Origin of the sequence: Leptothrix sp. (in: b-proteobacteria) (genome assembly GCF_965250675.1) — a bacterium.
Classification (GTDB): domain Bacteria; phylum Pseudomonadota; class Gammaproteobacteria; order Burkholderiales; family Burkholderiaceae_C; genus Sphaerotilus.
In genome coordinates this window covers 172,004-273,166 of sequence record NZ_CBDFPH010000006.1, presented here as the reverse complement: position 1 = coordinate 273,166, position 101,163 = coordinate 172,004, and the positions used below count along the sequence as shown (strand labels likewise).

Annotated in this window: 91 protein-coding genes, 1 tRNA gene, 5 pseudogenes and 2 riboswitches (1 of these 99 running past the window's edge); of the genes and pseudogenes, 45 read left to right on the top strand and 52 right to left on the bottom strand. The window is 66.4% G+C overall.

Going from position 1 to position 101,163, the window contains the following annotated elements; translation table 11 throughout:
• The 3 genes from AC5IG3_RS08765 to hemP form a co-directional block, all read right to left on the bottom strand.
• Positions 1-2,215, bottom strand: a 2,215-nt coding sequence (locus tag AC5IG3_RS08765; RefSeq protein WP_491905902.1) for a TonB-dependent receptor, incomplete at its 3' end; no start/stop codon positions are given.
• Positions 2,216-2,338: 123 nt separating this feature from the next.
• Entirely contained in the window at positions 2,339-2,704 is a 366-nt protein-coding gene (locus AC5IG3_RS08760) for a DUF2325 domain-containing protein (RefSeq protein ID WP_491905901.1), read from the bottom strand.
• A gap of 138 nt (positions 2,705-2,842) precedes the next feature.
• The gene (gene hemP, locus AC5IG3_RS08755) at positions 2,843-3,067 is read right to left on the bottom strand and encodes a hemin uptake protein HemP (RefSeq protein WP_491905900.1); all 225 of its coding nucleotides are present in this window, start codon (positions 3,065-3,067) and stop codon (positions 2,843-2,845) included.
• Between the two features lie 227 nt (positions 3,068-3,294).
• On the opposite strand from hemP, the gene ahpC reads away from it, so the two are divergent.
• The 6 genes from ahpC to AC5IG3_RS08725 all read left to right on the top strand — a co-directional run bounded on the left by ahpC (position 3,295) and on the right by AC5IG3_RS08725 (position 8,382).
• On the top strand, positions 3,295-3,858 hold the full coding sequence (ahpC, locus tag AC5IG3_RS08750; protein WP_491905899.1) for an alkyl hydroperoxide reductase subunit C: 564 nt from the start codon (positions 3,295-3,297) through the stop codon (positions 3,856-3,858).
• Positions 3,859-4,024: 166 nt separating this feature from the next.
• Positions 4,025-5,599 (top strand): alkyl hydroperoxide reductase subunit F, encoded by a 1,575-nt coding sequence (gene ahpF, locus AC5IG3_RS08745; protein WP_491905898.1) that lies wholly within the window; start codon positions 4,025-4,027, stop codon positions 5,597-5,599.
• A gap of 53 nt (positions 5,600-5,652) precedes the next feature.
• A complete protein-coding gene (gene bfr, locus AC5IG3_RS08740) occupies positions 5,653-6,132 on the top strand; it encodes a bacterioferritin (protein ID WP_491905897.1) in 480 nt (159 codons plus the stop codon).
• 136 nt (positions 6,133-6,268) lie between these two features.
• Positions 6,269-6,475, top strand: coding sequence for a (2Fe-2S)-binding protein (locus AC5IG3_RS08735; protein WP_491905896.1), 207 nt, complete (start codon positions 6,269-6,271; stop codon positions 6,473-6,475).
• Positions 6,476-6,524: 49 nt separating this feature from the next.
• On the top strand, positions 6,525-7,664 hold the full coding sequence (tgt, locus tag AC5IG3_RS08730; protein ID WP_491905895.1) for a tRNA guanosine(34) transglycosylase Tgt: 1,140 nt from the start codon (positions 6,525-6,527) through the stop codon (positions 7,662-7,664).
• 10 nt (positions 7,665-7,674) lie between these two features.
• Positions 7,675-8,382, top strand: a complete 708-nt coding sequence (locus AC5IG3_RS08725) for a class I SAM-dependent methyltransferase (RefSeq protein ID WP_491905894.1) — start codon at positions 7,675-7,677, stop codon at positions 8,380-8,382.
• Positions 8,383-8,399: 17 nt separating this feature from the next.
• On the opposite strand, the gene AC5IG3_RS08720 is transcribed toward AC5IG3_RS08725, so the two are convergent.
• Positions 8,400-8,795: a cupin domain-containing protein gene (locus AC5IG3_RS08720; RefSeq protein ID WP_491905893.1), complete on the bottom strand. Its 396-nt coding sequence runs from the start codon at positions 8,793-8,795 to the stop codon at positions 8,400-8,402.
• A 144-nt stretch (positions 8,796-8,939) separates the two neighbouring features.
• Positions 8,940-9,179, bottom strand: coding sequence for a hypothetical protein (locus AC5IG3_RS08715; protein ID WP_491905892.1), 240 nt, complete (start codon positions 9,177-9,179; stop codon positions 8,940-8,942).
• Positions 9,180-9,257: 78 nt separating this feature from the next.
• On the opposite strand from AC5IG3_RS08715, the gene AC5IG3_RS08710 reads away from it, so the two are divergent.
• The 16 genes and pseudogenes from AC5IG3_RS08710 to AC5IG3_RS08635 all read left to right on the top strand — a co-directional run bounded on the left by AC5IG3_RS08710 (position 9,258) and on the right by AC5IG3_RS08635 (position 29,510).
• Positions 9,258-10,241 (top strand): recombination-associated protein RdgC, encoded by a 984-nt coding sequence (locus AC5IG3_RS08710; protein WP_491905891.1) that lies wholly within the window; start codon positions 9,258-9,260, stop codon positions 10,239-10,241.
• A 71-nt stretch (positions 10,242-10,312) separates the two neighbouring features.
• A riboswitch (glycine riboswitch) is annotated at positions 10,313-10,431 on the top strand.
• Positions 10,432-10,441: 10 nt separating this feature from the next.
• Positions 10,442-10,566: riboswitch (glycine riboswitch) on the top strand.
• A gap of 62 nt (positions 10,567-10,628) precedes the next feature.
• Entirely contained in the window at positions 10,629-11,786 is a 1,158-nt protein-coding gene (gcvT, locus tag AC5IG3_RS08705) for a glycine cleavage system aminomethyltransferase GcvT (protein WP_491905890.1), read from the top strand.
• A gap of 42 nt (positions 11,787-11,828) precedes the next feature.
• Complete coding sequence (gene gcvH, locus AC5IG3_RS08700) at positions 11,829-12,203, top strand: glycine cleavage system protein GcvH (protein ID WP_491905889.1); 375 nt, start codon at positions 11,829-11,831, stop codon at positions 12,201-12,203.
• Positions 12,204-12,275: 72 nt separating this feature from the next.
• Positions 12,276-15,176 carry an aminomethyl-transferring glycine dehydrogenase gene (gene gcvP / locus AC5IG3_RS08695; RefSeq protein ID WP_491905888.1) on the top strand — a complete coding sequence of 967 codons (2,901 nt, stop codon included), beginning with the start codon at positions 12,276-12,278 and terminating at the stop codon, positions 15,174-15,176.
• Positions 15,157-16,368, top strand: coding sequence for an acyltransferase family protein (locus tag AC5IG3_RS08690; protein ID WP_491905887.1), 1,212 nt, complete (start codon positions 15,157-15,159; stop codon positions 16,366-16,368). The genes gcvP and AC5IG3_RS08690 overlap by 20 nt, the downstream gene beginning before the upstream one ends.
• A 9-nt stretch (positions 16,369-16,377) precedes the next feature.
• Positions 16,378-17,101: pseudogene (ypfH, locus tag AC5IG3_RS08685) on the top strand (esterase).
• A 201-nt stretch (positions 17,102-17,302) separates the two neighbouring features.
• A complete protein-coding gene (locus AC5IG3_RS08680) occupies positions 17,303-17,962 on the top strand; it encodes a hypothetical protein (protein ID WP_491905886.1) in 660 nt (219 codons plus the stop codon).
• Between the two features lie 20 nt (positions 17,963-17,982).
• On the top strand, positions 17,983-18,348 hold the full coding sequence (locus AC5IG3_RS08675; protein ID WP_491905885.1) for a response regulator: 366 nt from the start codon (positions 17,983-17,985) through the stop codon (positions 18,346-18,348).
• Positions 18,349-18,361: 13 nt separating this feature from the next.
• Positions 18,362-18,682 carry an STAS domain-containing protein gene (locus AC5IG3_RS08670; protein WP_491905884.1) on the top strand — a complete coding sequence of 107 codons (321 nt, stop codon included), beginning with the start codon at positions 18,362-18,364 and terminating at the stop codon, positions 18,680-18,682.
• Complete coding sequence (locus tag AC5IG3_RS08665; protein WP_491905883.1) at positions 18,679-20,793, top strand: chemotaxis protein CheA; 2,115 nt, start codon at positions 18,679-18,681, stop codon at positions 20,791-20,793. The genes AC5IG3_RS08670 and AC5IG3_RS08665 overlap by 4 nt, the downstream gene beginning before the upstream one ends.
• A gap of 19 nt (positions 20,794-20,812) precedes the next feature.
• Positions 20,813-23,911, top strand: a complete 3,099-nt coding sequence (locus AC5IG3_RS08660; RefSeq protein ID WP_491905882.1) for a methyl-accepting chemotaxis protein — start codon at positions 20,813-20,815, stop codon at positions 23,909-23,911.
• A 38-nt stretch (positions 23,912-23,949) separates the two neighbouring features.
• A complete protein-coding gene (locus AC5IG3_RS08655) occupies positions 23,950-26,538 on the top strand; it encodes a methyl-accepting chemotaxis protein (protein WP_491905881.1) in 2,589 nt (862 codons plus the stop codon).
• A 22-nt stretch (positions 26,539-26,560) separates the two neighbouring features.
• The gene (locus tag AC5IG3_RS08650; protein ID WP_491905880.1) at positions 26,561-27,109 is read left to right on the top strand and encodes a chemotaxis protein CheW; all 549 of its coding nucleotides are present in this window, start codon (positions 26,561-26,563) and stop codon (positions 27,107-27,109) included.
• Positions 27,106-27,927 (top strand): CheR family methyltransferase, encoded by an 822-nt coding sequence (locus AC5IG3_RS08645; RefSeq protein WP_491905879.1) that lies wholly within the window; start codon positions 27,106-27,108, stop codon positions 27,925-27,927. The genes AC5IG3_RS08650 and AC5IG3_RS08645 overlap by 4 nt, the downstream gene beginning before the upstream one ends.
• A complete protein-coding gene (locus tag AC5IG3_RS08640; RefSeq protein ID WP_491905878.1) occupies positions 27,902-28,423 on the top strand; it encodes a chemotaxis protein CheD in 522 nt (173 codons plus the stop codon). Before AC5IG3_RS08645 ends, AC5IG3_RS08640 begins: the two co-directional genes overlap by 26 nt.
• Positions 28,424-28,442: 19 nt before the next feature.
• Positions 28,443-29,510: a protein-glutamate methylesterase/protein-glutamine glutaminase gene (locus AC5IG3_RS08635; protein ID WP_491905877.1), complete on the top strand. Its 1,068-nt coding sequence runs from the start codon at positions 28,443-28,445 to the stop codon at positions 29,508-29,510.
• A gap of 10 nt (positions 29,511-29,520) precedes the next feature.
• On the opposite strand, the gene aroC is transcribed toward AC5IG3_RS08635, so the two are convergent.
• The gene (aroC, locus tag AC5IG3_RS08630; RefSeq protein WP_491905876.1) at positions 29,521-30,621 is read right to left on the bottom strand and encodes a chorismate synthase; all 1,101 of its coding nucleotides are present in this window, start codon (positions 30,619-30,621) and stop codon (positions 29,521-29,523) included.
• Positions 30,622-30,810: 189 nt separating this feature from the next.
• Between aroC and AC5IG3_RS08625 the strand changes: the two genes are divergently transcribed.
• The gene (locus AC5IG3_RS08625) at positions 30,811-31,377 is read left to right on the top strand and encodes a chemotaxis protein CheW (protein ID WP_491905875.1); all 567 of its coding nucleotides are present in this window, start codon (positions 30,811-30,813) and stop codon (positions 31,375-31,377) included.
• An 82-nt stretch (positions 31,378-31,459) separates the two neighbouring features.
• On the opposite strand, the gene AC5IG3_RS08620 is transcribed toward AC5IG3_RS08625, so the two are convergent.
• The 3 genes from AC5IG3_RS08620 to AC5IG3_RS08610 form a co-directional block, all read right to left on the bottom strand.
• Positions 31,460-31,942 (bottom strand): CBS domain-containing protein, encoded by a 483-nt coding sequence (locus AC5IG3_RS08620; protein ID WP_491905874.1) that lies wholly within the window; start codon positions 31,940-31,942, stop codon positions 31,460-31,462.
• A gap of 104 nt (positions 31,943-32,046) precedes the next feature.
• Positions 32,047-33,687, bottom strand: coding sequence for a methyl-accepting chemotaxis protein (locus AC5IG3_RS08615; protein WP_491905873.1), 1,641 nt, complete (start codon positions 33,685-33,687; stop codon positions 32,047-32,049).
• A gap of 130 nt (positions 33,688-33,817) precedes the next feature.
• Entirely contained in the window at positions 33,818-35,089 is a 1,272-nt protein-coding gene (locus tag AC5IG3_RS08610) for a YihY family inner membrane protein (RefSeq protein WP_491905872.1), read from the bottom strand.
• An 84-nt stretch (positions 35,090-35,173) separates the two neighbouring features.
• Here AC5IG3_RS08610 and AC5IG3_RS08605 point away from each other — a divergent pair, with 84 nt between their 5' ends.
• Positions 35,174-35,569: a DUF2069 domain-containing protein gene (locus AC5IG3_RS08605; RefSeq protein ID WP_491905871.1), complete on the top strand. Its 396-nt coding sequence runs from the start codon at positions 35,174-35,176 to the stop codon at positions 35,567-35,569.
• Positions 35,570-35,580: 11 nt separating this feature from the next.
• The gene (locus AC5IG3_RS08600; RefSeq protein ID WP_491905870.1) at positions 35,581-36,993 is read left to right on the top strand and encodes an FAD-binding oxidoreductase; all 1,413 of its coding nucleotides are present in this window, start codon (positions 35,581-35,583) and stop codon (positions 36,991-36,993) included.
• 5 nt (positions 36,994-36,998) lie between these two features.
• Here the strand turns inward: AC5IG3_RS08600 and AC5IG3_RS08595 are convergent, their stop codons facing one another.
• The 27 genes from AC5IG3_RS08595 to AC5IG3_RS08465 all read right to left on the bottom strand — a co-directional run bounded on the left by AC5IG3_RS08595 (position 36,999) and on the right by AC5IG3_RS08465 (position 62,858).
• A complete protein-coding gene (locus AC5IG3_RS08595; RefSeq protein ID WP_491905869.1) occupies positions 36,999-37,496 on the bottom strand; it encodes a DUF1178 family protein in 498 nt (165 codons plus the stop codon).
• A gap of 39 nt (positions 37,497-37,535) precedes the next feature.
• Entirely contained in the window at positions 37,536-38,186 is a 651-nt protein-coding gene (locus AC5IG3_RS08590) for an NUDIX domain-containing protein (RefSeq protein ID WP_491905868.1), read from the bottom strand.
• A gap of 10 nt (positions 38,187-38,196) precedes the next feature.
• Positions 38,197-38,505: a DUF2818 family protein gene (locus tag AC5IG3_RS08585; protein WP_491905867.1), complete on the bottom strand. Its 309-nt coding sequence runs from the start codon at positions 38,503-38,505 to the stop codon at positions 38,197-38,199.
• A gap of 16 nt (positions 38,506-38,521) precedes the next feature.
• Positions 38,522-40,003, bottom strand: a complete 1,482-nt coding sequence (nuoN, locus tag AC5IG3_RS08580; RefSeq protein WP_491905866.1) for an NADH-quinone oxidoreductase subunit NuoN — start codon at positions 40,001-40,003, stop codon at positions 38,522-38,524.
• Between the two features lie 20 nt (positions 40,004-40,023).
• Positions 40,024-41,496, bottom strand: a complete 1,473-nt coding sequence (locus AC5IG3_RS08575) for an NADH-quinone oxidoreductase subunit M (RefSeq protein WP_491905865.1) — start codon at positions 41,494-41,496, stop codon at positions 40,024-40,026.
• An 18-nt stretch (positions 41,497-41,514) separates the two neighbouring features.
• A complete protein-coding gene (gene nuoL, locus AC5IG3_RS08570; protein ID WP_491905864.1) occupies positions 41,515-43,536 on the bottom strand; it encodes an NADH-quinone oxidoreductase subunit L in 2,022 nt (673 codons plus the stop codon).
• A 21-nt stretch (positions 43,537-43,557) separates the two neighbouring features.
• Positions 43,558-43,863 carry an NADH-quinone oxidoreductase subunit NuoK gene (gene nuoK / locus AC5IG3_RS08565; RefSeq protein WP_491905863.1) on the bottom strand — a complete coding sequence of 102 codons (306 nt, stop codon included), beginning with the start codon at positions 43,861-43,863 and terminating at the stop codon, positions 43,558-43,560.
• On the bottom strand, positions 43,860-44,486 hold the full coding sequence (locus tag AC5IG3_RS08560) for an NADH-quinone oxidoreductase subunit J (protein WP_491905862.1): 627 nt from the start codon (positions 44,484-44,486) through the stop codon (positions 43,860-43,862). The genes nuoK and AC5IG3_RS08560 overlap by 4 nt, the downstream gene beginning before the upstream one ends.
• A gap of 6 nt (positions 44,487-44,492) precedes the next feature.
• Positions 44,493-44,990, bottom strand: coding sequence for an NADH-quinone oxidoreductase subunit NuoI (gene nuoI, locus AC5IG3_RS08555; protein ID WP_491905861.1), 498 nt, complete (start codon positions 44,988-44,990; stop codon positions 44,493-44,495).
• Positions 44,991-45,032: 42 nt separating this feature from the next.
• Complete coding sequence (gene nuoH / locus AC5IG3_RS08550) at positions 45,033-46,091, bottom strand: NADH-quinone oxidoreductase subunit NuoH (protein WP_491905860.1); 1,059 nt, start codon at positions 46,089-46,091, stop codon at positions 45,033-45,035.
• 14 nt (positions 46,092-46,105) lie between these two features.
• Positions 46,106-48,418, bottom strand: coding sequence for an NADH-quinone oxidoreductase subunit NuoG (gene nuoG / locus AC5IG3_RS08545; RefSeq protein ID WP_491905859.1), 2,313 nt, complete (start codon positions 48,416-48,418; stop codon positions 46,106-46,108).
• Positions 48,419-48,430: 12 nt separating this feature from the next.
• The gene (gene nuoF, locus AC5IG3_RS08540; protein WP_491905858.1) at positions 48,431-49,801 is read right to left on the bottom strand and encodes an NADH-quinone oxidoreductase subunit NuoF; all 1,371 of its coding nucleotides are present in this window, start codon (positions 49,799-49,801) and stop codon (positions 48,431-48,433) included.
• Positions 49,802-49,805: 4 nt separating this feature from the next.
• The gene (gene nuoE, locus AC5IG3_RS08535) at positions 49,806-50,300 is read right to left on the bottom strand and encodes an NADH-quinone oxidoreductase subunit NuoE (RefSeq protein WP_491905857.1); all 495 of its coding nucleotides are present in this window, start codon (positions 50,298-50,300) and stop codon (positions 49,806-49,808) included.
• 47 nt (positions 50,301-50,347) lie between these two features.
• Positions 50,348-51,601, bottom strand: coding sequence for an NADH-quinone oxidoreductase subunit D (locus tag AC5IG3_RS08530; RefSeq protein WP_491905856.1), 1,254 nt, complete (start codon positions 51,599-51,601; stop codon positions 50,348-50,350).
• A gap of 18 nt (positions 51,602-51,619) precedes the next feature.
• Complete coding sequence (locus tag AC5IG3_RS08525) at positions 51,620-52,219, bottom strand: NADH-quinone oxidoreductase subunit C (protein WP_491905855.1); 600 nt, start codon at positions 52,217-52,219, stop codon at positions 51,620-51,622.
• Positions 52,220-52,231: 12 nt separating this feature from the next.
• Positions 52,232-52,708, bottom strand: a complete 477-nt coding sequence (locus AC5IG3_RS08520; RefSeq protein WP_012346532.1) for a NuoB/complex I 20 kDa subunit family protein — start codon at positions 52,706-52,708, stop codon at positions 52,232-52,234.
• Positions 52,709-52,732: 24 nt separating this feature from the next.
• Positions 52,733-53,092 (bottom strand): NADH-quinone oxidoreductase subunit A, encoded by a 360-nt coding sequence (locus AC5IG3_RS08515; RefSeq protein WP_491905854.1) that lies wholly within the window; start codon positions 53,090-53,092, stop codon positions 52,733-52,735.
• Between the two features lie 125 nt (positions 53,093-53,217).
• Positions 53,218-53,302, bottom strand: a tRNA-Leu gene (locus tag AC5IG3_RS08510).
• Positions 53,303-53,468: 166 nt separating this feature from the next.
• Positions 53,469-53,840, bottom strand: coding sequence for a preprotein translocase subunit SecG (secG, locus tag AC5IG3_RS08505; protein WP_491905853.1), 372 nt, complete (start codon positions 53,838-53,840; stop codon positions 53,469-53,471).
• Positions 53,841-53,878: 38 nt separating this feature from the next.
• Entirely contained in the window at positions 53,879-54,628 is a 750-nt protein-coding gene (tpiA, locus tag AC5IG3_RS08500) for a triose-phosphate isomerase (RefSeq protein WP_491905852.1), read from the bottom strand.
• Between the two features lie 20 nt (positions 54,629-54,648).
• Positions 54,649-55,635 carry an NAD(P)H-quinone oxidoreductase gene (locus AC5IG3_RS08495; protein WP_491905851.1) on the bottom strand — a complete coding sequence of 329 codons (987 nt, stop codon included), beginning with the start codon at positions 55,633-55,635 and terminating at the stop codon, positions 54,649-54,651.
• 15 nt (positions 55,636-55,650) lie between these two features.
• Positions 55,651-57,945 (bottom strand): polyribonucleotide nucleotidyltransferase, encoded by a 2,295-nt coding sequence (pnp, locus tag AC5IG3_RS08490; RefSeq protein WP_491905850.1) that lies wholly within the window; start codon positions 57,943-57,945, stop codon positions 55,651-55,653.
• A gap of 235 nt (positions 57,946-58,180) precedes the next feature.
• Entirely contained in the window at positions 58,181-58,444 is a 264-nt protein-coding gene (rpsO, locus tag AC5IG3_RS08485) for a 30S ribosomal protein S15 (protein WP_491905849.1), read from the bottom strand.
• Between the two features lie 173 nt (positions 58,445-58,617).
• The gene (locus tag AC5IG3_RS08480; protein ID WP_491905848.1) at positions 58,618-59,895 is read right to left on the bottom strand and encodes a branched-chain amino acid ABC transporter substrate-binding protein; all 1,278 of its coding nucleotides are present in this window, start codon (positions 59,893-59,895) and stop codon (positions 58,618-58,620) included.
• A 29-nt stretch (positions 59,896-59,924) separates the two neighbouring features.
• Positions 59,925-61,079, bottom strand: a complete 1,155-nt coding sequence (tsaD, locus tag AC5IG3_RS08475; RefSeq protein ID WP_491905913.1) for a tRNA (adenosine(37)-N6)-threonylcarbamoyltransferase complex transferase subunit TsaD — start codon at positions 61,077-61,079, stop codon at positions 59,925-59,927.
• Positions 61,052-61,885, bottom strand: a complete 834-nt coding sequence (gene lgt / locus AC5IG3_RS08470) for a prolipoprotein diacylglyceryl transferase (protein ID WP_491905847.1) — start codon at positions 61,883-61,885, stop codon at positions 61,052-61,054. Before lgt ends, tsaD begins: the two co-directional genes overlap by 28 nt.
• 25 nt (positions 61,886-61,910) lie before the next feature.
• On the bottom strand, positions 61,911-62,858 hold the full coding sequence (locus AC5IG3_RS08465; protein ID WP_491905912.1) for a LysR family transcriptional regulator: 948 nt from the start codon (positions 62,856-62,858) through the stop codon (positions 61,911-61,913).
• 112 nt (positions 62,859-62,970) lie between these two features.
• Here AC5IG3_RS08465 and AC5IG3_RS08460 point away from each other — a divergent pair, with 112 nt between their 5' ends.
• The 3 genes from AC5IG3_RS08460 to AC5IG3_RS08450 all read left to right on the top strand — a co-directional run bounded on the left by AC5IG3_RS08460 (position 62,971) and on the right by AC5IG3_RS08450 (position 65,482).
• Complete coding sequence (locus AC5IG3_RS08460; protein ID WP_491905846.1) at positions 62,971-64,179, top strand: dihydroxy-acid dehydratase domain-containing protein; 1,209 nt, start codon at positions 62,971-62,973, stop codon at positions 64,177-64,179.
• A 66-nt stretch (positions 64,180-64,245) separates the two neighbouring features.
• A complete protein-coding gene (locus tag AC5IG3_RS08455) occupies positions 64,246-64,488 on the top strand; it encodes a hypothetical protein (protein ID WP_491905845.1) in 243 nt (80 codons plus the stop codon).
• A 352-nt stretch (positions 64,489-64,840) separates the two neighbouring features.
• Positions 64,841-65,482 (top strand): PEP-CTERM sorting domain-containing protein, encoded by a 642-nt coding sequence (locus tag AC5IG3_RS08450; RefSeq protein ID WP_491905844.1) that lies wholly within the window; start codon positions 64,841-64,843, stop codon positions 65,480-65,482.
• A gap of 46 nt (positions 65,483-65,528) precedes the next feature.
• Here AC5IG3_RS08450 and AC5IG3_RS08445 read toward each other — a convergent pair whose 3' ends face one another.
• Positions 65,529-65,825: a TIGR04438 family Trp-rich protein gene (locus tag AC5IG3_RS08445; protein WP_491905843.1), complete on the bottom strand. Its 297-nt coding sequence runs from the start codon at positions 65,823-65,825 to the stop codon at positions 65,529-65,531.
• A gap of 130 nt (positions 65,826-65,955) precedes the next feature.
• Between AC5IG3_RS08445 and AC5IG3_RS08440 the strand changes: the two genes are divergently transcribed.
• Positions 65,956-66,261 carry a c-type cytochrome gene (locus tag AC5IG3_RS08440; protein ID WP_491905842.1) on the top strand — a complete coding sequence of 102 codons (306 nt, stop codon included), beginning with the start codon at positions 65,956-65,958 and terminating at the stop codon, positions 66,259-66,261.
• 133 nt (positions 66,262-66,394) lie between these two features.
• On the opposite strand, the gene AC5IG3_RS08435 is transcribed toward AC5IG3_RS08440, so the two are convergent.
• From AC5IG3_RS08435 to AC5IG3_RS08425, 3 genes and pseudogenes are all read right to left on the bottom strand, one after another.
• Entirely contained in the window at positions 66,395-66,658 is a 264-nt protein-coding gene (locus tag AC5IG3_RS08435) for a beta-barrel domain-containing protein (RefSeq protein ID WP_491905911.1), read from the bottom strand.
• Positions 66,658-66,702 (bottom strand): annotated as a pseudogene (locus AC5IG3_RS08430) (hypothetical protein); the annotation flags it as partial. The gene AC5IG3_RS08435 and the pseudogene AC5IG3_RS08430, both read right to left, overlap by 1 nt.
• A gap of 230 nt (positions 66,703-66,932) precedes the next feature.
• Positions 66,933-67,079 (bottom strand): annotated as a pseudogene (locus AC5IG3_RS08425) (HlyD family type I secretion periplasmic adaptor subunit); the annotation flags it as partial.
• Positions 67,080-67,107: 28 nt separating this feature from the next.
• On the opposite strand from AC5IG3_RS08425, the gene AC5IG3_RS08420 reads away from it, so the two are divergent.
• Positions 67,108-67,341: a hypothetical protein gene (locus tag AC5IG3_RS08420; RefSeq protein WP_491905841.1), complete on the top strand. Its 234-nt coding sequence runs from the start codon at positions 67,108-67,110 to the stop codon at positions 67,339-67,341.
• Positions 67,342-67,761: 420 nt separating this feature from the next.
• On the opposite strand, the gene AC5IG3_RS08415 is transcribed toward AC5IG3_RS08420, so the two are convergent.
• From AC5IG3_RS08415 to acs, 3 genes are all read right to left on the bottom strand, one after another.
• Entirely contained in the window at positions 67,762-69,570 is a 1,809-nt protein-coding gene (locus AC5IG3_RS08415) for a type I secretion system permease/ATPase (protein ID WP_491905840.1), read from the bottom strand.
• A 188-nt stretch (positions 69,571-69,758) separates the two neighbouring features.
• Entirely contained in the window at positions 69,759-70,880 is a 1,122-nt protein-coding gene (locus tag AC5IG3_RS08410) for a GNAT family N-acetyltransferase (protein WP_491905839.1), read from the bottom strand.
• Positions 70,881-70,941: 61 nt separating this feature from the next.
• Positions 70,942-72,921, bottom strand: coding sequence for an acetate--CoA ligase (gene acs, locus AC5IG3_RS08405; protein WP_491905838.1), 1,980 nt, complete (start codon positions 72,919-72,921; stop codon positions 70,942-70,944).
• Positions 72,922-73,148: 227 nt separating this feature from the next.
• On the opposite strand from acs, the gene AC5IG3_RS08400 reads away from it, so the two are divergent.
• The 4 genes from AC5IG3_RS08400 (at position 73,149) to AC5IG3_RS08385 (ending at position 77,605) form a co-directional block, all read left to right on the top strand.
• The gene (locus AC5IG3_RS08400; RefSeq protein WP_491905837.1) at positions 73,149-73,760 is read left to right on the top strand and encodes a TIGR00645 family protein; all 612 of its coding nucleotides are present in this window, start codon (positions 73,149-73,151) and stop codon (positions 73,758-73,760) included.
• A 116-nt stretch (positions 73,761-73,876) separates the two neighbouring features.
• On the top strand, positions 73,877-75,400 hold the full coding sequence (locus tag AC5IG3_RS08395; protein WP_491905836.1) for a fumarate hydratase: 1,524 nt from the start codon (positions 73,877-73,879) through the stop codon (positions 75,398-75,400).
• Positions 75,401-75,419: 19 nt separating this feature from the next.
• A complete protein-coding gene (locus tag AC5IG3_RS08390; protein ID WP_491905835.1) occupies positions 75,420-76,538 on the top strand; it encodes a GNAT family N-acetyltransferase in 1,119 nt (372 codons plus the stop codon).
• A gap of 446 nt (positions 76,539-76,984) precedes the next feature.
• Positions 76,985-77,605, top strand: coding sequence for a GNAT family N-acetyltransferase (locus tag AC5IG3_RS08385; protein ID WP_491905834.1), 621 nt, complete (start codon positions 76,985-76,987; stop codon positions 77,603-77,605).
• A 42-nt stretch (positions 77,606-77,647) separates the two neighbouring features.
• On the opposite strand, the gene AC5IG3_RS08380 is transcribed toward AC5IG3_RS08385, so the two are convergent.
• Positions 77,648-80,029, bottom strand: a complete 2,382-nt coding sequence (locus AC5IG3_RS08380; RefSeq protein ID WP_491905833.1) for a putative bifunctional diguanylate cyclase/phosphodiesterase — start codon at positions 80,027-80,029, stop codon at positions 77,648-77,650.
• A gap of 123 nt (positions 80,030-80,152) precedes the next feature.
• A complete protein-coding gene (locus AC5IG3_RS08375; RefSeq protein WP_491905832.1) occupies positions 80,153-81,451 on the bottom strand; it encodes a mechanosensitive ion channel family protein in 1,299 nt (432 codons plus the stop codon).
• Between the two features lie 85 nt (positions 81,452-81,536).
• Between AC5IG3_RS08375 and AC5IG3_RS08370 the strand changes: the two genes are divergently transcribed.
• Together AC5IG3_RS08370 and AC5IG3_RS08365 are read left to right on the top strand one after the other, a co-directional pair.
• Positions 81,537-82,202 carry an RluA family pseudouridine synthase gene (locus AC5IG3_RS08370; protein ID WP_491905831.1) on the top strand — a complete coding sequence of 222 codons (666 nt, stop codon included), beginning with the start codon at positions 81,537-81,539 and terminating at the stop codon, positions 82,200-82,202.
• A gap of 30 nt (positions 82,203-82,232) precedes the next feature.
• Positions 82,233-83,039, top strand: a pseudogene (locus tag AC5IG3_RS08365) (IS481 family transposase); the annotation flags it as partial.
• Here AC5IG3_RS08365 and AC5IG3_RS08360 read toward each other — a convergent pair.
• The 5 genes from AC5IG3_RS08360 to AC5IG3_RS08340 all read right to left on the bottom strand — a co-directional run bounded on the left by AC5IG3_RS08360 (position 83,036) and on the right by AC5IG3_RS08340 (position 88,400).
• The gene (locus AC5IG3_RS08360; protein ID WP_491905830.1) at positions 83,036-83,824 is read right to left on the bottom strand and encodes an SDR family oxidoreductase; all 789 of its coding nucleotides are present in this window, start codon (positions 83,822-83,824) and stop codon (positions 83,036-83,038) included. The pseudogene AC5IG3_RS08365 and the gene AC5IG3_RS08360 overlap by 4 nt on opposite strands.
• Positions 83,825-83,845: 21 nt before the next feature.
• On the bottom strand, positions 83,846-85,060 hold the full coding sequence (locus AC5IG3_RS08355; RefSeq protein WP_491905829.1) for a hypothetical protein: 1,215 nt from the start codon (positions 85,058-85,060) through the stop codon (positions 83,846-83,848).
• A 9-nt stretch (positions 85,061-85,069) separates the two neighbouring features.
• Positions 85,070-86,629, bottom strand: a complete 1,560-nt coding sequence (locus AC5IG3_RS08350) for an MBOAT family O-acyltransferase (RefSeq protein WP_491905828.1) — start codon at positions 86,627-86,629, stop codon at positions 85,070-85,072.
• 65 nt (positions 86,630-86,694) lie between these two features.
• A complete protein-coding gene (locus AC5IG3_RS08345; RefSeq protein WP_491905827.1) occupies positions 86,695-87,807 on the bottom strand; it encodes a glycosyltransferase in 1,113 nt (370 codons plus the stop codon).
• Positions 87,807-88,400: a sugar transferase gene (locus tag AC5IG3_RS08340; protein WP_491905826.1), complete on the bottom strand. Its 594-nt coding sequence runs from the start codon at positions 88,398-88,400 to the stop codon at positions 87,807-87,809. The genes AC5IG3_RS08345 and AC5IG3_RS08340 overlap by 1 nt, the downstream gene beginning before the upstream one ends.
• 443 nt (positions 88,401-88,843) lie before the next feature.
• Between AC5IG3_RS08340 and AC5IG3_RS08335 the strand changes: the two genes are divergently transcribed.
• The 7 genes and pseudogenes from AC5IG3_RS08335 to AC5IG3_RS08305 all read left to right on the top strand — a co-directional run.
• Positions 88,844-90,271 (top strand): Wzz/FepE/Etk N-terminal domain-containing protein, encoded by a 1,428-nt coding sequence (locus tag AC5IG3_RS08335; protein WP_491905825.1) that lies wholly within the window; start codon positions 88,844-88,846, stop codon positions 90,269-90,271.
• 43 nt (positions 90,272-90,314) lie between these two features.
• A complete protein-coding gene (locus AC5IG3_RS08330; RefSeq protein ID WP_491905824.1) occupies positions 90,315-91,211 on the top strand; it encodes a polysaccharide biosynthesis tyrosine autokinase in 897 nt (298 codons plus the stop codon).
• Positions 91,212-91,219: 8 nt separating this feature from the next.
• The gene (locus AC5IG3_RS08325) at positions 91,220-92,473 is read left to right on the top strand and encodes an oligosaccharide flippase family protein (RefSeq protein WP_491905823.1); all 1,254 of its coding nucleotides are present in this window, start codon (positions 91,220-91,222) and stop codon (positions 92,471-92,473) included.
• The gene (locus AC5IG3_RS08320) at positions 92,470-93,804 is read left to right on the top strand and encodes a hypothetical protein (RefSeq protein WP_491905822.1); all 1,335 of its coding nucleotides are present in this window, start codon (positions 92,470-92,472) and stop codon (positions 93,802-93,804) included. The genes AC5IG3_RS08325 and AC5IG3_RS08320 overlap by 4 nt, the downstream gene beginning before the upstream one ends.
• Positions 93,805-93,809: 5 nt before the next feature.
• Positions 93,810-94,820 (top strand): glycosyltransferase family 2 protein, encoded by a 1,011-nt coding sequence (locus tag AC5IG3_RS08315; protein WP_491905821.1) that lies wholly within the window; start codon positions 93,810-93,812, stop codon positions 94,818-94,820.
• 17 nt (positions 94,821-94,837) lie between these two features.
• The gene (locus AC5IG3_RS08310) at positions 94,838-95,896 is read left to right on the top strand and encodes a glycosyltransferase family 4 protein (RefSeq protein WP_491905820.1); all 1,059 of its coding nucleotides are present in this window, start codon (positions 94,838-94,840) and stop codon (positions 95,894-95,896) included.
• Position 95,897: 1 nt separating this feature from the next.
• Positions 95,898-97,109, top strand: a pseudogene (locus AC5IG3_RS08305) (glycosyltransferase family 4 protein); the annotation flags it as partial.
• A gap of 48 nt (positions 97,110-97,157) precedes the next feature.
• Here the strand turns inward: AC5IG3_RS08305 and AC5IG3_RS08300 are convergent.
• Positions 97,158-98,612: a right-handed parallel beta-helix repeat-containing protein gene (locus AC5IG3_RS08300; RefSeq protein ID WP_491905819.1), complete on the bottom strand. Its 1,455-nt coding sequence runs from the start codon at positions 98,610-98,612 to the stop codon at positions 97,158-97,160.
• A gap of 44 nt (positions 98,613-98,656) precedes the next feature.
• Here AC5IG3_RS08300 and AC5IG3_RS08295 point away from each other — a divergent pair, with 44 nt between their 5' ends.
• Together AC5IG3_RS08295 and AC5IG3_RS08290 are read left to right on the top strand one after the other, a co-directional pair.
• Positions 98,657-99,781, top strand: a complete 1,125-nt coding sequence (locus AC5IG3_RS08295) for a DegT/DnrJ/EryC1/StrS family aminotransferase (protein WP_491905818.1) — start codon at positions 98,657-98,659, stop codon at positions 99,779-99,781.
• A 2-nt stretch (positions 99,782-99,783) separates the two neighbouring features.
• A complete protein-coding gene (locus AC5IG3_RS08290; protein ID WP_491905817.1) occupies positions 99,784-100,947 on the top strand; it encodes a glycosyltransferase family protein in 1,164 nt (387 codons plus the stop codon).
• On the opposite strand, the gene AC5IG3_RS08285 is transcribed toward AC5IG3_RS08290, so the two are convergent.
• On the bottom strand, positions 100,877-101,163 hold the end of the coding sequence (locus AC5IG3_RS08285; RefSeq protein WP_491905816.1) for a DMT family transporter. It continues 610 nt past the right edge of the window; only the last 287 of its 897 coding nucleotides appear in the window; its start codon lies off the right edge, out of view; it ends in the stop codon at positions 100,877-100,879. The two genes, AC5IG3_RS08290 and AC5IG3_RS08285, sit on opposite strands and share 71 nt — an antisense overlap.

Here is a 101,163-nt window from a genome sequence, read left to right as displayed (position 1 = left end):
AGAGCTTGTTGGTGACGTTGCTCAGGTTGGCCTTGAGGCTGAAGCGCTCGGGGTCGAACGCGAACTCGGCCATCAGGTCACCCGTGACATAGCCCGGCGCATGGAAGGCCCCGGCAGCGGCCAGGTCGGCCGGCGCCATCTTGCTGCGGAAGTTCAGGCCGGCGCCGACGCGCAGCAGCTTCGAGACCTGGTAGCTGTTCCACACCGTGCCGCTGTGCACCGGCGTCAGGCCGGGGCGGTCACCCTGGCGGTTGCCGAAGGTAGTGGCGGTGGGCGCGGCCACGTCCACCTTGGCGTCCGGCATCCACATGTAGGAGACGAAGACCTCCCAGTCGCGCGTCAGCAGGCCGTTGAAGTCGATGTCGATGCCGGTGGTGTGGCGCTTGCCCGACAGCAGCAAGGCGGTCGCGGCGGTGTCGGGGTCGGTGTTGCGCTCGTTCTTCTTGGTCGAACGGAACAGCGCCACGCGGGTGGTGAAGCGCTTGTCGGCGCTGTCGATCTTGGCGCCGAGCTCGATGTTCTCGCTCTGCTCCGGCGCGGTGTTGGCGCTCTGCGCGTTGTACGAATACGAGTCGCCCGAGGTGTTGAACGAGGTGCCCCACGAGGCGTGGAACGAATGCCGCTCGCTCGGCTGGTAGAGCGCGCCCAGCCGCTTGCTGAACTCGCCGATCTTCTGCTGGTAGGGGGTGACGGCGCCAGTGGTGGCGATCTGCTCGAAATCGCCGCTCATGCGGTCGTAGCGCAGGCCGCCCAGCAGCTTCCAGCCCGGGGCCACCTCGACCAGGTCCTGTGCATAGACGCCAGCGGACACGTTGACGAAGCCGCTGGCCTCACCCAGCACGCGCAGGCTTTCGTTGATGCTGGCGCCATCGTCGGGCGTGCCGGCCGTGGTGTTGGACTTGTTGAGCGTGACACCGGTGGGCAGCGTGGCGCGGTAGACGGTCTTTTCCTCGCGGGCGATGTCGGCGCCGGCAATCAGCTCGTGCTTGAAGCCCAGGCCCTCGAACTTGGTGCTGTAGTCGGTCTGGGCGTTGAGCGTCTCCAGCTTCTGGATCTTGAGCTGCGTGCCGCGCGTGAAGATCGTCGCGTCACTGAAGGTGGCCAGCGTGGGCGCCGTGGTCGGGCAGTTCGGGTTGGTGACCACGCCGGTGGTCGCGTTGGTCTGGGCGGTGCAGAAACGCACCGTGCTGGCGCGCTGGTCACGGTCGAAGCTGCCCTGGCGCACGGCGGTCTTGAGCGTGCTGCCGTCGCCAAAGCGGTGCAGGTGGCTGAGCGTCGCAGTGGTGGCGGTGCCGTGGTTGTAGTCGCTGGCCATGCCGTAGTAGCGGCTCGGGTCGAGCGTGCTGATCAGCGTGCTGTCGGCGGCCACCGAGGTCGCGTTCGGCCGGATCCACGGCAGGCCGTAGTTCATGCCGTTGTCGTTGTTGAGGTGCGAGACGGAGGCCGAGAACTCGTCCCCGGTGCCGATGCCCCAGCGGTAGGTGCCTGCGATGCCCTGCTTGTCGATGCTGCTGCCCGAGCCGTTGTTGTCGGCCTGCGTGCCCATGACGTTGAGGCGCAGCGCAGCGTCATCGCCGGTCTTGACGTTGAAGTCACCCGTCACGCGCCGGAAATTGTGGTTGCCGGCGGTCAGGCTGACCTCGTGGCTGTCCATCAGGAAAGGCTGCTTGCTGACCTGGTTGGCCGCGCCGCCGGTGGAGCCGCGGCCGAACAGCATCGAGGCCGAGCCGCGCAGCAGTTCCAGTCGGTCCCAGTTGAACGAGTCGCGGTCGTAGAAGGCCGGGTCGCGCATGCCGTCGATGAAGATGTCGCCGGTGGCCTGCAGCGAGAAGCCGCGCAGGCGGATGTCTTCCTCGCCGCCCTCGGCTGCCAGGAAGGTGATGCCGGCGGTGTTCTTGAGCGCGTCCTTGAAGGTGTCGAGGTTGCGGTCGTCGATCAGCCGCTCGGTCACGACCGTGACCGACTGCGGGATGTCGCGCAGCGCCTGCTCGCCACGGCCGATGGTGGTGCGGGTGGCCTGCACGGTGTCCTTGGCAGGCACCTCGGCGCGGCCCCGCACGGTGATCTTGGGCAGCGCGGCGTCGCCAGCGACTGACGCTTCCTGCGCAACAGCCAGCGAGGCGAAGCCGAAACCTGCGGCCAGAGCGCCCAGAGGCAGGATCAGCGCAGTGGCGGTCGATGAGCGACCCGATGGGAAACGAGGACGGCGAGCCATGACAAAACTCCAGAAAGAAGACAAATGGTGTGCGGGGCAGATGCTGTGGAGCACCTGACACTTTTTCTGGCGTAAGGCTGGACCGCTTCGCTAATGATAACGATTCGTATTAATTATGAAAACTCAAGTGTCTTCAATTTGCGACACCTCGCCCACGCTGTGCACCTGACCCGAAACGCTCGACCGCCCGACCAGGACACAGCGCTTGCCCGTGCGCCTGCAGTGGTCCTTGACGCGCCAGTAAGCCCCGTGGCTGATGCAGCCGACCTGGCAGATCACCAGGTCGGCGGCGGCCAGGTGCGTGTGCAAATCCAGGTCCGGGTCCGGGCGCAGCACCTCCTCGCGCAGACGGGCAATCAGCGTGTCGCGCGCCATCAACCGACCGCGCAACCGCATCAATTCGGCCTGCTGCGCCGCAATGCAACTCGACTGCTCGGCGATCTGCTGCGTGACGCGCGATTGAATCGCCGCCAGTTCGCGACTCAGCACAGCGTTCTCACGCCGCAATGCTTCAAAAGCGTGCACGTCGGCACGAGCCTCCTCAGGCCAAGGCCTGCCTGCAGAAAAATCACGCTCGCACATCGTCAACCCCTCCTTCAACAGCCGCGCAGGACGCGCGTAAAACCATCACTTGGTCAGGATGAGCTTGCCCAGGGACGTGAGGCGCAGGCGGTAGATGACGCCGTCGTGGTCGATCTCCACCTCCACGCGGTCGCCCAGCAAGTCGCGGCTGAAGAGACGCTCGGCGTGCGGCGGTCGGACAGATCGCGGCAGTGCAGCCGCAGCGGCATCAGTGAGCGTCGGCGCCGCAGGTTCAAACGGCAAGGCATCGGGCAAGTCAAAAGTAGTCATGTCGCCATGTTAATGCGAATCATTATCGATAGCATCATTTGTCGACATTTCGGCCTGACGCACAACTGCTGAAAGATGCCCTCATATAGCCTTTGACTATTGATGAACAAACAACAGTCAATTGGATCAATAGACCAGCAGACCTTAAGATTCGGTCATCGGTTGGGAAAAGCGCTCAATCGGAACACCCCAAAGATCACCTTCTGTTCAACCCCTGGAGCTTTCCAATGTCCCTGATCAACACCCAAGTCGTCCCCTTCAAGACCGCCGCCTTCCACAACGGCAAGTTCATCGACGTGAGCAACGAGTCGATGCTGGGCAAGTGGTCGGTCGTGATCTTCATGCCGGCGGCTTTCACCTTCAACTGCCCGACCGAAGTCGAAGACGCGGCTGAGAACTACGCCGAGTTCCAGAAGGCCGGCGCCGAGGTGTACATCGTCACCACCGACACGCACTTCTCGCACAAGGTGTGGCACGAGACCTCGCCGGCCGTGGGCAAGGCCCAGTTCCCGCTGGTGGGCGACCCGACGCACAAGCTGACGCGCGCTTTCGGCGTGCACATCGAAGAAGAAGGCCTGGCACTGCGCGGCACCTTCGTGATCAACCCCGAAGGCATCATCAAGACGGCCGAAGTGCACTCCAACGAGATCGCCCGCGACGTCAAGGAAACCCTGCGCAAGCTCAAGGCAGCCCAGTACACCGCCGCTCACCCGGGCCAGGTCTGCCCGGCCAAGTGGAACGAAGGCGCCGCCACGCTGACGCCGTCGCTCGACCTGGTCGGCAAAATCTGATCGATCCGAGATCGTGACACCCGCAATGGTCGGCCACGCGCCGGCCTTGCCCCGGCCTCTCCCGAGGCCTCGCTGAAAGCACCCCGACCGCCGTGTCATCGGGTGCTTTCAACGAGGTCGGGATGACCTCGCCCTGAAACCGCACTGCCACCCGAAGGACACCGCCATGTTGGATGCCAACCTCAAGACCCAGCTCAAGGCCTATCTGGAGCGCCTGCAGCAGCCGATCGAACTGGTCGCCTCGCTCGATGACAGCAAGAGCGCGCAGGAAATGCGCGAGCTGCTGGAAGACATCGCCCCGCTGAGCGACAAGATCACCGTGCGCTACGACGGCAGCGATGCCCGCAAGCCATCCTTCAGCATCAACCGCGTCGGCGCCGACCTGGGCCTGCGCTTTGCAGCCATCCCGATGGGGCACGAATTCACCTCGCTGGTGCTGGCGCTGCTGCAGGCCGGCGGCCACCCGCCCAAGGTCGAGGCCGACGTGATCGAGCAGATCAAGGCGCTGGTGCCGGCCGAAGGCGACCTGGTCTTCGAGACCTATATGTCGCTGACCTGCCACAACTGCCCGGACGTGGTGCAGGCGCTCAACCTGATGGCCGCGCTCAACCCGCGCATCCGCCACACCGCCATCGACGGCGGCCTGTACCCCGGCGAAGTCGAGTCGCGCCAGGTCATGGCCGTGCCCAAGGTCTACCTCAATGGCGAGGTGTTCGGCTCGGGCCGCATGGAACTCGGCGAGATCCTCGCCAAGGTCGACACCGGTGCGTCCCGGCGCGAAGCGGCCAAGCTGTCCGAGAAGGCGCCTTACGACGTGCTGATCATCGGCGGCGGCCCGGCCGGCGCAGCCGCTGCGGTCTACGCCGCCCGCAAGGGCATCCGCACGGGCATCGTCGCCGAGCGCTTTGGCGGCCAGACCATGGACACCATGGGCATCGAGAACTTCGTCTCGGTGCTGGAAACGCAGGGCCCCAAGTTCGCCGCCGCGCTGGAAGCGCACGTCAAGGCCTATGACGTCGACGTGATGACGCTGCAGCGCGTTGCCCAGCTCACCCCGCCGGCCGTGCCCGGTGCGCTGGCCAGCGTCAAGCTGGAGAACGGCGCCGAGCTCAAGAGCCGCACCGTCATCCTGGCCACCGGCGCGCGCTGGCGCAACGTCAACGTGCCCGGCGAAGCCGAGTACAAGAACAAGGGCGTGGCCTACTGCCCGCACTGCGACGGCCCGCTGTTCAAGGGCAAGCGCGTGGCGGTGATCGGCGGCGGCAACTCGGGCGTGGAAGCGGCCATCGACCTGGCCGGCGTGGTCAGCCACGTCACGCTGATCGAGTTCGCCGACCAGCTCAAGGCCGACGCCGTGCTGGTCACCAAGCTCAAGAGCCTGCCCAACGTGGTGATCCACACCAACGCCCAGACCAGCGAGATCACCGGCGACGGCCAGAAGGTCAACGGCCTGAGCTTCATCGACCGCGCCAGCCAGGAAACGCATCACGTCGAGCTCGAAGGCGTGTTCGTGCAGATCGGCCTGGTGCCCAACACCGAGTTCCTCAAGGGCACGCTGGAGTTGAGCCGCTACGGCGAGATCATCATCGACGCCAAGTGCCACACCAACCTGCCCGGCGTGTTCGGCGCGGGCGACGTGACCACGGTGCCGTACAAGCAGATCATCATCGCCACGGGCGAGGGCTCCAAGGCGGCGCTGTCGGCGTTCGACTACCTGATCCGCACGCCGGCGGTGAACTGAGCGAAGACAGGCGTGACAATGACTTGTCTTAAACCACACGCAGGAGTTCTCCCATGCAAGGCGACAGCCAAGTCATCGCGTACCTGAACGCGCAACTCAAGAACGAACTCACCGCCATCAACCAGTACTTCCTGCATGCGCGCATGCTCAAGAACTGGGGCCTGATGAAGCTGGCCAAGCACGAGTACGAAGAGTCGATCGAGGAGATGAAGCACGCCGACAAGCTCATCGAGCGTGTGCTGATGCTCGAAGGCCTGCCCAACCTGCAGGACCTGGGCAAGCTCTACATCGGCGAGACGCCGATCGAGACGCTGCACTGCGACCTGAAGATCGAGATGGCCTCGCACCCGCTGCTGAAAGACGCCATCGCCCACTGCGAGAGCGTGCGTGACTACGTCTCGCGCGACATCCTGCTGGAGATCCTCGACGACACCGAAGAGCACATCGACCACCTGGAGACCGAGATCGGTCTGGTCGCCCAGGTCGGCGAGCAGAACTGGCTGCAGAGCCAGATCGGTGGCGGCACGTCCTGAGGCGCGCCGGAATTCTTTCTCAAGAAAGGGCCAGTGGCCCTTTTTTTACGCCCACACTTGAGAAGGATTCTCATTTCGTTTAGCATTTACCTGCTCGATCTTCACCCTTCCGTCCACCACCCCTGCAGGTTCCACCATGATCGTTTGTCTGTGCAATCGTGTCAGTGATCGCGACATCCGCCGTGTCGTACAGATTCAAGGCGTGCGGGATTTCGAGGTGCTCAAGGACCTGACGCGCGCGGCCTCATGCTGCGGTTGCTGTCATGACTGCGCCCGCGAGGTGTTCGATGCCGCCTGCCATCAGGACACGATGCAAGCCGGGCCGCAGGCCGTCAGTGCCTGACGCTCAAGCCCGATGACGCTGGAGCGGCTGGCACTGAGACAATCGGGCCATGCTGAAATTCGATCTCCTGACCACCGAAGGCCACGCCCGGCGCGGCCGCCTGACGCTCAACCATGGCGTCGTCGAGACGCCGATCTTCATGCCCGTGGGCACGTACGGCACCGTCAAGGGCGTGATGCCGCGCTCGCTGGAAGAAATGGGCGCGCAGATCATCCTGGGCAACACCTTCCACCTGTGGATGCGCCCGGGCCTGGACGTGATGAAACAGTTCGGCGGGCTGCACAAGTTCGAGAACTGGCACAAGCCGATCCTGACCGACTCGGGCGGCTTCCAGGTCTGGAGCCTGGGCGAGATGCGCAAGATCAGCGAGGAAGGCGTCAAGTTCGCCTCGCCCGTCAACGGCGACAAGCTGTTCCTGACGCCCGAGATCAGCGTGCAGATCCAGACGGTGCTCAACAGCGACATCGTCATGCAGTTCGACGAGTGCACGCCGTACTGGCAAGGCGCCAAGGGTGTCGGCCACATCACGACCGAGAACGAGGCCCGCGTGTCGATGGAACTCAGCCTGCGCTGGGCCCGGCGCAGCAAGGCCGAGTTCGAGCGGCTGGCCAACCCCAACGCGCTGTTCGGCATCGTGCAGGGCGGCATGTTCGAGCGCCTGCGCGAGGAATCCCTCAACGCGCTGGTCGAGCTGGACCTGCCCGGCTACGCCGTGGGCGGCGTTTCGGTGGGTGAACCCAAGGACGAGATGCTGCGCATCATGGCGCACACGCCACATCGGCTGCCGGCGCAGAAGCCGCGCTACCTGATGGGCGTGGGCACGCCCGAGGACCTGGTCGATGGCGTGGCTGCCGGCGTGGACATGTTCGACTGCGTCATGCCCACCCGCAACGCGCGCAACGGGCACCTGTTCACGCGCTTTGGCGACCTGAAGATCCGCAACGCGCGCCATAAGACCGACGAGCGCCCGCTGGATGAAACCTGCGCCTGCCACACCTGCCAGAACTTCAGCCGCGCCTACCTGCACCACCTCGACCGCTGCGGCGAAATGCTCGGGCCGATGCTCACCAGCATCCACAACCTGCACTACTACCTCAACCTGATGCAGGAAGTGCGCAACGCGCTGGACGTGGGGCAGTTCGCCGCGTTCCAGGCGCAGTTCAAGGCCGACCGCGCACGCGGCGTCTGAGCCGCACCCGATGCCCGGCTACCTGGTCAAGCACGAACCCATTGCCATCCACGGCGTGGCGGACATGAACATCCGCTCGCTGCTGGACCGCCAGCAGTACGCCGACCCGCTGGGCGCGGCGGCGGCTTTGGGCATTTCATCGGCGATGTGGCCGCTGTTCGGGCTGGTGTGGCCCTCGGCCCGGCAACTCGCCGCCGTGGTGGCATGCCGCCCGGTCAGCGACGACGAGCGCATCCTGGAGATCGGCTGCGGCCTGGCGCTGGCCAGCATGACCTGCCACCGGCGCGGCTCGCAGGTCACCGCCAGCGACTGCCACCCGCTGGCGGGCGACTTCCTGCGCCGCAACCTGCTGCTCAACCACCTGACGCCACTGCCCTATCGCCACGGCGACTGGGGCGTGCTGCCCGAGGCCGACCTGGCACCGCAATGCGCGCAGGGCCCGCGCCTGCAGGGCCGCTACGAGCTGATCATCGGCAGCGATGTGCTCTATGAGCGCGACGAGGCCGGCGTGCTGCCGCAGTTCATCGCCCGCCACGCCGCTGCGGTGGGTGAGGTGCTGATCGTCGACCCCAACCGGGGCAACCGCGCCCACTTCCAGCGCCACATGCAGGCACTGGGCTACCGGCTGGAGGAAACGCTGCTGCGGGAGACGCTGGTCAATGGCGACATCTACCGCGGCCGGTTGCTGCATTACCGGCGCGGCGTGCTGGCGCACTGAAGGGAAGCGGGCAGCGGCTACTTCGGCTCGAACATGATGACCTGGCAGTCCGCCGGGCCGATGTTCTCGACCGAGTGCGACGGCACCGCCGGCTGCACACGCGCAAAACCTGCCTTGCGTGGCGCTTGCTGCGTGGTGCCGTCAGGCGCATGGTTGCGCAGCACGCAGTCGGTCAGGAAGTAGATCGCTGCCATCGGGTGCGCATGCGGCAGGTCACGCTCCCCCGGCTTCCAGGTCACCTGGATGACGCGGTACTGATCGTTCTCCGCAACCACCTTGTAGATGTCGGGCGAAGCGAAGAACGACAGCGGCACCGACTGCGCCAGCGCCAGTCCGGACAAGGCCCCGACGGCCAACGCTGCAACGCAACGCCCCAGGTGCAAGCGGATGAAGGTGCGGGAAAGATGGACCATGCGGGTGCTCCTTGGCTTCTGGTGGACCGGATGAAACCGTGGGCACATGCCCACCCGACCAGATTAGCCAGCGCCCGCCTGCGCCGCTTGACGCGTCGCAATGGCGAACGCGGCGGTGACGCTCACCGCAGCGAAGCCCGCGAATCAGACGTCCAGCGTGTAGATGTCCGCCGTGCTGCGCTCGACCGCGCTGTGCCCGCCCAGCGCGTGGTCCCAGACCGCGTCTGCCGCGCTGGCCTGCGGCTGCAGGCCGGAGGTCATGACGGAGACCTCCTCCGAGGCGGCGTCGAATTCGGCCACCGGGTGGCGGTCGGCGTCGAACAGGCGCGCGACCATGCCGCCGCCCGCGTCGATGATCACCAGAAAACGTGCCGGCTTGTTCATGATGTGGGCCTCCTTGATGCCCTGCACTCCAGCCTAACAGCGACGCGACAATCGCGCACTGTCCCATCCGAGCCTGTCATGTTCAAGAACCTGAAGATCTACCGCATTGCCCCCGACTGGTCGACCACCGTGGCCGACGTGCAGGAGCGCCTGGAGCGCACGCCCTTCATCGAATGCGGTGCCAGCCAGCCGCTGTCGCTGGGCTGGGTCCCGCCGCGCGGACAGGCCCACGGCGCGCTGATCGAGGCTGTTGACGGCCAATGGCTGCTGAAGCTGATGATCGAGCAGAAGGTGGTGCCCGGCTCGGTCATCAAGAAGCGCGTCGATGCGCTGGCCGTGCAGATCGAGCAGCAGACCGGCAGCAAGCCCGGCCGCAAGATGAGCAAGGAGCTCAAGGAGCAGGCCCTGCTCGAGCTGCTGCCGATGGCCTTCACCAAGCAGGCCGCCGTGACGGTCTGGATCGACCTGGCCGAGCGGTTCCTGATGCTGGACACCGCCAGCGCCAGCCGCGCCGATGAGGTCGTGAGCCAGCTGGTCGAGGCCCTGCCCGGCTTCAGCGTCATGCCGCTGCACACCGCGCAATCGCCGGCCGCCGTGATGGCCGACTGGCTGCTGAGCGGCGAGCCGCCCGGCACCTTCACCGTCGACCGCGACTGCGAACTCAAGACCGCCGACGAGATGAAGTCCGTGGTGCGCTACGCCCGCCATGCGCTGGACACCGACGAGGTGCGCGCCCACATCCAGCAGGGCATGCGCCCGACACAGCTGGCGCTGACGTGGACCGGCCGCGTCTCCTTCGTGCTGACCGACACGCTGCTGGTCAAGAAGATCGCGTTCCTGGAGGGCGTGTTCGAGGAAAAGTCCAGCTCGCGCGACGCCGACGAGTCCTTCGACGCCGATGCCGCCATCGCCACCGGCGAGCTGAGCCGGCTGATCCCGGACCTGCTCGACGCCCTCGGCGGCGAGCAACTGCCAGGCAGCGTGATGGCCGAGCCAGCATCTGTTGTGGCCGTGCCGACGCTGGCCGCAGCCAGCCCTGCCGACGACAGCCCGCCGTGGTGATGAGGCCGTGAACGCCGCACCGGACGGCGGCTGATTCACATCAGCCCGACGCCCGAATCGCGGGGCTACACTGCGCACCGTCAGGAGAGAGCCGCGCCGCTGGAAACAGCGCAGCGCAGCCGCCGAAGGCGCAGAGGCCGGGCTGAAAAGCCGGTTTCGAACGCTCAGGCAAAAGGACTGGCAAACGCCCCCGCAAGGGGCGTCACCTCACTGGAGAGAGACCGCGCGCCGCAAGGCGTCTGCCGGTCCACCGAAGGGGCAAGCGGCGTGACGGCGCAACCGGCACGCGGCCAATCTCTCAGGTAAAGCGGACAGCGAGGGCACACCCACCGACCCCGGTGGAACGGATGGCGACCGCGTGTCGCACCATGCCCTTGGAGAACTGCCATGTCCGCTGCCGCATCAGATTCGACCCTCGCCACCACGACCACCACCCCGGCCTTGCTGCGCACGCCGCTGCACGAGTTGCACCTCGAACTCGGCGCCCGCCTGGTGCCGTTTGCCGGCTACGCCATGCCGGTGCAATACCCGGCCGGCATCGTCGCCGAGCACCGCCAGTGCCGCGAGGCCGCCGCGCTGTTCGACGTCTCGCACATGGGCCAGATCCGCCTGATCGGGCCGGACGCCGCCGCCGCGCTGGAAACCCTGGTGCCGCAGGACGTGCAAGGCCTGGCGCTGGGCCAGCAGCGCTACGCCTTCTTCACCAACCACTCGGGCGGCCTGCTCGACGACCTGATGATCACGCGGCGTGAAGATGACCTGCTGCTGGTCGTCAACGCGGGCTGCAAGGATGCCGACCTTCTCCACCTGATGTCGCACATCGGCCACCGCTGCCAGATCGTGACGCTGCCCGACCACGCCCTGCTGGCGCTGCAAGGCCCGCAGGCGGCCACCGTGCTGGCGCGGCTCAACGCCGGCGTGGCCGGCCTGCGCTTCATGACCGGCGGCCACTTCGCACTGGCTGGTACCGACTGCTTCGTGACCCGTTCGGGCTACACCGGCGAGGACGGTTTCGAGATCTCGGTGCCCGCCACGCACGCCATCGCGCTGGCGCGCACGCTGCTCGGCCAGCCCGAGGTGCAGGCCGCCGGCCTGGGCGCCCGCGACACGCTGCGGCTGGAAGCCGGCCTGTGTCTCTACGGACACGACATCGATACCACCACCTCGCCCATCGAGGCCGGCCTGAGCTGGGCGATCCAGAAGGTGCGGCGCGCCGGTGGAGCGCGGGCCGGCGGCTATCCGGGCGCCAGCTTCATCAACACGCAACTGAGCCAAGGCCCGTCGTCCAGGCGCGTCGGCCTGCTCGGGCTGGAGCGGGCGCCGGTGCGTGAAGGCGCGGCGCTGTTCGATGGCCAGGGCCACAAGCTCGGCCGCGTCACCAGCGGCACGCTGGCGCCAGGCGTGAACCAGCCGATCGCGATGGCCTATGTCGCCGCCAACCACGCCGCCCAGGGCGCCGAGTTGTACGCCGAGGTGCGCGGCAAGCGCCTGCCGATGCGGGTCGTGGCCATGCCCTTTGCGCCGCACCGATACTTTCGCGGCTGACAGCACTTTTTCAACCTCACTTTTTCTTCTGGAGCCTTTCGCATGAGCCTCAAGTTCACCTCCGACCACGAATGGATCAACGCCGCTGACACCGCCGCCGCCGTGGTCGGCATCACCGTGCACGCGCAGGACGCGCTGGGCGACGTGGTCTTCGTCGACCTGCCCGCCGTGGGCAGCACCTTCGCCAAGGGCGACGTGGCCGGCGTGGTCGAGTCGGTCAAGGCCGCCGCCGATCTGTACATGCCCGTGACCGGCGAGGTCATCGAGGTCAACGAAGCCCTGCGCGACGACCCGGCGCTCGCCAACACCGACCCGCTCGCCAGCGGCTGGTTCTTCAAGGTCAAGCTCGCCAACCCGGCCGAGCTGAACGACCTGATGGACGCGCCCGGCTACGACGACCTGCTCAAGACGCTGTAAGCCGTCGCAGCCTCCCACGTCATGCCCGCGCGGGCATGACGTGTTTCCTTGCCTTTCTTGATTCACCCGCCGATGTCAGCCCTGCCCACCCTCGCCCAGCTCGAAAACGCCACCGAATTCACCGCGCGCCACATCGGCCCCGGTGCCGCTGACGAGGCTCACATGCTGAGCCACATCGGCGCAGCCAGCCGTAGCGCGCTGATCGAGGCCGTGGTGCCGCGCAGCATCGCCCGCCCCACGCCGATGGACCTGCCCGCGCCGCTGACCGAGGCGCAGGCACTGGTCGAGCTGAAAGCGCTCGCCAGCCGCAACCGCGTGCTGCGCAGCCACATCGGCCAGGGCTACCACGGCACGATCACGCCCGGCGTCATCCTGCGCAACGTGCTGGAGAACCCGGCCTGGTACACCGCCTACACGCCGTATCAGGCCGAGATCAGCCAGGGCCGGCTGGAAGCGCTGGTGAACTTCCAGACCCTGGTGTGCGACCTGACCGGGCTGGCGATCGCCAACGCCTCCATGCTCGACGAGGCCACCGCTGCGGCCGAAGCCATGACGCTGGCCAAACGCAGCGTCAAGAGCAAGAGCAACACCTTCATCGTCGCCGGTGACTGCCACCCGCAGACCATCGAGGTGGTCCTGACCCGCGCCGCGCCGCTGGGCATCGACGTCAAGGTGGGCAACGCGCCCGAGCTGATGGCCGAGGGCGACTACTTCGCCGTGCTGGCGCAGTACCCGTCGACCACCGGCATGCTGCACGACCTGCGCGCGTTCACCGAGGCCGCACACGCCCAGGGCGCCGCCTTCATCGTCGCCGCCGACCTGCTGGCGCTCACACTCTTGGCCGAGCCCGGCAGCTGGGGTGCCGACATCGCCATCGGCAACACCCAGCGCCTGGGCATGCCGATGGGCGCGGGCGGCCCGCACGCCGCGTATCTGGCCTGCCGCGACGAATTCAAGCGCTCGATGCCGGGCCGGCTGGTCGGCGTCAGCGTCGACAGCCACGGCGCGCCGGCCTACCGGCTGGCGCTGCAGACCCGCGAGCAGCACATCCGCCGCGAAAAGGCCACCTCCAACATCTGCACCGCGCAGGTGCTGCCAGCCGTGATCGCCAGCCTGTACGCGGTCTATCACGGCCCGGCAGGCCTGACGCGCATCGCCCAGCGCGTGGCCAGCTACACCGCCATCCTGGCTGCGGGCCTGACCCAGCTGGGCCACAGCGTGACCAACCGCTACGCCTTCGACATGGTGACGGTGGGCATCGGCGCCGCGACCGAGGCCATCCTGGCGCGCGCCCGCGCCGGTGGCGCCAACCTGCGCCAGGTATCGCCCACCCACGTCGGCATCAGCCTGGACGAAACCACCACCCGCGCCGACATCGCCGCGATCTGGTCGTGGTTTGCAGCCGATGGCCAGGCACTGCCGAGCGTCGATGCGTTCGAGGCCGGCATCGAGCCGCTGATCCCCGCCGCGCTGCGCCGCACCAGCGCCTTCCTGACGCACCCGGTCTTCAACACCCACCACAGCGAAACCGAAATGCTGCGCTACATCCGCAGCCTGTCGGACAAGGACCTGGCGCTCGACCGCAGCATGATCCCGCTGGGTTCATGCACGATGAAGCTCAACGCCACGGCCGAGATGATCCCGATCACCTGGCCCGAGTTCGCGCAGATCCACCCGTTCGCGCCCGCCGACCAGCTGGCCGGCTACGCGCTGCTCAACGACCAGCTGTGCGCATGGCTCAGCCAGGCCACCGGTTACGCGGGCATCAGCCTGCAGCCCAACGCCGGCTCGCAGGGTGAATACGCCGGCCTGCTCATCATCCAGGCCTGGCATGAGAGCCGGGGCGACCACCACCGCAACATCTGCCTGATTCCGGAGTCGGCGCACGGCACCAACCCGGCCTCGGCGCAGATGGCGGGCATGCAGGTCGTAGTCACCCAATGCGACGCCGAGGGCAACATCGATCTGGCCGACCTGCGCGCCAAGTGCGAAAAGCACCGCGAGCAACTCGCCGCCATCATGATCACCTACCCGTCGACCTACGGCGTGTTCGACACGCATGTGAAGGAAATCTGCGCGCTGGTGCACGAGTTCGGCGGCCGGGTCTACGTCGACGGCGCCAACATGAACGCGCTGGTCGGCGTGGCCGCACCCGGCCAGTTTGGCGGCGACGTCAGCCACCTCAACCTGCACAAGACCTTCTGCATCCCGCACGGCGGTGGCGGGCCGGGCGTGGGGCCGGTGTGCGTGGTGGAAGACCTGGTGCCCTTCCTGCCGGCACATCGCACGGCAGGCGTGGGCGGTGAGCACAGCGTCGGTGCGGTCAGCGCAGCCCCTTTGGGCAACGCCGCCGTGCTGCCGATCAGCTGGATGTACGTGCGCATGATGGGCGCCGCCGGCCTGAAGGCCGCGACCGAAGTGGCGATCCTGAGCGCCAACTACATCGCCGCGCGACTGGCGGACCACTACTCCATCCACTTCAGCAGCGGCCTGGACGGCGTCAAGGGCGGTGGCGTGGCGCATGAATGCATCCTCGACCTGCGCCCGCTGAAAGACAGCTCGGGCGTCAGTGCCGAGGACGTCGCCAAGCGCCTGATCGACTACGGCTTCCACGCGCCCACGCTGAGCTTCCCCGTCGCCGGCACGCTGATGGTCGAGCCGACCGAGAGCGAGCCGCTGATGGAGCTCGACCGCTTCTGCGACGCCATGATCGCCATCCGCGCCGAGATCGCGCAGGTCGAATCGGGGGCCTGGCCGCGCGAGGACAACCCGCTCAAGAACGCACCACACACCGCCGAAGCACTGCTCAAGGCCGACTGGCCGCACGCCTACAGCCGCGAGGCCGCCGCCTACCCGGTGGCCAGCCTGCGGCGCGGCAAGTACTGGTCGCCGGTGGGCCGGGTCGACAACGTCTGGGGCGACCGCAACCTGTTCTGCAGCTGCGTGCCGCTGAGTGAGTACGATCCTGCCTGACCTGACCTCCAGCAAGCCGATGACGCCAGACAGCCCCCTACTCGCCCTGACTGCCACCCTGCTGGCTCTGCTGGTGATGCACCTGTTCACGCGGCGGACTGCATCCACCGCATTGCCAGGACGCTACGCGACGATTGACGGGCTTCGAGGCTATCTCGGCTTCTTCGTCTTTCTGCATCACGCATGCATCTGGTACCAATATCTGCAGACAGGTCGATGGGAGCTGCCGACCTCCAGGCTGTACACCCATCTGGGGCAAAGCAGCGTGGCGCTGTTTTTCATGATCACGGGTTTTCTGTTTTTCTCGAAACTGCTCGATCATGCCCACCAACCCCTGGACTGGAAGCGCCTGGCGATTTCGCGCGTGCTGCGACTCACGCCTGCCTACCTGTTGGCGATAGGGTTGCTGTTCACGATCGTGGCCATCTTGAGCAGCCAACAAGACCACGGCATGGCTGCAGACCTAGGCAAAGGTGTGCTGAGTTGGCTGCTGTTCACCATTCCGGGTAGCCCTGACCTGCACGGTGTGAGCGATACGTTCACCCTCGTGGCAGGTGTGACCTGGTCACTGCCGTATGAATGGTTTTTCTATCTCGCCCTGCCGCTGCTGGCCTGGCCTGCGCGCGTGAAAGTACCTTGGCAGGTAGTTTGCATCAGCCTGCTGCTGATGGCCGTGATGATGACCGTCTGGCACCCTAATGGCCGACATCTGCTGGCTTTTGCAGGCGGCATGGGCGCAGCGTGGGGCGTGCGCACAAGCGCCGTGCAGAAATATGCCCGCAGCAGATACGCCACCGCCTGGGCGCTCATCAGTCTGCTGGTCTGCGTCAGCGCGTTCAAGACGGCCTATCAATTCATGCCGACCCTCTTGCTGACCAGCGTGTTCGTCATCGTCGCTGCAGGCAATGACCTGCTGGGAGCACTGAGCCTGCGCGCGGCACGTGCGCTGGGCGACATGACCTACAGCATCTACATGCTGCACGGACTGGTCTTGTTCATCCTGTTTCGCTTCGTAATCGGTATTGAAGCGGCGCGAGGCCTGGGGGAAGGCGCGTACTCGGTCGTCGTTCTCCTGCTGACGCCGCTGCTGTTGCTGCTTGGACACCTGTCCTTCCGTTGGGTGGAGCGTCCTGCGATGCAACTCACCAAGACGTCTGCACGACCGGGCACGCAGACGCCCGTGCTCACTTAAAGTGCCGACATGAACACACCCACCTCCTCCATCGAACTCCTGCCCGCCAGCGGTGCTCCGCAACAACTGATGGTGCTGCTGCACGGCGTGGGCGCCAATGCGCAGAACCTGCTGCCGCTGGCTCAGGTGCTGCGCCAGCAGTTTCCACAGGCTGCCGTGCTGCTGCTGCAGGGCTATGAGCCGTTTGGACGGCATGCCGCACGACGGCTCGGCGCGGCAGTGGTTTTCGGTGCGCGGCGCGATTGAGGCCGAGCGTCCGGCGCGGGTCGCCGCCGTGCTGCCGCAGCTGATGGCCGACATCCGTGCGCATCAGGCGCGCCTGGGCGTATCGCCCGAGGCTACCGCGCTGGTGGGGTTCTCGCAGGGCTCGATCCTGTCGCTCGAAGCCGTGGCCGCCGCAGACGGCCTGGTCGGGCGCGTGCTGGCCTTCAGCGGCCGCTACGCCACGCTGCCAGCGCAGGCGCCGCAGAAGACCACGCTGCATTTTTTCCACGGCGGGGCCGATGGCGTGATCGACGTGCAGCACGCCCGCGCGGCCATCGAGCATCTGTCGACGCTGCCGGGCGCCGACGCCACCATCGACATCGCCCGGGGCGTGGGTCACGAACTGCACAGCGCGCTGGTCGACACCGCACTGCACCGCCTGACGCACCACATCCCGGCGCGCACCTGGCAGGCCGCGTTGAGCGCAGCCGCCGCCGCATCGCCGGAAGGCAGCGACACGCGGCACTGAAAAAGGCCATTGAGGCCAGCATCCTCCGCATGAGCGCACCCGGGACGGGCCCTGCTCATGCGCGGTTCACGCGTTACAAAAAGCAGCCCAAAACCCAGCTTACTTCCACGTTTGTGAATTTTGCTTTTCCGGCACAGTGGCAGCACTGAAAACCCGGGACGCGTCCGTCCAGGCCGTCAATAAAAAGCGAAGCACATGGACATGCAAGCCCCAAAGCCCAGCGCCCCCCGAGCCGCCGCAGCGCCCAGCGGACGGTTTGTGCGCTGGCTGCGCCCCTTGCTGGCCGCCGGCACCTGCGCGGGCGCCCTGCTGCTGGCGCAGGAAAGCGAAACCACCCGGCAGGTGGCGCTGCTGACCGCGCCACTGGCGATTGCCGGCATCACCCTGACAGGCCGCCAACGCGCCGCCGCCAGCCTGCAGCAGAACACTGCCGGCACGCGCCTGATGGTCGAGTCGGTCGTGCCAGTCTGGCAGCGCCAGATCGTGGCCTCCAAGCAGGAAACGGCACAGGCCATCGACGGCCTGCTCAACAGCGTCTCGCACCTGTCGGAAGCGCTGCGTCAGACCGGCTCGCTGCACGACACCTCCGCCCTGCGCGCTGCCAGCGAGCAGGTCGACCGCGAACTGGAACAAGTCTTCATCGGCTTCCAGTTTCACGACCGCATCACGCAGATGCTCGACAGCGTCTCGCAGGACATGCAGCGCTTCACCACCTGGGTGGCCGAGCACGAACAGGTCCATCCGGCCGATGCAGCGCAGTGGCTCGAACAGCTCGAGCGCAGCTACACGATGGACGAGCAACACACCCATCACCACGGCACGACTGCGACCAAGAGCAACACCGTGGTCGAATTTTTCTGAAAACCCGAAGGAGTAAAGAGATGAGCAAGACAGTCATGGTGGTGGACGATTCGATGAGCTTTCGCACCGTCGTCAAGCTGGCGCTGCAGAAGGCAGGCTACACCGTCATCGAGGCGGGTGACGGCAAGGAAGCGGTCGCCAAGCTCGACGGCCAGAAGATCAACCTGATCGTCTGCGACGTCAACATGCCGCAGATGGACGGCCTGAGCTTCGTGCGCCACATGAAGACGCTGGCAGCCTACAAGTTCACGCCGGTGATCATGCTGACCACCGAAACCCAGGAAGCCAAGAAGGCCGAAGGCCGCGCGGCCGGCGCCCGCGCCTGGATCACCAAGCCCTTCCAGCCGTCGCAGCTGGTCGAGGCCGTCAACAAGCTCTGCGTCTGAGCCACGCGCCGCCATGGACGCGACCGCCCAGATACTGGCGCTGCAGGGTGAGCTGACCATCTCCGGCATCGGTGAGCAACGCGACGTGCTGCTGCAGGCCATCGCTGCCACGGGCGACCACCCGGAGGCCCGCCTGAGCCTTGATCTGGGCGGCATCCATGCCTGCGACAGCGCCGGCGTGCAGCTGCTGCTGTCGGCCCGGCTGAGCCTGATCGCCCGTGGCGCAGTGCTGCACGTCAGCGCCTGCAGCACCCCGGTGAGCGAGGTGCTGCGCACCTACGGCCTGCAGTCCTTGCTGGACCGCAGCGCCGCACCCGAAGGAGTTCCCGCGTGAGCAGCCCGCACCCGAGCGATGACCTGAGCGACGACGACGCCATCCTGGCCGCCGCGCGCGACGGCTTTCTGGAAGAAGCCGACCAGTTGCTGCAGCAGTTCGAGGACGCGCTGCTCGGACTCGAATCCGACCCGCAGGACAGCGAACTGCTCAACGCCGCCTTCCGCGCCGCGCACACCGTCAAGGGCACCGCCGGCCTGTTCGGCTGCGACGCGGTCGTGAGCTTCACCCACGGGGTCGAGACGCTGATGGAAGCGTTGCGCAGCGGCGACCTGGCCGTGAGCGAGCCGATCTTTGCCGCGCTGCTGGCCTCGCGCGACCAGATGGAACGCCTGCTGACCGAAGTGCGGCACGGCCGCTCGCGCCTGGACGACTGCGACCCCGACATCGCCGCCATCAGCCACAGCCTGGGGCAGACCCTGCGCACGCTGATGGGCAAGCCTGCGGAAGCCGCATCCGTCAGCACGGCGCCTGCCTTGGCGGCGGCAGCATCCGGCCTCGTGGTCTGGCACCTGTCGCTGCGCTTTGGCGCAGATGCGCTGCGCAACGGGCTGGACCCGCTGTCGTTCATCCGCTACCTCGACACGCTGGGCGAGGTGCTGCACATCGCCACCGTCTGCCCCGACCTGCCGCCGCTGGAGTCGCTGGACCCGGAGGGCTGCCACCTCGGCTTCGACATCCGCTACGCCAGCGCCGCCAGCCGCGCCACCATCGAGCAGGTGTTCGATTTCGTCATCGACGACTGCGAGCTGAGCCTGGTCGCCGAAGACGCGCCTGCCGAAGAAACCGCAGCGGTCACTGCCACGCCCGAGCCAGCGACTGCGGCAACGCCTGCACCGGCACCTTCCCCGCCGCCCGCCCCCGAGCGCCGCAACAGCCCCGCCGACCGGCGCGGTGACGACACCCGCTACCTGCGCGTGTCGGCCGACAAGCTCGACCACCTGATCGACCTGATCGGCGAGCTGGTGATCGCAGGCTCAGGCGCTGAGCTGGTGGCTCAGCGTGAGCGCTCACCCGCCTTCATGGAAGCCGCGCTGCGCATCCACGACCTGGTGCAGGAAGCGCGCGACGGTGCCTTGAGCCTGCGCATGGTGCCCATCGGCGAAACGTTCTCGCGCTTCCAGCGCGTGGTGCGCGACGTGAGCAAGGCGCTGGGCAAGGACGTCGAGCTGCAGATCACCGGCGGCGACACCGAGATGGACAAGTCCATGGTCGAAGCCATTGCCGACCCACTGATGCACCTGGTGCGCAACAGCCTGGACCACGGCATCGAATCCAGTGACGACCGCGCCGCCAGCGGCAAGAGCCCGCGTGGCCGGCTGGCGCTCAACGCGTATCACGAGAGCGGCCAGATCGTCATCGAGGTCAGCGACGACGGCCGGGGCCTGGCGCGCGAACGCATCCTGGCCAAGGCGATCGAGCGCGAGCTGATCGCGCCCGACGCGCAGTTGAGCGACGCCGAGGTCAACCACCTGATCTTCGCGCCCGGCTTCTCGACCGCCGACAAGGTGACCGACATCTCGGGCCGAGGCGTCGGCATGGACGTGGTCAAGCGCAACATCGACGCGCTGCGCGGCCACATCCAGATTGCCAGCACGGTCGGGCGTGGCACGACCATGCAGATCCGCCTGCCGCTGACGCTGGCGATCATCGACGGCTTCCTCACCAGCATCGGCGACGTGCACTACGTCGTGCCGCTGGAGGGCGTGGTCGAGTGCATCGAGACCCCGCCGGCCTGCCGCGCCGGCCACCACGGCGCCAACGGCGGCCCGCGGCTGTCGGGCTGCTTCGACCTGCGCGGCGAGGTGCTGCCCTACGTCGACCTGCGCACCTGCTTCCAGCTCAGGAGCGCGCCGCCCGCGCGCCAGAGCATGTTGCTGGTACGCACCGCCACCAGCAAGGTCGGTCTGCTGGTCGACCGCCTGCTGGGCGAGCACCAGACCGTGCTCAAGCCCCTGGGACGCGTGTTCCAGCAGCTGCCGGGCATTGCCGGCTCGACGATTCTGGGCAGCGGCGAAGTCGCGCTGGTGCTCGACGTGCCCAGCCTGATGACGCACGTCACGCCGCCCGTCACCCGCAGCGGCGCGCACCACCCCCACCCGATTCACTGATACCCGCTCCGGAGCCACCATGGACTCTTTGAACCGCCGCACCGCAGCCGCACCGCTGGTGCCGCCCACTTCGCCCAGTACATCATCCAGTGCCGTGGACCGGGTATTTGCCCCGCTCTCGCCGCTGCTGTCCCGGTTGCGCCTGAGCAGCAAGGTGGCACTCATCTCGGCGGTGCTGTTCGTGCCGATGGCCAGCCTGCTGGTCAGCACCCTGAAGACCTCGACCGACGCGATCAACGCCACGCGCACCGAACTGCAGGGACTGGAGATCGCCACGCAGACCCAGAACCTCATCACCGAGGTGCTGCGCCACCGGGGCCAGACCTACCTCGCGCTCAAGGGCAACACCGAGGCCGACAGCCAGAGGCCTGCGACGCGCGCAGCCATCGACAAGCTCATGCAGACCATCGGCGCCGATGCCGTGCCGCTGAACCTCGACAAGGACTGGGCCAAGGTGCGTACCGACGTGCTGGGCGTGACCGGCGCGCAAGGCGCCAAGGACGCCAACACCTCGGTCAGCCAGCACACCGCGCTGATGCGCGACCTGTACGAATTCAACCTGCGTGCCGCCGAAGCCAGCGGGCTGACGCTCGACCCGGAAGCCGCCACCTACTACCTGATGTCGGCCGCCACCGAGCGCACCTTCCCCTACATGGAGGCGATGACCACCATCCGCACCGTCGGCACGCTGGCGCTGCAGGTGGGCGAGTGGACCGCTGCGGACACCAGCCAGCTCAATGCCCAGCTGCTGCAGCTGGAGAAGGCGCAGCAGGGCGTGCAGCGTCAGCTCGACGCCCTGCAACGCTCCGGCGTCGAGCCGCCCAAGGCCTGGGCCGAGGCCCAGCGGGCGGTGGAGCCGTTCGTCGCCTCCGTCGTGGCGCTGCGCCAGGAAGGCAAGCTCCAGGGCGATCCGGTGGCGCACGTGCGCCGGGGTGCCGAGACGGTCGAGAAGATCAACACCTTTCACCGCGAAACCACCGACCTGCTGAAGAACCTGCTCCAGGCGCGCGACGCGAATCTCACCGCACACCGCAACTGGCAGGCTGGCCTGTCGGCGCTGGGCCTGCTGCTGGCGCTCTACCTGTACAGCGCCATCACGCACTCGATCCGCCGCTCGGCCCGCCGGCTGCAGGCTGACGCCGACCTGATCGCCTCCGGCACGCTCGACCAGCCGGTGCACGCGGCTGGCCAGGACGAGCTGGCGCAGATCGGTGCCTCATTCGAGCAGGCCCGCAGCACGCTGCTGCGGCTGATCAACGACATGCACACCATGTCGGCAGAACACGAGAGAGGGGACATCGACGTCTTCATCGCGCCGCAGCAGTACGCCGGCGAGTACGCCAGCATGGCCGGGCACATCAACGCCATGGTCGCCGGCCACATCTCGGTCAAGCGTCAGGCGCTCGGCGTCATGCAGTCCTTCGGCGAGGGCGACTTCGACGCCCCGCTTGAGCTCTTCCCCGGCAAGAAGCGCTTCGTCAACGACGCGGTCGAGTCCGTCCGCGCCCGCCTGCGTGAGGCTGCCGCCGCCGCCGCCGAGAACCTGCGCATCCGCACCGCCCTGGACGGCACGCCCGGCGCGGTGTTGATCGCCAATGCCGAGGGCACGGTGCGCTATGCCAACGAGGCCGCCCACGCGCTGTTCGCCCGCCATGAGGCCGATGTCGCCAGCGTGGTGCCGGGCTTTGCCGCCACGCGCCTGATCGGCAGCTCGGTCGAGCCGTTCGCCCGCCCGATGGGCTTGCCCGCCAACCTGGTCCACGCCCTGCACAGCCCGGTGCGCACCGAGGCGCGCGCCGGCAGCCGCACGCTGGCCCTGACGGCCAGCCCGATCCAGAACGCCGCCGGTGCCCGCACGGGCGTGGTGCTGGAGTGGTTCGACCGCACCGAGGAGGTCCGCCTGGAGCAGGAGGTGACGTCCGTCGTGGAGGGCGCCGCACGCGGTGACTTCTCGGCCCGCATGGATGTGGCGCACGCCAGCGGTTTCTTCAAGCTGCTGGGCGGCGGCATCAATGATCTGGTGGGCGCGACCGAGCGCAATCTGGACACGTTCAGCGCGGCGCTGTCGCGCATCTCGGACGGGGATTTGAGCCAGTCGGTCGAGGGGGACTTCGAGGGCATCTTCGAGCGCCTGCAGGGCGACTTGAATCAGATGATGGCGCAGCTGGTGTCGACCATCTCGCAGGTCAATGCGGCGGCGTCTTCGCTGACGGCGGCGGCCAATCAGGTCTCGAGCACATCGCAGTCGCTGTCTCAGTCGGCCTCGGAACAGGCCGCGAGCATCGAGGAGACGAGTGCTTCGCTGCAGGAGATGGCGGCCTCCGTCAAGCAGAACGCCGACAACGCGCAGATGACCGATGGCATGGCCACGCAGGCCGCGCGCGAGGCCACCGACGGCGGTGGCGCGGTGGCGCAGACGGTAGAAGCGATGAAGGCGATTGCCACGCGCATCTCGATCATCGATGACATTGCGTACCAGACCAATCTGCTGGCCTTGAACGCGGCGATTGAAGCCGCTCGTGCGGGTGACCACGGCAAGGGCTTTGCGGTGGTGGCCGCCGAGGTGCGCAAGCTCGCCGAGCGCAGCCAGGTGGCGGCGCAGGAGATCGGGCAGCTCGCAGGATCGAGCGTGCAGATGGCCGAGAAGGCCGGCGCGCTCCTGGGCCAGATGGTGCCCTCGATCAACAAGACCAGCGAGCTGGTGCAGGAGATCGCCGCCGCCTCGGGCGAGCAGGCCGGCAGCGTCACGCAGATCAATGCGGCGATGAATCACGTCAATGGCTCGACGCAGCAGAACGCTTCTGCGGCAGAAGAACTCTCGGCCACGGCCGAGGAGCTCTCCGCCCAGGCCACTCAGCTGCAGGAACTCATGGCCTTCTTCCAGCTTCAGGCCGAGATGGTCACGCCGCCTGCTGCCGCTCAGAGTCGCGGTCACGCCAGCGCGGGCCACACCCGCCCTGTGCCTGCAGCAGCGTTCTCCAGCGTGCCGCGCATCGCCGCCCAGCGCCATGGCAAGGCCTCGCACCACCACGCATCGACCACCAGCCCGTCCAGCCGCAGCAAGGCCTCCGGTGCCTGGGCCGATGTGGTCGACGAAAGCAGCTTCAGCTCGTTCTGAACCGGCACCACGCCTGACACGCCTCACCCGAGAACATGATGACCCCTGACCGCCCCTTGCCATCCCGCACTGGCAGCCTCGCCCGGCGCTTGTCCATCACGTGGCGCCTGTTCCTCGGTGCCGCGTTGCCGGTGCTGATGATCTGCGCCTTCGCGCTCTGGCTCATACCGACGCTGGAGCAGTTGCGCGCGCATTCGCAGGTCACGATGCCGGCGCTGGTCGATGACGCGATGCTCGGCAAGGACATGCAGCGCAACGTGGTGCAGGTGCAGCAGTTCCTGTCGGACGTGTCAGCCACGCGGGCGCTGGACGGGCTGGATGACGGCTTTGCGGCAGCAGCCAGGAACAAGGCCGAATTCATCGCCGGGCTGGAGCGCTTTCGCACCGCATTGACACACCGTGGCGCCACGGCGGAACTGGCGACGCTCGACCGGCTGCACGGTCAGTTCGATGTCTATTACGCCGCTGGCGTCACCATGGCGCAGGCCTACGTCAAGGGCGGCCCGGCGGCGGGCAATGCCTTGATGCCGCAATTCGACAAGGCCAGCGCCGACCTGCAAACCAGCATGGACGCGTTCATCGGCGGTACCTCCGCGCGCCTGCAGGCCGAAACCGGCGTGGTGGGTGAGATGACCGCCGCCGCCGAGCGCCTGGCCCTGACGCTGTGCGCCGCCGTGGCGCTGGGCACCGGCTTGCTGATCTGGGGGGTCGCGCTCAGCATCACCCGCCCGCTCAAGCAGGTACAAGCCTCTGCCGCCGACATTGCCGCCGGCCGTTTCTCAGACACCATCGAGGTGCAGGGCAGCGACGAGCTCGCCCAGCTGGCGCGCTCGGTCGAGCAGGTGCGCCACACGGTGAACGGCCTGATCGAGTCGGTCAACACCATGTCGGCAGAACACGAGAGAGGGGACATCGACGTCTTCATCGCGCCGCAGCAGTACGCCGGCGAGTACGCCAGCATGGCCGGGCACATCAACGCCATGGTCGCCGGCCACATCTCGGTCAAGCGTCAGGCGCTCGGCGTCATGCAGTCCTTCGGCGAGGGCGACTTCGACGCCCCGCTTGAGCTCTTCCCCGGCAAGAAGCGCTTCGTCAACGACGCGGTCGAGTCCGTCCGCGCCCGCCTGCGTGAGGCTGCCGCCGCCGCCGCCGAGAACCTGCGCATCCGCACCGCCCTGGACGGCACGCCCGGCGCGGTGTTGATCGCCAATGCCGAGGGCACGGTGCGCTATGCCAACGAGGCCGCCCACGCGCTGTTCGCCCGCCATGAGGCCGATGTCGCCAGCGTGGTGCCGGGCTTTGCCGCCACGCGCCTGATCGGCAGCTCGGTCGAGCCGTTCGCCCGCCCGATGGGCTTGCCCGCCAACCTGGTCCACGCCCTGCACAGCCCGGTGCGCACCGAGGCGCGCGCCGGCAGCCGCACGCTGGCCCTGACGGCCAGCCCGATCCAGAACGCCGCCGGTGCCCGCACGGGCGTGGTGCTGGAGTGGTTCGACCGCACCGAGGAGGTCCGCCTGGAGCAGGAGGTGACGTCCGTCGTGGAGGGCGCCGCACGCGGTGACTTCTCGGCCCGCATGGATGTGGCGCACGCCAGCGGTTTCTTCAAGCTGCTGGGCGGCGGCATCAATGATCTGGTGGGCGCGACCGAGCGCAATCTGGACACGTTCAGCGCGGCGCTGTCGCGCATCTCGGACGGGGATTTGAGCCAGTCGGTCGAGGGGGACTTCGAGGGCATCTTCGAGCGCCTGCAGGGCGACTTGAATCAGATGATGGCGCAGCTGGTGTCGACCATCTCGCAGGTCAATGCGGCGGCGTCTTCGCTGACGGCGGCGGCCAATCAGGTCTCGAGCACATCGCAGTCGCTGTCTCAGTCGGCCTCGGAACAGGCCGCGAGCATCGAGGAGACGAGTGCTTCGCTGCAGGAGATGGCGGCCTCCGTCAAGCAGAACGCCGACAACGCGCAGATGACCGATGGCATGGCCACGCAGGCCGCGCGCGAGGCCACCGACGGCGGTGGCGCGGTGGCGCAGACGGTAGAAGCGATGAAGGCGATTGCCACGCGCATCTCGATCATCGATGACATTGCGTACCAGACCAATCTGCTGGCCTTGAACGCGGCGATTGAAGCCGCTCGTGCGGGTGACCACGGCAAGGGCTTTGCGGTGGTGGCCGCCGAGGTGCGCAAGCTCGCCGAGCGCAGCCAGGTGGCGGCGCAGGAGATCGGGCAGCTCGCAGGATCGAGCGTGCAGATGGCCGAGAAGGCCGGCGCGCTCCTGGGCCAGATGGTGCCCTCGATCAACAAGACCAGCGAGCTGGTGCAGGAGATCGCCGCCGCCTCGGGCGAGCAGGCCGGCAGCGTCACGCAGATCAATGCGGCGATGAATCACGTCAATGGCTCGACGCAGCAGAACGCTTCTGCGGCAGAAGAACTCTCGGCCACGGCCGAGGAGCTCTCCGCCCAGGCCACTCAGCTGCAGGAACTCATGGCCTTCTTCCAGCTTCAGGCCGAGATGGTCACCACCCCTGCTGCCGCTCGCTCCTCGGGTGGGTCGGGCCACAGCAAGTCGGGCGGCGCGTGGGCGGATGTGGCGCGCCGCAGCCGCCGCAGCACCGTCGGCAGCTACTGACGCGGCCGCCACAGGAGTCGACATGCAAGTCATGGAACCACAACACGCAGCCAGCGCCCTGCCCTCGCACGCCCCCGCCAACGTCGCACCGCGCCAGCTGTTGCGGCTGGCGCTCGGTGAGCACCGTTACGGTGTGACGATCGACCGGGTGCGCGAGATCCTCAAATCCAGCCAGCTCACGGCACTGCCGCTGATGCCGGCCTTCGTGCTGGGCGTGATGAACCTGCGCGGCGCGGTGGTGCCGGTCATCGACCTCGGCGCGCGCCTGGGCCTGAGCAGCGCCACGCTGACGCGGCGCAGCTGCGTCGTGATCGTCGAGCTGCCCGGCAACGACAGCCGCAGCGCGCAGACCTTCGGGCTGATGGTGGACGCCGTGCACGAAGTGGCCGACATTCCGCCCAGCGGGCTGGAGAGCGTGCCGTCGCTGGGCACCGACATTCGCGGCGACTACCTCGAAGGCATGGCGCGGCTGCGCGGCGAGATCGTGCCGGTGCTGGCCCTGGAGCGCGTGCTCGACGAAGACGCACTGACGCTGGAGATTGCAAGCCACGTTCGTCAGGGCGCGGCATGACGCTGTCCACGGCGTCGTTCGAAGCCGTGACCGAGATGTTCGCGCGCGTCTCGGGCATCCGCCTGAGTCCGGCCAAGAAGCCGCTGGTCGAGGGCCGGCTGCAACGCATGGCGCAGGACGCAGGCCATGACCGGCTCGATGACTTCGTGCGCGACCTGCTGCACCACAGCGATCCAAAGGCGCTCACGAGGGTGGTCGACAAGCTTACCACCAACGAAACCTATTTCTTTCGCGAGCCGCAGCACTTCGACTTTCTGCGGCAGCAGTTGCAGGCGCAGGCGCAAAAGCAGGCGCCCGCCGGGCCGTTGCGGGTGTGGAGCGCAGCCAGCTCGTCGGGCGAAGAGGCCTACAGCATTGCCATGCTGCTGGCCGATGTGCTGGGCCGGCGCGACTGGTCGGTGGTGGGCACCGACCTGTCGACCGCCATGGTGCGGCAGGCGCAGCGCGCGCTCTACCCGATGGAGCGGGCGCGCAACCTGACGCCCGCGCAACTCAAGCGCCACTGCCTGCGCGGCGAGGGCGACTACGAAGGCCAGCTGCTGATACAGCGCGGCCTGCGCGAGCGGGTGAGCTTTCGCAGCGCCAACCTGATGCAGGACATGCCGCGCGAGCTGGGCCAGTTCGACGTGATCTTCCTGCGCAACGTCCTGATCTATTTCGATCCGCCCGCCAAGGCCGCCATCGTGCGGCGTGTGCTGGCGCACCTCAAACCCGACGGGCACCTCTACACCGGCCATGCCGAATCCCTCACCCAGCTCGACCTCCCGATTCGTGCCGTCGCCACGGCCGTCTATGCGCATACCGCCCGATCTGCATGACCTGCCTGAAGGCGTGGTGGCCAAGCCACCACCCGGGCGCGAGTTGCTGCTCATGCCGGGCCAGCTCTACTTCGGCAACCAGCCCAGCGTGGTGCGCACGCTGCTGGGCTCGTGCGTGGCGGTGACGCTGTGGAACCCGCAGCGGCGCATCGGCGGCATGTGCCACTACATGCTGCCCGAGCGCCTGCACGGCACCCGCACACGCCCCGACGCACGCTACGCCACCGAGGCCATCACGCTGCTGGTCGAGGCGCTGGAGCACGTCGGCACGCGCTGCCAGGACTACGAGGCCCACCTCTACGGCGGCGCCGACACCCTGCCAGACCACTTGACGCACAAGCCCAACGTGGGCGTGCGCAACATCGAGATCGGCTGGACGCTGATCGACCAGCACGGCTTCCAGCTGGTGGGCGTCGACGTGGGCGACAACGTGCCGCGCATGGTCCGGCTCGACATGAAATCAGGCGAAGTCCAAATGCGCCGCTCCGAGCGCTGACACAGGAGAAAACCAAGCCATGCCCGCCATCAAGGTCATGATCGTCGACGACTCGGCGGTGGTGCGCAAGCACCTGTCGGAGCTGCTCACCGCCGCCGGCATCGAGGTGATCGCCACCGCCGCCGATCCGCTGTTCGCGCTGCCCAAGATGCGCTCGCAATGGCCCGACGTGCTGGTGCTCGACGTCGAGATGCCGCGCATGGACGGCATCAGCTTTCTGCGCCAGCTGATGGCCGAGCGACCCACACCGGTGGTGATGTGCTCGACCCTGACCGAAGCCGGCTGCGAGACCACGATGCAGGCGCTGGCCGCCGGCGCCGTGAGCTTCGTCACCAAGCCGCGCATCGGCTTGAAATCATTCCTGGAAGACCGCGCCAACGGCCTGGTCGACGCCGTGCGCGCCGCCGCCGGCGCCAACCTGCGGGCGATGACGTTCAGCAACGCGGCGCCACCGGCCACACGCATGGCGCTGCCGATGGCCGCACCCGCCCGCCCGGGTGCCATGGCGACCACCACCGACCGGGTCATCGCCATCGGCCTGTCGACCGGCGGCGTGCAGTCGCTGGAGCGCGTGCTGCCCCACCTGCCGCGCACGCTGCCGGGCATCCTGGTGGTGCAGCACATGCCGGAGAAGTTCACTGCCGCGTTTGCCGCGCGGCTCGACCGGCTCTGCGAGGTCGAGGTCGTGGAAGCCCGCGACGGCGACCGCGTCATCAGCGGCCGCGTGCTGATCGCCCCGGGCGGGCGCCACCTGCGCCTCAAGCGCAGCGGCGCGCAGTACGTGGCCGAGGTCGTGGACGGCCCGCTCATCAACCACCACCGCCCGTCGGTGGATGTGCTGTTCCGCTCGGTGGCGCAATGCGCCGGCCGCAACGCCGTGGGCCTGATCATGACCGGCATGGGCGATGACGGTGCCCGCGGCCTGCGCGACATGCGCGAGGCCGGTGCCGTCACCGCAGCGCAGGACGAGGCCAGCTCGGTCGTCTTCGGCATGCCACGCGAAGCCGCCCGCATCGGCGCGGCGCAACACGTGGTGGGGCTGGATCAAATGGCCGGATGGCTGCAGCGGGTGAGCCGGGGCGATTGACGGGCTTCCATCAAGCCTGCCCGGCCAGCGGCGGCACCGGCAGCGCCACGTCGCCGCACTGGGCGCGGTGGCGCAGCGCGTGGTCGATGACGACCAGCGCCAGCATGGCCTCGGCGATCGGCGTAGCGCGGATGCCCACGCAGGGGTCGTGGCGGCCGAAGGTCTCGACCGTGGTCGGCTCCAGCGCGCGGTTGACCGAGGCCTTGGGACTGCGGATCGAACTGGTCGGCTTGATGGCGATGCTCACCACAAGATCCTGCCCGGTGCTGATGCCGCCCAGCACGCCGCCGGCGTTGTTGCTGGCAAAGCCCGCGGGCGTCAGTTCATCGCCATGCTGAGTGCCGCGCTGCGCGACGCTGGCAAAGCCGGCGCCGATCTCGACGCCCTTGACCGCGTTGATGCCCATCATGGCGTGGGCAATGTCGGCGTCGAGCTTGTCGAACAGCGGCTCGCCCAGCCCCGCCGGCATGCCGCGCGCGACCACCTGGATGCGCGCACCGCAGCTGTCGCCGTCCTTGCGCAAGGCGTCCATATAGGCTTCCAGGCGCTCGATGGTGGGCGCATGGCTGGGTGCGAAGAAGGGGTTGAGCGGGATCTGCGCCTCGTCCTCGAACGGGATCTCGACCTCGCCGATGGCGCTCATCCAGCCGGTAAACGTCACGCCGTGGTGCTCGCGCAGCCACTTCTTGGCCACCGCACCGGCAGCCACCATCGGCGCGGTCAGGCGGGCCGACGAGCGCCCGCCGCCGCGCGGGTCGCGCAGGCCGTACTTGCGCCAGTAGCTGTAGTCGGCGTGGCCGGGACGGAAGGTGTCGAGGATGTTGCCGTAGTCCTTGCTGCGCTGGTCGGTGTTGCGGATCAGCAGGGCAATCGGCGTGCCGGTGGTGCGGCCCTCGTAGACGCCCGAGAGGATCTCGACCGCATCGGGCTCGTTGCGCTGCGTGACGTGGCGGCTGGTGCCAGGGCGGCGGCGGTCCAGATCAGGCTGGATGTCGGCCTCGGACAACTCCATGCCGGGTGGGCAGCCGTCGATGACGCAGCCGATCGCCGGGCCGTGGCTCTCACCGAAGTTGGTGACGGAAAACAGAAGACCGAAGGTGCTGCCGGACATGTGGGGATCCCAGGGGAAAAACGTTCAAAAAGCGTTCTTGTAACGCGCCGAATTGTAGATAAGGGGGCAAAAGCGCCTTTGCTCCGCGCTTTGCACAGCGGTGTCACGGCCAACAATCACATTCAGTCATTGAGCACCTCGCCCCAGCGCGCGAGGCAACTGCCCCGAATATCCGTAGTGAGGAAGACGATGAACACGGTTCTTGATACCCCGATGGCCGCATCTGCCAGCCAGACTGGCGCTGGCCGCGCACCTGCGCGCCATACCGGCCGCGTCGGCCAGGTCAGCAGCAACGGCACCAGCCAGCACCTGGGGGGGGAATTTCTGACCTTCCGCCTGGGCCATGAGGAGTACGGCATCGAGATCCTGAAGGTGCAGGAAATCCGCTCCTATGAGCCGCCCACGCGCATCGCCAATTCGGCCTCGTTCTTCAAGGGCGTGGTCAACCTGCGCGGTGTGATCGTGCCGATCGTCGACCTGCGCCTGAAGTTCGGCTGCGACAGCGCCGACTACAACACCACCACCGTGGTGATCGTGCTCAACATCCGCGGCCGGGTCGTGGGCGCCGTGGTGGATTCGGTCTCCGACGTGCTGGAGTTGCCGCACGACGCCGTCAAGCCGGCGCCGGAGATTGATGCGTCGGTGGACACCAGCTACATCACCGGCATCGCCAACGTGGCCGAGCGCATGCTGATCCTGATGGACATCGAGGCCCTGATGAGCAGCCCCGACATGGGCCTGGTCGAGATCGGCTGAACCCCGGCGCTGCGGCTCGACCGCACAGCAAAAAGGGCACCGCGAGGTGCCCTTGGTCTTTGTGGCGATCTGATTCAGTGGTTCAGAGCAGCGGCTTGACCTCATGGGCCGCATCGTGCGCGGCGGTTTCATCTGCCGGCCAGTCGCGGATGTAGGCTTTGAGCATGCGGTTCTCGAAGTCCTGGCTGTCGACCACGGCCTTGGCCACGTCGTAGAACGAGATCACGCCCATCAGCGTGCGCTGCTCCAGCACGGGCATGTAGCGGGCGTGGCGCTCCAGCATCATGCGGCGCACTTCGTCGATCTCGGTCGACGGCGTGCAGGTCAGCGGGTGGTCGTCCATCACCGTACGCACCAGCAGCGTGCCGACGGTGCCGCCATTGCGCACCACCGCGCGGATCACCTCGCGGAAGGTCAGCATGCCGATCAGGTCGCCGTGCGACATGACGACCAGCGAGCCGATGTCGAACTCGCTCATGGTCTGGACGGCTTCGGCCAGGTGGGAATCGGGCGAAACGGTGTAGAGCGTGCTGCCCTTGACGCGCAGGATGTCACTGACTTTCATGGCGGAGTACCTCGAACTTGAACCGGGTGAACAGGGGGTTGAAAACAATATAGCCCACATTTCCGGCACAAAGTAACCCGGTCACGCCCTGAAACTCAGCAAAGTCAGTGCGCGGCTTCGCCCTGCTTCATCTGGCGGCGCAGCTCGACGGCATCGCCGGCAGCCGCTACCCGATCGCCCAGCAGCTTGAAGACGCAGACGGCCTCGGACACCTGCTCGCTTTGCGTGCGCACCGAGCTGGCGGCGGCGGCGAGTTCCTCGACCAGTGCGGCGTTCTGCTGCGTCAGCGTGTCCATGTGCGCCACGGCCTCGTTGACCTGCGAGATGCCGGTGAGCTGCTCGGACGCGCCGGTGTTGATCTCCACCACCAGCGCACTCATGCGCTGCACGGCTTCGAGCGCCGAATCCATGGTCTTGCCGGCGTCAGCAGTCTGCCGTGCACCGATCTCGACCTGGTTGCCCGATTCCTCGATCAGCTGCTTGACCTCGCGTGCCGCCGTGGATGTGCGCTGCGCCAGCGAACGCACCTCGCTGGCCACCACCGCGAAGCCGCGGCCCTGCTCACCCGCGCGCGCGGCTTCCACCGCGGCGTTCAGGGCCAGGATGTTGGTCTGGAAGGCGATGCCGTCAATCACCTGGATGATTTCCTGGATGCGGTTGGACGACTGGCTGATGCCCGACATGGTGCTCGTGACCTTGTGCACCGCCTCGGCGCTGCGCGTGGTGATGTCGAAAGCGGTGCGGGCGAAGTCGGCCACGCCACGCGCGGCCTCGGCGCTCTGGCGCACCGTGCCGGTGATCTGCTCCATCGACGACGCGGTTTCTTCCAGGCTGGAGGCCTGGCTTTCGGTGCGCGACGACAGGTCTTCGTTGCCCTGGGCCAGCTCGGACGCCGTGCCACGCAGGCTCTCGACACCGGCGCGGGCATCGCTGACGATGGCCATCAGGTTGACCGACAGCTGGTTGATCGAGCGCTCGCACTGGCCGATGATGCCGCGGTGCTTGACCTCGAAGCGGCGTGTCAGGTCGCCTGCGGCCAGCCGGTTGGAGAAACGGTGCAGGCTCTCCAGCGGCGCCAGCGTGATGTGCTGGATGCGCAGGCCGGACAGCACCGCCGCCGCCGCCGCCGCACCCAGCCCCAGGCCCCAGCCGAGGGCACCACCGCCCACCGCCTGGCCCAGAGTGACGGCGCCAGCCCCCGCGCCCACCGCCAGCCAGCTCAGCAGGCCGACCTGCTTGCCGGGCTCCAGTTGCGTCAGGCGCGCCACGGCACCGCCCAGGCTGCGCTTGTGCAGCGCACCGTTCTTGAAGGTGTGCACCAGCTGGCCGGCGTCTTTTTCAGCGCGCATGGTGGTGTAGAGCGCCTCGGCTTCCTGGATCTGCACGCGGGTGGCTTCGGTGCGCACGGACATGAAGCCGGCGATCTGGTCGCCTTCGAGCAAGGCGGTGACGTTGGCCATCACCCAGTAGTGATCGCCGTTCTTGCGCCGGTTCTTGACCGGTGCCGACCAGGGCAGCCCGGCCTGGATGGAGACCCACATGTCGCGGAAGGCTTCCTCCGGCATGTCGGGGTGACGGATGAGGTTATGCGGCTGGCCCAGCAACTCCTCGCGCGCAAAACCGCTGACCTCGATAAAGGTCGGGTTCATGTAGAGGATGCGACCCTTGAGGTCCGTCGTCGAGACGAGCGTCTGGCCTGAGGGAAACGGGTATTCCCGTTGGCTGATCGGCAAGTTACTGCGCATGCGTTATCTCCAGATGGATGTCGCCCATGAGCCCGGGCAAAGACATGCAAAGAGGATAGTGAGGCGCCCCAAATGCGAAAGCCTTGAATAAAGCCGCAATTCCCCCTCATTCACCCACAGCCGATCAGCATCAGGGCTTGCCTGCTGCGGGCTCCACGGCGGGAGGCAGCGCCTGGGCCAGGCACAGGCCGGCCGGCAGCCAGGACTGGCGCAGGGCCAGATTGGCGGGCCGGGCGGCGAGCAGCAGGCACTCGACCAGCGGCGCCAGCAGCGTGTGGGCCGGATCGACCAGCAGCACCACGCGCGGCGAGCCGTCTTCATCGAGGCGGCCCAGCCAGTCGAGCCCGGTCAGAGTCTCGGTGATGGGTTCGAGCTGCAGCGGGTCGAGCCGCAGGCGCTCGGCCAGATCGGCCAGCGAGAGGCCGCGCCGGGCATCGTCACGCGCGGCAGCCAGCTCGGCCAGCACCTGCAGCGCCAGCGTGAAGCGCCAGCCCGGCACCGCCGCATGACGCACCGTGCGCAACTGCAGGCTGGGTGCGTAGGCGGCAATCACCGCGCCCAGCAGCACGATCACCCAGCCCAGGTAGATCCACACCAGCAGGATCGGCACGGTGGCAAACGCGCCGTAGATGGTGGTGTAGGTGGGCGCGGCGGCCAGGTACCAGGCCAGCAACCGCTTGACGATCTCGAAACCCACCGCCACAAAGGCGCCACCCGCCGCCGCATGCACCCAGCGCACCGGCGTGTTGGGCACGAAGCGGAACAGGCCGGCCATGCCGGTGGCCATCAGCAACAACTCGACCCCGTTCAGCAGCAGCGACACGCCGCCGGGCAAGGCGCTGACGAAGCCACGCGAGGCGGACAGGGCGTACGACGTCAGGCTCAGGCTCACGCCCAGCACCAGCGGCCCCAGCGTGGCGATCGCCCAATAGACCAGCACGCGCTGGGCGATCGGCCGGCTCTGGCGCACGCGCCAGATGGCGTTGAGCGTGCGGTCGATGGTCAGCAGCAGCGCAATCGCCGTCATGACCAGCAGCACCAGCCCGACGGTCCCCACCCGGTTGGCCTTGAGCGCAAACTGCGTCAGCTGCATCAGCACCGGCTTGGCGATCTGGTCGGGCACCAGGTTCTGGATCAGGTAAGTCTCCAGCGCCTTGCGGAAGGCGCCGAACATCGGAAACGCCGTGAAGACCGCAAACGTCACCGTGGCCAGCGGCACCAGCGCGATGGTGGTGGTGAAGGTCAGGCTGCCGGCGGTGATGCCCAGCCGGTCCTCCCGAAAGCGCAGTCGCAGGGTGCGCAGCGTGTCCAGCCACGGCCAGGTTTGGAACGAAAGCCACGCGCGGTGCAGCCGCTGGCGCGCCAGACGCCAGCGCGCCGTCCAAGAATTGAGTCGATACATGCTGGCTATGATGCCAAAGGGTTGTCCCTGACCCGCGAATCTGCTGCCTGGATGCCCGTCTTGAATCTACCGTCGTCTCCTTCCGTGCCTACCCCTGTGCCCACCCCCGGCGTGCTCCGCAGCCGGGCACTGGCGTTCGCCACCTGTCTGGCGCTGGTGCTGCTGGGCCTGGCCTGGGAGCTGTGGCTCGCGCCCACCGGGCGCGGCACGCTGGCCATCAAGGTGGTGCCGCTGGTGCTGGCGCTGCCCGGGCTGTGGCGCCTGCGGCTCTACACCTACCGCTGGCTGAGCCTGGCGGTGTGGTTGTATGTGGCCGAGGCCGCCGTGCGCATCAACACGCCAGACGGCGCAGGCCCGCCCCTGGGCATCGCCTGCGCGGCCGGGCAGCTGCTGCTGTCGCTGCTGCTGTTCACCGCCTGCGCCTGGCATGTGCGCCAGCGACTGGCGGCGGGCGTGCCAACCACCGCCGCCAACACCTGATCACATTCCCCATGAGCCACGCCAGCCGCTTTCTGGACGATCTGCGCGATGCAATCGGCGCCGACCATGTGCTGACCGAAGGCGATCTGAGCGCCTACGAACTCGACTGGCGCCGCCGCTACTGGGGCCGCGCACTCGCCGTGGTGCGGCCGGGCAGCACCGATAAAGTCGCGGCCGTCCTGCGCCTGTGCGATGCACACGACGTGGCCGTGGTGCCGCAAGGCGGCAACACCGGGCTGGTGGGCGGCTCGGTACCGGACGCCAGCGGCAAGCAGGTGCTGCTCAAGCTCGACCGGCTCAACCGCATCCGCGCCATCGACACCGCCAACCTGACGCTGACGGTGGAAGCCGGCTGCGTGCTGCACGCCGCCCAGCAGGCCGCCGCCGACGCCGGCCTGCTGCTGCCGCTGAGCCTGGCCTCGGAAGGCAGTTGCACCATCGGCGGCAACCTGGCCAGCAACGCCGGCGGCACCCAGGTGCTGCGCTACGGCAACGCGCGCGAACTCTGCCTGGGCCTGGAAGTGGTCACGCCGCAGGGCGAGGTCTGGAGCGGCCTGTCCGGCCTGCGCAAGGACAACACCGGCTACGACCTGCGCCAGCTGTACGTGGGCAGCGAAGGCACGCTGGGCGTGATCACCGCCGCCGTGCTGCGCCTGCAGCCGCAGCCGGCCGCCACCATGACGGCGCTGGCGGCGTGCGACAGCCTGGAGAGCTGCGTCGACCTGCTGCAACTGGCGCAGGCCCGTGCCGCCGCAACGCTGACCGGCTTCGAGGTCATGAACACGCTGTCGCTCGCGCTGGTGCGCAAGCACTTCCCGAAACTGACCCAGCCGCTGCCGTCCAGCCCGTGGACGGTGCTGCTGGAGGTGTCGGACGCCGAGAGCGAAGCACACGCCCGCACGCTGTTTGAAGGACTGCTGGAAGCGGCTCTGGAGCGCGGCCTGATCGAGGACGCGGCGGTGGCCGAGAGCGTGGCGCAATCCAGCGCGATGTGGCACCTGCGCGAGTCGATCTCGATGGCGCAAGCCCAGGAGGGCCTCAACATCAAGCACGACATCGCCCTGCCCGTCTCACGCATTCCGGCCTTCTGCACCGCCACCGATGGGGCTCTGGAGCAGGCATTCCCGGGCGCACGCCTGGTCAACTTCGGCCACCTGGGCGATGGCAATCTGCATTACAACGTGCAGGCGCCCGCAGGCGTGGCCGCCGCCGACTTCCTGCGCGACTGCGAGCCCGGCGTCAACGCGCTGGTCTACGACGCGGTGATGGCCCACGGTGGCTCGATCTCGGCCGAGCACGGCATCGGCGCGCTCAAGCGCGACGAACTGGCGCGGCGCAAATCGCCGGTGGCACTGGCGCTGATGCGCTCGATCAAGCACGCGCTCGACCCGAAGAATCTTCTCAACCCGGGCCGGGTTCTTTAAGCGACCTACTGCAGCGGGCCCTTGAGCGCGGCAGGAATCGGCAGGCTGAAGACCTCGATGCCTTCTTCGTGCAATTCCTGGCGCTGCTCGGGCGTGGTCTCGCCGCGCAGGTTGCGGTGCTCGGCCTCGCCGTAGTGGATGCGGCGCACCTCTTCGGTGAACTGCGTGCCCACGTCCTCGGTCTGCGCCAGCATCTGGCGGGCGAGTTGCAGGTAGCGCGCCTCGGGCGTCAGGTCGGCAGCGGCAGCCGGCGATGAAGCAGTCGGCACGACAGCCGGGCTCACAGGCGATGAGGATGGAGCTGGCGTCATGGCCGGCGGCGTCGGCTCGCGCGCACCAGACAAGTTGAGCCGGGGCGCCGAGGGCCGGCGCTCGACCTGCGCGTTACCGCACAAGAGACAGGTCAACAGGCCACGCGCCTGCTGGTCGAGGTAGTCGGCCTCGGAGCCAAACCAGCCCTCGAATCCATGCCCGGCCTGACAGGCCAGATTGAAGACCTTCATGGCCGGGCCATCCGGTGGAAGTCCAGGTACCGGCGCACGTCAACCCGCCGCAGCGAGTTGCTCCTGCTCGCTGCGCCAGTCCAGCGGCCAACTGCCGGCCTGCCATTGCTGCAGCCAGAGCAGGCCGACCAGCGTCTTGGCGTCAGTCACCAAGCCATCGCGAATCCACGCCGACAACTCATCGGCGCTGGCAGCGAAGACGTCCAGGAATTCACCCGCGTCCAGCTGCCGCTGACCGGCCTGCAGGCCGCGCGCAAACCAGATCTGGATGTGCTCGGTCGAATAGGCAATCGCGTTATGCAACTGGCCGGCATAGGCCCACTCGCGGGCGGTGTAGCCGGTTTCCTCGAACAGTTCACGCACACCGCAGACGATGCCGGCCTCGCCTTTTTCGAGCTTTCCGGCAGGAAACTCCAGCATGGCCCGTTGCAGCGGGTAGCGGTACTGGCGCTCCAGCACAAGGCGGCCATCGTCGAGCAGCGGAATCACCATCACCGCGCCATCGTGCACCATGTACTCGCGGCTGCTGTGGCTGCCGTCGGGCAGGCTGACCTCGTCACGCCGCACGTCCAGAAAACCACCGCGATAGACCTGCGCACCGCCCGTGCGCTGCTCCAGCAGGTGCGCATCACCTTGTGGAAGTTCAGCCAGACTCGGCAAATGCTGCAAATCCGGCGCGGGTTGACTCATCAGGAGAGTCTCAGGCCGGCTTGCGCTGCCGGCGCAGGTAGCGCCAGACAAAACCCGGAAAGGCCAGCGTCAGGAAGACGCACAGCATGACCGCGTAGAACTGCCAGCCCTGCGGCTGCGCCTGACCGGCCAGGGCCTCCAGGCTGCGACCGATGACGATCACGATGCCCGCAAACATCACCAGTTCCAGCAGGCGCCAGGAAAACGCCTTGTCCTCACGCTGCGGACCCACCGCAAAGAGCCGTTCATTCACGAAAGGCAGGTTGGCCATGGCGGCTGCCAGCAGCAGCACGAGCCAGATCGATGCGGTCGTTGCCATGGTCGTTGAACTTCGTTCAGGTGGCCAGGGCCTTGACGATGGCTTGCGCGCACATCGTCATCAGCCCGCCAGGCAACAGGCCCAACGCCAGAACGGCAGCACCGTTGATTGACAGCAGCACGCGGGCATCAGCCGGCGCGTGAATGGCATGCGTGTCGGTCGGCGTATCAAAGTACATGACCTTGACGATGCGCAGGTAGTAGAACGCGCCCACCAGCGACAGCACGACCGAGAAAATGGCCAGGGCGATGTAGCCGGTCTCGTTGGTCGAGATCAGCGCCTGCAGCACCGACAGCTTGGCGTAGAAGCCCACCGTCGGCGGAATACCAGCCAGCGAGAACATGAACACCGCCATCACGCCCGCCAGCAGCGGGTTGCGCTGGTTGAGACCGGCCAGATCGGAGATCTCTTCCGCCTCATGGCCTTGGCGGGCCAGCAGCATGATCAGGCCGAAGCTGCCCAGCGTCGTCGTCACGTAGGTGACGATGTAGAACATCGACGAGCTGTAGGCGTTGGCTGCCGACAACGTGTTGCCGTTGACCACGCCCGCCACCAGACCCAATAGCAGGAAGCCCATCTGCGCAATGGTCGAGTAGGCCAGCATGCGCTTGAGGTTGGTCTGCGCAATGGCCGCCAGGTTGCCCACCAGCAGCGAACAGACCGACAGCACCACCAGCATCTGCTGCCAGTCGACCGCCAGGCCCAGCATGCCGTCGACCAGCAGGCGCATGGTCATGCCGAAGGCCGCGATCTTGGGCGCACCGGCGATCAGCAGCGTGGCCGCCGTGGGAGCGCCCTGGTAGACGTCAGGCAACCACATGTGGAACGGCACCGCGCCGAGCTTGAAGGCCAGGCCCGAGACGATGAACACCACGCCGAAGACCAGCACCTGACGGTTGGCCTCGCCCTTGCCGATGGCTTCGAAGACGCGGCCGAGATCGAGCGATCCAGTGGCGCCGTACATCATCGACAGACCGTAGAGCAGGAAGCCCGAAGCCAGCGCGCCGAGCACGAAGTACTTCATGGCCGCTTCAGTGGCCTGGGCGTGGTCACGGCGCAAGGCCACCAGCGCGTAGAGCGACAGGCTCATCAACTCCAGGCCGAGGTAGATCACCAGGAAGTTGTTGCCCGACACCATGATGCTGATGCCCAGCAGCGAGAACAGGCTGAGCGTGAACAGCTCGCCTTTGAGCATCTCGCGGCTGGCGGCGTAGGGTCGCGCATAGACCAGCGTCACCGCCGTGGCCACCGTGGCGAAGAACGCCAGCAGATGTCCCATGGGGTCGCTGACCACCATGCGGCCCATGGCGTAGACCGTCTCGCCACTGTTGAAGTGCATCAGGTGCAGGCCCGCGACCACCGCCAGGGTGGCCAGGCTCAACACGTAGGTGAGCAGACGCCGTTCATCGGTGACGAACAGGTCGACCAGCGCCACGACGCAGGTCATCACCAACAGGAAAATCTCGGGATAGACCGCGAGCCAGTTCATAGCCGTCATAGTTCAACCAGCTCCGCAGATCACAGTTTGGAAACGCCAACGTGGCGGATCAGCTCCGTCACCGACACATGCATCACGTCGGTGAAAGGCTTGGGGTAGAGACCCATCGCCAGGGTGGCGATGGCCAGCACGGCGAGCATGAGGAACTCACGCGCATTGATGTCGCTCAGGCCGCGCACGTTGTCGTTGGTGACATCGCCGAGGTAGACGCGCTTGATCATCCACAGCGTGTAAGCCGCGCCGAAGATCAATGCCGTGGCAGCCAGCAGACCGATCCAGAAGTTGTACTTGACCGCGCCCAGGATCACCATCCACTCGCCGATGAAACCGGCCGTGCCCGGCAGGCCGCAGTTGGCCATGCCGAAGAAGATCGCAAACGCCGCGAACTTGGGCATGGTATTGACCACGCCGCCATAGGCCGAGATTTCACGCGAGTGCACGCGGTCGTAGAGCACGCCGATCGACAGGAACATGGCGCCCGATACGAAGCCGTGCGAGATCATCTGCACCAGACCGCCGGAAATACCCAGCTCGCTGAAGATGAAGAAGCCCAGCGTGACGAAGCCCATGTGAGCGATCGACGAGTACGCGACCAGCTTCTTCATGTCGTTCTGCACCAGCGCGACCAGGCCGATGTAGATCACACCGATCAGCGACAACGTGATCACGAAGGGCGCATAGGCCTGCGCCGCATCGGGCACGATCGGCAGCGAGAAGCGCAGGAAGCCGTAGGCGCCGAGCTTCAGCATGATCGCGGCCAGCACGACCGAGCCGCCGGTGGGCGCCTCGACGTGGGCATCGGGCAACCAGGTGTGCACCGGCCACATCGGCACCTTCACGGCGAAGGCCGCGAAGAACGCAAAGAACAGCAGCGTCTGCACCGGCATGGCCAGCGGCAGTTGATGCCAGGTGGTGATCTCGAAGCTGCCGCCCGACTTGTAGTACAGGAAGATCAGCGCGATCAGCATCAGCAGCGAGCCGGCCAGCGTGTACAGGAAGAACTTGAATGCCGCGTAGACCCGCCGCGCACCGCCCCACATGCCGATGATGATGTACATCGGGATCAGGGTGGCCTCGAAGAAGACGTAGAACAGCAGGCCGTCGACCGCACTGAACACGCCGACCATCAGGCCCGACAGGATCAGGAAGGCGCCCATGTACTGGTGCACGCGCTTCTCGATCACCTCCCAGGCGGCAATCACCACGATGATCGTGATGAAGGCGGTCAGCAGCACAAACCACACCGAAATGCCGTCCACGCCGAGGTGATAGCGCACATTGAAGCGCTCGATCCAGGCCAGGTTTTCCTGGAACTGGAAGGCGGCACTGGTGACGTCGAAACCGCTGATCAGCGGCAGCGTGACGGCGAAGCTGACGATGGCGCCGACCAGCGCGATCCAGCGCACTACACCAGCGTTTTCGTCACGGCCCAAGGCCAGCAGGACCAAGCCGAAGGCAATCGGGATCCAGATCGCGAGCGAGAGATATGCCATTTTTTATAGTCCCGGAACTCAACGATGCAGGAAGACGAACCAGCTCATCAGCGCAAACACGCCGACCAGCATGACCAGGGCATAGTGGTAGATGTAGCCGGTCTGGAACAGGCGCACCAGCGAGGCGATCCAGCCGATCAGCTTGGCAGAGCCGTTAATGGCCGCGCCGTCGATCAGGGCCACGTCACCGATCTTCCAGAAACCCTTGCCCAGCAGACGTGCACCAGCGGCCAGCACACGCTCATTGAACGCGTCGAGGTAATACTTGTTTTCCATGACCTTGATCAGCGGCGCCAGGGCGCGACCGATGGCCGCAGGCACCGCCGGCACCACCATGTAGAACACGTAGGACACCACGACACCAGCCACGGCCAGGATGAATGGCAGCGTCTGCAGCGAGTGCATGGCCATGGCCGCAGCGCCGTGGAAGTTTTCCTGCAGTTCCTGCATCGCCGGGTGACGGACCAGGTCGACAAAGATCGCGTCCTTGAAGAAGTCGCCGTACAGCATCGGGCCGATGGTCAGGTAGCCGATCACGACCGACGGGATCGCCAGCAGCACCAGCGGCAGCGTCACCACCCAGGGCGATTCGTGCGGCGTGTGCGCATGGTGATGACCGTGATCGTCATCATGGTGATCGTGCTCCCCCGGGAACGGCTTGTGATGGAAGTTTTCCTTGCCGTGGAAGACCAGGAAGTACATCCGGAACGAGTAGAACGCCGTCACGAACACGCCGATCACCGCCGCCCAGTAGGCCCACGGAGCCGCCGGCAGCTGGCTGGCATGCAGCGCCTCGATGATCGAGTCCTTCGAGTAGAAGCCCGAGAACAGCGGCGTGCCGATCAGCGCGAGCGAACCCAGCAGCGACGTGATCCAGGTGATGGGCATGTACTTGCGCAGGCCGCCCATGTTGCGGATGTCCTGGTCATGGTGCATGCCGATGATGACCGAGCCGGCACCCAGGAACAGCAGCGCCTTGAAGAACGCGTGCGTCATCAGGTGGAACACCGCGACCGAGTAGGCCGAAGCGCCCAGCGCCATCGTCATGTAGCCGAGCTGCGACAGCGTCGAGTACGCGACCACGCGCTTGATGTCGTTCTGGATGATGCCAAGGAAGCCCATGAACAGGCCCGTGATGGCACCGATGATCAGGATGAAGTTGAGCGCGGTATCCGACAGCTCGAACAGCGGCGACATGCGCGCCACCATGAAGATGCCGGCCGTCACCATGGTCGCCGCGTGGATCAGCGCCGAGATCGGGGTCGGACCTTCCATCGAGTCGGGCAGCCAGACGTGCAGCGGGAATTGCGCCGACTTGCCCATCGCACCGATGAACAGGCAAATGCAGGTCACGGTGATGAGTTGCCACTCGGCGCCGCCGAACGGGTTGGCGAAGCCGAGCTTGCTGAACTCGCCGGCCTTGGCGAAGGCTTCGGTGTAGTTGAGCGTGCCCGCGTAGGCGGCAATCAGGCCGATGCCCAGGATGAAGCCGAAGTCACCGACCCGGTTGACCAGGAAGGCTTTCATGTTGGCGAAGATCGCCGTGGGCTTCTTGAACCAGAAGCCGATCAGCAGGTAGGACACCAGGCCCACCGCTTCCCAGCCGAAGAACAGCTGCAGGAAGTTGTTGCTCATGACGAGCATGAGCATCGAGAAGGTGAACAGCGAGATGTAGCTGAAAAAGCGCTGGTAGCCCGGGTCTTCGTGCATGTAGCCGATGGTGTAGACGTGCACCATCAGCGAGACGAAGGTGACCACGCACATCATCATGGCGGTCAGGCCGTCGACCATGAAGCCGACTTCCATCTTGAGGTCGCCGAGCACCATCCATTCATAGACGGTGGCGTTGTAGCGCGCACCGTCCTGGATCACGGCCAGCAGCGTGATGACCGACAGGACGAAGGCGACCAGCACGCCAAGGATGGTCGCGACGTGCGAACCCGTGCGGCCGACGGTCTTGCCGAAGAAACCGGCGATGACCGCACCCGCCAGAGGCGCGAGCGGCACAGCCAACAGCATCGATTGCGAGAGCTGAGACATATTCTTGATGTTCCCTTGGCCTCAGCCCTTCAGCGAATCGAGCTCGTCGACGTTGATCGTCGAACGATTGCGGAACAGCACCACCAGAATGGCCAGTCCGATGGCCGATTCAGCCGCCGCTACGGTAAGAATGAAAAACACGAAAACCTGCCCCGCCATGTCGCCCAGGTAGTGCGAGAAGGCGATGAAGTTCAGGTTGACCGCCAGCAGCATCAGTTCGATGCACATCAGCAGAACGATCAGGTTCTTGCGGTTCAGGAAGATGCCGATCACCGACAGCGCGAACAGGATCGCGCCCAGCGTCAGGTAGTGTCCGAGCGTGATCATGCTTGTCCTTTCGGCGCGGAGGGAACTTCGCGCACCGCATCCATCTTGACGATGCGCAGGCGGTCGGCCTTCTTGGCCTTGACCTGCTCGGACGGGTTCTGGCCCTTGACGTCCTTGCGACGGCGCAACGTCAGCGCGATGGCCGCGATGATGCCCACCAGCAGCAGCACGGCGGCGATTTCCAGCGGGTAGAGATAGTCGGTGTAGAGCTCGATGCCCAGCATCTTGGTGTTGGGCATGGCCACGCCCTCACCCGGCATCGGTTTGGCGTCGGGCACGTTGAAGCCGCGCTGCAGCACCCACGCCATCTCCAGGGCAATGACCACACCCACGGTGGCCGCCACCGGGAAGTGCTTCCAGAAGCCCTGGCGCATGGCGTCGACGTTGATGTCGAGCATCATCACCACGAACAGGAACAGCACCATCACGGCACCGACATAGACCAGCACCAGGGAGATGGCGAGGAATTCGGCCTCAAGCAGCATCCACACGCACGAAGCGCTGAAAAATGCCAGCACCAGGTACAGCGCCGCATGCACCGGGCTTCGCGCGGTGATCACGCGAAAGCCAGCCAACAAGAGAACCGTCGAGAAGACGTAGAAGAGCAAAGTGGTGGTATCCATGTCGTCTTAACGGTACTTGGCGTCCGCCGCCTTGTTGGCTGCGATTTCGTTTTCGTAGCGATCGCCCACGGCCAGCAACATGTCCTTGGTGAAGTACAGGTCACCGCGTTTTTCGCCGTGGTATTCGAAGATGTGCGTCTCGACGATCGAGTCGACCGGGCAGCTTTCCTCGCAGAAGCCGCAGAAGATGCACTTGGTCAGGTCGATGTCGTAGCGCGTGGTGCGGCGACTGCCGTCCTCGCGCACGTCAGACTCGATCGTGATGGCCATGGCCGGGCAGACCGCTTCGCACAGCTTGCAGGCGATGCAGCGCTCTTCCCCGTTCTCGTAGCGGCGCAGCGCATGCAAACCACGGAAGCGCGGGCTCTGCGGCGTCTTTTCTTCCGGGAACTGCACGGTGACAGAACGCTGGAAGAAATGACGGCCGGTGAGCTTCATGCCCTTGAGCAATTCCAGCAGCATGAAGCTGGAGACAAAATCCTTGACACTGGTCACGGCGGACATGGTGTGTTTCCTCAGGCGGGCGTCAGCGCCCTGCTACCAGTATTAATTCCAGATGTTCCAGGGCGACTGGATCCACAGGCCCACCACCACCAGCCACACCAGGGTGACGGGGATGAAGATCTTCCAGCCCAGACGCATGATCTGGTCATAGCGATAACGCGGGAAGGTGGCACGGACCCAGAGGAACATGGTCGCGACGCAGAAGGTCTTGAGCCCCAGCCAGATCCAGCCCGGAATGAAACTCAGGAACGCCACAGGTGCATCCCAGCCGCCCAGGAACATGATCACGGCCAGCACGGAGACCAGGATCATGTTGGCGTATTCGGCCAGGAAGAACATCGCGAACGACATGCCCGAGTACTCGATCATGTGACCGGCCACGATCTCGGCCTCGCCTTCGACCACGTCGAAGGGGTGGCGGTTGGTTTCCGCCAGACCCGAGATGAAGTAGACGATGAAGATCGGGAACAGCGGCAACCAGTTCCACGACAGGAAATTCAGGCCCATGCCGGCGAAGTTGCCCTTGGTCTGCATCGTGACGATGTCGGTCATGTTCAGGCTGCCGGTCACCATCAGCACGACGACGAAGCAGAAGCCCATCGAGATTTCGTAGCTGACCATCTGTGCCGAGGCGCGCATCGCGCCCAGGAAGGCGTACTTCGAGTTGGACGCCCAGCCGGCGATGATCACGCCGTAGACCTCCATCGAAGTGATCGCCATCAGGAACAGCAGGCCGGCGTTGACGTTGGCCAGCACGACTTCGGGGCCGAACGGCACCACCGCCCAGGCTGCCAGCGCCGGCATGATGGTCATGACCGGACCGAGGTAGAACAGGCCCTTGTTGGCCGCCGTCGGGGTGATGATCTCCTTGAAGATCAGCTTGACCGCGTCGGCAATCGGGGTCAGCAGGCCCCAGGGACCAACCCGGTTCGGGCCCGGTCGCACCTGGGTCCAGCCGATGGCCTTGCGCTCCCACAGCGTGAGGTAGGCCACGCAGCCGAGCAGCGGCAGCAGCACCGTGATGATCTTGATCAGCGTCCAGACCACGGGCCAGGCGGCGCCCAGGTGGTCAGCGCCCAAGGTTTGCAGGGTATCCAGCATCTTCAGGTCCTGGCTCAGGCGGGTTCGACGGTCAGGGTGCCGAAGGCGTCACCCAGGGAGGCCGTGGCGGCAAGGCCGGCGCTCACGCGCACGGTGCCGGTCGCCAGGCTGGCATCCAGATGAGCCGGCAGCGTGACCGAGGCCCCGTTCTGCGTGAGGCGCACCTGCGCGCCGACTTGCAGGCCGAGGCGGCCCCACAGGTCAGCCGGCAGACTGGCCACCGGCGCAGCAGCGTCGGCGGTGTGTTGCAGCGCGGGGGCGCGGCGCACGATGGAATCAGTCGCGTAGATCGGCACGTCAGCCAGGCGCTGCAGGCCTTGCGGCGTCACGCCGGCCTGCGGTGCGGCGCTGCTGCGGTTGGACAGGCGCGCGCTGATCTGCGACTGATCGCCATAGGCGGCAGCACGCACTTCCTCGACGCTCTCTTGCGCGAAGCCCTCCAGGCCCAGCAAGTTGCCCAGCACGCGCAACACCTTCCAGCCTGGACGCGTTTCGCCCAGCGGACGCACGACACCGTGGAAGCTCTGCACCTGACCGTCGGCGTTGACGTAGCTGCCACCGGTTTCAGTGAACGGCGCGATCGGCAGCAGCACGTCGGCGAATTCGATGTTGGCGCTGAAGGGGCTGAAAGCCACCACCATCTGCGCGCCCGCCAGGGCCTTGGCCGCTTGCGCAGCGTTGGCAGCGTCCAGCACCGGTTCGGTGTTGAACAGCAGGTAGGCCTTGCGCGGCTCGGCCAGCATTTGAGCGGCGTTGGCACCGCCTTGCTGCGGCTGCGCGCCGACCAGCTGGGCGCCGACGCTGTTGCCAGCCTCGCCCAGGTAGCCGACGCTCGCGCCGGTCTGCTCGGCAATCCAGCCCGCCAGCGTCAGCAACTCAGCCGCTTGCGGGTGTTGCGCTGCGGCGTTGCCCAGCAGCACGGCCTTGTTCTGGCCGCTCAGCAGCGAGTTGGCGATGGCCGTGGCGGCAGGGCTCGGCGTCACCGCCAGCGGCGCGGTCACGCCCTTGGCGGTGGCGACGGCTGCAGCGATCTCGATCAGGGTCTGGGCCCACTCGCTCGGAGCCACCAGCGATTGCGCGGCGATCGGCATCAGCCAGTCATCGGCCAGCGCATGCACGCGGGTGATCTGCGCGCCGCGGCGCGCAGCCTGGCGCAGGCGCTGCGCGAACAGCGGATGGTCCTTGCGCAGGAAGGAGCCGATCACCAGCGCGCGATCCACCGTCGACAGGTTGGCGATCGACGTACCCAGCCAATGCACCGCGCCCGCATCCTGGCGGAAGTCGGCGTGGCGCAGACGGTGGTCGATGTTGTCGCTGCCCAGGCCGCGCACCAGTTGACCCAGCAGGAACAGCTCTTCGCTGGTCGAGTAGGCCGAGGCCAGCGCGCCGATGGCACCTGCGCCATGGTCGGTCTTGATGTTCTTCAGGCCGTTGGCGACATATTCCAGCGCCACCGTCCAGTCGACCGCCTTCCACTGCCCGCCCTGCTTGATCATGGGGCGGGTGTTGCGGGCATCGCTGTTGAGCGCTTCGTAGCTGAAGCGGTCACGGTCGGCGATCCAGCATTCGTTGGCGGCGTCGTTCTCGCGCGGCACCACACGCAGCACCTGGTGGTTCTTGACCTGAACGATCAGGTTGGCGCCGGTGCTGTCATGCGGGCTGACGCTCTTGCGGCGCGACAGCTCCCAGGTGCGGGCGCTGTAGCGGAAGGGCTTGCTGGTCAGCGCGCCGACCGGGCAGATGTCGATCATGTTGCCCGACAGCTCGGAGTCGATCGTCTCGCCCAGGAAGGTCGTGATCTCGGAGTGCTCGCCGCGCTGCACCATGCCGAGTTCCATCTGACCAGCGATTTCCTGGCCGAAACGGACGCAGCGGGTGCAGTGGATGCAGCGGCTCATCTCTTCCATCGAGATCAGCGGGCCAACCTCCTTGTGGAAGACCACGCGCTTTTCTTCCTCGTAGCGCGAAGCCGACTTGCCGTAACCGACAGCCACATCCTGCAACTGACACTCGCCGCCCTGGTCGCAGATCGGGCAGTCCAGCGGGTGGTTGATGAGCAGGAACTCCATCACCGACTGCTGCGCCTTGAGCGCTTTTTCGCTCTTGGTGCGCACGATCATGCCCTGCGTCACCGGCGTGGCGCACGCCGGCATGGGCTTGGGCGCCTTCTCGACGTCGACCAGGCACATGCGACAGTTGGCCGCGATGGAGAGCTTCTTGTGGTAACAGAAGTGCGGGATGTAGGTGCCGGCCTTCTCGGCAGCGTGCATCACCATGCTGCCTTCGGTCACCTCGACCTTGCGGCCGTCGAGTTCGATTTCGATCATGCTGGCAGGGCCTTAAACGTATGCAGAGACCACGCAGGTCTTGTGTTCGATGTGGTGGACGAACTCATCCCGGAAGTGTTTGAGCATGCCGCGCACCGGCATCGCCGCCGCGTCACCCAGGGCGCAAATGGTGCGGCCCATGATGTTCTCGGCCACGTTGTCAAGCAACGCCAGATCGTCGGCGCGGCCCTTGCCGTGTTCGATCCGGTCGACCACGCGCCACAGCCAGCCCGTACCTTCGCGGCACGGCGTGCACTGGCCGCACGATTCGTGGCTGTAGAAGTAGGACAGGCGCAGCAGGCTCTTGACCATGCAGCGGGTTTCGTCCATCACGATCACGGCGCCCGAACCCAGCATCGAGCCGGCCTTGCTGATGGAGTCATAGTCCATCGTGCAATCCATGATGATGTTCGCGGGCAGCACCGGCGAGGACGATCCACCCGGGATCACCGCCTTGAGCTTCTTGCCGCCCTTGACGCCACCGGCGAGTTCAAGCAGCTTGGCAAACGGCGTGCCCATCGGCACCTCGTAGTTGCCGGGACGCTCGACGTCACCGACCATCGAGAAGATCTTGGTGCCGCCGTTATTGGGCTTGCCGCATTCGAGGTAGGCCTGGCCACCATTGCGGATGATCCAGGGCACTGCCGCGAAGGTTTCGGTGTTGTTGATCGTCGTCGGGCGACCGTACAGACCGAAGCTCGCGGGAAATGGCGGCTTGTAGCGCGGTTGGCCCTTCTTGCCTTCGAGTGACTCAAGCAGCGCAGTTTCTTCACCGCAGATGTAGGCGCCAAAGCCATGGAAGGCATGCAGCTGGAAGCTGTGGTTGCTGCCCAGGATCTTGTCGCCCAGGTAGCCGGCCGCACGGGCCTCTTCCAGGGCCGCTTCGAAGCGCTCGTAGACCTCGAAAATCTCGCCGTGGATGTAGTTGTAGCCGACCGAGATGCCCATCGCGTAGGCCGCGATGATCATGCCTTCGATGACGATGTGCGGGTTGAAGCGCAGGATGTCGCGGTCCTTGCATGTGCCCGGTTCGCCCTCGTCGGAGTTGCAGACGAGGTACTTCTGCACCGGCAGCGCACGCGGCATGAAGCTCCACTTCAGGCCGGTCGGGAAACCAGCACCGCCGCGGCCGCGCAGGCCCGAGCCCTTGACTTCGGCGATCACCTGATCGGCCGTCATGCCGACGCCTTCGCCTTGCGCCAGGATCTTGCGCAGGGCCTGATAGCCGCCGCGCGCTTCGTAGTCGGCCAGGCTCCAGTTATTGCCATTCAAGCCAGCATAGATCTGCGGGTTGATGTGGCGGTCGTGGAAACAGGTTTCGCTGCCGGTGGCCTGAAAGCCGGCCAGCGCCTGGGAGAGGTCGAGGGAGTTCGCGAACGTCATCGCATCAGGCCTCTTGCTTGGCGTGAGCCTTGAGGGTGTCAACCAGTTGGTCGAGCTTGTCGTGGCTCATGTAGCTGATCATCTGGCGGTCGTTGATCAGCATCACGGGCGCGTCGGCGCAAGCGCCCAGGCATTCGCATTTCTGCACCGTGAACAGGCCATCGGCCGTAGTGCCACCGTCTTCGACGCCGAGCTTCTCGCACAGATGTTCCAGCGCAGCCTGACCATTGCGCAACTGGCAAGGGAGGTTGGTGCAGACGTTCAGCTTGAACTGCCCGACCGGACGCTGGTTGTACATGTTGTAGAAGGTCGTCACTTCATGCACGGCAATCGCGGGCATGCCGAGGTAGTCGGCAATGCCCTGCTCGGCTTCGGGCGCAACCCAGCCCTGCTCCTGCTGGGCAATCGACAGGCAGGCCATCACGGCCGACTGTTTCTGGTCGGCGGGGTACTTGGCGACTTCACGCGCAAATCGCGCCAGGGTGGCTTCACTGAACATGGGGAGTTGTTCCGGAACTGCGTTGCAGGTTGGTGAAGGCGGGGCGGTCAGCGGTCGATCTCACCGAACACGATGTCCATCGTGCCGATGATGGCCACCGCGTCGGCAATCATGTGACCACGCGACATTTCGTCGAGTGCGGCCAGATGCGCAAAGCCCGGCGCGCGGATCTTGAGGCGATAGGGCTTGTTGGCACCATCGCTGACCATGTAGATGCCGAATTCGCCCTTGGGGTGCTCGACGGCGGCATACGCCTCGCCTTCGGGCACGTGGAAACCTTCGGTGAAGAGCTTGAAGTGGTGGATCAACTCTTCCATCGAGGTTTTCATCTCGACGCGGGACGGCGGAGCAACCTTGTGGTTGTCGGTGATCACCGGACCCGGGTTGGCGCGCAGCCACTTCGAGCACTGTTCGATGATGCGGTTCGACTGGCGCATCTCTTCCATGCGCACCAGATAGCGGTCGTAGGTGTCGCCGTTGACGCCGACCGGGATGTCGAAATCCATGCGGTCGTAGACGTCGTACGGCTGGGTCTTGCGCAAGTCCCACGCAATGCCCGAGCCGCGCAGCATCGCGCCGGTCAGGCCCAGGTTGAGCGCGCGCTCGGGCGTCACCACGCCGATACCCACCGTGCGTTGCTTCCAGATACGGTTGTCGGTCAGCAGCGTTTCATATTCGCTGACGAGTGTCGGGAAGCGCTGGGTGAAATCGTCGATGAAGTCGAGCAGCGAGCCCTGGCGGTTCTCGTTCAGACGGGCCATCGCCTTGGCGTTGCGGATCTTGCTGACGCGGTACTGCGGCATCGTGTCCGGCAGGTCGCGATAGACGCCGCCCGGACGGAAGTAGGCCGCATGCATGCGCGCGCCGGACACGGCTTCGTACATGTCGAACAGGTCTTCGCGCTCGCGGAAGCAGTAGATCAGCATGTTCATCGCGCCGCAGTCCAGGCCATGGCAACCCAGCCACAGCAGATGGTTCAGCAGGCGCGTGATTTCGCTGAACATCACGCGGATGTACTGCGCACGCTCGGGCACCTCGATGCCCATGAGCTTTTCGATCGCCAGGCAGTAGGCGTGCTCGTTGCACATCATCGACACGTAGTCGAGACGATCCATGTACGGCAACGACTGGATGTAGGTCTTGCTCTCGGCCAGCTTTTCGGTCGCGCGATGCAGCAGACCAATGTGCGGGTCAGCGCGCTGGATGACCTCGCCGTCCAGTTCCAGCACCAGACGCAGCACACCGTGCGCGGCCGGGTGCTGGGGACCGAAGTTCAGCGTGTAATTCTTGATTTCTGCCATGGCTGTGGGTGCTCGCGCTTAATGCAGACCGCCGTAATTGTCTTCGCGGATGATGCGCGGCGTGATTTCACGCGGCTCGATCGTCACGGGCTGATAGATCACGCGCTTCTGTTCGGGGTCGTAGCGCATTTCGACGTGACCCGTCACCGGGAAGTCCTTGCGCAGCGGGTGACCGATGAAACCATAGTCGGTCAGCAGGCGGCGCAGATCTTCGTGGCCGTCAAAGACGATGCCGTACATGTCGAAGGCTTCGCGCTCGAACCAGTTCGCGCCATTCCAGATCGGCGTCAGCGACGCCACGACCGGGAAATCGTCGTCGGTCGCAAACACCTTCAGCCTCAGGCGCCAGTTGTTCTGGATCGACAGCAGGTGCGACACAGCCGCATAGCGCAGACCGTCGTATTCACCTTCCTTGTAGTCGCTGTAGTCGACGCCACAAAGATCCATCAACTGCTCGAAACCAAGACCCGGATGGTCACGCAGCGTCTTGGCCACTTCGAGATAGTCGGCCGCCTTGACCGTCAGGGTCAATTCACCGCGTGCGCGAACCAGGCTCACGGCCCGCTCGCCAATCACCCGCTCCAGCGCGGCCTGCAAGGTATCGAGTTTCTGCGTCATGACCTGTTTCGCTCAGCGGGCAATGGTGTTTTCACGCCGGATCTTGGCCTGCAACTGCAGGATGCCGTAGAGCAGCGCTTCGGCCGTCGGGGGGCAACCGGGCACATACACATCCACCGGCACCACGCGGTCACAGCCGCGCACCACCGAATAGCTGTAGTGGTAGTAGCCACCGCCGTTGGCGCACGAACCCATGCTCAGCACCCAGCGCGGCTCGGCCATCTGGTCGTAGACCTTGCGCAGCGCGGGCGCCATCTTGTTGCACAGCGTGCCGGCCACGATCATCAGATCGCTCTGACGGGGGCTGGGGCGAAACAACATGCCGAAGCGGTCGATGTCGTAGCGCGACGCACCCGCATGCATCATCTCAACCGCGCAGCAGGCCAGCCCGAAAGTCATCGGCCACAGCGAGCCGGTCTTGGACCAGTTGATCAAGGTATCGACACTGGTCGTGACGAAACCTTCTTTAAGTACGCCTTCAATACCCATGGTGTGTCCTCGTGATGGCTCGCATCATTCCCAGTCCAGGGCGCCCTTCTTCCATTCATAGACAAACCCCACGACGAGGATGCCCAGGAAGATCATCATGGCCCAGAAGCCCGGAGCACCGATCTCGCGCAGAGATACCGCCCACGGGAAGAGGAACGCAATTTCCAGATCGAACAGGATGAAGAGAATGGCCACCAGGTAGTAGCGCACATCGAACTTCATGCGTGCGTCTTCGAAGGCCTCGAAGCCGCACTCGTAGGGAGAGTTCTTGGCCGCATCAGGGCGACGCGGGCCGAGCAGAAAACCCAGGATCTGCGGCGCGACACCCACGCCGATACCCACCAGAATGAACAAGATGACAGGAAGGTACTGTTCCAGATTCATGGCATCAGATCACGTCTATGACCACTCCTGCGCAATATCAGGAGCGATCCGGCAAAAATAAAGCGCGCTGTCATGACTGGCAATCGCCTTGCCTCAGCCACACGCTCAGCGCGCTCACTTTGTTATGGTGCCGACGGCGAGACTCGAACTCGCACAGCTTTCGCCACTACCCCCTCAAGATAGCGTGTCTACCAATTTCACCACGTCGGCCTTCTGCTTTGTGCAATCGTTTGCTTGAGGTATTGCTCTCGACTGCAGCCAGCAATTCTATCCCTAATCAGGGTATCTTCCAAGATACAGGTTGACCAAATCTGTCGGACACAGGCGTTGACACCACATTTGCGGGCAACGCCTCTGCAAGGATCAGATCAATAGATCAGTTGGACGCCGCCGAAGCCGGGGCTTGCAGTCCCGGGATCAGCGCGGCAGCCGGCTGGCTGGTCACAGCAGCCGGCGCACTGGCAGCAGGCGCCGCCTGATCCAGGATGCTGGAGCCGGCATTGTTGCCACGCGCATTGCCGAAGTAGGCCAGCGCCAGGGTGGTCACGAAAAAGATCGATGCGCACACTGCCGTCGAGCGCGACAGAAAGTTGGCGCTGCCTGTGGCGCCAAACAGACTACCCGAAGAGCCGCCGCCGAACGACGCACCCATGTCGGCGCCCTTGCCGTGCTGCACCAGGACCAGGCCGATCATCGCCAAGGCCGACACCAACTGCGTGAGCAGCACCAGATTCATCAATAGTTGCATGGAAGCCTCAGACTCCGAAATTCACTCAAAACAAGAACTCAAGCCGCCGCGCGAACGACAGCAACGAAATCAGCCGCCTTCAACGCCGCGCCGCCGATCAGGCCGCCGTCGATGTCGGGCTGGGCGAACAGGCTGGCCGCGTTGTCGGGCTTGACGCTGCCGCCGTACAGCAGCTTCATCTGCGCCGCATGTGGCGTGGCCGCCACCAGTTGCGCCCGCAACAGCGCATGAACCGCCTGCGCCTGCTCAGGCGTGGCGGTCAGGCCCGTACCAATGGCCCAGACCGGCTCATAAGCCACCACGATCTCGCCGATGCAGTGGCCCAGCGTATGCACCACGGCTGAGAGCTGACGCTTCACGACCGCATCGGTTTCACCCGCCTCGCGTTGTGCCAGCGTTTCGCCGACACAGACGATCGGCGTCACGCCACGTGCCAGCGCCGCCCGGGCCTTGTCGGCCACCAGCTGATCGCTCTCGCCGTGATAGGCGCGGCGCTCCGAATGGCCCACGATGGCGTAGCGGCAACCGAACTCGGCCAGCATCGCTGCCGACACCTCGCCGGTATAGGCGCCCTGCTCGTGCGCCGACACATCCTGCGCACCCAGCGACAGGCCGCTGTTGGCCAAGGCCACGGCTGCTTCCGACAGATACGGAAACGGCACGCACACCGCCACATCACAACCAAATGGGCGCGCCGCCAGCACGCCACGCAGCAACTCGGCATTGACAGCGTGGCTGCCATGCATCTTCCAGTTGCCCACCACCAGCTTGCGATTCGTCGTCGTCATTTCTGCTCCGATTTATTAGCTCACCACTGCAAGACGATCTTGCCGATGTGCTCGTTGGATTCCATCAGCGCATGCGCCTCGGCCGCTTGTGCCGCCGGCATCACACGGTAGATCACCGGCTTGACCTGACCGGACGCCAGCAAAGGCCAGACCCGATCACGCAGGCTCGCGGCGATCGCCGCCTTGAACGCCACCGGCCGTTGCCGCAAGGTCGAGCCGGTGATGACCAGCCGGCGCCGCAGCACCAGGCCGGCATCGAAACCCGCCTTGACGCCGCCCTGCACCGCAATGATCACCAGCCGGCCATCTTCAGCCAGGCACTGGACCTCGCGCGCCACATAGTCGCCCGCGACCATGTCCAGCACCACGTCCACGCCCCGGCCACCGGTCAGGCGCAGCGCTTCGGCGCTGAAATCCTGGCTGCGGTAGTTGATGGCGTGGTCGGCGCCGACCGCCAGGCAGGCCTCGCACTTGGCATCGCTGCCTGCGGTGGCGATGACCACGGCGCCCAGCGCCTTGGCGAGTTGAATCGCCGTGACGCCGATGCCGCTGGTGCCACCCTGGATCAGCAGGACTTCACCTGCTTGCAGGCGTGCGCGGTCAAACACGTTCGACCAGACGGTGAAGAAGGTCTCGGGCAGCGCTGCGGCCTCGATGTCCGACAGCCCCGCCGGCACCGGCAGGCACTGCCCGACAGGTGCGGCACAGTACTCGGCGTAACCGCCACCGGCGACCAGCGCGCAGACGCGCTGACCGAGGCTCAGGCCCGCCACCGCCATCGCTGCGGTATCACCCGCCTCGATGACACCCGCGACCTCCAGCCCCGGCAGATCCGACGCGCCCGGCGGGGGCGGATAAGCGCCCTTGCGCTGCAGCACGTCAGGCCGGTTGATGCCACTGGCCGCGACACGGATCAGGACCTCGCCCGCCGCCGGCACAGGCCGGGGCCGCTGCGTCAGACGCAGCACCTCGGGCGCGCCGGGCTGGGAGATTTCGATCGCGTGCATCACGGCCTCGGCTCCTTATTGCTGCTGTTGCTGCTGGGCCTGACCCGCGTCAGCACCGCCCGGCTGTTCGGCCGGTGCGGGCTGCTCGGAGCGGGCCGGGCGCTCGCTGCGCTCGTAACGGTCGCCACGCTCACGGCGCGGGGCGCCACGATCGCCGCCACGGTCGTTGCGGTCGCCGTATTCACGACGCGGACGCTCTTCCTCGACGAAACCTTCCGGCTTGTCCAGCAGCGCCTTCATCGACAGCTTGATGCGGCCCTTTTCGTCCGTCTCCAGCACCTTGACCTTGACCACCTGGCCTTCGGTCAGGAAGTCGGTGACCTTCTCCACGCGCTGGTGGGCGATCTGGCTGATGTGCAGCAGACCGTCCTTGCCCGGCAGGATGTTGATCAGCGCGCCGAAGTCGAGGATCTTGGTGACCGCGCCTTCGTAGATCTTGCCGATCTCGGCTTCTGCCGTGATGTCGGCGATGCGCTTCTTGGCCAGTTCGGCCTTCTCGCCATCGGTCGACGCGATGGTGATCGTGCCGTCTTCGCCGATGTCGATCTGGCAGCCGGTCTCTTCGGTCAGCGCACGGATCACCGAGCCACCCTTGCCGATCACGTCACGGATCTTCTCCGGATTGATCTTCATGGTGTAGAGGCGCGGTGCGAAGTCGGAGACCTCCGTGTTGGCCGTGCCCATGGCCTCGACCATCTTGCCCAGGATGTGCAGACGCGCTTCCTTGGCTTGCGCCAGCGCGACCTGCATGATCTCCTTGGTGATGCCCTGGATCTTGATATCCATCTGCAGCGCGGTCACGCCAGCGGTGGTGCCCGCGACCTTGAAGTCCATGTCGCCAAGGTGATCTTCATCGCCCAGGATGTCGGTCAGCACCGCGAAGCGGTTGCCTTCCTTGATCAGACCCATGGCGATGCCGGCGACGTGCGCCTTCATCGGCACGCCAGCGTCCATCATGGCCAGGCAGCCGCCGCAGACCGACGCCATCGACGACGAGCCGTTGGATTCGGTGATCTCCGACACCACACGGATGGTGTAGCCGAAATCTTCCTTGTTCGGCAGCAGCGGCACCAGCGCGCGCTTGGCGAGGCGGCCGTGGCCGGTTTCGCGGCGCTTGGTCGTGCCCATGCGGCCGACTTCGCCGGTGGCGAACGGAGGCATGTTGTAGTGGAACAGGAAGGTGTCGCGGAACTCGCCAGCCAGCGCGTCGATGCGCTGGGCGTCCTGGTCGGTACCGAGCGTGGCCACCACCAGGGCTTGCGTTTCACCGCGGGTGAACAGCGCCGAGCCGTGGGCGCGCGGCAGCACGCCGGTGCGGATCTCGATCGGGCGCACGGTGCGGGTGTCGCGGCCGTCGATGCGCGGCTCGCCCTGCAGGATCTGGCCGCGCACGGTCTTGGCTTCCAGTTCGAACAGCAGGTTGTCGACTTCGATGCCGTCAAACTGGATGCCAGCTTCGGTCAGCGCCAGCTTGACTTCCGAGTAGGCGGCGCGGCAGGCGTGCGTGCGGGCCTGCTTGCTGCGGATCTGGTAGGCGGCTTCGATCTTGGCCAGGCCGAACTCGGCGACCTTGGCGATCAGCGGCTCGTTCTTGGCCGGCGGCAGCCAGTCCCAGGCCGGCTTGCCGGCGTCGCGCACCAGTTCGTTGATAGCGGCAATCGCCACCTTGGCCTGCTCGTGGCCGAACACCACGGCCGCCAGCATGACTTCTTCGGTCAGCTGCTGGGCTTCGGACTCGACCATCAGCACGGCGGCTTCGGTACCGGCCACCACCAGGTCCAGCGACGAGCTCTTGAGCTGGGTCGGGCCGGGGTTGAGCACGTATTCACCGTTGATGAAGCCCACGCGGGCCGCACCCACCGGGCCGTTGAACGGCATGCCGGAGATCGCCAGCGCCGCCGACGAGCCGATCAGCGCGGCGATGTCCGCCGACGCTTCCGGGTTCAGCGACAGCACGTGAATGACCACGTGCACTTCGTTGTAGAAGCCTTCGGGGAACAGCGGGCGCAGCGGGCGGTCGATCAGGCGGCTGGTCAGCACTTCCAGCTCGGACGGCTTGGCTTCACGCTTGAAGAAGCTGCCCGGGATCTTGCCGGCGGCGTAGGTCTTCTCGATGTAGTCGACCGTCAGCGGGAAGAAATCCTGGCCCGGCTTCGGGTTCTTGGCGCCCACCACGGTGGCCAGCACCACGGTGCCGTCGATGTTGACAAGCACGGCACCGCTGGCTTGACGGGCGACTTCGCCGGTCTCGAGGGTGACGGTGTGCTGACCCCATTGGAAGGTCTTGGTCACTTTGTTGAAAAGGCTCATGCGAGTCTCCTTAGGTTCAAACATCCAGAAGGCGGGATGCAGCGCCTGGAGGCGTGTCGGCGTGGCGCAATGCCATTCCAGCGCGGTTCGGTGACGGTACAGGCCGAAAACCGCATTGGAATGACACAGCAGCGCTCACGATGGCCACACTCTCCGGTGAATCAATTCTTGATCTGAAAACGCAAAAAGCCTGTGCTGGAGGCATCCAGACAGGCTTTTCACGTGCATGCGGTAATTACTTGCGCAGACCCAGCTTCTGGATCAGGGCGAAGTAACGGTCGGCGTCACGGCTCTTCAGGTAGTCGAGCAGCTTGCGGCGACGGCTCACCATGCGCAGCAGGCCGCGACGACCGTGGTGGTCCTTCATGTTGGCCTTGAAGTGCGGCGTCAGGTGGTTGATGCGTGCGGTCAGCAGCGCAACTTGCACTTCCGGAGAGCCGGTATCGGCTGCAGCGCGGGCGTTGGAGGCAACGATTTCTGCCTTGTTGATTTCGGACATCTTGATTCCTGGTTCAGTCGAATCCGTGCGCGGCTTCCGGGCCGGGCAGCGGTTTCGCGGTTCACTTGCGGTCGCGGGTGAAACCTACCCACGCCGTGCGGTTCTCACTTCAGTCAACCATTCAGTCAGTCGAAGCGAAGCCCGCGAGTATAGCTGCGTGCAGAGCGCGGGGCTCAGAGTGGCGCCATCTTGCACGAGGTGGCCTGCTCGGTCTGCGCGGCGCTCAGGAAGCGCACGGTGCGGAAGCCGTAGCCACTGCCCTCGACGTCGAACTTGACGCCGTCGGTGCCGGCCTTCTGCATCACGCTCACGTACAGCGGCTGGATGAACTGGTGGTCGGCTGCGCGCAGCGTGCCAGCACCCAGTCCGCCCAGACTGCGGCCGTCGTACCTGGCGCCCGACAGCACCTTGGCGACCGCGCCGGCCTCGGTCGACCTGGCGCGCTCCATGGCCTGCGCCAGCATCTCGACCATCACCTGCATGCGAACGTGCAGGTAGTCGTCCTCGGGCTTGGGGAAGCGCTGGTGGAAGCTCTGCACGAGCGCCTCGGAGGCCTTGCCGCCGGCGTTCGGGTGCCATTCGGCCACGGCAATGACCTTGCCCACGCCGGCGTCGCCCAGCGCGCCCGGCACGCCCAGCGCGTTGCCGTAGAAGGTGTAGAACTTGCCCTCGAAGCCGACGTCGCGCGCAGCCTTGACCAGGAACGTCAGGTCGTTGCCCCAGTTGCCGGTCAGCACCGCCTGCGCGCCGCTGGCCTTGATCTTGGCGGCGTAGGGCAGGAAGTCCTTCACGCGGCCGACCGGGTGCAGCTCGTCGCCGACGAATTCGATGTCGGGCCGCTTGGCCGAAATCATCTGCCGCGCCTGCTTGAGCACCTGCTGGCCGAAGCTGTAGTCCTGGCCGATCAGGTAGACGCGCTGGGTGGCGACGTCGCCCTGCAACACGTCGGTCAGGGCCGACAGGCGCATGTCGGCATGGGCGTCGAAGCGGAAGTGCCACGGGCTGCACTTCTCGTTGGTCAGCGCCGGGTCGACCGCCGAGTAGTTGAGGAACAGCGCGCGGCGCTGCGGCTCGCGCTGGTTGTGCTTGTTGAGCGCGTCGATCAGCGCCGCCGCCGTGGCCGAGCTGTTGCCCTGCAACACCACGCCGATGTTCTGGTCGGCGGCGTTCTTGAGCTGCGACAGCGCCTCTTCGGTCGCGCCCTTGCTGTCGAGCCGCACCAGCGCCAGCGGCCGTGCCCCGCCCGGCAGCGCCACGCCGCCGCGTGCGTTGACGCGCTCCACCGCCCACTGGATGTTGCGCGCCACGGCCTCGCCGGCATTGGCGAACGGGCCGGACAGGCCTTCGATCAGGCCGAGCTTGATCGGCTCGGCCGCCTGCACCACACCGAACGGCGCCAGCAAGGCGGTCAACAACAGAGCACGCCGCAGCGTCGAGGTCGCAAAACTCATCGGTTCATTCCAATCATTCAGGAAAAGGCTCAGACCGCGCCCAGATCCCAGCGCGGTTTGACGTCAAAACTGTAGCTGCGGCTGGCCTGGCCGCGGCCACTCTGCAGCCGCATGGCGCCGGCCAGCGCGATCATGGCGCCGTTGTCGGTGCACAGATGCAGTTCGGGGTAATGCACGCGCACGCCCAGGCGGCGGCATTGCTGGTTGAGTTCGGCGCGCAGGCGCTGGTTGGCGCCCACGCCCCCCGCCACCACCAGGCGCTGCACGCTGCCACCGCCTTGCGCGCGGTGCGCCTTGATCGCCTTCAGCGACTTGGCCACCAGCACGTCGACGATGGCCGCCTGCGTGGATGCGGCCAGGTCAGCGCGCTGCTGCTCGGTCACCTCGCCACCCAGACCCGCGCCGGCGTTGGCCGCCTGCAGCTTGAGCAACTGCGTCCACACCGCCGTCTTCAGGCCGGCGAACGAGAAATCGAAGCTCGCCGCCCGGTCCCCTGTCAGCAGCGGGCGCGGCAGCTTGTAGGCGGTCGGGTCGCCGTGCTCGGCCAGCCGGGCCAGCGCCGGGCCGCCCGGGTAGCCGAGGCCGAGCATCTTGGCGGTCTTGTCGAAAGCCTCGCCAGCCGCGTCGTCAATGGTCTCGCCCAGCAGCGTGTACTGGCCCACGCCGTCCACCCGCATCAGCTGCGTGTGGCCGCCCGAGACCAGCAGCGCGATGAACGGAAACTGCGGCGGATCGGCCGACAGGAAGGGCGACAGCAGATGCCCCTCCAGGTGATGCACGCCCAGCACCGGCCGCTCCAGCGCCATGCCCAGCGCGCAGGCCACGCCCGCGCCCACCAGCAGCGCCCCGGCCAGGCCGGGGCCGCGGGTGTAGGCGATCACGTCGACCGCGTGCAGGTCCTGCCCCGCCTCGGCCAGCGTCCGGCGCAGCAGCGGCACGACGCGGCGGATGTGGTCGCGCGAGGCCAGCTCCGGCACCACACCGCCGTAGGCGCGGTGCATGTCGATCTGGCTGTGCAGCGCATGCGCCAGCAGGCGCGCCGGCTGCGGGCTGTAGATGCCGCTCTCAAGGCCGCCTTCGACGCCGCCGGGCAACTCGACCAGCGCCACGCCGGTCTCATCACACGAGGATTCGATCCCCAGCACGCGAAGTGCGCTCACGAGCGTCGCCCCGCGCTGGTCCAGATCAGCGCGCCCGCCGCCACCATCGGCACGCACAGCCACTGGCCCATGCTCAGGTTGAGCGCGAGCAGGCCCAGAAAACTGTCCGGCTCACGGAAGTATTCGGCGATGAAGCGGAACAGTCCGTAGCCGATCAGAAACAGACCCGAGACGCGACCCCAGACGATGCCGCCACCGGCGCCCGCATGCGCGTTTCTGCTGCGCCCGTAGAACCACAGCAGCACGAACAGCGTCAGCCCTTCGAGCAGGAACTGGTAGACCTGCGACGGGTGACGCGGCATCAGGCTGCCGGACTGCGGAAACACCATCGCCCACGGCAGCGAGGCGTCGGCTGCGCGGCCCCACAACTCGCCGTTGATGAAGTTGCCGACGCGCCCGCAGGCCAGGCCGGTGGGCACGCAGGGCGCGACCAGGTCGGTCACTTCAAAAAAGCGCCGCCCGCGCAGGTGCGCAAAGACCGCCATGGCAACGATCACGCCCAGCAGCCCGCCGTGAAACGCCATGCCGCCCTTCCAGACCGCCAACACTTCCAGCGGGTTCTGCAGGTAGTAGCTGAACTTGTAGAACAGCACGTAGCCGAGCCGGCCACCCAGAATGACGCCGATCACGCCGAAGAAGAGCAGGTCTTCCACGTCGCGCGCCGTCCAGGCGCCGCCCGGATTGGCCGCGCCATACGGCGGCTGGCGAATGCGCCGCGTCGCCAGAAAGTAGAAAAGCCCGAAGGCCGCCAGGTACGTCAGCCCATACCAGTGGACCTGGAAAAAGCCCAGGTCGAGGGCGATGGGGCTGAACTGGGGATGCATGAGCATCGGCAAGACTCCAAGCAGACAGGGGCTACCGGGCCAAGCCGGCGGGATGCGATTGTCGCTGCTCGGCTGCGACAGCCGCCACATCGGCCGACACATGGCCGACAAAGCGCCCGACCACCGGCGAGGCTGGCTCGCGCCAGATCAGGCTGGTCTCGCAGCGCAATGCCAGGGCGTCTCCCAGGCCAGCCACCGTGCGGTAGACCACGCCCGGGCGCTGCAGCCGGGTCACCGACTCAGGCACCCAGGCCACGCCCATGCCGGCCGACACCAGGTTGACGATGGTCTGCATCTGGATCGCCTCCTGGCCGATGTGCGGCGTCACGCCCTGGGCGCGGTAGGCGCCCAGCAGCGCGTCGTACAGCGACGGCGCGATATGGCGCGGAAAGATCACCAGCGGCTCGGCCGCCACATCGGCCCAGCGCAGCACGGGCTGGGCGGCGGCCGGGTGGGTCTGCGGCAGCGCCATCATCAGCGGCTCGTTCAGCGCGCTCCAGGCGGCGAAGCTGGGCGGCGCGGCGCCAGGCGCATGCAGCACGAAGCCGGCGTCGATCTCGTCGGCGTCGAAAGCCGCCATCTGCACGTCGAGCGTGGCCTCGCGCAGCGTCAGCGCCACCTCCGGGTGCGCCTCGCGGAAGCCGCGCAGCCACTCGGGCAGCGGGCCGTAGCTGATCGACGAGACAAAGGCCAGCCGCAGCTGACCGGCCAGGCCGGCGGCGGCGGCCTGGGCGATGCGCGGCAGTTCGTCGGCCGCTGCCAGCAGGCGCCGCAGCGGCGGCAGCAAGGCTGCGCCGGCGGGGGTCAGAGCGACTGAGCGGCGCGTGCGCAGGAACAGCGCCACACCGAGTTCGCGCTCCAGCCCCTGGATCGCCTGCGTCAGCGGCGGCTGGGTCATGTGCAGACGCTGGGCGGCGCGGCCGAAGTGCAGTTCGTCCGCCAGGGTCAGGAATTGGCGCCACAGGCGCAGATCGATCATTGATATGCCCAGCGTATGAATGAAGCTCAACAAATCGATTAGACGACACAAATCGGCCGCACTATGCTTGGCACCCTCCATCGCCCACCCCTGTGACCACAGCGAGAACCCCATGAACTACAACCGCCGCTCCAAGAACATCACCGAAGGCGTCGCGCGCGCACCCAACCGCTCGATGTATTACGCGCTGGGCTACCAGCAGGACGACTTCGTCAAGCCGATGATCGGCGTGGCCAACGGCCACAGCACCATCACGCCGTGCAACTCGGGCCTGCAGAAGCTGGCCGACGCAGCGGTCATCGGCATCAAGGAGGCCGGCGCCAACCCGCAGATCTTCGGCACGCCGACGATTTCCGACGGCATGGCGATGGGCACCGAGGGCATGAAGTACTCGCTCGTCAGCCGCGAAGTGATCGCCGACTGCGTCGAGACCTGCGTCGGCGGCCAGTGGATGGACGGCGTGCTGGTGATCGGCGGCTGCGACAAGAACATGCCCGGCGGCATGATGGGCATGCTGCGCGCCAACGTGCCGGCGCTGTACGTCTACGGCGGCACCATCCTGCCGGGCAAGTACAAGGGCCAGGACCTCAACATCGTCAGCGTGTTCGAGGCCGTCGGCCAGTTCAGCGCCGGCAAGATGAGCGAAGAAGACTTCTGCCAGATCGAGCGCAAGGCCATCCCCGGCTCGGGTTCGTGCGGTGGCATGTACACCGCCAACACGATGAGTTCGTCGTTCGAGGCGCTCGGCATGAGCCTGCCGTATTCGTCGACGATGGCCAACGTGGAAGAAGAGATCGTTGCCAGCGTCAAGGTGGCGGCGGGCGTGCTGGTCGAGGCGGTCAAGGCCGACCTGAAGCCGCGCGACATCGTCACCAAAGAGGCGATCGAGAACGCCGTGGCGGGTGGTGATGGCCACCGGCGGCTCGACCAACGCAGTGCTGCACTTCCTGGCCATCGCCCACGCGGCGGAAGTCGAATGGACCATCGACGACTTCGAGCGCGTGCGCCAGCGCACCCCCGTGCTGTGCAACCTCAAGCCCAGCGGCCAGTACCTGGCGATCGACCTGCACCACGCCGGCGGCATTCCGGCGGTGATGAAGGAACTGCTCAAGCACGGCCTGCTGCATGGCGACGCCATGACCATCACCGGCAAGACACGCTGGCCGAGAGAGCTGGCCGATGTGCCGGACCAGCCGCGCGCCGACCAGAAGGTGATCTTCCCCCGGTGTCGACCGCGCGCTGTACGCCGCAGGGTCACCTGGCGATCCTCAAGGGCAACCTGAGCGCCGGAAGGCTGCGGTCGCCAAGATCACCGGCCTGAAGAACCCGGTGCTGACCGGCCCCGCACGCGTCTTCGACGACGAGCAGTCGGCGACTGGAAGCGATCATGGGCAACCAGAATCAAGTCGCCGGCGACGTGGTGGTGCTGCGCTACCTGGGACCGAAAGGCGGCGCCGGGCATGCCCGAGATGCTGGCGCCGACCGTCTGCGATCATCGGTGCCAGGGCCTGGGCGAGATCGGTCGGCGCTGATCACCGACGGCCGCTTCTCAGCGGCGGCACCTGGGGCATGGTGGTGGGCCACGTGGCGCCCGAGGCCGCGGTCGGCGGCAACTGATCGCGCCTGGTGAAGGAAGGCGACTCCATCACCGTCGACGCCTACAAGCTGCTGCTGCAGCTCAACGTCGAGCGACGCCGAGACTCGCCCGGCGCCGCGCAGGGCTGGACGGCGCCGGCAAGCCGCGCTACACCCGCGGCGTGCTGGCCAAGTTCGCGTTCAACGCATCAAGTGCGAGCGCAGGGGCGGTGCTGGACAAGTTCGAGTAATTCTTCACGTCAGGTCACGGGACGTCACCCGCATTTCTTGGTGCGCTGTGGCGTCATCCCCTGTTCAAGGGATATTGAGAAAACTTCTCATTCGCGATGATATGAAAGACTTGGATTTTCCGAGTCTTTCACTTTTGCAAATCAAAGGAGTCACTCATGACCTTGAAACGCCTCACGCTGATGGCGGCACTGCTGGCAGCCGGTTCGGCTCACGCCGCCTACACGTCCAGCACGACCTACGCGGACATCTTCGGAGCCACCACACCCACGGAGGGCTTCGGCACCAACAGCGCCATCAACGGCGTCTCCTTCACGAACGAGGGCACCTACTCTGCCATCAAGGACGTCACGACCGGCGTGGCCAGTGGGGTGTTCTCGGACGTGGTGGCAACAGCCCAGTACGCTGACGAGCATGTCAGCACTGTCTTCACGTTCGCCAATGCCATCACGGCTTTCGGTGCCAACTGGAGTCCGTACTTCAAGAACTTCAACGGCGCCACCGGTACGGACGGCTCGTTTCCAGGTGCAGGCTTGGCGATCGACCTGGGCAATGACAACTCGGTCGATTTCGTCATCCCGACGAACTACAACGGCAAGTTCGTGGGCTACACCTCCGACACAGCGTTCTCGCAGTTCAAGGTCAGCTATGACAACGCCAGCCCGTGGCGCGAGTCCTACCAGATGACGAACCTGCAGTTCACGGCCGCCGTGCCGGAGCCGGAAACCTACGCCATGCTGCTGGCCGGTTTGGCCCTCCTGGGTGTGGCCCGCAAGCGCCAAGTCAGCCAAACCCGTTAAGCGGCAAGCTGATCACGAGAAATTCGCTGCCGCCAGTGCTGGCCATTCAGCGCTGACGGCGGTTTTTCTTGTCAGACGAGGCGGACTTGGCACCGACCTTGTCCTTGCGCGCCAAATCCTCAAGACCCAGCAGATCGGTGGCGCGCTTGCGCCGCTCCGTACGGCGCTTGGCAAAACGGGCCTCCTGCAGGCGCCGGGTGCGGCCCGTCAAATCAGACCCGTACCACCACAGCAAGGCCAGGCCGAAGGGCGACAGCATGGCCCACCACGACCAGCTGGCGAATGGGCCGATATCAGCCCAACGCAGCAGCAGCATCACCACACCTGCAATGACCAAGGGCATCGTCGTCCGCTCCTGTTGTTCCCGATGACACCGAGCGTGTCAGCCCGGCGTCAAACGGGGTCTGGACCTGCTCACTACAATTCGATCCGGTCAATTTACCACCCGATCCCACCCCGTCTCAAAGGAAGTCATGAAGCCGATTTACGCCCTCCTCGCCGCCACTGCCGTGCTGGCCTCCGGCCCGGTTCTGGCCAATGCCGAACTGGCACAGAAGAAGAACTGCATGGCCTGCCACGCCGTGGACAAGAAGCTCGTCGGCCCGGCCTTCAAGGAAGTCGCTGCCAAGTACGCAGGCAACAAGGATGCCGTCGCCACGCTGACCACCAAGGTCATCAAGGGCGGCGCGGGCGTGTGGGGCCAGATTCCCATGCCCGCCAACGCACTGAGCGAAGCCGAGTCCAAGCAGCTCGTCACCTGGGTGCTGAGCCAGAAGTAAGCCGGGAGATCAGGCCATCCAGCCTGCTCCACGCGCCCGTCAAAAAGCCTCGCATCGCGAGGGCTTTCTTGTTCGTGTAGCTCAGACGCTGAGCCTGTGTGATCTGCGGCTTGATCCGCAGTCCCCTGCCCCTTCAGCGCTCGCGCCCCCGCGCCTTGCGCAGCACCTGCGTCACCGGCTCCAGCAGGTACTCCAGCGGCGTGCGCTCTCCCCCCTGCAGGTACACCTCTGCCGGCATGCCCGCCTGCAGCTTCTCGCCGTTGGTCGCCTGCGCCACCGCTGCGCTGTCGACTTCGACGTGCACGGTGTAGTACGCCTGCTGGGTCTGCTGCTCTCCACGATCCGGTCTGCCGACACGTACGCCACCGTCCCCGGCACCATGTGCGTCGTGCGGTATTGGTACGCCGTGAAGCGCATGTCCGCCTTCTGCCCCAGGTGCACCCGGTTGACGTCTTCGGGCCTGATGCGGGCTTCGACCACCAGCTTGGGGTTGGCCGGCAGCACGTCGGCCACCGGCTCGCGCGGGCGCGATCACGGTGCCGGGGTTGGTCACCCTCAGGCCCATGATTTTCACCGTCCACCGGCGCGAGGATGACTTGCCGGGTCGAGGCGTCGGTGGCCTTGCGCAGCTCTTGCTCGATCTCCTGCACCCGCACTGCCGTGACTTTGATCTGGTCGCTGGCTTGCTGGCGGTAGTCGTTGTCGAGGCCGCGCAGCTTGAGGTCGATGTCGACGGTGCGCTGCTCGGCCCGCACGACCTCGGCGCGGCGCTCTTCGAGCTTGGCGCCGTAGTCGGCCACGGCGGACTCCAGCTGCATGATGCGGGTGGCGGCGATGAAGCCGTCCTTGACGAGCCGAGCGGTTGGTGTCGAGTTCGCGCTTCTGCGCCACCATCGATTCGCCCAACCGGTCGATCTGCGCACGCAGCGAGACGATTTCCTGCTCGATCTTGGCGCGCTGCTGCAGCAGCAGCGCGCTCTGGCTTTGCAGCGAGTTGCGCCGCTGCGCCGAAGAGCGACTGCTCTCTTCTGCAGTTGCTGGGCCAGTGCGTCGTCGCTCCTGGCGGCCGCCAGCAAGTAGGCGGGCCAGGTGAGCGTGCCGACTGCGCAGTTGTTCGGCCTCCAGCCGGATCGCACCGGCTTTCTCGGCCAGCAGGCGGTAGGCGAGCCGGTTCTTGTCCTGCCGACACGGCCACGTCGCCGAGTTCCATCAGCGGCTCGCCGGCCTTGACTTTCTGGCCGTCCCGCACGAACTCACGCTGCGCACGGTGCCGCCTTCGGCGTGCTGCACGGTGCGCTCGGTTCAGGTCGACCTTGACGAAGCCCGACGACACCACCGCCGAGGCCAGCGGCGCAAACGCCAGCCATGCCACCGCCGGCACCACGCCGCCCAGCAGCACCCACTTGCCCTTGCGCGCCAGCGCCATCGCTTCTCTTGCGTGGCTCGCCAGCAGATCTGCTTCGGCACCGGCTATCGGTGCCACCAAGGCGGGCATGGTCGTCATGCTGGAACTCCTGATTCTTGTTGCTGCACAGCCTGTTGGGCCACGGTGGCCACAGCCTGCGTCACCGCCTGCCCAGCCACATGGCTGAGTGGCAGATCGGCAGCGGGGTTTGCTTGTGCTGTTGGTGCGGACGGGGCAATCTGCGGCGCGGCCGGTCGGCCACCCTGCAGTGCCAGCATGACCTCGTTCACCGGGCCGTATTGCGTCACGCGACCGCCGTCCACCACCATCAGCTTGTCGACGTGCGCCGTCAATGCCGTGCGGTGAGTCACCACGATCACCGTGATCTTGCCCCGGAGCTGCTTGAGCGTCTCACCGAGCGCCATCTCACCCACTCCGTCCAGATTCGAGTTCGGCTCGTCAAGGATCACCAGCTTGGGATTGCCGTACAACGCCCGGGCCAATGCGATGCGCTGCCGCTGTCCTGGCGACATCAGTGCCGCGTGCGGGTCGATCACCGTGTCATAACCCTCGGGCAGCCCCAGGATCAACTCGTGCACACCCGCCAGCTTGGCGGCAGCCACGACATCCTGCGACACCACCAGGCCCAGGCGGGCGATGTTCTCGGCCACCGTGCCGGAGAACAGCTCCACATCCTGCGGCACATAGCCCAGGTGCGGGCCGACCGCCTCGCGGTTCCACTTCGACAGGTCCACGCCGTCGAGCCGCACCGTGCCCGAAGTGGGCGACCACAAGCCCGTCAGCAACCGCACCAGCGTGCTCTTGCCCGCGCCACTCGGGCCAAGGATGGCGAGCGACTCGCCCGCCTCCAGCTGCAGCGAGATGCCGCTCAGCACCATGCGGTCACTGCCCGGTGGGCGATACACCAACGCATTGGCTGTCAACTGACCCGTCGGGGCCGGCAACTCCATCGGCGCAGGACGCTGCGACAGCTTCTCCATCATCGGGTTGAGATGCTTGTAGGCCAGCATGCCTTCGGCCAGCACCTTCCAGCTGCCCACGATCTGCTCGATCGGCTGCAGCGCCTTGCCCAGCAACATGGTCGACGCCACCATCACGCCCGGCGTCGCATCGCCCTTCAGCACCAGATACGCACCCAGCGCCTGCAGCAGGATCTGCACCGACTGCCGCAGGATGCGCGTGAACGAACTCATCGCGGCGGCGCGCTGTGCGGCTGGCCCCTGCACATCGGCCAGCTTGGCGCTCAGCAGTTTCCAGCGGGCCACCAGCGCGTCGCCCATGCCCAGCGCCTGGGCCACTTCGGCGTTCTGCATCGCCTGCTCCAGGTAACGCTGGCTGCGGCCGGCTTCGCGCTGCACTTCCTCGATGGAGTTGCGCGACAACCGGTCATTCACGAATGCCAGCCCCAGCATCACCAGCGCCGAAGCCGCCGACGCCACGCCCAGCCACGGGTGCGCCATGGCAATCACGGCGATGAACACCAGTGCCCACGGCGCATCCAGCACCGCCAGCAGCCCTTGTGCAGAGAACAGGTTGCGCAGCCGTCCCACGTCACGCAGCCCTTCCATCGGAATCGGCCCCTGGCGCTTGGCCGCCTCGACCAGCGTCAGCCGGGTCATCTCGGGTGCCAGCGCATCGTTGAGCATGTTGCCCGTCACCGTCTGCAGGCGACCGCGCAAGTAGTCCAGCAGTCCCGTCAGCACAAAGGCCACGCCCAGGCCCAGCACCAACACCAGCAAGGTTTCCTGGCTCTGGCTCGTCAGCACCCGGTCAAACACCTGCAGGCTGAACAGCGCAGGCGCCAGCCACAACAGGTTCATCACGAGGGAAAACCCCGCGACCGATTGAATCAGTCTTTTTATGTTCGATTGAAGAACAGGCATCACATGAACTCCCCCAGGCAAATGCGCCTACAGAGTTCGGTATCGGTAGCCATCCGCCGGAACTGAGCGCAGCGTGGGAAGTTTTTTCAGTACCAGACATCTGTCGCGCTGCAGGAGCGGGCAAAGTTCACATATGTCAATCCGAGAGAACTGCGGGCCAGGCCCTTGGGTTCTGTTCGCGCCAGCAGCTAGCCTCGCAACCCCTTCAGCCCCTGCCGCAGCCATAGCAGCGGCAGGTAGCGCAGCGGCGGGTTCCAGACCATCAGGCTGAAGGTGCGGTGGGTGGTGGAGTAGCAGGGGTGGATCTCGGGGCGATCCGGGATCGGGACGCTGCTGCCCATGACGTGGGACTCTTCGACATCACGGTCGAACGAGGCCTGCAGCGCGCGCAGGCGCAGTGAGACTTCAAGCGGCTCGGGCGCGTGGGCCGGATCGGCAGTGCACAGGCGCTCATAGACGATGCCGCCTTGCTGCAGGCGCACCAGCGCAGCAAGGTCTTGTCCGCCCGCAGCCCTATCCGTCGACAGCAACCAGACGCTGGCCCGCCGGGTGGCGGCCAACGGCGGCAAGAGCGCGCGGTGAAAGACCGCCTGACGCGGGTCGTACCAGTCGCTGGCATGCGCTGGACCCTTGGCCTCCAGCGCCAGGTAGCGGTCGAAGGCTTGCGCGATCTCGGCCGGGTGATCGATCACCTCCAGGTGGAGATTGGGATCCACTCGGGCCGCAGCTTGCGCGGCGCAATCATGGTCCGCCAGGTAGGCGTCCCACGTCCCTTCAGTGCGCAGGCTGGCCCAGTGGTTGTTGAAACGGCGGCTGGATTTCAGGCCATGCTGGCGGCGCAGTTGATGGGCGGCAGCGTCGCTGAGCGGCCAGGCGCCGTCATCAATCTCGCGCAGGTCCAGCGCCTGCCAGTCGGTGCGCGCCGCTGCCAGCGCCTGCAGCGCCAGTTGCCAGACGTGGTCGGCGTCGATCAGGTGCAGCACGCCCGGGCGCTCGCCGATCGGCACGCCCATGTGCATCAAGGTCTTGAAGCTCAGGCCGAAGTAGCGCTGGCGCGTCAACGTCAACGGCAGCAAACCGACCAGCACCCCGTGCTGGCGCACGACCACGAACCAGGGCTCATCGTCTGGGCCACTCAGGTGTTGCCACGCCAGCTCCAGGAACTCCGGCGTGATGAACAGGCTGGGCCGGGACATGCGTGGCACCGCCGCCTGCCAGTCTGCGCGCAAAAGAGTGAAGGCCTGCACACCGCGAAGAATCTCGGTTTGCAGGCCCTCGGAGGCTTGTAACGCAGCGGTATCGGCTTTCATGCAAATCGCCCTTCATGAGGAGGGCGAAGTGTAGGAGCCGCGTTTCAGCGGCGGTCGATCCTCAGTACGCCTGGCCCAGCTGGCTCAGGATGGCCGGGTTTTCCAGCGTGCTGGTGTCCTGGGTGATGGCCTCGCCCTTGGCGATCGAGCGCAGCAGGCGGCGCATGATCTTGCCACTGCGGGTCTTGGGCAGGTTGTCGCCGAAGCGGATGTCCTTGGGCTTGGCGATCGGACCGATTTCCTTGCCGATGTGGTCGCGCAGGATCTTGGCGATGGCCTTGGCTTCGTCGCCGGTCGGGGCCGGGCGCTTGAGCACGACGAAGGCGCAGATCGCCTCGCCGGTGGTGTCGTCGGGGCGGCCGACGACGGCCGCTTCGGCCACCAGCTCGGTGTGGCTGACCAGCGCCGACTCGATCTCCATCGTGCCCATGCGGTGACCGGAGACGTTCAGCACGTCGTCGATGCGGCCGGTGATGGTGAAGTAGCCGGTACCCGCGTCACGGATCGCGCCGTCGCCTGCCAGGTAGTACTTGCCCTGGAAGTCGGCCGGGTAGTAGCTCTTGACGAAGCGCTCGTTGTCGCCCCAGATGGTGCGGATCATCGACGGCCACGGACGCTTGACGACCAGGATGCCGCCCTGGCCATTCGGCACGTCCTTGCCGGTCTCGTCGACGATGGCGGCCTGGATGCCCGGGAAGGGCAGCGTGCACGAACCCGGCACCATCGGCGTCACGCCCGGCAGCGGGGTGATCATGTGGCCGCCAGTCTCGGTCTGCCAGAAGGTGTCGACGATCGGGCAGCGGCCGCCGCCGACGTGCTGGTGGTACCACTCCCAGGCGGCCGGGTTGATCGGCTCGCCGACCGAGCCCAGCAGGCGCAGGCTGGAGAGGTCGTAGCTCTTCGGGTGCACGGCGTCGTTGGCTTCGGCGGCCTTGATCAGCGAGCGGATCGCGGTCGGCGCGGTGTAGAAGATGCTGACCTTGTGGTCCTGGATCATCTTCCAGAAGCGGCCGGCGTCCGGGTAGGTCGGCACGCCTTCGAAGACGATCTCGGTGCCACCCAGTGCCAGCGGGCCGTAGGTGATGTAGCTGTGGCCCGTGACCCAGCCGATATCGGCGGTGCACCAGAAGACGTCGTTGTCCTTCAGGTCGAAGGTCCACTTGGTGGTCAGTGCGGCATGCAGCAGGTAGCCGCCGGTGCTGTGCTGCACGCCCTTGGGCTTGCCGGTCGAGCCCGAGGTGTAGAGCAGGAACAGCGGGTGCTCGGCACCGACCCACTCGGGCTCGCAGGTGGTGGCCTGGTTGGCGACGAGGTCGTCCATCCAGATGTCGCGGCCGGCGGTCATGGCGACTTCGGCGCCCGAACGCTTGACCACCAGCACGTTCTTGACCGCATCGCAGCCGCCCAGCGCCAGCGCTTCGTCGACGATCGACTTCAGCGGCAGCTTCTTGCCGCCGCGCACCTGGTGGTCGGCGGTGATGATGGCCACGGCGCCGGTGTCTTCCACGCGGTCACGCACGCTTTGTGCCGAGAAGCCGCCGAACACCACCGAGTGGGTCGCGCCGATGCGGGCGCAGGCCTGCATCGCCGCCACGCCGTCGATCGACATCGAGATGTAGATGACGACACGGTCACCCTTGGCCACGCCCAGGCTCTTCAGGCCGTTGGCGATCTGGCAGGTCTTGGCCAGCAGTTCGCTGTAGGTGGCCTTGGTCACTTCGCCGCCGTCGGCCTCGAAGATGATCGCGGTCTTGTCGCCCAGGCCGCGCTCGACGTTGCGGTCCAGACAGTTGTACGACGCGTTCAGCGTGCCGTCGGCGAACCACTTGAAGAACGGCGCGTTGGACTCGTCGAGCACCTGGGTGAACGGCGTCTTCCAGGTGATGAACTCGCGGGCCAGGCGGGCCCAGTAGCCTTCGTAATCGGTCTCGGCCTCCAGGCACAGCGCATCGTAGGCAGCCATGCCTGCGACATTCGCCTGTGCGACGAATTCAGCGGACGGCAGGTACAGCTTGGCGGCGGACGTTTCTACTTGGCTCATGGTTGTCTCCTCGAGGCCTGATCGATCAAATGTGAACCTCTGCACGTTATGCACAGGCTCTTACGAGCGACTGACTTTGCAAAGCCCGTACCTGCGCCACCACGCCGCGTGCCAGCCATTTTCAAGCCGTTTGCGAGACCCTTGACGCTCCGCAACGGCACAACCCTGCTGCAGACTGACACGCGCGGCCCATAGAATCGCGCCGGCATTTCAGTGAGGCGCGCCGCATGCAAAACACCCCGCAAGATCCCCAGCAAGTCAAACTCTCCCCGCTTTCGAGCCTGATCTTCGCCAGCCGCTGGCTGCAGTTGCCGCTCTACCTGGGACTGATCCTGGCGCAGACGGTGTACGTGTTTCACTTCTGGGTCGAACTGGTCCACCTGGTCGAGGCGGCGTTCGGCAACCAGGCGGCACTCGCCAAACTGGTGTCGAGCATCGGCTACAAGAGCGAGGTGCAGGTCTCGGCGCTCAACGAGACCATCATCATGCTGGTCGTGCTGGCCCTGATCGACGTGGTGATGATCTCCAACCTGCTGATCATGGTGATCATCGGCGGCTATGAGACCTTCGTGTCGCGCCTTCGCCTCGAAACCCACCCGGACCTGCCGGAGTGGCTGAGCCACGTCAACGCCTCGGTGCTGAAGGTCAAGCTGGCCACCGCCATCATCGGCATCAGCTCGATCCACCTGCTCAAGACCTTCATCAACGCGGACAACTATTCCGAGAAGGTGCTGCTGTGGCAGACGCTGATCCACATTGCGTTCTTGCTGTCGGCGCTGGCGATTGCCTACACCGACCGGCTGATGTCGCACCCCGCAGGCAAAGACCCGGCCCACTGAAGCCGGCACCAGGATCGACGCCCGCATGTCAGCCCGCGTGGGGGTCGGGCTGGCTAAACTGAGCGGTTCACCTTCGAGTCCCTTTCTCGAACCCCCACCCATCAGCCGTGACTGCCATGACCACCATCGCCCAAGCCGACCTGATTGAAAGCGTCGCCGCTGCGCTGCAATACATCAGCTATTACCACCCGGCTGACTACATCGCCCACCTGGCACGCGCCTACGAGCGCGAAGAGTCGCCTGCGGCCAAGGACGCGATCGCGCAGATCCTGACCAACTCGCGCATGTGTGCCGAGGGCCGCCGCCCGATCTGCCAGGACACCGGCATCGTCAACGTGTTCCTGAAGATCGGCATGGACGTCAAGTGGGAGGGCTTCACCGGCTCGATCGCCGATGCAGTGAACGCCGGCGTGCGCCAGGGCTACCTGAACCCTGACAACGTGCTGCGCGCCTCGGTGCTGGACGACCCGATCTTTGCCCGCAAGAACACCCGGGACAACACGCCCGCCGTGATCCACATGGAAGTGGTGCCGGGCGACAAGGTCGACGTGATCGTGGCGGCCAAGGGCGGCGGCAGCGAGAACAAGTCGAAGATGTACATGCTCAACCCGAACGACAACATCGTCGACTGGGTGCTCAAGACCGTACCGACGATGGGCGCGGGTTGGTGCCCGCCGGGCATGCTGGGCATCGGCGTGGGCGGTACGGCCGAAAAGGCCGTGATGATGGCCAAGGAAGCGTTGATGGAGGACATCGATATGTATGAACTCCTGGAGCGCGGCCCGCAGAACAAGCTTGAGGAAATGCGCATCGAGCTGTACGAGAAGGTCAACGCCTTGGGCATCGGCGCGCAAGGCCTGGGCGGCCTGACCACCGTGCTCGACGTCAAGATCAAGACTTTCGCCACGCACGCGGCCAGCAAGCCGATCGCGATGATCCCGAACTGCGCTGCCACTCGCCACGGCCACTTCGTGCTCGACGGCTCGGGCCCGGCCTACATGGAACCGCCGAGCCTCGACCTGTGGCCGAACGTCCACTGGGCGCCCGACTACAACAAGAGCAAGCGCGTCGACCTGAACACGCTCACCAAGGCCGAAGTCGCCAGCTGGAAGCCGGGCGACACGCTGCTGCTCAACGGCAAGATGCTCACGGGTCGGGATGCCGCGCACAAGCGCATCGCCGACATGCTGGCCAAGGGCGAGACGCTGCCGGTGGACTTCACGAATCGCGTCATCTACTACGTCGGCCCGGTCGACCCGGTGCGCGACGAGGTGGTCGGCCCGGCCGGCCCGACCACCGCGACGCGGATGGACAGCTTCACCCGCATGATGCTGGAGCAGACCGGCCTGATCTCGATGGTCGGCAAGGCCGAGCGCGGCCCGGTGGCGATCCAGGCGATCAAGGACAACCAGTCGGCCTACCTGATGGCGGTCGGCGGCTCGGCCTACCTCGTCTCGAAGGCGATCAAGGCGGCCAAGGTGGTCGGCTTCGCGGATCTCGGCATGGAAGCGATCTACGAGTTCGACGTGGTCGACATGCCCGTCACCGTGGCGGTGGACGCCGGCGGCACCAGCGCCCACATCACCGGCCCCAAAATCTGGCAGGCCAAGATCGGCAAGATCCCGGTGGTGGAAGCCTGAGCAAACCGAGGCTCATGCCGTGCACGATACGCGCTGGGAAGTAGAGTGCATTGAAACGCTCGAAGAGTTGCAAGCTCTCGAGTCCGCATGGCGTGAGCTGCAGAGTCGAAGTATCAAGCCCTCGATATTCTCGACTTTTGACTATATCTGGACGGCCTGGAAAAATTTTCACGGCCCGAAAGACAAGTTGTTGATTCTTCTGGTTCGCAAGAATGGCCATCTGGTGGCAATCGCCCCTTTTAGACTTTCCCGCGAAATCTACCGCTGCATTCCAGTTCGCATCATCGAGTGGCTGGCCATCTGGGAAGGTGACCGCCCCGGCATGCTTTGCGCCGAAGATGCACCTGCATGCTGGAAAAACATCGAACATTTTTTCAGCAGAAAATATACCCACTGGGACCTGCTGCGACTTCATGAGCGCAGCGTCCCCATCGCGGACAACAGCGAACTGAGGCAAGTCAGTTATCTTGAGACAGAACCCAGCAGCATCGGCTTCTATATTCCACTGACAGAGAGTTTTAATGATTATCTTGCCAAGATCAATGGCAGCGTCATTACCAACTGGCGCAAACGCCACCGCAAGATTTTTTCGATGGTGCCACCACCTAGCGTCCACAAGATAAGCCGACCCGATGAAATGGCCTCTGCCGTGGAACGGTTTGTCGCCCTGGAAAAAACGGGCTGGAAAGCTTCTGCCGGCTTGGGCATAGGAAAAGACAAGCGTCACCGAAAATTTTATGCTGAACTGACCTGTGCATTGGCAGAGAACGGTGAAGCCATCTTCTATTTTCTTCGCCAAGGCCATCAGGACATGGCAGGCCTGCTGGTATTCAGGACCGGAGACATCGTCTATTCCCGGCACACGGCTTATTCGCAAGAACACGCACCACTATCGCCTGGCATCGTGCTGCGCTCCGAGTTGATCCGGGAGTTGTGCGGCTCCGAATGGAAGGAACTTGACCTGCTGGGCCTGCAGCCCGCGCTGGGTCGGCAGCGGCACAAGGAAGACTGGGCGCTCGGTCGCAGGAAGACGGAGTTGCAGCTCTTCTTCAGACATGGCGGCAGACTGATCCCCGCCTTGGCTGCAAGACGACTGCGTCACTGGTTACGCGACATCAAAACAGCTCGGCAAGACTGATTCGTACCTCTTGTCACTGAAGCACCGGTCGGGAGACCTTGTGCACGGAACTGAGGCACCCTGCTGGTGCACCCCTCAATCCGGGGATGGTTCTCAAGGGGCGATGCTCATACGCTTCTTCCTAAATCAGCAATTTTGGAAATAAAGCCCTGATTTACCAAATCAGAGCCAGCGCACGGCACAAGACGTAACCATGTCTTCATCCGTGCTTAAGCCAGCAATGAAATCCTTGCCATGACCGGATGCAGTGCGAGTCGAGACAAGAACATCTGTGCCAACAAAACAGAAAACAGGTAGAAAAGTTCACTTGCTAACAATTTCGAACGCAATGACTCATTTTTGCAGTTATCATTTTTTTCATTTTCGGAAATAATTAGTCTGCGGGTGTACAACTTCGCTCCTGACATCCAGAGACCCCGAAAAATAACACGCAGCTGGAGACAGCCATGAACACTGCCTACAAAGTAGAGCCCATGAGCGTCAGAGACCTGTTCTCTGCGCGAATTCTGATACGCGCCTGCTTCCCGAATATTGATGAATACAGCATCAAGCGCGCGCTTTGCCGTGATCGGGCCAATTCGGCCGTCATTCGAATCGATGGAAAGTTGGTCGGAGTTATCAATATGAGACTCCATGACAAGACCACAGAATCCTGGTTGAGTGAGGGCGTGGCCTGGATCAACTCGGTAGCCGTTTCCGAAGACTATCGAGGCAGAGGCATCGGCCGTGCACTCATGCAGTGGGCACGATATTTCTCCGAGAACCATGGCCAATCATCGATTTCGCTATCCGTGCTCAGAGGCAACATGAATGCAGTGCATCTTTACCAGAGCATTGGCTACCGTCTCAGCGCAGATGGAGATCATCAATGCTGGACAATGGCTTTGAGCCAGATGGCGGGTGAGAAGGCAATTCGCTCCAAATTTTCAGGTCTGGCTGGATGGATTCCAGAGCGCCTGCGCTTGATTCCACTGCATTTCATTTACTCGTCACTCGCTCTGTATCAGGACCACTTCCTGTCGCACTCAAGCGTCCTCAAGCAGCACGCACATCACCCGGTCCGATAAAGCTGTTGCTGTGAAAAAGGGTTCTACTGGAAACCCCGCCCCTCAGGCCGGGAACTCATCCAGCATCGAGTCATAGAGCGAAAGCTTTAATTCGTGCGCCAGATTACGCGGCGGCGTCGGGGCACGAGCGCGAGTTTCGGCGGGGCGATCTGAAGTACGCGCAAACTTGCCTTGCGGCACTTGGCGCCGGCCCTGCGCCACAAACTCGGCAAACGCCTGCGCGGTGACAGGCTTGCTGAAGTAATAGCCCTGCATTTCGTGGATACCCAGCTCGCGCACCATGGCGGCCTGTTCTTCGGTCTCCATGCCCTCGGCCACGGTGTGCAGTCCCAGCGACTGCGCCAGCGCGACGATGGCACGGGTGATGGCCAGTGACGACTCGTCCTGGCCCAGGTTCTTGACGAAGGCGCGGTCGACCTTCATCACGTCGATGGGTAGCTGGTGCAGCGTGGCCATCGACGAGTAGCCGGTGCCGAAGTCGTCCAGCGCGATCAGCGCGCCCCAGCGGCGCAGCTCGGCCAGCTGGGCATGGGCGTCGCGGGCATCGCCCACCAGCAGGCTCTCGGTCACTTCGAGTTCGATGAACGATGCCGGAATGTGGTGACGCGTCAGCGCGGCGCGCACGGTCTGCAGCAGGCGCCCCGACTGCAGCTGGCGCGGCGAGACGTTGACCGAGACGCGGTCGACCATCACGCCGCTGCGCCGCCAGGCGGCCATCTGGGCGCAGGCCTGGTCGAGCACATCGGCACCGATGACCTCGATCAGGTCAGACTCTTCAGCCAGCTCGATGAAGCGGCCCGGCATGAGCAGGCCGCGCCGCGGGTGGTTCCAGCGCACCAGCGCTTCGGCGGACACCACGCGGCCGTCTTCGCTGCCGATGCGCGGCTGGTAGTGCAGCACGAACTCGCGCCGCGCCACTGCTTCGCGCATTTCGCCGAGCAGTTCGTTGCGCTCAAGCACCTGGTTGTCGAGCGGCTGCTCGAACATGGCGTAGCGGCCACGGCCGGTGCGCTTGGCCTCGTACATGGCGATGTCGGCGTGGCGCATCAGCTCTTCGCGGCTGCGGCCATGAGCCGCCGCCAGCGCAATGCCGACGCTGCCGCCCAGCACGCGGTCCTGACCGCGCAGGCGGAAAGGCAGGCCCAGGCGGGTGCAGATCTGTTGCGCCACTTCGCAGGCGCGGCTGGCCTTGTCGGCGGGCACGTCGGGCAGGATGACGACAAACTCATCTCCGCCCAGCCGCGCCACCAGCGCATCCGGCGGTGCGCAGCCCTGGATGCGCTCGGCAGCCTGGCGCAGCAGGTCGTCGCCGACCTCGTGGCCGAGGGTGTCGTTGATCTGCTTGAAGCGGTCGAGGTCAATGCACAGCAGCGCCGGCTGTGTGATGTGGCGGGCACCCGCCGGGATGACCAGCATGGCGTCAAGCCGCTCATGCAGGCCGATGCGGTTGTAGAGGCCGGTGAGCGCGTCGTGCACGGCGCGGTAGGCGAGTTCGGTGTCGCGCCGGTGCGCAGCCAGCGCCACGCCGACGCGGTCGCGCAGGTCGCGGGCAATGCGGCGCATGTCGCTGTCGAGTTGGGTCTCGGGGTCCAGGCCAATCAGGATCATGGCTTCGGTTTCGTGGCCGGCGCTCACGGGCAGGCAGACGACACGGTCCACGCCGCCGTCGATACAGCCCAGGCACCAGGGGTGGCGCGCGGCCTGAGCCTGCAGGATCACGCCGTCCTTGACCCAGCCGCAGAAGCGGCGCAGTTGCTCGGGCGTCAGGCGCAGGCTGCGTTGCTGGGCGACCGAGCCGCGGCCCGGGCTGAGCATCTCCAGCAGCACGGGCGACTGCTCCGACTCGCGCCGCACCAGGCTGATGCTGACGCACGGCACACGCGCCTGCAACTCGGTGATGACACGCTCGACCAGGCGATCCACCGGCGCACCTTGCAGGATGTCGCGGTCGATGGCTGCGAGCATTTCCAGCGAGTGGAACTGCGCCTCCAGCCGCTCGGCCATGCTGTTGAAGGCGCGGCCCAGATCGGCAAATTCATCGTCACCCCGGACCTGCACGCGCGCACCAACCTCGCGCCGGGCGATGTGGCGCACGCCGCGCTGCAGCCGCTCCAACGGGCCCAGGATGCGTCGGATGTGCATGAGGCTCAGCAGCGTGGCCAGCAGCAGGGCCGACATGCCCAGGCTCAGCAGCCAGCGTGTGACCGGCACGCCGGCTACGTGGGCGCCGGCGATGCTGCGTTCATCGAGCGTGCCGAGGGCGAGCTGGGTCAGCCCCATCATCAGCACGATGGGCACGCCCGCAGCCACCAGGAAATTCAACAGAATGCGACGCGCCAACGGACTGGCGTGCGGCGACCGACGCTGAGCGCGGCGCTCGGGCGGGGTCGGGGTACCGCTGGTGGTATTGAGGCGCGAGGTCATGCTCGGGCCTCAGGACGCAGCGCGGGGAGAGTGAAAAGGCATGGTGGGGTGCAGACCGTTGTGCATCTCCCTCCTTATCGGCTACCCCGGGCGCCGGCTTGAGGTGGCCAGTGCGTCAATTTTTCACTCTTGGACCCCTGTCGTGGTGGGCGCAGGCGCCGGAGGCGGGGCGAATCGCTTGGTGGTGCCGGTGCCCAGGCCCAACTCCACCTGATGCGACTCCAGCACACCCAGCACCGCCGCGTTGACGTCGGAGACGACCGGCAACTGGCCAACCTCCGGGTCGCCGATCCAGAACTGCACGTTCAGCTCCAGCCCATGCGGGCCGAGTGCGCTGAGGTGCACGGCCGGCGCGGGCTCGCTCAGCACCCGGGGCACTGCTGCCACCACGGCCAGGATGGCCGGGCGCAGCGCGGCCACATCGCTGCCGTAGGCGATGCTGACGGTGGTCTGCAGCAGCAGGCGGCAGTCGGCCAGCGAGAGGTTCTGCACCGTGGTGGTGATGAGCGTCTCGTTGGGCACGATGGCCTCGCGGCCACTGCCGGCGCGGATCACGGTGTAGCGGGTGGTGATGTCGGTGATGCGGCCCTCGAAGTCGCCCACCTTGACCAGGTCGCCGATGCGCATGGAGCGCTCGGCCAGGATCACGAAGCCGCTGATGTAGTTGGCCGCCAGCTTCTGCAGGCCAAAGCCGATGCCCACGCCGAGCGCGCCGCCCAGCACGCCCAGCGCGGTCAGGTCGATGCCCACCGCCGACAGCGCCAGCAGCAGGCCGACGAACATCAGCAAGGCGCGCACCGCGTTGGCGGCAGCCTTGCGCAGCGAGAGCTGGCCGCCGGCGGCGCCTTCGAGCAGGCGCGACTCCAGCGCCGCCGAGATCCACAGCGCGATCACCAGCACGAAGCCCGCCGACAGGCTGCCTTCGAGCAAGGTGCGCAGGCTGACCGGGTGCGCGCCGATCTTCCACTGGATCTGCTCCATCTCGGCCATCAGCACCGGCAGCACGCCGGTCACCCACATCACCACCGCGCCCCAGGCCATCCACGAGATGGTGCGCTCGGCCACCCGCATCAGGCGCGAGGTGGGGAACGCCGCGCTCAGCACGCGCACGCTCAGGCGGATCACGGCCAGCGACATCAGCACCGGCACCGCCAGCTTGAACACCACCGACGTCAGCCCCCAGGCGTGCGTCAGCTGCTGCACCGTGTAGACCAGCGCCAGTGCCAGTGCGGGAAACAGCAGGCCGTCGACGATGTGCTCACCCAGCCAGATCGAGCCGGCCCGCGCCGCCCGGCGGCCCAGCAACCAGACCAGCAGCCAGACCGAGAACAGCAGCGAGGCCAGGGCCGCCAGTTCGAGCAGCGCACGCGGGCGCAGCAGGGCTTGAATCAATTGGTCGAGATCGAGGGGCGTGGGCTGCATCGGGGCAATCAGGCAAGCGGAAGGCTGCGCATCGTAGAGCAAGGCGGTGCGAACGGACGTCGGCCCGTGTCGCGACAATCAGCCGGTGCACACCGACCCTGAGACGCCCTGCCCCGAAGCCTCCGGCCCGATCGACCTGATCTGGCAGGACGAATCGGTCTTGATCGTACGCAAGCCCGCCGGGCTGCCAAGCGTGCCGGGGCGCGGCCCGGCGCTGCAGGACTGCGTGGCGTCGCGCGTGCAGGCGCGTTGGCCCGATGCGCTGACCGTGCACCGGCTGGACATGGCGACCTCGGGCCTGCTGGTGATGGCGCGCGGTCTGGAGGCACAGCGCCGCCTGAGCCAGGCGTTTGCCGAGCGGCGGGTCGACAAGGAGTACACCGCCGTGGTGCACGGCCTGCTGGACGACGACAGCGGCCAGATCGATCTGCCGCTGATCAGCGACTGGCCGAACCGGCCGCGTCAAAGGGTCGATGCCGAGCGCGGCAAGCCCGCGCTGACGCACTGGCGCGTCCTGCAGCGCCATGCAGCCAGCGGCACCACCCGCCTGCTGCTGCAACCTGTGACCGGCCGCACACACCAGTTGCGCGTGCACCTGCTGGCTGCGGGCCACCCGATCGTGGGTGACGCGCTGTACGGCCCGCCGCCACAACCCGACGCGCCCCGGTTGCTGCTGCACGCCAGCGGCATCGGCCTGCCGCATCCGGACGATGGCAACAGGCTGACGTTCAGCGATGCGGCACCGTTCTAGGTGTGAAGGTTCAATAGGTTGTTGCGGGTGTTCACCCGGAGCGGTTTTGAGAGACTGCTGGACAAGTCGTCGCGTCCGGCGCGCGCTCCTCGTGCCATCGGCCCCGGTGTGGCCGCCACCATCGTCGAGTTGCGCCGCAAGCTGTACCCGCAGTCCACCATCGCCTCGTACATGGGCGTGTCCAAGACCACCGTCAGCCGTGTGCTGCGCCGCGCGGGTCTGTCCCGCTTGAGCGACCTGCGCCCCGACGAGCCCGTGCAGCGATACGAGCGAGAAGTGCCGGGCGAGTTGCTGCACATCGACATCAAGAAGCTGGGACGGGTTCGACAAGGTCGGCCATCGCATCACCGGGGATAGAACCCAGCGCGCTCGCAATATCGGGGGGAGCAAGTCTTCGTCGCCGTCGACGACCACAGCCGCATCACCTTTACAGCCGTCTATCCTGACGAGAGGCAGGCCAGTGCAGTGGGCTTCGTGCGCCAGGCGGTGAGCTACTTCGCCCGCCTGGACATTCCCATCCAGCGGGTGCTGACAGATGACGGCCCTGCATTCCATTCGGCCGCCTTCGGCGCCGCGTGCCTGGAGTTGGGCATGGCCCAGAAGTTCACCCGCGCCTACCGTCCGCAGACCAATGGCAAGGCAGAGCGCTTCATCCAGTCCGCGCTGCGCGAGTGGGCTTACGGTCGTGCCTACGAGAACTCCGAACAGCGCCTCCTGGCCCTGCCCATCTGGAACCACTTCTACAACTGGCACCGCCGCCATCACGGCATCGGCTGCATCCCTCCCATGTCCAGGCTCCCCGCTTCACGCAAGAACCTGTTGACACTTCACACCTAGAACGTCCCCGGATACGCGCCACCGTCCAACAGCAGGTTCTGCCCCGTCACATACGCGGCGTGCTGGCTGCAGATGAAGGCGCAGTAGGCGCCGAACTCGCTCGCCTGGCCAAAGCGGCGTGCCGGAATGCCAGCAGCGCGGGCGGCGGCCAGGGCCTCGACGGTCTGGCCGGTCTTGGCGGCGGCGCCGGCAAACGTCACTTTCAGGCGATCGGTGTCGAACGGCCCGGGCAGCAGGTTGTTGATCGTGACATTGCGGCCCGCCAGCGCAGGCTGCCGTGCCAGCCCGGCCACGAATCCCGTCAGCCCGCTGCGGGCGCCGTTGCTCAGGCCGAGCGTATCGATCGGCGCCTTGACCGCGCCCGAGGTGATGTTGACGATGCGCCCGAAGCCGCGCGCGGCCATGCCGTCCACCACCGCCTTGATCAGCTCGATCGGCGTGAGCATGTTGGCGTCCAGCGCCTTGATCCACACGTCACGATCCCAGTCGCGGAAGTCGCCCGGCGGCGGGCCGCCGGCGTTGTTGACGAGGATGTCGACCTGCGGACACGCCGCCAGCGCCGCCGCGCGGCCCTCGGGCGTGGTGATGTCGCCTGCCGCGGTGCGCACCTCGACGCCGGGGTGCGCCAGCCGCAATTCCGCCGCCGCCTGCTCCAGCACCGCCGCGCCGCGTGCGGTGATCACCACGTTGACGCCCTCGGCCGCCAGCGCCTGCGCGCAGCCCAGCCCCAGACCCTTGCTCGCGGCGCACACCAGCGCCCATTTGCCTTCGATTCCCAGATCCATGCTGCAGCAACTCCTGTCGGTTCAATGCTTGTCCGCCAGCGGCGTGCAACTGCGCCGGGCCGCACTGTCGTGCGCCTTGCGCTGCAGTTGCGCCACCACCTCGGGCTGGGCAGCTTGCCACACTTGGCGCTGCACGCGCAGCTGGCGCAGATGCTCGTCCAGCGTCGCCGACTGCAGCCGCACGCCGGGCTCTGGTGCCTCCCGCGCCCCACCTGAAACGCCCAGGACCCGGTCGAGCACCAGATCACCAAAAGCCGGCGTGATGTGGGCCGCGTCGTAGAAATAGCGCATGACGTGCTCGGCATCGGCCGGCAAGGCCTCGCTGCTCAAGGCGTCATAGCCGCTGAAATCCCACAGCGCAAAGGGCGCGGCGCCACGGCGGGCGGCCTCTTCCTCGTTGATGCGCACGACGCGGGCCTTCCAATCTTCCCAGCGATCCCACAACCCGGCCTGGGCGAGCGTTTCCCACTGCCGCGCATGGGCGGGCGAGATGAACAGGCGCAGGTCGATGCGTTCGCGGTGGGCCAGCGCGATCAGCGCACGCACATCGTCCAGCGGCGTGAGGCGCGCGGTGGCCTCGAAATCAAAGCGGCAATGCGGGCGCGGGAAGAAGAAGTCGCGCAGGTAGCGGTCCTCGCTGACCTCGAACATGCGGCGGTTGCCGCCCAGCGCGTGCACGTCGTGCGCATCCCAGAGGCGCTGGCCGCGCACGTGCCAGGCCCGGTGCGAGCCATCGTCCCAGCCCAGCACATCCACCACGCTCGCCTGCGCGGCGGCCAGCGACAGGCGCTGGCGGGCACGGTCGAGCCAGTCCGGATCGATGTTGGCCGCTCCTGACGGCAAGCGCAGCCACGCATTGGCCAGCTCGAAATCCAGGCCCATGACCACCTGGCGCACGCCTCCGGCCTTGACGGCAGCCCGCAGCGTGGCCAGGCTCTCGGCGTAGGGCTGCGCCAGCGTGGCCAGATTGACGGCCGACGCCCGGCCAAACCCGGGGTGATCCGGGCGCAGCGCCAGTTCGGCGCGCGACGTGCCGAGTATCAACACGTCTGGCTGGAGGCGTATCAGGCTCAGGGGTTTGATATCGCGCTGGTTGTAATGGAACAAACCCACAGGCGGTGGCGCGGAAGGATCCGCACGGAAGATGCGAAAGGGATCGACCGCCATATTGAACCCGGCCACCGCCGCCAGCGTGAGTACCGCCGCAGCACCGAAATGAGCCAGAAAGCGCAACATCAAGGCGCCTCAGAACTGAAAGTAGAGAAATTCACTCGCCGATGTCACCGACACCAGGCCGATGGCAAAAAGAAACCCCAATACCCAGCCCTGCGCCGGCGTGCCACGCCAGACCAGCCAGGCCGGCACGCCGCCTTTGGGCAGCGGCGCCGGGCCGGGCGTGCCGCTGATATCCTCCCAGGTCGGCTGCAAGGCCAAAGTCAGTTGCCTCAGATTGGGCAGGCCCCAGACAATCGCCAGCCCCAGCGCAATCAGCGCCAAAGCTCGTCCGGTACCGGTTTCGGTGATGGCCAGTACGCCGTTGAATTGAATCGAGGTGGCCGGATCAAACCAGTGCCGCAGCGACCCCGGCAAAGAAATTCCATGCAATCCGAGTAAACCCTGAAACAAGTTCAAGGCGGCGCTGAAACTCTCGGCCCGAAACAGTACCAAACTGAAAACGACACAGCCGAAAGTGAGAGTCAGGCCGGCCAGATAAGGCATGCGCCATTTCTTGACCGCCTTGCGCCAGGCGTGATTGATCAGCAGCAGACCGCCATGCAGGGCGCCCCAGGCCACAAAGGTCCAACTGGCGCCATGCCAGAGTCCGGCGGCCACCATCGTGATGAACAGGCAGGCGTAGTTGTGCCCCCAGGGCAGGCGCTGCCGCCGCAGGGCCAGGGGCTTGAAGACGTAGTCGCCGAAGAAGCGCGTCATCGTCATGTGCCAGCGCTGCCAGATCTCGATCACGCTGGCGGCCTTGTAGGGCGAATCGAAGTTCATGGGCAGCCGGATGTTGAACATCAGCGACAGGCCGATGGCCATGTCCGAGTAACCCGAGAAATCAAAATACAGCTGCAGGGTATAGGCCAGTGCGCCGATCCAGGATTCGAGCAGCATGGGACTGGCGCCACGCAGCGCCTGCTCGAAAACCGGATTGGCGTGCACGGCCAGGCTGTCGGCAATCAGCAGTTTTTTGACCAGCCCGACCGTGAAGAAACTCAAGCCCACCGCCAGATTCTGGGGATTGACGCGATAGGTGGCGGGCGCCACGAATTGCGGAATCATCGGCTTGTGATGCAACAGCGGCCCGGCCACCAGATGCGGGAAATAGGTCACGAACAGCAGATAGTGAACTGCGCCATGCTCCTTGACCACGCCACGATAGGAATCCACCAGAAACGTGATCTGCGTGAACGTGAAGAAGGATATTCCCACGGGCAGTATCAGGTTCAGCATCGGCACCGACGATCCGGAAACGACGTTGAGGCTTTGCAGGAAGAAATCACTGTATTTGTAATAGCTCAGCAACAGCAGATTGCCGACGATGCCACTCACCAATACGGGCTTGGCCGCCAATTTCCCACTCTGTGCGCGCAGGCGACTGATTTGCGTCCCGCACAGATAATTGAAACACACTGACGTCAGCAGCAGCGGCAGGTAATGAACACTCCACAGGCCATAAAACACCAGAGAGGCCAGTCCCAGCCACAGTGCCGCAGCCTGCGGGTGACGCGCTCCGATGGCAAAGAACCCGATCAGGACCAGCGGCAGAAAAACAAGAATGAACTCGTACGAATTGAAGAGCATGGTCTGGATGGGCTGACCCGGGGGAGCGCGTCACTGCGCCAAGATGTAATCAAGTGCAGCGGGTGCTACGTCACCCCATCAGGGCCTGCCAGGCCGTGGGCGACCAGCAGCGAGTCCAGCCGGCGCCGCCGGCCCGCCCAGTGCAGGGCACGACTGCGCGCCGCCCGGCCGTACATCACTCGCAACGAGGCCGAGTCCATCAACTGCGCAATACCCGCCAGCAGCGCGGCCTGGTCCGGACAGACAAAACCACCCAGGCGATGGATCACCAGCTCACGGCAGGCGGGCGTGTCGGCCACCACGCAGGGCAGGCCCACGGCCATGGCCTGCGCCAGTGGGGCGCCGTCGGCACCGGCTGCATCCGGCGCGACGTAGAGCCAGGCCTGGGCGAGGGCCGCAGCACGCTCGGCCGAGGTGCGGGCCGCCTGCACCCGGACGCCGCCGGCCTCAAGAATGTGGCGCACGGCGTCCGAAGACGGGCCGATCCAGGCAAAGCTCAGCTGGGGCTGCACGCCGGCCAGCAGGGCGGCAATCTGCACGAAGGCCTGCGCGAGCGAGAAGTCCTGCTCGCGGCCGCTGGTGACGATCAGCGGCGTGCGCGCCTCGTCGCGCTCGGTCGAGAAGTAGGCGTCCCGGACGGGCTGGCCCAGCAGCATCGGCCGCTGATCGAGCAGGCTCTGCAGCGGACTGACGTGCTGGGAATGGACCACATAGATCGGCAGGTGCCGGCGCAGCCGCGTTGCCAGGCGCAGGACGACGGCCCAGAGCGTCAGGGCCAAGCGGTGGGGCACGCCGTCAAAGTCGATGCCGGGGTGCAGGAACACCATGGCTTCGAGCTTCAGGTCATGCATGGCGCGGATGCCGCAGCGCGTGGCTGCCAGACCGTGCAGATGCACCGCCAGCACCGGCCCGCCGGCAAAGACCTCGGCCAGTGCGACGTGCGCGCGACGCCGGCGCAGGCCCAGGAGGCCGCGCGCCTCGGCCACCCTCACGCTTACCTGGCGGGGCAGCATCATGCGGGCGAAGTCGGCATCCTCCGCCTGCAGCAGCACCACGGTCTGCGTGACGCCGGCATGAGCCAGCGCCAGCACCGTGGGCCACAAAAGGTGGCTGGCCTGGCTCTGCAGCGGACCGACCAGATGGACGACGTGTTCGGCGTGCGGAGACACCCGGCCCATCAGCGGGCTCCGCTGCCGGCAAAGACCACGCCCAGGGTGCGCCACAGGATGCGCAGGCTCATGCGCAGGCTGCGGGTCTCGACGTAGTGGCGGTCGAGTTCGACCCGCTCTTCATAGGTGGTGTCGTTGCGGCCGCTGACCTGCCACAGGCCGGTCATGCCCGGCCGCACCGACAGGTAGTGCCAGCGCACCAGCCCATAGCGCGGCAGTTCGGCGATGGTGATGGGGCGCGGGCCGATCAGGCTCATCTCGCCGCGCAGCACGTTGAAGAGCTGCGGCAGCTCATCAAGGCTGGTGCGGCGCAGGAAGTTGCCGATGGGCGTGATGCGCGGGTCGCGGGTGAGCTTGCGGTCCTTGGCCCACTCGGCACGTGCCTGCTCGTCGGACGCCAGCAACTCGCGCAGCATGCGGTCGGACTGCAGGTACATGGTGCGGAACTTGAAGCAGCGGAACAGCCGTCCATGCGAGCCGACCCGGTAGTGCCCGAACAGCACGGGCGCGCCATCGCTGCGCCAGATGCAGAACGCGACGGTCAGCAGGATGGGGCTGAACAGCGTGATCAGCAGCAACGCAAAGAGCTGATTGATGTGCATGGACAGGCGATCCATCACCGCGCTGCGGCGGGTCGTCTGGGGGCCACGAAGCCGTGAGGCGCCCGCTAGAAAGGACTGAGCTCCCGGGGTCTGATTCATATCGTCCTTCGGAACGTTCGGGGGTGGGCATGCAGGTAAACAGACTTATCGGCGCCCGTCACGTCATCTGTAAAAAATTTACCCAAACAACACTTCTGTTGCATTATCTTACTTGACATCAGCTAAGCTGATTGGGTCTGTTTCTTTTTGAAGCAGTTCGAGCGCTTCACCAAAGCGCAACACTTTGGCGCCGAAAGTGATGTAGTGCCTGAATTTCACATTCGGAATGCCTCAAGTGAACATCTTGAAGCGCCGATATCTCCAATTAACCAAGCCATGTTTGGTTTAAATCAAAACGAAGTCCACACCTTATTGGTGTCAATCTTTCAGAACCGTCCTCGCACATGACCTTTTCGCAATATCTGCGCAGCTTGCGGGCCCGTTGGCTTGGGGCGGTTTCCGTCGTTTCGCTGGCCCTGGGGGTGGCGGTGGTGCTGAGCCTGGTGTTGCCAAAGCAATACACCTCGACGGCGACGGTGCTGATCGACATCAAGTCGCAAGACCCGCTGAACCCGGCCGGCTTCATGGCCCAGCAGGCCAGCGCCTATATGTCGACCCAGCTGGACGTGATCCAGAGCGAGCGCGTGGTCAAGCGCGTCATCGCCGAGCAGTTCATGGTCGGACCGGCCGCCGCCATCTGGCGGGCCAAGTGGCAGGAGGCCACCCAGGGCGTGGGCGACTTCGAGTCCTGGCTGGGCGAGCAGGTGCTGCGCAAGCTGGAGATCCGGCCCACGCGGGAGTCCGGCGTCATCAACATCGCCTACACCGCACCGGGGCGTGACCAGGCCGCGCAGATCGCCAACGCCTTCATGCAGGCCTACATCGACACCTCGCTGGAATTGCGGGTGCAGCCCGCGCAAAGCTCCGACCGCTTCTTCGAGGAACGCAACACGCAGCTGCGCAATGAACTCGACCTGGCCCAGCAACGGCTGTCGGCGTTCCAGCGCGAGAACGCGCTGGTGGCCATGAACCCGGACGAGCGGCTCGACATCGAGACCACCCGGCTCAACGAGCTGTCGTCGCAACTGGTCAGCCTGCAGGCGCTGGGCGGCGAGTCCGGCAGCCGGCAGACGCAGGCGCGCAACAACATCGAGCAGGCGCCCGAGGTGCTGAGCAGCCCCATCGTCACCAGCCTGAGCGCCGACCTGTCGCGCCAGGAAACCCGCCTCAGCGAGATGAGCACGCGCCTGGGCGACCAGCACCCGGCCATCCAGGAACTGCGTGCCAACGTCAAGCAGCTGCGCAACCAGATCGCCACCGAGTCGCGTCGCATCGCCGCCAGCCTGGGCGTGAGCAATGCGGTCAACCAGTCACGCATCGCCCAGACGCGCGCCGCACTGGAAGCCCAGCGCCTGAAGGTGGCCGAGCACAAGCTGCTGCGCGACCAGGCCCAGCTGCTGCAGCGCGACGTGGTCAGCGCGCAGCGCAACTACGACGTGATTGCGGTGCGCGCCAACCAGGCCGACCTGGAAAGCCGCAGCCGCCTGAGCAACATCGCCGTGCTGAAGAAGGCCGCACCGTCGGCCCTGCCATCGTCGCCGCGCCTGGGTTTCAACCTGGGTCTGGCCGCCGTGCTGGGCGGGGCGCTGGCGCTGGTGTGGAGCTTGTGGCGCGAGCTGCAGGACCGCCGCCTGCGCGACGCGGAAGACCTGGGGCCCCTGCTTGATCTGCCACTGCTGGTCGAGATTCCGCGCATGAGCCGGCCCTCCGGACACGCGCTCGGCCGCTGGCTGGGCAAGACCGCGCCCGCCACGCCGGGAGCGCCTCGATGAACCGCCCGCCCTGCCCTTCTGACTTTGCACTGCGAGTTCAGCCGTGAAACGCGATCTGGATATTGACAAGAACATGGCCCCCAACGACCGGTCCGACCGAAAGCGCGCCAGCACGGAGGTGGTGCAGCCGATCGGCGAAATCATCCGCAGCGTGCGCACGCTGTCCGACACGGACGTGGAGCACATCCTCACGGTGCAGAACGACCGCGGCCTGCGCTTCGGCGAGGCGGCCGTGGCGCTGTCGCTGGTGTCGCAGGCCGATGTGCTGTGGGCGCTGGCGCAGCAGTTCGACTACCCCTACAGCCAGAACAATGGCGGTCCGAACCACACCGACCTGATCCTGGCGAGCGACCCCTACTGCCCGCAGGCCGAGGCCATCCGTGACCTGCGCAGCCAGCTGATGGAGCGGCTGGGCCGCAGCGGCCACCCGATCGCGCTGGTCAGCCCCGACGCGGGTGACGGCCGCAGCTTCCTGGCCGCCAACCTGGCCGTGGCCTTCAGCCAGCTGGGCGAGCGCACGATCCTGGTCGACGCCAACCTGCGCCAGCCGCGCCTGCACCAGCTGTTCAGCCTGCCCGAGCAGGAAGGCCTGTCGGCCGTGCTGGCCGGGCGCCGGGTGGAGCGGCCGCGCCCCATCGTCGGCTTGCCTAACCTGATGGTGTTGCAGGTGGGCACGCCGCCGCCCAATCCGCTGGAGCTGATCGAGCGCCCGCCGTTCGCGCGCGTGCTGGCCGAACTCAGCCGCGGCTTCGATCGCGTCATCGTCGACACACCGGCCTCCGGGCTGTGTGCCGATGCGCGCGTGATCGCCGCCACCTGCGGCTGCGCCGTGCTGGTCGGGCGCAAGAACCGCAGCCGCCAGGCCGATCTGCAGCGCCTGGCCGCCAGCCTCAAGCGGTCGCGGGTCGAGGTGGCGGGCGTCGTCATCCACAACCACTGAAACCCGCCGTGATCCCTGTGATCCGCCTGCCCCGACTGAAACTGGCGACGCTCGGCAAGCTCGGCGAGCTGGCGCTCACCAACGTCGCCACCTTCGCCTTCCCGCTGGTCTTTGCGGTGGTGTGTGGCCGCACGCTGGGGCTCAACGACTACGGCGTGCTGTCGTTCTACACCGCGCTGGCGGCCTTCATCGGCATGTTCATCGAGTTCGGGCTGGACTGGCACGGCATCCGAGAGGTCGCGCAGCGGCGCGACGACAAGCTGCACTGCAGCAAGGTGCTGTGGCACGTCACGGCCGCCAAGATCGGCCTGCTCGGGCTGGCCGTGCTGGTGGCCGGTGCGGGCCTGTGCGCCGCGCGCGGCGTGGCCGAGTGGCCGATGATGATCGGCTCGGCCGCCTACCTGGTGGGCTTCGCGCTCGATGTGTCCTGGTTTCTGCGCGCCACCGAACACACCCGGCTGCTGCTGGCCATCACCACCGGCGCGCGGCTGTTCGGCATTGCCTGCCTGCTGCTGCTGATGTCGCAGCAGGCCAGCATCGAGCGGGCGCTGTGGGTCTACGCCATCGTCTCGATGGTGACCAGCGGCCTGGCCTGGGCCAGCCTGCTGCGCCTGCGCCTGATGCAGCGCGTGGCCATCGAGCAGCCGCGCGTGCTGGAACTGCTGCGGCGCAGCTGGACCATCCTGCTGGGCAACATGAACGGTGCGCTGCTGACCAACGGCGGCGTGGCGCTGCTGGGCTTCATCGCCGACCCGGCCACCGTGGGCGCCGCCGGGCTGGCCCTGCGCGTGCGCTCGGTCGGGCAGGCGATGCTGCTGCCGATCCAGCAACTGGGCTTTGTGCGCATCTCGGGCCTGGCCAGGGATCGACCGGCCGAGGCCGTTGCCGTGGGTCGCCGCCTGCTGTGGGTGACCTTGCCGGCGGCGCTGCTGATCACCGGCGGCATGCTCTGGCTGGCGCCCGAGATCAGCCGCTTCGTGTTCACGGAAGAGGTGCCGCTGGCCACCCTGATGATGATGCTGCTGGCGCTGAGCCTGCCCATCCAGGCCGTGGGCAACCTCTACGGACTGCAGAGCCTGATCGCCTTCGGCAAGGAACGCGTCTACGCGGCCGTGCAGATGCTGGCGTCGCTGGCCTTCGGGCTGGTGGTGCTGGCCCACACCAGCGATGCCTATGGCTGGGCCGTGCTGGCGGCCGAGACCGTGGTGATGCTGGTGTCGGGCTGGCAACTCGTGCGTGTCACGCAGCGACTGAAGCCATGAGTGCGCGCGCAGCCTCTACTTCCGCAGCAGACACCGCCCACGCCATGCCGTGGTGGTGCTCGCCGGCGGGCATCTCGCTGGGCTTTCTGCTGCCGCTGATGTTCCTGATCGCCTACGCCGGCCAGGGTCAATCGCCCGCGCTGACGATCCGCGGCGTGCGCTTCCTGGACCTGAACTACCTGATGCTGGGCGGCGCCATGATGCTGGTGGTGGCATTGGGCGGCTGGTTCGGCGCGCAGTTGCACGCGCCTGTGGCACCCCGTGCGCGCACCGGGAATGAAGCAGTCGCACAAGCGCGCGGCTGGGACCGCGCCGCCTTCACGCTGGGCAGCATCGCGCTGCTGGCGTTCGTGATCTGGTTCCGGGATTTCCTGCTCAACCCGCCGCTGCTGCTGAGCATCCTGACCGGCGCCTACACGCCCGACCGCAACGACATCACGCTGACGCCGGGCCTGACCTCGCTGGCCAACTTCACGCCCGCCTTCTTCTCGATCTACGCCATGCGCGCGTTTGGCGACAACAACAGCATCAACAACAACGACAGCCAGCCCACCCGGGCGCTGCACGCGCTGGCGATTGCGCTGGGGCTGTTCACGCTGTTCCGGGTCTATGCGTGGTCGGAGCGGCTGGCGCTGATCGAGTCGACCATTCCGTTCGCCATGGTGGCCGGGCGGCGCATGTGCCGGCAGACGGGCGCGGGCTGGGCGCTGGCGCGGGGGGTCGGACCTTATGGCGCGATCCCGCTGCTGATCCTGTTTTTTGGCCTGTCCGAGTACGCCCGCTCCTGGAGTGCGGGTGATTACAAGAACCAGTTCGGCTTCTGGGAATTCGCCATCGGGCGCTTCGCGAGCTACTACTACACCTCGCTCAACAACGGCGCCGGCCTGCTGGCCACCACGTCGTGGCCGACCTTTCAGTTCGAGTACACGCTGGAGTGGCTGCACAACGCGCCGTTCGGGCTGGGCCGGCCGTTCTCGGAGGCGGTCGGCTTCAAGGGCGGCAGCTTCCTGATCTACCTGACGACCTTCGAGGACATCGAGTTCAACAGCCCCTCGGGCGTGTTCGCGGTCATCTCCGACCTGGGCATCGCGGGCGCCGTGGCCTACACCTTCTTGACCTCATTCCTGGCAGGGCTGGCGTTCCGGGCGTTCCGGGAAGGCCGGCTCATCGGCGTGCTGATGTACCCGATGTTCTTCATCACCTTCATGGAGATCTACCGCTACCCCTACCTGAGCCAACCGCGCGCCTTTACCTGGGTGCTCGGCATGGGACTGGCCCTCGTGCTGGCCCGAACCGGCGCCACCGTGCCGCTGAAACATCAAGGAGTGTGAACAACATGCGCGTCAGCATCGTCATCGACAACTACAACTACGAAGCCTATGTGGCGCAGTGCATCGACTCGGCCCTGGCGCAAAGCCATGCCGATGTCGAGATCATCCTGGTCGACGACGGCTCGCCCGACCGCTCGATGGACGTGATCAACCGCTACGCCGACCGGGTGGCCGCCATCATCGACAAGCCCAACGGCGGCCAGGCCTCGGCCTACAACGCCGGCTACGCGCGCAGCAGCGGCGACCTGGTGATCTTCCTGGACGCCGACGACTGGCTCTACCCCGACGCGGTGCGCGACATCGTCGCCGCCTGGCAGCCCGGCGTGAGCAAGGTGCAGTTCCGCCTCGACATGTGCGACGCCCAGGGCGCGCCGCTGGGCCGGCGCCTGCCGCGCGAGATGCACGACCACGAGGCCCCGGCCCTGATGCGCGAGTTCGGCACCTATGGCTCGCCGCCGGGCTCGGGCAATGCCTACCACCGCAGCTTTCTGAACCGTGTGCTGCCGATGGCGACCGGGCCGTGGCGCATCGGCGCCGACACCATCCCGATCCTGCTGGCGCCGGCCTACGGCGCGATCGCCTCGGTCACGCACAGCCTGGGCGGCTACCGCATCCACCGGCCGGCCACCGACAAGTCGCTGCTGTTCAACAACTCGCCCACCGGCCTGCTGTCGGAGTTCGAGCGCCTGATGGCGGCCAAGCAGGCTGTCGCCGACGGCATGGAGCAAGCCGGCATCGTTCACGCGCAGCCACTCGGCTTCGCGCCCTGGGAAGCCCGCACCGTGGCGCTGTGCGTGCGCTTTGGCGGCGACGCGGTCTTGCGTGCGCTGCCCGCCACGCCGGCCGCCATGGTGCGCCAGGCGCTGGCCGGCCTGTGGCGCTGGCCCGCCATGAGCTGGCCGCGCAAGCTGGTGCTGATGGCCTGGGTGCTGGGCGTGGCAGTGCTGCCCGAGGCCGTGGCGATGCGCATTGCCCGCCTGCACCGCCAGTCGGCCGGCGCGCCGGTGGCGGCCTGAACGGCCAAGGAGCGCCTGTGCTGATCAACGGCCGTTTCCTGACCCGTCCCGCCACGGGCGTCGACCGCTTTGCGATCGAGTTGCTGGGCGCGCTCGCCCGCCGGGGCGAGTTGGCCGGCTCGCAGCTGGTCGCGCCCGAAGGCTCGACCCTGGTGTCGACCGCCCCACCCGGCCTGCCGGTGAAATTTGCCGGCGCGCGGGGCGGCCACGCGTGGGAGCAGTTCGACCTGCCGCGCCTGGCCGGCGACGACTGGCTGATCAACCTGTGCAACACCGCGCCCCTGATGCGGCGCCGCCAGCTGGCGGTGATCCACGACGCCGCAGCGGTGGCCAACCCGCAGAACTACAGCCTGGCCTTTCGCAGCTGGTACCGCGTGATGCTGGGCGCGCTGATGCGCCGCTCGGCGTGCGTGGCCACGGTATCGCGCTTCAGTGCCGATGAGCTGACGCGCCACTTCGGCGTGCGGGCGCAGGGCATCGAGGTGATCCCCGAAGGGGGCGAGCACATCCTGCGCGAGCCGGCCGATCACTCGGTGTTCGACCGCATCGACCTGCGCGGGCGCCGCTACGTGCTGGCCGTGGGCAGCGCGTCGCCCAACAAGAACTTCGCGGCCGTGCTGCAGGCGATGGAGTTGCTCGACGACCCGTCCATCGTGCTGGTGGCCGCCGGCAGCGGCAACTCGCGCGTGTTTGCCGGCGGCACGCTGGAACACGCCCGGCTGCAGCGCACCGGCTACGTCAGCGATGCGCAGCTGCGCGCGCTCTACGAGGGCGCCGCGTGCTTCGTCTTCCCGTCGTTCTACGAAGGCTTCGGCCTGCCGCCGCTCGAAGCTATGTGCTGCGGCTGCCCGGTGATCGTCTCGGAGCGCGCCTCGCTGCCCGAGGTCTGCGCCGACGCCGCGCTGTACTGCGACCCGGCCGATCCCGCCACGCTGGCCGTCCAGCTGCGGCGCCTGCTCGGCTCCCACCACCTGGCGGGCGAGTTGCGCGCCGCCGGCCACGCACGCGCCGCGCAGCTGACCTGGGACGGCGCCGCGCAGACCTTCTCGGCACTCGGCCAGCGCCTGGCAGGTTGACCTGGCCGTGCCGTTCGCCGTGCCGTTCGAGACCCCTTCCTTGACCCACCCCACCATGTCCCAACCCCAACGCGTCGCCGTCGTCCATGAATGGCTGGCCACCTATGCCGGCAGCGAAAAGGTGCTGGAGCAGATCCTGCACCTCTACCCCGACGCCGACCTGTTTGCCGTGGTCGATTTCCTCGCAGACGGCCAGCGCGGCTTCGTGCGCGGCAAGCCAGCGCGCACCAGCTTCATCCAGCGGCTGCCGATGGCGCGCAAGCGCTTCCGCGCCTACCTGCCGCTGATGCCGATGGCGGTCGAGCAGCTGGATCTGTCGGGCTACGACCTGGTCATCTCGTCCAACCACGCCGTGGCCAAGGGCGTGATCACCGGGCCGGATCAGCTGCACGTCTGCTACATCCACTCGCCCATGCGCTACGCCTGGGACCTGCAGCACCAGTACCTGCAGGAGTCCGGCCTGGTGCGCGGCGTCAAGAGCGTGGTGGCGCGCGCCATGCTGCATTACCTGCGGCTGTGGGACGCGCGGGCGGCCGACGGCGTCGATGTCTTCGTCGCCAACTCCGCCTTCATCGCCCGGCGCGTGCGCAAGACCTACCGGCGCGAAGCCCAGGTCATCCACCCGCCGGTCGATGTGGCGCGGTTTGCGCTGCACACCCGCAAGGACGACTTCTACCTGGCCGCCTCACGGCTGGTGCCCTACAAGAAGATGCCGCTGATTGCCGAGGCCTTCGCGCGCATGCCCGACAAGCAGCTGGTGGTGATCGGCGACGGCCCCGACATGGAGCGGCTGCGCGCCGTCGCGGCGTCCTGCAAGAACATCACGGTGCTGGGCTACCAGAGCGACACGGTGCTGGTCGACCACATGCAGCGCGCCCGGGCGCTGGTGTTTGCGGCGGAAGAGGATTTCGGCCTCACCCCGGTCGAAGCCCAGGCCTGCGGCACGCCGGTGATCGCCTTCGGGCGCGGCGGCTCGCTGGAGACCGTGCGGGCGAAGGGCGATGCCGCCACCCGCACCGGGCTGTTCTTCTTCGAGCAGAGCCAGGACGCCATCATCGCGGCGGTGCAGGCCTTCGAGGCGCTCGCCGTACCGATCGACCCGCACGCCTGCCGGCGCCACGCCGAGGCCTTCACGCCCGAGCTGTTCCGCACCCGGCTGCAGCAATCCGTCGCGCAGGCCTGGGCCGAGTTCCAGCCCGCAGCCCAGCCCGCCGAACAGCCGCGCTGATTCAGGAAGCCCGGCGTGCCACTCCAGCAGCACTCACCAAGGCGGCGACAGGCCTTCGAGCCGAGCGCCGACGCGCTCGGCCGCCAAGCCTGCGGGGCCGACGCACGCGCCTCCCGCGCCAGCCGGCCACTCGCGCACCGCCTGTGGCGCGAGGCTGGCTTCGCGCTGCACGGGCGCGCCGCGCGCCGCGACCACCGCGTTGTCGCACAGCCAGAGGTCGCGCACCAAGCCGGTGGCGCTGTCGGCGCCGATGCGGATGCCGGCACCCGCCACGCCGTCGATGCGGTTGTGCTGGATCAGCACCCGCTCCACCCGCCGCAAGGCCGCTTGCGCAGGCTGGGCGATCAGGCCAGCCGCGTTGCCAATGGCGTGAACCTCAATGGCGCCATGACCGGTGCGCGGCTCCTTCAGCACGCGCCGGCGCAGGTCGGCAAACGGCACGCCGGCGGGCAGCCAATCGGGCGGCTGGGTCTGCACCTGCTCGATCAGGTTGCGCTCGATGCGGATGTCGCTCGCGCCAGGCGTGTCGGCAGCCTCGGCGCCTTCCTGGGCCACCAGCACGCCGGCCGCACGGGCCATGCGCGCAATGTGGTTGCCGCACACCGTGACGCGCTGGCTGCCGACCACCGAAATGCCCCGGCCCCAGTAGCCGCCCGCCACGTCGTTGCCTGCCATCAGGATGTCGCTGACCGGCGCCTTGTCACCCCGGTAGGACACGGTGGCGATCAGGTCGTCGCCCGCCTCCCGCACGGTGTTGCCCAGCACCCAGCCCTGGCGACTGCCACCGGTGATGTGGATGCCATCGGCCAGCGTGCGCCGTACGGTGTTCTCGGCCACCAGGAAGCGCTTGGCGCCGAAGATCAGGATGCCGGCCGCACCGGCGCCGTGGGCGGTGCCCTGCGCGGACGCTTCGGTGATCGTCAGGCCGCGCAACACGTTGCCGGTCTGCAGGCCGGGCAAGGCCTCGTCTCGGTAGACGTTGACGCGCGACTGCTCAGGCGTCGTGCGGCGCATGTCGGTGGCGGTGCTCAACGTGAAGCCATACAGGCGAACGCCGTCGGCCCGCAGGCTCAATGCGTGATCCTGCGGATCGGTCGCGTGCAACTGCGCGCCCACGCCCCACCAGGTCACGCCCGGCACGGTGACGCGGATGCTGTGCGCCTGCAGGTAGCGGCCAGGTGGAAACACCAGCCAGTCGCCCGGCCGCAGGGCGGCCAGCGCGGCAGCAATGGCGGCGTCGTCGGGCCGGTTGTCATCGGGCCGCGCGCCGAAGTCGGTCACGCGGCGAGCCTGGGCCGGCACCTGAGGCCAAGGCGGCAGGGTCGCTTTCACGGTAGCAGGTGTCAGCCGGCACAGGTCGTCGGGCAACGCACCGGCCCACACGCTGAAGGTCGCTACAAAGCCCGTCAGGCCCACCAGGCCGCAGGCGAGTTGCGCCGTCTGCCGCAACGCCCGTCGCAACGCCAAGTTTTTTCTGACTGCATTCATCGCCGCGAATTGTCGGCCTTCCCCTCTCACCCAGGAGTTCAGCCATGAGCACCCCCAAGGCACCGGTCTACGTCACGCAACCCTTCCTGCCGCCGCTGGAAGATTTCATGCCCTATCTGCAGCAGATCTGGGACGCCAAGATGATCACCAACGGCGGGCCGTTCCACCAGAAGCTTGAAAGCGCGCTGACGGAATACCTGGGCGTCAAGCAGCTGGCGCTGTTTGCCAACGGCACGCTCGGGTTGCTGACGGCACTGCAGGCGCTGCGCGTCACGGGCGAGGTCATCACCACGCCGTACTCGTTTGCCGCCACCGCGCACTCGGTGCTGTGGAATGGCCTCAAGCCGGTGTTTGCCGACATCTGCCCGAAGACCTGCAACCTCGACCCGGACGCGATCGAGGCGGCCATCACGCCGCAGACCACCGCCATCATGCCGGTGCACTGCTACGGCACGCCGTGCGATGTGGAGCGCATCCAGCGCATCGCCGACACCTACGGCCTGAAGGTGATCTACGACGCCGCGCACGCGTTTGGCGTGCAGTACAAGGGCGAGAGCCTGCTGAACTGGGGCGACCTGTCGGTGCTGAGCTTCCACGCCACCAAGGTCTACACCACCATCGAGGGCGGTGCCATCGTCTGCCCGGACGCCAAGACCAAGCTGCGCATCGACTACCTGAAGAACTTCGGCATCGCCGACGAGGTCACGGTGATGGCGCCGGGCATCAACGGCAAGATGAACGAGATCCAGGCCGCCTTCGGCCTGCTGCAGTTGCAGCACGTGGACAGCTTCATCGCCCGCCGCACCCAGATTGCCGCGATGTACGACCAGCACCTGCGCGGCGTGCCCGGCATCCGCGTGCTGGAGGCCACGCCCGATACGGTGCCCAACCACTCGTACCACCCGATCTTCATCGAGTCGTCCTTCCCGATCAGCCGGGATGCGGTCTACGAGCGCCTGCGCGAGCAGGGCATCTTCGCTCGGCGCTATTTCTACCCGCTGCTCAGCGAGATGCCGATGTACCGCGGCCTGCCCTCCGCCGCTGCTGCCCACCTGCCCCACGCCAACCGCATTGCCAAGGAAGTGCTGTGCCTGCCGATCTACCCGGCGCTGGAGGATGCCGATGTCCTGCGCGTGATCGAGCAGATTCGCGCCTTCGCGGAAGCGTGACGATGGTCGAAGCCGCCCCCGCACCGGCGCTGCCGCCGCCCGTGGCCTTCGTGACGCCGTACAACCTGCCGACCAACGCCTACATCGAGATGCAGAAGGCGCTGGTCGAGGCCGCCGGCTTCGAGGTGCAGCCCTTCTCGGTCAAGCACCTGCTGCAGGGCGGCGGGCTGCGCGGCGTGATGCAGCGGCGCAACCTCGTGCTGGTGCAGTGGCTGGAAATGCGCGCCTTCCACTTCGGCCGGGCCGGCACGCGACTGTCGCTGACGGGCTGCCTGATGCTGGGTTTCATGCTGCTGGTGCTGGCCTGCGCCCGCGCCCGAGTGGTGTTCTTTGTGCATGACCACGCCGTGCATGACACCTTCGGCCCGTTGCGCCACCTGTCACGCAGGCTGGTGGCACTGCTGTGCCGTACCGCCGATGCGCGCGTCGTGCACGACCCGAGCTGTTCGCAGCAGTACCAGGCCGTGTACCTGCCACACCCGCTGTTCTGGGACAGGCCGCAGCCCGCCCGGGCGATGCCGCCTGTGGCGTCGAGACAGGCCACGGCAGCACCGCGCCTGAATACGGTGCCGTTTGCCAGTGCCTCGCACCACGCGATGCTGGGTGCCATCCGGCCCTACAAGGCCATCGACACCATCCTGAACGTCTGGCCCGCTGATCTGAGGCTGCACATCGCCGGCCGCTGCAGCGCCGACCTGCTGGCAACGCTGCAGCAGATCATCGCCACACGGGGGCTGCAGCAGGCTGTCACGATCGACGCGAGGCACCAGTCCGACGAGGAGTTCGAGGCCCACATGCGCGCCGCCGACGTGCTGATCCTGCCGCATGCCACCGGCACGGCACTGGTCAGCGGCGCGTTCTTCGAGGCGCTTGGCAAGGTGTCGTTCATCGTGGCGCGGCGCTCGGCCTTCATCGACTGGGCCTCGCAGCGCTTTGCCGGCGTGCACGCCTTCGATGAGCCGCACGAGTTGCCCACCCTGCTGGCCCGCCTGCAGCACACGCCCGCGCCGCCCTGGAAAGACACCATCGCCGCCGCGCTTCAAGCCTTCGGCTGGGCCGCCTGCGAAGCGCAGTGGGGTCAGTTCTTTGCCAGCGTCAGCGCCAGCGCGCCAGCAGCCACACGCCCAGGAACACCAGCACCGAACCGGCGGCAATCCACTGATTGAACGGCTCGCCCAGCACGTACACCCCCATCAGGATGGTGCTGAGCGGCCCGACCAGCCCGGTCTGGGCGGTGAGCGTGGCGCCCAGGCGCTCGATGGCCATCATCACCAGGATCACCGGCGCAAAGGTGCAGGCGGTGGCGTTGAGCACCGACAGCCAGATCACCGCGGAAGGAATCTCCGCCACCGACGCCAGCGGCCGCAACAGCACGAACTGGC

Coding starts and splice junctions, on each gene's coding strand:
- AC5IG3_RS08715 (WP_491905892.1), bottom strand. CDS start 9,179: ATGAACAAGCCGGCACGTTTTCTGGTGATCATCGACGCGGGCGGCGGC.
- AC5IG3_RS08735 (WP_491905896.1), top strand. CDS start 6,269: ATGATCGTTTGTCTGTGCAATCGTGTCAGTGATCGCGACATCCGCCGT.
- pnp (WP_491905850.1), bottom strand. CDS start 57,945: ATGAGCCTTTTCAACAAAGTGACCAAGACCTTCCAATGGGGTCAGCAC.
- AC5IG3_RS08560 (WP_491905862.1), bottom strand. CDS start 44,486: ATGGATACCACCACTTTGCTCTTCTACGTCTTCTCGACGGTTCTCTTG.
- AC5IG3_RS08515 (WP_491905854.1), bottom strand. CDS start 53,092: ATGAATCTGGAACAGTACCTTCCTGTCATCTTGTTCATTCTGGTGGGT.
- tpiA (WP_491905852.1), bottom strand. CDS start 54,628: ATGACGACGACGAATCGCAAGCTGGTGGTGGGCAACTGGAAGATGCAT.
- secG (WP_491905853.1), bottom strand. CDS start 53,840: ATGCAACTATTGATGAATCTGGTGCTGCTCACGCAGTTGGTGTCGGCC.
- AC5IG3_RS08315 (WP_491905821.1), top strand. CDS start 93,810: ATGCGCGTCAGCATCGTCATCGACAACTACAACTACGAAGCCTATGTG.
- AC5IG3_RS08650 (WP_491905880.1), top strand. CDS start 26,561: ATGCAAGTCATGGAACCACAACACGCAGCCAGCGCCCTGCCCTCGCAC.
- AC5IG3_RS08410 (WP_491905839.1), bottom strand. CDS start 70,880: ATGAAAGCCGATACCGCTGCGTTACAAGCCTCCGAGGGCCTGCAAACC.
- AC5IG3_RS08400 (WP_491905837.1), top strand. CDS start 73,149: ATGCAAAACACCCCGCAAGATCCCCAGCAAGTCAAACTCTCCCCGCTT.
- AC5IG3_RS08460 (WP_491905846.1), top strand. CDS start 62,971: ATGAACTACAACCGCCGCTCCAAGAACATCACCGAAGGCGTCGCGCGC.
- AC5IG3_RS08295 (WP_491905818.1), top strand. CDS start 98,657: ATGAGCACCCCCAAGGCACCGGTCTACGTCACGCAACCCTTCCTGCCG.
- AC5IG3_RS08680 (WP_491905886.1), top strand. CDS start 17,303: ATGCAAGCCCCAAAGCCCAGCGCCCCCCGAGCCGCCGCAGCGCCCAGC.
- AC5IG3_RS08725 (WP_491905894.1), top strand. CDS start 7,675: ATGCCCGGCTACCTGGTCAAGCACGAACCCATTGCCATCCACGGCGTG.
- AC5IG3_RS08385 (WP_491905834.1), top strand. CDS start 76,985: ATGAACACTGCCTACAAAGTAGAGCCCATGAGCGTCAGAGACCTGTTC.
- AC5IG3_RS08445 (WP_491905843.1), bottom strand. CDS start 65,825: ATGCCCTTGGTCATTGCAGGTGTGGTGATGCTGCTGCTGCGTTGGGCT.
- AC5IG3_RS08355 (WP_491905829.1), bottom strand. CDS start 85,060: ATGTTGCGCTTTCTGGCTCATTTCGGTGCTGCGGCGGTACTCACGCTG.
- AC5IG3_RS08635 (WP_491905877.1), top strand. CDS start 28,443: ATGCCCGCCATCAAGGTCATGATCGTCGACGACTCGGCGGTGGTGCGC.
- AC5IG3_RS08645 (WP_491905879.1), top strand. CDS start 27,106: ATGACGCTGTCCACGGCGTCGTTCGAAGCCGTGACCGAGATGTTCGCG.
- nuoL (WP_491905864.1), bottom strand. CDS start 43,536: ATGTCTCAGCTCTCGCAATCGATGCTGTTGGCTGTGCCGCTCGCGCCT.
- tgt (WP_491905895.1), top strand. CDS start 6,525: ATGCTGAAATTCGATCTCCTGACCACCGAAGGCCACGCCCGGCGCGGC.
- ahpC (WP_491905899.1), top strand. CDS start 3,295: ATGTCCCTGATCAACACCCAAGTCGTCCCCTTCAAGACCGCCGCCTTC.
- AC5IG3_RS08520 (WP_012346532.1), bottom strand. CDS start 52,708: ATGGGTATTGAAGGCGTACTTAAAGAAGGTTTCGTCACGACCAGTGTC.
- AC5IG3_RS08670 (WP_491905884.1), top strand. CDS start 18,362: ATGGACGCGACCGCCCAGATACTGGCGCTGCAGGGTGAGCTGACCATC.
- AC5IG3_RS08395 (WP_491905836.1), top strand. CDS start 73,877: ATGACCACCATCGCCCAAGCCGACCTGATTGAAAGCGTCGCCGCTGCG.
- AC5IG3_RS08350 (WP_491905828.1), bottom strand. CDS start 86,629: ATGCTCTTCAATTCGTACGAGTTCATTCTTGTTTTTCTGCCGCTGGTC.
- AC5IG3_RS08600 (WP_491905870.1), top strand. CDS start 35,581: ATGAGCCACGCCAGCCGCTTTCTGGACGATCTGCGCGATGCAATCGGC.
- AC5IG3_RS08720 (WP_491905893.1), bottom strand. CDS start 8,795: ATGGTCCATCTTTCCCGCACCTTCATCCGCTTGCACCTGGGGCGTTGC.
- AC5IG3_RS08585 (WP_491905867.1), bottom strand. CDS start 38,505: ATGGCAACGACCGCATCGATCTGGCTCGTGCTGCTGCTGGCAGCCGCC.
- AC5IG3_RS08345 (WP_491905827.1), bottom strand. CDS start 87,807: ATGGGCCGGGTGTCTCCGCACGCCGAACACGTCGTCCATCTGGTCGGT.
- AC5IG3_RS08625 (WP_491905875.1), top strand. CDS start 30,811: ATGAACACGGTTCTTGATACCCCGATGGCCGCATCTGCCAGCCAGACT.
- AC5IG3_RS08660 (WP_491905882.1), top strand. CDS start 20,813: ATGGACTCTTTGAACCGCCGCACCGCAGCCGCACCGCTGGTGCCGCCC.
- ahpF (WP_491905898.1), top strand. CDS start 4,025: ATGTTGGATGCCAACCTCAAGACCCAGCTCAAGGCCTATCTGGAGCGC.
- AC5IG3_RS08710 (WP_491905891.1), top strand. CDS start 9,258: ATGTTCAAGAACCTGAAGATCTACCGCATTGCCCCCGACTGGTCGACC.
- AC5IG3_RS08530 (WP_491905856.1), bottom strand. CDS start 51,601: ATGGCAGAAATCAAGAATTACACGCTGAACTTCGGTCCCCAGCACCCG.
- nuoF (WP_491905858.1), bottom strand. CDS start 49,801: ATGACGTTCGCGAACTCCCTCGACCTCTCCCAGGCGCTGGCCGGCTTT.
- AC5IG3_RS08525 (WP_491905855.1), bottom strand. CDS start 52,219: ATGACGCAGAAACTCGATACCTTGCAGGCCGCGCTGGAGCGGGTGATT.
- AC5IG3_RS08375 (WP_491905832.1), bottom strand. CDS start 81,451: ATGCAGCCCACGCCCCTCGATCTCGACCAATTGATTCAAGCCCTGCTG.
- AC5IG3_RS08360 (WP_491905830.1), bottom strand. CDS start 83,824: ATGGATCTGGGAATCGAAGGCAAATGGGCGCTGGTGTGCGCCGCGAGC.
- AC5IG3_RS08610 (WP_491905872.1), bottom strand. CDS start 35,089: ATGTATCGACTCAATTCTTGGACGGCGCGCTGGCGTCTGGCGCGCCAG.
- gcvP (WP_491905888.1), top strand. CDS start 12,276: ATGTCAGCCCTGCCCACCCTCGCCCAGCTCGAAAACGCCACCGAATTC.
- AC5IG3_RS08300 (WP_491905819.1), bottom strand. CDS start 98,612: ATGAATGCAGTCAGAAAAAACTTGGCGTTGCGACGGGCGTTGCGGCAG.
- AC5IG3_RS08640 (WP_491905878.1), top strand. CDS start 27,902: ATGCGCATACCGCCCGATCTGCATGACCTGCCTGAAGGCGTGGTGGCC.
- nuoH (WP_491905860.1), bottom strand. CDS start 46,091: ATGCTGGATACCCTGCAAACCTTGGGCGCTGACCACCTGGGCGCCGCC.
- hemP (WP_491905900.1), bottom strand. CDS start 3,067: ATGACTACTTTTGACTTGCCCGATGCCTTGCCGTTTGAACCTGCGGCG.
- rpsO (WP_491905849.1), bottom strand. CDS start 58,444: ATGTCCGAAATCAACAAGGCAGAAATCGTTGCCTCCAACGCCCGCGCT.
- AC5IG3_RS08620 (WP_491905874.1), bottom strand. CDS start 31,942: ATGAAAGTCAGTGACATCCTGCGCGTCAAGGGCAGCACGCTCTACACC.
- acs (WP_491905838.1), bottom strand. CDS start 72,921: ATGAGCCAAGTAGAAACGTCCGCCGCCAAGCTGTACCTGCCGTCCGCT.
- AC5IG3_RS08615 (WP_491905873.1), bottom strand. CDS start 33,687: ATGCGCAGTAACTTGCCGATCAGCCAACGGGAATACCCGTTTCCCTCA.
- AC5IG3_RS08320 (WP_491905822.1), top strand. CDS start 92,470: ATGAGTGCGCGCGCAGCCTCTACTTCCGCAGCAGACACCGCCCACGCC.
- nuoK (WP_491905863.1), bottom strand. CDS start 43,863: ATGATCACGCTCGGACACTACCTGACGCTGGGCGCGATCCTGTTCGCG.
- AC5IG3_RS08575 (WP_491905865.1), bottom strand. CDS start 41,496: ATGGCATATCTCTCGCTCGCGATCTGGATCCCGATTGCCTTCGGCTTG.
- AC5IG3_RS08455 (WP_491905845.1), top strand. CDS start 64,246: ATGGGCAACCAGAATCAAGTCGCCGGCGACGTGGTGGTGCTGCGCTAC.
- nuoG (WP_491905859.1), bottom strand. CDS start 48,418: ATGATCGAAATCGAACTCGACGGCCGCAAGGTCGAGGTGACCGAAGGC.
- nuoI (WP_491905861.1), bottom strand. CDS start 44,990: ATGTCCGCCGTGACCAGTGTCAAGGATTTTGTCTCCAGCTTCATGCTG.
- AC5IG3_RS08450 (WP_491905844.1), top strand. CDS start 64,841: ATGACCTTGAAACGCCTCACGCTGATGGCGGCACTGCTGGCAGCCGGT.
- AC5IG3_RS08495 (WP_491905851.1), bottom strand. CDS start 55,635: ATGCACGCGATCGAAATCTCCCAGCCCGGCGCGCCCGAGGTGCTGCGT.
- AC5IG3_RS08675 (WP_491905885.1), top strand. CDS start 17,983: ATGAGCAAGACAGTCATGGTGGTGGACGATTCGATGAGCTTTCGCACC.
- gcvT (WP_491905890.1), top strand. CDS start 10,629: ATGTCCGCTGCCGCATCAGATTCGACCCTCGCCACCACGACCACCACC.
- AC5IG3_RS08595 (WP_491905869.1), bottom strand. CDS start 37,496: ATGAAGGTCTTCAATCTGGCCTGTCAGGCCGGGCATGGATTCGAGGGC.
- AC5IG3_RS08380 (WP_491905833.1), bottom strand. CDS start 80,029: ATGACCTCGCGCCTCAATACCACCAGCGGTACCCCGACCCCGCCCGAG.
- AC5IG3_RS08335 (WP_491905825.1), top strand. CDS start 88,844: ATGACCTTTTCGCAATATCTGCGCAGCTTGCGGGCCCGTTGGCTTGGG.
- AC5IG3_RS08440 (WP_491905842.1), top strand. CDS start 65,956: ATGAAGCCGATTTACGCCCTCCTCGCCGCCACTGCCGTGCTGGCCTCC.
- AC5IG3_RS08480 (WP_491905848.1), bottom strand. CDS start 59,895: ATGAGTTTTGCGACCTCGACGCTGCGGCGTGCTCTGTTGTTGACCGCC.
- AC5IG3_RS08590 (WP_491905868.1), bottom strand. CDS start 38,186: ATGAGTCAACCCGCGCCGGATTTGCAGCATTTGCCGAGTCTGGCTGAA.
- AC5IG3_RS08290 (WP_491905817.1), top strand. CDS start 99,784: ATGGTCGAAGCCGCCCCCGCACCGGCGCTGCCGCCGCCCGTGGCCTTC.
- nuoE (WP_491905857.1), bottom strand. CDS start 50,300: ATGTTCAGTGAAGCCACCCTGGCGCGATTTGCGCGTGAAGTCGCCAAG.
- aroC (WP_491905876.1), bottom strand. CDS start 30,621: ATGTCCGGCAGCACCTTCGGTCTTCTGTTTTCCGTCACCAACTTCGGT.
- bfr (WP_491905897.1), top strand. CDS start 5,653: ATGCAAGGCGACAGCCAAGTCATCGCGTACCTGAACGCGCAACTCAAG.
- nuoN (WP_491905866.1), bottom strand. CDS start 40,003: ATGACGGCTATGAACTGGCTCGCGGTCTATCCCGAGATTTTCCTGTTG.
- lgt (WP_491905847.1), bottom strand. CDS start 61,885: ATGCTCATGCATCCCCAGTTCAGCCCCATCGCCCTCGACCTGGGCTTT.
- AC5IG3_RS08415 (WP_491905840.1), bottom strand. CDS start 69,570: ATGCCTGTTCTTCAATCGAACATAAAAAGACTGATTCAATCGGTCGCG.
- gcvH (WP_491905889.1), top strand. CDS start 11,829: ATGAGCCTCAAGTTCACCTCCGACCACGAATGGATCAACGCCGCTGAC.
- AC5IG3_RS08465 (WP_491905912.1), bottom strand. CDS start 62,858: ATGATCGATCTGCGCCTGTGGCGCCAATTCCTGACCCTGGCGGACGAA.
- AC5IG3_RS08340 (WP_491905826.1), bottom strand. CDS start 88,400: ATGCACATCAATCAGCTCTTTGCGTTGCTGCTGATCACGCTGTTCAGC.
- AC5IG3_RS08655 (WP_491905881.1), top strand. CDS start 23,950: ATGACCCCTGACCGCCCCTTGCCATCCCGCACTGGCAGCCTCGCCCGG.